This window comes from Chitinophaga fulva (assembly GCF_012927205.1).
In the GTDB taxonomy this organism is placed as follows: Bacteria; Bacteroidota; Bacteroidia; order Chitinophagales; family Chitinophagaceae; genus Chitinophaga; species Chitinophaga fulva.
Map to the genome: position 1 here is coordinate 948,841 of NZ_JABBGC010000004.1, position 115,343 is coordinate 1,064,183.

Annotated in this window: 101 protein-coding genes (1 of these 101 running past the window's edge); 54 read left to right on the top strand and 47 right to left on the bottom strand. The window is 49.5% G+C overall.

The features are described 5' to 3' along the window. Positions 1-1,156 carry the 3' portion of a RagB/SusD family nutrient uptake outer membrane protein gene (locus HHL17_RS32295; RefSeq protein WP_169228918.1) on the top strand. The gene continues 716 nt to the left of window position 1, outside the view, so 1,156 of the gene's 1,872 nt are visible here — the last part of the coding sequence; its start codon lies off the left edge, out of view; its stop codon occupies positions 1,154-1,156. Positions 1,157-1,167: 11 nt separating this feature from the next. Continuing rightward, the gene (locus tag HHL17_RS32300) at positions 1,168-1,860 is read left to right on the top strand and encodes a DUF3823 domain-containing protein (RefSeq protein ID WP_169228919.1); all 693 of its coding nucleotides are present in this window, start codon (positions 1,168-1,170) and stop codon (positions 1,858-1,860) included. 85 nt (positions 1,861-1,945) lie between these two features. Here HHL17_RS32300 and HHL17_RS32305 read toward each other — a convergent pair whose 3' ends face one another. After that, the gene (locus HHL17_RS32305; RefSeq protein ID WP_169228920.1) at positions 1,946-2,725 is read right to left on the bottom strand and encodes an alpha/beta hydrolase; all 780 of its coding nucleotides are present in this window, start codon (positions 2,723-2,725) and stop codon (positions 1,946-1,948) included. Positions 2,726-2,819: 94 nt separating this feature from the next. Further along, entirely contained in the window at positions 2,820-3,677 is an 858-nt protein-coding gene (locus tag HHL17_RS32310) for a helix-turn-helix domain-containing protein (RefSeq protein ID WP_169228921.1), read from the bottom strand. 213 nt (positions 3,678-3,890) lie between these two features. On the opposite strand from HHL17_RS32310, the gene HHL17_RS32315 reads away from it, so the two are divergent. The 5 genes from HHL17_RS32315 (at position 3,891) to HHL17_RS32335 (ending at position 7,507) form a co-directional block, all read left to right on the top strand. Next, complete coding sequence (locus HHL17_RS32315) at positions 3,891-4,712, top strand: alpha/beta fold hydrolase (RefSeq protein ID WP_169228922.1); 822 nt, start codon at positions 3,891-3,893, stop codon at positions 4,710-4,712. A gap of 172 nt (positions 4,713-4,884) precedes the next feature. After that, positions 4,885-5,607, top strand: a complete 723-nt coding sequence (locus HHL17_RS32320) for a pirin family protein (protein WP_169228923.1) — start codon at positions 4,885-4,887, stop codon at positions 5,605-5,607. Positions 5,608-5,618: 11 nt separating this feature from the next. Beyond that, complete coding sequence (locus HHL17_RS32325) at positions 5,619-5,936, top strand: response regulator (protein WP_169228924.1); 318 nt, start codon at positions 5,619-5,621, stop codon at positions 5,934-5,936. Positions 5,937-5,946: 10 nt separating this feature from the next. Continuing rightward, positions 5,947-6,882, top strand: a complete 936-nt coding sequence (locus tag HHL17_RS32330) for a ring-cleaving dioxygenase (protein WP_169228925.1) — start codon at positions 5,947-5,949, stop codon at positions 6,880-6,882. 7 nt (positions 6,883-6,889) lie between these two features. Further along, the gene (locus HHL17_RS32335; protein WP_169228926.1) at positions 6,890-7,507 is read left to right on the top strand and encodes an alpha/beta hydrolase; all 618 of its coding nucleotides are present in this window, start codon (positions 6,890-6,892) and stop codon (positions 7,505-7,507) included. Positions 7,508-7,510: 3 nt separating this feature from the next. Here the strand turns inward: HHL17_RS32335 and HHL17_RS32340 are convergent, their stop codons facing one another. Next, positions 7,511-8,092, bottom strand: coding sequence for a Crp/Fnr family transcriptional regulator (locus HHL17_RS32340; protein WP_169228927.1), 582 nt, complete (start codon positions 8,090-8,092; stop codon positions 7,511-7,513). A 181-nt stretch (positions 8,093-8,273) separates the two neighbouring features. Between HHL17_RS32340 and HHL17_RS32345 the strand changes: the two genes are divergently transcribed. Further along, complete coding sequence (locus HHL17_RS32345) at positions 8,274-9,890, top strand: sigma-54-dependent Fis family transcriptional regulator (RefSeq protein ID WP_169228928.1); 1,617 nt, start codon at positions 8,274-8,276, stop codon at positions 9,888-9,890. Here HHL17_RS32345 and HHL17_RS32350 read toward each other — a convergent pair. The 11 genes from HHL17_RS32350 to HHL17_RS32400 all read right to left on the bottom strand — a co-directional run bounded on the left by HHL17_RS32350 (position 9,887) and on the right by HHL17_RS32400 (position 21,436). Next, complete coding sequence (locus HHL17_RS32350) at positions 9,887-10,522, bottom strand: TMEM175 family protein (RefSeq protein WP_169228929.1); 636 nt, start codon at positions 10,520-10,522, stop codon at positions 9,887-9,889. The genes HHL17_RS32345 and HHL17_RS32350 overlap by 4 nt on opposite strands. 8 nt (positions 10,523-10,530) lie before the next feature. Then, positions 10,531-11,898 carry a sigma-54-dependent transcriptional regulator gene (locus HHL17_RS32355; protein ID WP_169228930.1) on the bottom strand — a complete coding sequence of 456 codons (1,368 nt, stop codon included), beginning with the start codon at positions 11,896-11,898 and terminating at the stop codon, positions 10,531-10,533. 4 nt (positions 11,899-11,902) lie between these two features. Further along, entirely contained in the window at positions 11,903-14,161 is a 2,259-nt protein-coding gene (locus HHL17_RS32360; protein ID WP_169228931.1) for a tetratricopeptide repeat-containing sensor histidine kinase, read from the bottom strand. A gap of 3 nt (positions 14,162-14,164) precedes the next feature. Continuing rightward, complete coding sequence (locus tag HHL17_RS32365) at positions 14,165-14,857, bottom strand: YoaK family protein (protein ID WP_169228932.1); 693 nt, start codon at positions 14,855-14,857, stop codon at positions 14,165-14,167. A 26-nt stretch (positions 14,858-14,883) separates the two neighbouring features. Then, the gene (locus HHL17_RS32370) at positions 14,884-15,357 is read right to left on the bottom strand and encodes a Dps family protein (protein ID WP_169228933.1); all 474 of its coding nucleotides are present in this window, start codon (positions 15,355-15,357) and stop codon (positions 14,884-14,886) included. An 11-nt stretch (positions 15,358-15,368) separates the two neighbouring features. Next, positions 15,369-15,800 (bottom strand): DoxX family protein, encoded by a 432-nt coding sequence (locus tag HHL17_RS32375; protein WP_169228934.1) that lies wholly within the window; start codon positions 15,798-15,800, stop codon positions 15,369-15,371. 9 nt (positions 15,801-15,809) lie between these two features. Next, complete coding sequence (locus tag HHL17_RS32380; RefSeq protein ID WP_169228935.1) at positions 15,810-17,693, bottom strand: amidohydrolase; 1,884 nt, start codon at positions 17,691-17,693, stop codon at positions 15,810-15,812. Positions 17,694-17,703: 10 nt separating this feature from the next. After that, positions 17,704-18,453: a M17 family peptidase N-terminal domain-containing protein gene (locus tag HHL17_RS32385; RefSeq protein ID WP_240976018.1), complete on the bottom strand. Its 750-nt coding sequence runs from the start codon at positions 18,451-18,453 to the stop codon at positions 17,704-17,706. A gap of 20 nt (positions 18,454-18,473) precedes the next feature. After that, positions 18,474-19,865 (bottom strand): alginate export family protein, encoded by a 1,392-nt coding sequence (locus tag HHL17_RS32390; RefSeq protein WP_240976019.1) that lies wholly within the window; start codon positions 19,863-19,865, stop codon positions 18,474-18,476. A 25-nt stretch (positions 19,866-19,890) separates the two neighbouring features. Then, positions 19,891-20,523 carry a hydrolase gene (locus tag HHL17_RS32395; protein WP_169228936.1) on the bottom strand — a complete coding sequence of 211 codons (633 nt, stop codon included), beginning with the start codon at positions 20,521-20,523 and terminating at the stop codon, positions 19,891-19,893. 199 nt (positions 20,524-20,722) lie between these two features. Beyond that, positions 20,723-21,436, bottom strand: a complete 714-nt coding sequence (locus tag HHL17_RS32400; RefSeq protein WP_169228937.1) for an alpha/beta hydrolase — start codon at positions 21,434-21,436, stop codon at positions 20,723-20,725. Between the two features lie 214 nt (positions 21,437-21,650). Here HHL17_RS32400 and HHL17_RS32405 point away from each other — a divergent pair, with 214 nt between their 5' ends. Together HHL17_RS32405 and HHL17_RS32410 are read left to right on the top strand one after the other, a co-directional pair. Further along, complete coding sequence (locus HHL17_RS32405) at positions 21,651-22,598, top strand: alpha/beta hydrolase (protein ID WP_206156242.1); 948 nt, start codon at positions 21,651-21,653, stop codon at positions 22,596-22,598. A 58-nt stretch (positions 22,599-22,656) separates the two neighbouring features. After that, positions 22,657-23,574 carry a helix-turn-helix domain-containing protein gene (locus HHL17_RS32410; RefSeq protein WP_169228938.1) on the top strand — a complete coding sequence of 306 codons (918 nt, stop codon included), beginning with the start codon at positions 22,657-22,659 and terminating at the stop codon, positions 23,572-23,574. On the opposite strand, the gene HHL17_RS32415 is transcribed toward HHL17_RS32410, so the two are convergent. The 3 genes from HHL17_RS32415 to HHL17_RS32425 form a co-directional block, all read right to left on the bottom strand. Then, on the bottom strand, positions 23,567-24,109 hold the full coding sequence (locus tag HHL17_RS32415; RefSeq protein WP_169228939.1) for a dihydrofolate reductase family protein: 543 nt from the start codon (positions 24,107-24,109) through the stop codon (positions 23,567-23,569). The genes HHL17_RS32410 and HHL17_RS32415 overlap by 8 nt on opposite strands. Before the next feature lie 152 nt (positions 24,110-24,261). Then, entirely contained in the window at positions 24,262-25,083 is an 822-nt protein-coding gene (locus HHL17_RS33890; protein WP_169228940.1) for a helix-turn-helix domain-containing protein, read from the bottom strand. After that, positions 25,080-26,126: an SGNH/GDSL hydrolase family protein gene (locus HHL17_RS32425; RefSeq protein ID WP_169228941.1), complete on the bottom strand. Its 1,047-nt coding sequence runs from the start codon at positions 26,124-26,126 to the stop codon at positions 25,080-25,082. Before HHL17_RS32425 ends, HHL17_RS33890 begins: the two co-directional genes overlap by 4 nt. Positions 26,127-26,207: 81 nt before the next feature. Here HHL17_RS32425 and HHL17_RS32430 point away from each other — a divergent pair, with 81 nt between their 5' ends. The 3 genes from HHL17_RS32430 (at position 26,208) to HHL17_RS32440 (ending at position 29,806) form a co-directional block, all read left to right on the top strand. Continuing rightward, positions 26,208-27,146, top strand: coding sequence for a YihY/virulence factor BrkB family protein (locus tag HHL17_RS32430; protein WP_169228942.1), 939 nt, complete (start codon positions 26,208-26,210; stop codon positions 27,144-27,146). A gap of 102 nt (positions 27,147-27,248) precedes the next feature. Continuing rightward, on the top strand, positions 27,249-28,628 hold the full coding sequence (locus tag HHL17_RS32435) for an MFS transporter (RefSeq protein ID WP_169228943.1): 1,380 nt from the start codon (positions 27,249-27,251) through the stop codon (positions 28,626-28,628). After that, positions 28,628-29,806, top strand: coding sequence for an AGE family epimerase/isomerase (locus HHL17_RS32440; protein ID WP_169228944.1), 1,179 nt, complete (start codon positions 28,628-28,630; stop codon positions 29,804-29,806). The genes HHL17_RS32435 and HHL17_RS32440 overlap by 1 nt, the downstream gene beginning before the upstream one ends. A 285-nt stretch (positions 29,807-30,091) precedes the next feature. On the opposite strand, the gene HHL17_RS32445 is transcribed toward HHL17_RS32440, so the two are convergent. Beyond that, positions 30,092-32,188, bottom strand: coding sequence for a chondroitinase-B domain-containing protein (locus HHL17_RS32445; protein ID WP_169228945.1), 2,097 nt, complete (start codon positions 32,186-32,188; stop codon positions 30,092-30,094). Positions 32,189-32,386: 198 nt separating this feature from the next. Here HHL17_RS32445 and rpiA point away from each other — a divergent pair, with 198 nt between their 5' ends. Continuing rightward, the gene (gene rpiA, locus HHL17_RS32450; protein WP_169228946.1) at positions 32,387-33,082 is read left to right on the top strand and encodes a ribose 5-phosphate isomerase A; all 696 of its coding nucleotides are present in this window, start codon (positions 32,387-32,389) and stop codon (positions 33,080-33,082) included. 24 nt (positions 33,083-33,106) lie between these two features. Continuing rightward, positions 33,107-33,649: a TetR/AcrR family transcriptional regulator gene (locus HHL17_RS32455; protein ID WP_169228947.1), complete on the top strand. Its 543-nt coding sequence runs from the start codon at positions 33,107-33,109 to the stop codon at positions 33,647-33,649. 9 nt (positions 33,650-33,658) lie between these two features. Here HHL17_RS32455 and HHL17_RS32460 read toward each other — a convergent pair whose 3' ends face one another. Together HHL17_RS32460 and HHL17_RS32465 are read right to left on the bottom strand one after the other, a co-directional pair. Then, positions 33,659-34,537: a DUF6999 family protein gene (locus HHL17_RS32460; RefSeq protein WP_169228948.1), complete on the bottom strand. Its 879-nt coding sequence runs from the start codon at positions 34,535-34,537 to the stop codon at positions 33,659-33,661. A 20-nt stretch (positions 34,538-34,557) separates the two neighbouring features. Continuing rightward, positions 34,558-36,444, bottom strand: a complete 1,887-nt coding sequence (locus tag HHL17_RS32465) for a beta-ketoacyl-ACP synthase III (protein ID WP_169228949.1) — start codon at positions 36,442-36,444, stop codon at positions 34,558-34,560. Between the two features lie 490 nt (positions 36,445-36,934). Here HHL17_RS32465 and HHL17_RS32470 point away from each other — a divergent pair, with 490 nt between their 5' ends. The 6 genes from HHL17_RS32470 (at position 36,935) to HHL17_RS32495 (ending at position 43,198) form a co-directional block, all read left to right on the top strand. Further along, positions 36,935-37,378, top strand: a complete 444-nt coding sequence (locus tag HHL17_RS32470; protein ID WP_169228950.1) for a nuclear transport factor 2 family protein — start codon at positions 36,935-36,937, stop codon at positions 37,376-37,378. Between the two features lie 67 nt (positions 37,379-37,445). Then, positions 37,446-38,393 carry an MBL fold metallo-hydrolase gene (locus HHL17_RS32475; RefSeq protein ID WP_169228951.1) on the top strand — a complete coding sequence of 316 codons (948 nt, stop codon included), beginning with the start codon at positions 37,446-37,448 and terminating at the stop codon, positions 38,391-38,393. 12 nt (positions 38,394-38,405) lie between these two features. After that, positions 38,406-40,439: a DNA ligase D gene (gene ligD, locus HHL17_RS32480; protein ID WP_240976020.1), complete on the top strand. Its 2,034-nt coding sequence runs from the start codon at positions 38,406-38,408 to the stop codon at positions 40,437-40,439. Positions 40,440-40,483: 44 nt separating this feature from the next. Next, the gene (locus HHL17_RS32485) at positions 40,484-41,359 is read left to right on the top strand and encodes a carbohydrate kinase family protein (protein ID WP_169228952.1); all 876 of its coding nucleotides are present in this window, start codon (positions 40,484-40,486) and stop codon (positions 41,357-41,359) included. 18 nt (positions 41,360-41,377) lie between these two features. Further along, positions 41,378-42,280: a helix-turn-helix domain-containing protein gene (locus HHL17_RS32490; protein ID WP_169228953.1), complete on the top strand. Its 903-nt coding sequence runs from the start codon at positions 41,378-41,380 to the stop codon at positions 42,278-42,280. A gap of 84 nt (positions 42,281-42,364) precedes the next feature. Next, positions 42,365-43,198: an oxidoreductase gene (locus HHL17_RS32495; protein ID WP_169228954.1), complete on the top strand. Its 834-nt coding sequence runs from the start codon at positions 42,365-42,367 to the stop codon at positions 43,196-43,198. Between the two features lie 59 nt (positions 43,199-43,257). On the opposite strand, the gene HHL17_RS32500 is transcribed toward HHL17_RS32495, so the two are convergent. Continuing rightward, the gene (locus HHL17_RS32500) at positions 43,258-45,333 is read right to left on the bottom strand and encodes a type IA DNA topoisomerase (RefSeq protein ID WP_169228955.1); all 2,076 of its coding nucleotides are present in this window, start codon (positions 45,331-45,333) and stop codon (positions 43,258-43,260) included. Between the two features lie 207 nt (positions 45,334-45,540). Between HHL17_RS32500 and HHL17_RS32505 the strand changes: the two genes are divergently transcribed. Both HHL17_RS32505 and HHL17_RS32510 read left to right on the top strand, forming a co-directional pair. After that, positions 45,541-46,128, top strand: coding sequence for a TIGR04282 family arsenosugar biosynthesis glycosyltransferase (locus HHL17_RS32505; RefSeq protein WP_169228956.1), 588 nt, complete (start codon positions 45,541-45,543; stop codon positions 46,126-46,128). Positions 46,129-46,234: 106 nt separating this feature from the next. Next, positions 46,235-46,720 (top strand): hypothetical protein, encoded by a 486-nt coding sequence (locus tag HHL17_RS32510; protein ID WP_169228957.1) that lies wholly within the window; start codon positions 46,235-46,237, stop codon positions 46,718-46,720. A gap of 8 nt (positions 46,721-46,728) precedes the next feature. On the opposite strand, the gene HHL17_RS32515 is transcribed toward HHL17_RS32510, so the two are convergent. The 5 genes from HHL17_RS32515 to HHL17_RS32535 all read right to left on the bottom strand — a co-directional run bounded on the left by HHL17_RS32515 (position 46,729) and on the right by HHL17_RS32535 (position 52,964). Beyond that, the gene (locus HHL17_RS32515; protein ID WP_169228958.1) at positions 46,729-47,982 is read right to left on the bottom strand and encodes a GNAT family N-acetyltransferase; all 1,254 of its coding nucleotides are present in this window, start codon (positions 47,980-47,982) and stop codon (positions 46,729-46,731) included. A gap of 152 nt (positions 47,983-48,134) precedes the next feature. Next, on the bottom strand, positions 48,135-48,497 hold the full coding sequence (locus tag HHL17_RS32520) for a hypothetical protein (protein WP_169228959.1): 363 nt from the start codon (positions 48,495-48,497) through the stop codon (positions 48,135-48,137). A 1-nt stretch (position 48,498) separates the two neighbouring features. Further along, positions 48,499-51,138: a glycoside hydrolase family 2 protein gene (locus tag HHL17_RS32525; RefSeq protein WP_169228960.1), complete on the bottom strand. Its 2,640-nt coding sequence runs from the start codon at positions 51,136-51,138 to the stop codon at positions 48,499-48,501. A gap of 119 nt (positions 51,139-51,257) precedes the next feature. Then, the gene (locus HHL17_RS32530; RefSeq protein WP_169228961.1) at positions 51,258-52,373 is read right to left on the bottom strand and encodes a FecR family protein; all 1,116 of its coding nucleotides are present in this window, start codon (positions 52,371-52,373) and stop codon (positions 51,258-51,260) included. Positions 52,374-52,418: 45 nt separating this feature from the next. Continuing rightward, complete coding sequence (locus HHL17_RS32535) at positions 52,419-52,964, bottom strand: RNA polymerase sigma-70 factor (protein ID WP_168872276.1); 546 nt, start codon at positions 52,962-52,964, stop codon at positions 52,419-52,421. 417 nt (positions 52,965-53,381) lie between these two features. Between HHL17_RS32535 and HHL17_RS32540 the strand changes: the two genes are divergently transcribed. The 9 genes from HHL17_RS32540 to HHL17_RS32580 all read left to right on the top strand — a co-directional run bounded on the left by HHL17_RS32540 (position 53,382) and on the right by HHL17_RS32580 (position 60,027). Then, positions 53,382-53,747 carry an STN domain-containing protein gene (locus tag HHL17_RS32540; protein ID WP_169228962.1) on the top strand — a complete coding sequence of 122 codons (366 nt, stop codon included), beginning with the start codon at positions 53,382-53,384 and terminating at the stop codon, positions 53,745-53,747. Positions 53,748-53,816: 69 nt separating this feature from the next. Further along, on the top strand, positions 53,817-54,941 hold the full coding sequence (locus tag HHL17_RS32545; protein WP_169228963.1) for an NAD(P)/FAD-dependent oxidoreductase: 1,125 nt from the start codon (positions 53,817-53,819) through the stop codon (positions 54,939-54,941). Between the two features lie 69 nt (positions 54,942-55,010). Then, complete coding sequence (locus HHL17_RS32550; RefSeq protein WP_169228964.1) at positions 55,011-55,715, top strand: methyltransferase domain-containing protein; 705 nt, start codon at positions 55,011-55,013, stop codon at positions 55,713-55,715. Next, positions 55,712-56,764 (top strand): type III polyketide synthase, encoded by a 1,053-nt coding sequence (locus HHL17_RS32555; RefSeq protein ID WP_169228965.1) that lies wholly within the window; start codon positions 55,712-55,714, stop codon positions 56,762-56,764. Before HHL17_RS32550 ends, HHL17_RS32555 begins: the two co-directional genes overlap by 4 nt. Beyond that, entirely contained in the window at positions 56,758-57,549 is a 792-nt protein-coding gene (locus HHL17_RS32560) for an SDR family oxidoreductase (RefSeq protein WP_169228966.1), read from the top strand. The genes HHL17_RS32555 and HHL17_RS32560 overlap by 7 nt, the downstream gene beginning before the upstream one ends. Positions 57,550-57,557: 8 nt before the next feature. Continuing rightward, complete coding sequence (locus HHL17_RS32565; protein WP_169228967.1) at positions 57,558-57,989, top strand: 3-hydroxyacyl-ACP dehydratase FabZ family protein; 432 nt, start codon at positions 57,558-57,560, stop codon at positions 57,987-57,989. Between the two features lie 16 nt (positions 57,990-58,005). Next, positions 58,006-59,280, top strand: coding sequence for a beta-ketoacyl-[acyl-carrier-protein] synthase family protein (locus tag HHL17_RS32570; protein WP_169228968.1), 1,275 nt, complete (start codon positions 58,006-58,008; stop codon positions 59,278-59,280). A 22-nt stretch (positions 59,281-59,302) separates the two neighbouring features. Then, on the top strand, positions 59,303-59,539 hold the full coding sequence (locus tag HHL17_RS32575) for a phosphopantetheine-binding protein (RefSeq protein WP_240976021.1): 237 nt from the start codon (positions 59,303-59,305) through the stop codon (positions 59,537-59,539). Beyond that, entirely contained in the window at positions 59,536-60,027 is a 492-nt protein-coding gene (locus HHL17_RS32580; protein WP_169228970.1) for a 4'-phosphopantetheinyl transferase family protein, read from the top strand. The genes HHL17_RS32575 and HHL17_RS32580 overlap by 4 nt, the downstream gene beginning before the upstream one ends. A 39-nt stretch (positions 60,028-60,066) precedes the next feature. Here HHL17_RS32580 and HHL17_RS32585 read toward each other — a convergent pair whose 3' ends face one another. Genes HHL17_RS32585 through HHL17_RS32595 form a run of 3 tightly spaced genes read right to left on the bottom strand, consistent with a single transcriptional unit; the run spans position 60,067 to position 61,303 of the window. Beyond that, positions 60,067-60,363 carry a helix-turn-helix domain-containing protein gene (locus HHL17_RS32585; protein WP_168872286.1) on the bottom strand — a complete coding sequence of 99 codons (297 nt, stop codon included), beginning with the start codon at positions 60,361-60,363 and terminating at the stop codon, positions 60,067-60,069. Between the two features lie 10 nt (positions 60,364-60,373). Further along, positions 60,374-60,583 carry a hypothetical protein gene (locus HHL17_RS32590; protein ID WP_169228971.1) on the bottom strand — a complete coding sequence of 70 codons (210 nt, stop codon included), beginning with the start codon at positions 60,581-60,583 and terminating at the stop codon, positions 60,374-60,376. An 18-nt stretch (positions 60,584-60,601) separates the two neighbouring features. Then, the gene (locus HHL17_RS32595; protein ID WP_169228972.1) at positions 60,602-61,303 is read right to left on the bottom strand and encodes a hypothetical protein; all 702 of its coding nucleotides are present in this window, start codon (positions 61,301-61,303) and stop codon (positions 60,602-60,604) included. A 253-nt stretch (positions 61,304-61,556) separates the two neighbouring features. Between HHL17_RS32595 and HHL17_RS32600 the strand changes: the two genes are divergently transcribed. From HHL17_RS32600 to HHL17_RS32610, 3 genes are read left to right on the top strand one after another with little or no spacing between them, the layout of a single operon-like run. Then, positions 61,557-62,201 (top strand): PIG-L deacetylase family protein, encoded by a 645-nt coding sequence (locus tag HHL17_RS32600; RefSeq protein WP_169228973.1) that lies wholly within the window; start codon positions 61,557-61,559, stop codon positions 62,199-62,201. After that, a complete protein-coding gene (locus HHL17_RS32605; RefSeq protein WP_169228974.1) occupies positions 62,198-63,340 on the top strand; it encodes a glycosyltransferase family 4 protein in 1,143 nt (380 codons plus the stop codon). The genes HHL17_RS32600 and HHL17_RS32605 overlap by 4 nt, the downstream gene beginning before the upstream one ends. Then, positions 63,337-64,527, top strand: a complete 1,191-nt coding sequence (locus HHL17_RS32610; protein ID WP_169228975.1) for a glycoside hydrolase 100 family protein — start codon at positions 63,337-63,339, stop codon at positions 64,525-64,527. The genes HHL17_RS32605 and HHL17_RS32610 overlap by 4 nt, the downstream gene beginning before the upstream one ends. Before the next feature lie 2 nt (positions 64,528-64,529). Here HHL17_RS32610 and HHL17_RS32615 read toward each other — a convergent pair whose 3' ends face one another. The 4 genes from HHL17_RS32615 to HHL17_RS32630 form a co-directional block, all read right to left on the bottom strand. Then, a complete protein-coding gene (locus HHL17_RS32615) occupies positions 64,530-65,783 on the bottom strand; it encodes a serine aminopeptidase domain-containing protein (protein ID WP_169228976.1) in 1,254 nt (417 codons plus the stop codon). A 13-nt stretch (positions 65,784-65,796) separates the two neighbouring features. Then, positions 65,797-66,351 (bottom strand): hypothetical protein, encoded by a 555-nt coding sequence (locus tag HHL17_RS32620; RefSeq protein WP_169228977.1) that lies wholly within the window; start codon positions 66,349-66,351, stop codon positions 65,797-65,799. Next, entirely contained in the window at positions 66,351-66,647 is a 297-nt protein-coding gene (locus tag HHL17_RS32625; RefSeq protein ID WP_169228978.1) for a DUF2089 domain-containing protein, read from the bottom strand. Before HHL17_RS32625 ends, HHL17_RS32620 begins: the two co-directional genes overlap by 1 nt. Before the next feature lie 195 nt (positions 66,648-66,842). Beyond that, a complete protein-coding gene (locus HHL17_RS32630; protein WP_169228979.1) occupies positions 66,843-67,220 on the bottom strand; it encodes a DoxX family protein in 378 nt (125 codons plus the stop codon). Positions 67,221-67,326: 106 nt separating this feature from the next. On the opposite strand from HHL17_RS32630, the gene HHL17_RS32635 reads away from it, so the two are divergent. Together HHL17_RS32635 and HHL17_RS32640 are read left to right on the top strand one after the other, a co-directional pair. Then, complete coding sequence (locus HHL17_RS32635; RefSeq protein WP_169228980.1) at positions 67,327-68,361, top strand: cyclic nucleotide-binding domain-containing protein; 1,035 nt, start codon at positions 67,327-67,329, stop codon at positions 68,359-68,361. 100 nt (positions 68,362-68,461) lie between these two features. After that, a complete protein-coding gene (locus HHL17_RS32640) occupies positions 68,462-71,686 on the top strand; it encodes a S41 family peptidase (protein WP_169228981.1) in 3,225 nt (1,074 codons plus the stop codon). Positions 71,687-71,747: 61 nt separating this feature from the next. On the opposite strand, the gene aspA is transcribed toward HHL17_RS32640, so the two are convergent. Then, a complete protein-coding gene (gene aspA, locus HHL17_RS32645) occupies positions 71,748-73,166 on the bottom strand; it encodes an aspartate ammonia-lyase (protein ID WP_169228982.1) in 1,419 nt (472 codons plus the stop codon). A 161-nt stretch (positions 73,167-73,327) separates the two neighbouring features. On the opposite strand from aspA, the gene tkt reads away from it, so the two are divergent. From tkt to HHL17_RS32670, 5 genes are all read left to right on the top strand, one after another. Next, a complete protein-coding gene (tkt, locus tag HHL17_RS32650; protein ID WP_169228983.1) occupies positions 73,328-75,358 on the top strand; it encodes a transketolase in 2,031 nt (676 codons plus the stop codon). Continuing rightward, positions 75,336-76,082 carry an HAD-IIB family hydrolase gene (locus HHL17_RS32655; RefSeq protein WP_169228984.1) on the top strand — a complete coding sequence of 249 codons (747 nt, stop codon included), beginning with the start codon at positions 75,336-75,338 and terminating at the stop codon, positions 76,080-76,082. The genes tkt and HHL17_RS32655 overlap by 23 nt, the downstream gene beginning before the upstream one ends. Before the next feature lie 272 nt (positions 76,083-76,354). After that, positions 76,355-77,761, top strand: a complete 1,407-nt coding sequence (locus HHL17_RS32660) for an MAC/perforin domain-containing protein (protein WP_169228985.1) — start codon at positions 76,355-76,357, stop codon at positions 77,759-77,761. 74 nt (positions 77,762-77,835) lie between these two features. Continuing rightward, positions 77,836-78,714, top strand: a complete 879-nt coding sequence (locus HHL17_RS32665; RefSeq protein WP_169228986.1) for a hypothetical protein — start codon at positions 77,836-77,838, stop codon at positions 78,712-78,714. 247 nt (positions 78,715-78,961) lie between these two features. Next, positions 78,962-79,738, top strand: coding sequence for a porin family protein (locus HHL17_RS32670; RefSeq protein WP_169228987.1), 777 nt, complete (start codon positions 78,962-78,964; stop codon positions 79,736-79,738). Between the two features lie 4 nt (positions 79,739-79,742). Here HHL17_RS32670 and HHL17_RS32675 read toward each other — a convergent pair whose 3' ends face one another. Then, the gene (locus HHL17_RS32675) at positions 79,743-80,048 is read right to left on the bottom strand and encodes a hypothetical protein (RefSeq protein ID WP_169228988.1); all 306 of its coding nucleotides are present in this window, start codon (positions 80,046-80,048) and stop codon (positions 79,743-79,745) included. A gap of 170 nt (positions 80,049-80,218) precedes the next feature. On the opposite strand from HHL17_RS32675, the gene HHL17_RS32680 reads away from it, so the two are divergent. After that, the gene (locus tag HHL17_RS32680) at positions 80,219-82,603 is read left to right on the top strand and encodes a glycoside hydrolase family 95 protein (RefSeq protein ID WP_169228989.1); all 2,385 of its coding nucleotides are present in this window, start codon (positions 80,219-80,221) and stop codon (positions 82,601-82,603) included. An 84-nt stretch (positions 82,604-82,687) separates the two neighbouring features. On the opposite strand, the gene HHL17_RS32685 is transcribed toward HHL17_RS32680, so the two are convergent. From HHL17_RS32685 to HHL17_RS32695, 3 genes are all read right to left on the bottom strand, one after another. Beyond that, positions 82,688-83,839, bottom strand: a complete 1,152-nt coding sequence (locus HHL17_RS32685) for an efflux RND transporter periplasmic adaptor subunit (protein WP_169228990.1) — start codon at positions 83,837-83,839, stop codon at positions 82,688-82,690. 1 nt (position 83,840) lies between these two features. After that, entirely contained in the window at positions 83,841-88,205 is a 4,365-nt protein-coding gene (locus HHL17_RS32690; RefSeq protein ID WP_169228991.1) for a CusA/CzcA family heavy metal efflux RND transporter, read from the bottom strand. 191 nt (positions 88,206-88,396) lie between these two features. Continuing rightward, the gene (locus tag HHL17_RS32695) at positions 88,397-88,795 is read right to left on the bottom strand and encodes a hypothetical protein (RefSeq protein WP_169228992.1); all 399 of its coding nucleotides are present in this window, start codon (positions 88,793-88,795) and stop codon (positions 88,397-88,399) included. A 141-nt stretch (positions 88,796-88,936) separates the two neighbouring features. On the opposite strand from HHL17_RS32695, the gene HHL17_RS32700 reads away from it, so the two are divergent. After that, positions 88,937-89,626: a VIT1/CCC1 transporter family protein gene (locus HHL17_RS32700; RefSeq protein WP_169228993.1), complete on the top strand. Its 690-nt coding sequence runs from the start codon at positions 88,937-88,939 to the stop codon at positions 89,624-89,626. Between the two features lie 2 nt (positions 89,627-89,628). Here the strand turns inward: HHL17_RS32700 and HHL17_RS32705 are convergent, their stop codons facing one another. Continuing rightward, a complete protein-coding gene (locus HHL17_RS32705; protein ID WP_169228994.1) occupies positions 89,629-91,134 on the bottom strand; it encodes an ADP-ribosylglycohydrolase family protein in 1,506 nt (501 codons plus the stop codon). Between the two features lie 164 nt (positions 91,135-91,298). Here HHL17_RS32705 and zwf point away from each other — a divergent pair, with 164 nt between their 5' ends. Further along, complete coding sequence (gene zwf / locus HHL17_RS32710; protein ID WP_169228995.1) at positions 91,299-92,819, top strand: glucose-6-phosphate dehydrogenase; 1,521 nt, start codon at positions 91,299-91,301, stop codon at positions 92,817-92,819. 4 nt (positions 92,820-92,823) lie between these two features. Here zwf and HHL17_RS32715 read toward each other — a convergent pair whose 3' ends face one another. Next, entirely contained in the window at positions 92,824-93,882 is a 1,059-nt protein-coding gene (locus tag HHL17_RS32715; RefSeq protein ID WP_169228996.1) for a serine hydrolase domain-containing protein, read from the bottom strand. Between the two features lie 87 nt (positions 93,883-93,969). Next, positions 93,970-94,308 carry a winged helix-turn-helix transcriptional regulator gene (locus tag HHL17_RS32720; protein WP_169228997.1) on the bottom strand — a complete coding sequence of 113 codons (339 nt, stop codon included), beginning with the start codon at positions 94,306-94,308 and terminating at the stop codon, positions 93,970-93,972. 115 nt (positions 94,309-94,423) lie between these two features. Between HHL17_RS32720 and HHL17_RS32725 the strand changes: the two genes are divergently transcribed. Next, positions 94,424-94,882, top strand: a complete 459-nt coding sequence (locus tag HHL17_RS32725; protein ID WP_169228998.1) for a hypothetical protein — start codon at positions 94,424-94,426, stop codon at positions 94,880-94,882. A gap of 113 nt (positions 94,883-94,995) precedes the next feature. Then, positions 94,996-96,150: a peroxiredoxin family protein gene (locus HHL17_RS32730; protein ID WP_169228999.1), complete on the top strand. Its 1,155-nt coding sequence runs from the start codon at positions 94,996-94,998 to the stop codon at positions 96,148-96,150. Between the two features lie 61 nt (positions 96,151-96,211). On the opposite strand, the gene HHL17_RS32735 is transcribed toward HHL17_RS32730, so the two are convergent. Next, entirely contained in the window at positions 96,212-97,057 is an 846-nt protein-coding gene (locus tag HHL17_RS32735; RefSeq protein WP_169229000.1) for a heparin lyase I family protein, read from the bottom strand. 177 nt (positions 97,058-97,234) lie between these two features. Beyond that, positions 97,235-98,842 carry a hypothetical protein gene (locus tag HHL17_RS32740; protein WP_169229001.1) on the bottom strand — a complete coding sequence of 536 codons (1,608 nt, stop codon included), beginning with the start codon at positions 98,840-98,842 and terminating at the stop codon, positions 97,235-97,237. A gap of 103 nt (positions 98,843-98,945) precedes the next feature. On the opposite strand from HHL17_RS32740, the gene uvrA reads away from it, so the two are divergent. Further along, entirely contained in the window at positions 98,946-101,474 is a 2,529-nt protein-coding gene (gene uvrA / locus HHL17_RS32745; protein ID WP_169229002.1) for an excinuclease ABC subunit UvrA, read from the top strand. 59 nt (positions 101,475-101,533) lie between these two features. Continuing rightward, positions 101,534-102,847: a sulfatase-like hydrolase/transferase gene (locus tag HHL17_RS32750; RefSeq protein WP_169229003.1), complete on the top strand. Its 1,314-nt coding sequence runs from the start codon at positions 101,534-101,536 to the stop codon at positions 102,845-102,847. Between the two features lie 79 nt (positions 102,848-102,926). Here HHL17_RS32750 and HHL17_RS32755 read toward each other — a convergent pair whose 3' ends face one another. Beyond that, complete coding sequence (locus tag HHL17_RS32755) at positions 102,927-103,589, bottom strand: Crp/Fnr family transcriptional regulator (protein WP_169229004.1); 663 nt, start codon at positions 103,587-103,589, stop codon at positions 102,927-102,929. A 55-nt stretch (positions 103,590-103,644) separates the two neighbouring features. On the opposite strand from HHL17_RS32755, the gene HHL17_RS32760 reads away from it, so the two are divergent. Next, positions 103,645-104,337: an HAD family hydrolase gene (locus tag HHL17_RS32760; RefSeq protein ID WP_169229005.1), complete on the top strand. Its 693-nt coding sequence runs from the start codon at positions 103,645-103,647 to the stop codon at positions 104,335-104,337. Then, positions 104,334-104,957: a chloramphenicol acetyltransferase gene (locus tag HHL17_RS32765; protein ID WP_169229006.1), complete on the top strand. Its 624-nt coding sequence runs from the start codon at positions 104,334-104,336 to the stop codon at positions 104,955-104,957. Before HHL17_RS32760 ends, HHL17_RS32765 begins: the two co-directional genes overlap by 4 nt. A 74-nt stretch (positions 104,958-105,031) precedes the next feature. On the opposite strand, the gene HHL17_RS32770 is transcribed toward HHL17_RS32765, so the two are convergent. Continuing rightward, the gene (locus tag HHL17_RS32770) at positions 105,032-105,418 is read right to left on the bottom strand and encodes a VOC family protein (protein WP_169229007.1); all 387 of its coding nucleotides are present in this window, start codon (positions 105,416-105,418) and stop codon (positions 105,032-105,034) included. A 1,717-nt stretch (positions 105,419-107,135) separates the two neighbouring features. Between HHL17_RS32770 and HHL17_RS32775 the strand changes: the two genes are divergently transcribed. Next, on the top strand, positions 107,136-110,090 hold the full coding sequence (locus HHL17_RS32775; RefSeq protein ID WP_169229008.1) for an endopygalactorunase: 2,955 nt from the start codon (positions 107,136-107,138) through the stop codon (positions 110,088-110,090). A 5-nt stretch (positions 110,091-110,095) separates the two neighbouring features. Here HHL17_RS32775 and HHL17_RS32780 read toward each other — a convergent pair whose 3' ends face one another. Then, a complete protein-coding gene (locus HHL17_RS32780; RefSeq protein WP_169229009.1) occupies positions 110,096-110,479 on the bottom strand; it encodes a hypothetical protein in 384 nt (127 codons plus the stop codon). 129 nt (positions 110,480-110,608) lie between these two features. Here HHL17_RS32780 and HHL17_RS32785 point away from each other — a divergent pair, with 129 nt between their 5' ends. Further along, positions 110,609-112,378 (top strand): ATP-binding response regulator, encoded by a 1,770-nt coding sequence (locus HHL17_RS32785; RefSeq protein ID WP_169229010.1) that lies wholly within the window; start codon positions 110,609-110,611, stop codon positions 112,376-112,378. A gap of 13 nt (positions 112,379-112,391) precedes the next feature. On the opposite strand, the gene HHL17_RS32790 is transcribed toward HHL17_RS32785, so the two are convergent. Beyond that, complete coding sequence (locus HHL17_RS32790; protein ID WP_169229011.1) at positions 112,392-113,378, bottom strand: terpene synthase family protein; 987 nt, start codon at positions 113,376-113,378, stop codon at positions 112,392-112,394. 418 nt (positions 113,379-113,796) lie between these two features. Here HHL17_RS32790 and cas6 point away from each other — a divergent pair, with 418 nt between their 5' ends. After that, positions 113,797-114,597: a CRISPR-associated endoribonuclease Cas6 gene (cas6, locus tag HHL17_RS32795; protein ID WP_169229012.1), complete on the top strand. Its 801-nt coding sequence runs from the start codon at positions 113,797-113,799 to the stop codon at positions 114,595-114,597. The last annotated feature ends 746 nt before the right edge of the window (positions 114,598-115,343 follow it).

Below are 115,343 nucleotides of genomic sequence, written 5' to 3' on the forward strand. Positions count from 1 at the left end.
TATTCCTGCTTCCATGGCAGATGGCTATTATAAAACGGCGCTGGCGGCGACCCAGCAATTGATTAACAGCGGTAAGTATGCGCTGTACAATAAAAAGCCGGATAATCTCTCCGAGAATTTCGCTGCGCTGTTTTATGATAAAGGCGGCAATCCTGAAGTTATTTTCGTCAAGGACTTCAAGCTGCAAAGCGGTAAAGTACAGGAATGGACATTGGCCAATCAGCCGCGTTCGCTCGCTGAAGAGCAGCAGGGCGGCCGGCTGAACCCCTCACTGAACCTGGTACAGTCATTTGAAAAACTGGACAACACCTTTGCGCCGTATGCCACCAATGCAGCTGGCGGCGATTATATCTACTACGATAAACCGGAAGATATGTTTGCCGGTCGTGATGCACGTTTGGCCGGTACCGTTATACTTCCCGGTACAGAGTTCAAAAGCAAAAAAGTAGATATCTGGGCCGGGTATATCCTGAAAGACGGCAGCATTGTGACCGCCAATAACTTCGGCGGACAAGCCGTAGTAGGCGGCAATCGTATACAGGTAGTGGGTTTCGACGGACCGATCGACAACCTGGAGTTCAGCGCCCAGACAGGCTTCTATGTGCGTAAGTACCAGGACCCTGCTGTTGGCTCCGGTCGTATTGGTACCAAGAGTGAAGTGTGGTGGGTGCGTTACCGTTATGCAGAAGTGCTGCTCAATGCGGCAGAAGCAGCTTTTGAACTGGGCGATAAAAGCACTGCGGCAGGTTATCTCAACCAGGTGCGGGCGCGCGCCGGTCTTACGGTTCCGCTTACGCCTGCTGAGATTACCTTCGATCGTATTGTTCATGAAAGGAAAGTGGAACTGGCATTTGAAGGGCACCAGCTCTGGGACATGAAACGCTGGCGTCTCGCCCATGTGATATGGGATGGCCTGTCCACCGATTTGACCACTCACCCGGAAAACGCCCGGTCCACCAGTACCCGCGTCTTTGGACTGTTGCCTTACCGCATCTACAATCCTGGTTCACCGCAGGACGGCAAATGGGTGTTCAAAAAAGTGCTTCCCAGCAATGTGACCAGTGCGCACCAGTTCAGGCTGGGCAACTATTATTCTTTCATTGGGGATGATATCCGGAACAACAATCCGTTGGTGATCAAAAATCCTAACCAGTAAAATCCACTCACATGAGAAACAGTTTATTTATCATCATAATTGTATTACTGGCGGCTTCCTGTAAAAAGGACAACTATGCTGCGCCCGGCACCAGCTTCAAAGGCCGTATCATCTGCCAGGGAGAAGCGGTGAATGTAAGCCAGGGAGAGGTTTTTTTTGAACTGTGGGAATCCGGCTGGGGAAAACGTACGCCCGTCAACGTTGCCATAGCGCAGGATGGCTCATTTTCGTCGCTGCTGTTTGATGGCAACTATCAGCTGGTGCTGCCCAAAGGCCAGGGGCCTTATCTTACGCTGCCGGATGCCGCCAGCCATACCGATACTATGTTGTTGCAGCTGAAAGGCGACCGTACCATGGATATAGCAGTATTGCCCTATTACATGATCCGGAACGCCAAAGCCAGCGCCAACGGCCGCCAGGTGACAACTAACTGTAAACTGGACAAAATCATCACTGACACCCGTGCTAAAAACGTAGAGCGTATTACGTTATACGTTAATAGAACACAATTTGTGGACGGTATCAATAACATCGCCACGCAAAGCATCAATGGTGGCGATATCCAGGACCCGGGCAACATTACGCTGCAGGTAAATGTGCCGGCTGTCAATCCGGCCCAGTCTTCGGTGTTTGTTCGGGTTGGGGTGAAAATAGAAGGTGTGGAGGATATGATCTTCTCGCCGGTCATCGAACAAAAATTATAATGAACAGGGAACGAGGATCGATCAACAAAAGAAAAACCGGGAAAAATTTTCCCGGTTTTCTTTTTATGGAAAATGTTGTCAGGGGTTATTTACCGGATACTGCTTTAGCAGCTTCGATGATGACGTTGGCTACTTTCTGTGGTTGTGAGATATATACAGCGTGGCTGCCTTTTATCTCAGTGACTTTGGTGTTGGAGCGTTTGTACATATTCCGTTGGATGTCGGGATTGATGCTTTTATCTTCTGTGGCTATGATACCGAAGGTGGGCTTGTGTCTCCAGGCGGCATCGGTAACCGGGGAAACGAAACATTTACCATAAAATGCGCCCTGTGATGCATACATGAATGCGGCTTCTTCCTTGCTTACATCGGCGCAGAAGCCTGCGTGGAATTTCGCTTTGTCGTAGTAAACGATACCCTTGGCATCTGCAGGCAATACGCCGTTTTCAGGAGCAGGAGGCGCGGTCTGGAACCATTTGAGGGCTGTTTCATTGTTGTCGGGCTGGAAAGCGGCAATGTATACCAGTCCGGCTACCTTGGGGTGAGTCCCCGCTTCTGTGATAACGACGCCTCCCCATGAGTGGCCGGCGAGAATAGCCGGTCCGTCCTGCGCATCCAGCGCCAGTTTGGTGGCGGTTACATCATCTTCAAGGGAGGTCAGCGGATTTTGTACAACTGTAACATGGTAACCCTGTTTGGTCAATGCTTCATATACACCTTTGTAACCGGAGCCGTCCGCAAATGCGCCGTGTACCAGTACCACATTTTTTATGGTCTGTGCGCTGGCGGCGGTAAAAGTGAAAAGGGCGAGGGTGAGGGCCAGGATAGTACCTTTCAGGGTGTTGAGGAGTGATTGCTTTTTCATATTTATAGTGTTGAAGTGTTTGTTTGAATCAACGATACAAAGATGCGATGAAAAGCAGGCCTGCCTGATGAGCACATTACCCGGTCTGTTGTAATTATTTCCCTTTTTCGGAAATCCCTTTGCTTCTGAAGTCAGAAGGCGATGTGCCGGCGTTCTTCTTAAAGAAATTGGAGAAATACGCTACATCTTCAAATCCCAGTTCAAAAGTGATGTGTTTTACGGATTTGTCTGTGTAAGCCAGCAGCCTCCTGGCTTCTACTACAATTCTGTCCTGAATGATCTGTGATGGGGTTTTCTGGTTATATAACGCAAATAGGTTCGATAGTGTTTTGGGGGACTTACATAATAGTCCGGCATAAAAACTAACGGAGTGTTCTGTTTTAAAGTTGGCTTCTACCAGCAAGTTGAATTTCCGGATAATATGGAACCGCTCGTCTGGTAACTTTTTAGAAGGCACATATCCGGATTTGGCGAGGCTGGTCACATAGATGATGAGGCGTTTTAAGAGCACCAGCAACATTTCGTTCTGGATATGGTCTGAGGTTTTAAACTCTTCTATAAATACATCAGACAATAATTGCAGCTTTTGTTGCGCATGATCACTCAGCTTTACGATGAGGTGGTCTGTGCTGCTGAACAGGAATCCCACGCAGCTTACTTCACTGTCGTGGTCGATGATGCAATAGAATTCCCGGTTGAACTGCCATGCTACGATGTTTTCAGCATGTTCAAAACTGAAGGACTGGTTGAATAGCAGTGTTAGCAAGGTATTGGGCGGAAATTCATATTCCATTTCGTCGATGGTGACGGTCTGGCTTTTCCCCGGGTTCCAGGCGATGGTGAAGTATTTATTGAACCGGTCTTTGGTGTATACCTGTCTGTCGAAACCTGCTTCGTCTTTAAAAAGCAGCAGTTCCCCGCCGGTATTGTCTTCCTTTAGTTTGAGCTTCATCTGGGATATTTAGCGATAAAATTACACATATCGACTGTATCAATAATATACACATAATTTTTATTATCCGGTGATTATTAATCTAGATTAAGGTTGATTCTTAAGATAGGTTATTGGGTGTTGGGTATTAGGTGAACGATTTTTGTGGTGCAATAATGGTTGTTTCCTGCTTTTCAAAACATATCAATTCACTAAACTTCAAAACCTAAAGACATGAACAAGATTACAGTAAAAGACGGCACTGAGATTTATTACAAAGATTGGGGAACAGGTCAACCGCTGGTGTTCCATCATGGATGGCCATTATCCAGCGATGACTGGGATGCGCAGATGATTTTTTTCCTGAACCAGGGTTTCAGGGTGATCGCTTTTGACCGCAGAGGACATGGAAGGTCCAGCCAGACGGCCATTGGGCATGATATGGACACCTATGCAGCTGACGTAGCAGAGCTGGTTAAAGCGCTGGACTTGAAAAATGCAGTGCATATTGGTCACTCTACAGGTGGTGGAGAAGTGATCCGTTATGTGGCTAAATATGGACAGGGCCGTGTGGCCAAAGCCGTGCTGGTGAGCGCTGTAACTCCTATCATGGTGAAGAATGAAAACAACCCTGATGGTGTTCCAATGTCTGTATTCGATGAAATACGCGTTAATACCGCTACCAACAGGCAACAGTATTTCCAGGACTTTACCATTCCTTTCTATGGTTACAACCGCGAAGGCGCTAAAAAGTCCCAGGGTATCATGGACAACTGGTGGCGTCAGGGAATGATGGGTGCCATCAAGGCGCATTATGATTGTATCAAGGCGTTTTCAGAAACAGATTTTACCGAAGACCTGAAAAGTGTGGATGTGCCGGTGCTCGTGATGCATGGTGAAGATGACCAGATTGTTCCGATTGCGACCACCGGTGTAAAAGCCGCCCAGCTTCTGAAGAACGGCAAACTGATTTCTTACCCCGGTTTCCCGCATGGTATGCCCACCACAGAGGCTGCTACCATCAATGCAGACCTGTTGGCCTTTATCAGAGGATAGAGAAAAACAACCATCTGTCAGAACCAATGGCAATGGCCCGGAGCAATCCGGGCCATTTTGTTTTACCGGAGATGATCATCGAATTCTTAATCTATGTTAATCCGTTTTCTTAACCTGGTTCATAGGCCGGCCTTCCGGTATGACGGAACTTTGTATTATAAACATAAAGGCAATGGCACAGTACATTTTTCATAAAGCAGACAGTAGGGGGCATGACCATCATGATTGGCTGGATAGCCGGAAAACATTCAGTTTCGGCGACTATTACAATCCCAGGAGAATGGGTTTTGGCGCCCTGCGGGTGCTGAATGATGATACCCTGCCGGCTGGTAAGGGATTTGGCCTTCACCCGCATGATAATATGGAGATTATCAGTATTCCCCTGAAAGGAAGCCTTAAACATGAGGATTCAGCGGGTAATAAGGCAATAGCAGCCACAGGTACTATCCAGGTGATGCACGCCGGCAGCGGCCTGTTTCACAGCGAATACAACAACAGCGAGGATGAGGAGGCTGCGTTCCTGCAAATCTGGGTATATCCCGAAACGCTGAACACGCCGCCGCGATATACACTGGGGACACTGCAACAAGATGCCACCAGGAACCGGTTGCATGCATTTATAGCACCGGACAATGCAGATGGAACTTATGTTCGCAAAGACGTGTGGTTCAGTACCGGTCATTTTGATCATGGTACTTCCTTTACCTATCCGGTTCACCAGCAGGGAAACGGCGTGTATGCCTTTGTGATAGATGGCCGCTTCTCCGTGGATGGGAAAGAGCTGTCGGCAAGAGATGGGCTGGGCATCTCGGAGACTGCCGCCATTGAGGTGAAAGCGCTGAGCGATGACGCCCGTTTATTACTTATGGAAGTACCTATGAATATTCACCAGTAATAACCAGCACCATGGACCATAACATACCATTAAAACTGCTCGCCATAGGATATGATCCTGCCATCATGCAGGTGGTAGAGCGGCTGCTGAACAGTCATGCGGGATGGGAAGGCGTTATTGCCCTCACCGGCGCGGAAGGGCTGGAGAAAATAAGTACCGGAAACTACGATGCAATATTGCTCTGCGTAGGTGTGAGCGTTGCGGATGAAGGAACATTCCGGGAAGCAGTCAACACACATCATTCATCCACTATCGTTATCAGACATTACGGAGGTGGCAGCGGACTGCTCGAAAATGAGCTGCGCGCTGCACTCGATCACAATAAATAAATCAAACACTATGGAAAATAAAATACTGGGACTTCACCATATTACCGCTATCGCGGCTGATGCCCAACGCAACTATGATTTTTATACGAAAGTACTCGGACTGAGAATGGTCAAAAAGACCGTGAACTTTGACGATCCGGGCACGTATCACTTCTACTATGGCGATGAACATGGCACTCCCGGTACCATCCTGACCTTCTTCCCATGGGAAAATATTATGCCCGGCCGCACCGGTACAGGCATGGCAACAGAAATTACCTATGCAGTGCCCGAAGGCAGCCTGGAAGTATGGAAAGAGCGCTTGTCACGCTTTAATGTTGCCTTCTCCGAAATAAAAGAGCACTTCGGTGAACCCTATCTTGCTTTCACAGATCCTGATGGGCTTCAGCTCAACCTGGTAGTGCCTAAAACACCTGATACAAGGACTCCCTGGCAGACAGACGAGGTGAAGGCAGATATCGCCACCAGGGGTTTTCACAGTACTACTTTATCACTGAAAGAAATAGATGCCACCGCCGGTGTACTGACAGACATATTTGGTTATCGCCTGCTTGCGCAGGAAGGCAACCGTTACCGCTTCATGACAGATGCTGTGGCCAATGCAGGTATCATTGATCTGCTGGCGCTGCCAGACGGACAGCGGGGACATACCGGTGCGGGCACCAATCACCACGTGGCCTTCCGGGTGGCTAATGATGCTATCCAGATGGAATACCGGGAAAAGATATTGAGCAAAGGATTAGAGATCACCCCTAAAATCGACAGGGATTATTTCTTCTCTCTTTACTTCAGAGAACCGGGTGGCGTACTATTCGAAATCGCAACTGATAATCCCGGCTTTACGGTGGATGAACCACTCGACAAATTAGGCAGCAGTCTTAAGCTCCCCAAACAATACGAACCTGCCAGAAAGGATATTGAAAAGATATTACCGGTGTTAAAATAATGGTCACATGCACAAAGAAAATATTATCACGGCCGGAAAGCCGGTAGCAGCGGCATCGAAGGCATTGATCATGGTACATGGCAGAGGAGCAACTGCGGAAGATATCCTGTCACTGGCGAAGTGGTTTCCTGTCGGTGATTATGCGTTGCTGGCGCCTCAGGCTACCAATTACACCTGGTATCCACAGTCGTTCCTGGCGCCGCCGGCGCAGAATGAACCATGGCTTTCTTCGGCGCTGGACTTATTGAAGAAGATGACAGACGATTTGCAGCAGCAAGGCATTGCGCGGGAACATATTTATTTCCTGGGCTTTTCCCAGGGGGCTTGCCTGACGCTGGAATTCCTTGCCAGAAATGCCGCAAAATACGGAGGTGCCGTTGCTTTCACCGGTGGATTGATCGGTGATAAAATCTATCCGGAAAATTATAGCGGAACGTTTGATGGCATGCCTGTTTTCATTGGTAGTTCCAACCCCGATTTCCATGTACCCGTTGCGCGGGTACATGAATCTACTACCATCTTACAAAAGATGGGAGCGGGTGTAACGGAGAAGATATACGACAATATGGGACATACCATTATCGAAGATGAGATCAGGCTGGCCAACGAACTGGTATTTAGCTAAGGGCTATTTCTTTTTCTGTATGGTGCTTCTCACTTTGCTTAAAAACTCGGGCGATACTCCCAGGTAACGGGCTATCTGGTTCTGCGGTACGCGCTGTACCACCTGGGGGTATTTTTCGATGAAAGCCAGATACCGCTGCTCGGCAGTTTGTGATACGAGGCTGTGAAAACGCCGCTGCAGCGCAAAGAGAGAACGTTGTATCAGCAACCGGAACAAGGTCTCGAACTTGGGTATTTTCTCATACAGTGCTGCTTTGCTTTTACGATCAATGATCAGCAACTCACAATCTTCCAGTGATTCGATGAACATATTGGAGGGTGTCTGCTCTGTAAAACTGTAGGTGTCACTTACCCACCAGTCTTCTATGGCAAAGGAAAGTATGGTTTCTGTACCGTCATCACTCAGGTAATAGGTACGGATACAACCTTTGACAATATATGCTTCAAAGTCGCAAATTTCACCTTCCTGCAACAGGTAAGTGCGTTTCCTTACCCGCCTGAATTTGAGCAGGGAATGAAATAACTGCCGCTCTTCCGGCGTCAGAGTGATGATACGGTTCACGAATTGGTCAATCTGTTCGAACATAGTCTATTAAAGATAGGATATTAGATGTTGTGCCGCTTCCTGTTTTTCGCTAAGGAAGTAACCCGTACAGCCAAACCATGTACCGGGTTGTATGTTGTTGATTATCAGTGTTTAATTTATTTTTGGGGTAAATTCGGATTTACGATATATCGTAAATTTATAAGCGCTTTTGTATTATTGTATGATGAACACAGACATTTCCGGTAAAAACGATGAATTTGAAACACTGCTTTGTTTTTCGAAAGCAATAGCTGCTGCCCGGCACCGCCCTGACCTGTGGGAGATCGTAAACGAACAGTTGCTGGAAAATATCGGCGCCAGTTATTACACGCTTTGCCTGATCAATGAAGATGCCCGCACACATTCTCCCTTCCTCTATAGCCCGGAAAAGAAAATAAAAACCGTTACGGGAGAAAGCCCGGTGGTCCACCTGCAACATCCTATCAACGACGGCATATTTAACAAGGCTATTGAAACGGAAGAACCAGTGGTATTCGATATGCGCAGCCTGATACGCCTGCGGGATATTCCTGCCTATGTCATACACTGGTATAACTCCGGGGTGAAAGAGATGATGCTGGTCAGGGTATGCAACGGAAAAGAGCCTAAAGGGGTGTTGTATCTCTATGCGATGAAGACAGGCGTTTTTTCAAAGCGCCGGTTCAGTTTTTTCAAAAGCATCGCAGATCAGTTGGGAACAGGAGTGTCCAATATTCTCGCTAATGAAAAAATAGAATGGCAGCTGGAGGAAATCCGGAAATATAAAACACAGCTGGAGCAGGAGAACAGTTATCTGAAGGAAGAACGGAAAAAAGAAAAACACCTGACAGGAAAGACCGTTGGCGGTTCTGTCGCCATTCGGAAAGTGTACGATCTCGTTTCAAAAGTGGCATCATCTGATGCTACGGTATTAATCCTGGGAGAAACGGGAACCGGAAAGGAACTGATTGCGCACCAGGTGCATGACACCTCCCCACGGAGGGATAAGCTCATGATCAAAGTGAATTGCGCGGCTATCCCGGCCAATCTCCTGGAGAGTGAGTTGTTTGGCCACGAGAAGGGCAGTTTCACCGGGGCACTGGAGAAAAGGATTGGTAAGTTTGAACTGGCCAATAACAGCACGTTGTTTCTGGATGAAATAGGAGAGCTACCTCCGGAGATGCAGGCAAAATTATTGAGAGCTTTACAGGAAAAAGAAATCGAACGGATCGGCGGAAAATCGGTGATGAAAGTCAACGTACGCATCATTGCGGCGACCAACAAAAATCTGGAAGCAGAAATTGTTGCCGGCCGTTTCCGCAGCGACCTGTACTATCGCCTGTGCGTGTTTCCTATTACACTGCCACCATTGAGAGAACGAAAGGAAGACATACCGGAACTGGTTTCTTTTTTTATCGAAAAATATGCTGTTAGCAGTGGCAGAAAGGTAGACGGCATTGCGCCTAAAGCACTGGAGAAATTGAAGGCGTATGCATGGCCGGGCAATATCCGTGAACTGGAACATTTGATTGAAAGAACGGTGCTGCTTACCACTACTAATATCATCACGGACGTTAGCCTGCCGGTCAGCAATAAAATGTTATTTGCCCGCCAGGATACTGGAATACAGGTGCGTTCACTGGCAGACGTGGAACGGGAGCACATCCTGAAAATGGTGAAGTTGTCAAAAGGCAGGATATCCGGCCCTCAGGGCGCGGCCGCCAAGTTGCAGTTGCCTTCTACCACACTGATGTCAAAAATGCAGAAACTGGGTATCAGGAAGGAACATTTTATTGATACCGGAAAAGAGCCGGATTAAATCTTGTTCGTAGTTTTTCCGGTAGATAAATCAAGTCTGCCGGAAGTAAAAGCCCAATAGGTCCAGAGTAAGGCGCATAGTATCAATGCCCCACCGGGCCAGTAAAAAGAAAGGAGGAATGCCGACAGGTGTACCGGGATGCCATATTGATAGTTTCTCCTGATTTTTCCGATGGCCGCATTGCTGATCTCCGGCCGCAGCAGCTCCCTATTCCGGCTGGCAATGCTCCACAATAAATTAAAAGCGAGGTTGATCAACACAAATAGCCCGGTATACACCGCCACGGCCACTGACAGGGAAGGAGTACCGTAGTATCTGGCCAGCAAAGCAGTGGGGTAGGAGATACAGGTGGCTAAAAAGAGAATCAGTCCGTTGGCAAACATCAGCGTGCTGTTACGCCGGTAGATCTGTTTGAACATCTTGTGATGGTTGACCCACATAATGAAGATGCTGAAAAAAGACAGGCTGAAAGCCAGAAAGGACGGCCATTGTGCCAGGAGGCTGTTGGCCAGTGCCTGCCGGTTGTTGTTACTTTCGGCATCGGGTATACGTAGTTCCAGTACCAGCAGGGTGATGGCGATCGCAAACACCCCATCGCTGAATCCTTCTATTCTTGCCGTTTCTTTTTCCATCGGACAGATTATTTATAGGTAGTTTTTATACCCAGTTTTTTCATCTTTGAATACAATGTTTGTGCGGATATTTTGAGGACCTCCGCTGCGCCCATATCACCCGACACACGGCCGTTGCAGGCTTTCAGCACTTTCAGGATATGGGCCCTTTCCATCTCTTCCATCGTTTCCAGCTTTTCAGCGGTGTGCATGAGCGCCGTTTGGGAGGTGGGGATTTCTATCGAATTGATTTGTTCTCCGTCTGCCAGGATAAACTGTCGTTCTACCAGGTGTTCCAGTTCACGGATGTTGCCGGGCCAGTCATGCTGTTCAAGTGTTTGCAGTACTGTTTCATTCATGCCGGATATTTTTTTGCCGGCGTTGTCTGATAGTTTTTTCAGGAAATAAAGGGCCAGCGGGCGAATATCTTCTTTGTGCTCGCGAAGTGGCGGGAGCGCAATGGGAAATACGTTGAGCCGGTAGTACAGGTCCAGCCGGAATCTTCCTTCGGCCACTTCTTTCTCCAGGTTTCTGTTGGTGGCGGCAATCACGCGTACATCTACTTTGGTGAGCTGGCCACCACCCAGCTTTTCGATCTCTTTTTCCTGTAATGTACGCAGCAGCTTCACCTGTGCTTCCAGTGGAAGTTCTCCGATCTCATCGAGAAAGAGCGTGCCGCCATGTGCCTGTTCAAATTTTCCGACACGTTTCTGCACCGCGCCGGTGAAGGCGCCGCGTTCATGGCCAAACAGCTCGGATTCCAGCAGGGAGATCGGTAGCGCTGCACAGTTGACGGTAATGAAAGGTTTATTTTTCCTCAGCGAGTTTTTATGGATGGCCTGGGCAAAACGTTCTTTCCCGGTACCGCTTTCGCCGAGCAACAATACAGATGTGTTGGTAGGTGCCACTATCCCTGCCTGCTCCTGTGCTTTTTTCATCGCAGTGCTGCTGCCGATGATATCCGGGTCCAGCGTTGTTTCTGCGGGCACGGTGAGCGTCTCTTCTTTTATCATACCGGTTTCCACGCCGTGGCGGTAACGGGCGATATCGAGCATCACAAAAAGATCGCGCTCCCGGAAAGGTTTTACCAGGAAACCATAGGGCTGGGTGGCCTTGGCGGCTTCCAGTGTTTGTTGGTTGGTATTGGCAGAAATATAAAGGAATGGTATCCGGCGCTGCAACAGTTCTTTCGCCAATTCAATACCACTGGTGGGCGTTTTCAGGATGATGTCCAGCAACACCCAATCGGGCCGTTTTTGTGCAATCAGTGTTCTGGCCTGTTCCACGGAAGCGGCAATTCCGCAAACATCATAGCCGCCTTTGACCAGCATCATTTTCAGGTCATTGCCCACGATGAATTCATCTTCTACGATCAGTATTTTTTCTTTGTCAGCCATAATTTTAATTAACCTGATTGATCGATCTTATTAAAAAGAGCACTTGTATGGAAACACCATCCGGGCTGCTTTTTATTTGAAAAGAACCTTCCAGTTGTTCAGCCAGTCCTCTCATGAGGCTCATGCCCAGCGATGGTGATTCTTCAGGAATAAAGTTGTCCGGGAGCCCTGCACCGTCATCTGTAATTGTCAGCAGGCAGTATTGTGTGCCGTCTTTTTTGAATGTTATGGCCACAGCACCATTACGGTCACCGGGGAAAGCATACTTGATGGCATTGCTCACGGCTTCATTCAGGATCAGTCCCAGCGGAACGGCCTGCACTACGTCCAGTAGAATGACTTCACTGTCGATGCAGAAAGTGATCTTTGGACCGGTATCGAAACTTTCCTCCATAAACCCGGTCAGTTCCCTGATGTACCATTGCATATCGATAGCGCCGAGGTTGTCAGTATGATAGAGCCGTTGATGGATCAGCGACATGGCATACATACGGTGTTGGCTGTTCTTGATGGCAGCGATGGCATCGGCGTTATCGAGGTACCGCGACTGTGTGTTCAACAGGCTGATGATGATCTGGAGGTTGTTTTTCACCCGGTGATGTATTTCTTTCAGCAGCCATTCTTTTTCATCTACCAGTTTTTTCAGCAGCTCATTCTGTGCGTTGATGGCTTCCTGCTGTTTCTCCAGCCGGGAGGTGGTTTTTTTCTTCAGCCGGTACCTGTTGTACAACAGCGCGAGGATGAGCAGCAGCATGCAGATGCCACCCATGACTACATTACGGAATACCTTCTCTTTTTGTAAGGAGACTTCCTGTAAGGTGCTTTTCTGTGTCAGCAGTTCAATGTCTTTGTCTTTTCTTTCTGTCTCGAATTGTAGCCGGAGCACATCGAGTTGTTTGCTTTGGTTGATGCTGGTAACAGAATCGGATAACTGTTTATAGCGCTGAAAGTGCGCTATGGCCCCGGAAAGATTACCCAGTGCGGAGTCGGAACGGAAAGCCAGCAATGCTGCTTCTGCCTGTCGTACCAAGCCTCCTTGGAACTCTTTTACGTGTTGTTGATATGCGTTGAGATATTGGGCTGCATCGCGGAAATGGCCAGTTTCCTGCAGATAGAAGATCACCGCCAACCGCATCGCCTGGGTAAATACCGGGATTTCGCTGCCGGTCTCCAGTAGTTTTTTTAATTTCTCATAATGCGGTGTGGCTTTAGGCAATGCCCGTAATGCGATATAATCTCTCAGGTAGCCAATCTCAATTTGTATTATTTCGTGGGCCTGGGGGGCGGAGTGCAGCCTTTCCACTGAGCGTAAAGTATCCAGGCTTCTGTTGTATTCTCCCCGGTTCCGCAGCGCATCAGAGATGTTTAACAATAAAGCTTTGACGGTGCCGGTATCGTGGAGATGTCTTGCATGGGCAAGTGCTTTATCAAAATAATCGAGTGCCTGATCGTAGTATTGCACGCCGTAGTAGTTCAGTCCGGCACGGTTGTAGATGGTGGTCATCAACGGCCCCTGTTCGTTGAGTTTCTCTGCTGTTTCCACTGCCAACAGGTTGTAACGGAGTGATTGTACAAAGTTATTGGTGCCTTGGTAGGCTCCTCCGATCACAGAGTACAGGCCCTGTAATCTTTGGTAACCATTTTCTTTGTAGATGGACAAGGCTTCCTGTAGTACGCGCAAAGCACCGTCATAGTCTTTGTTCAGCTGCATGAGGTCTCCGATGAACTCTTTTAGCTGAGCCGCAGACAGTTTATTTCCGTTTTTCAGGTAGATGTCTGCTCCCTGTTGGTACAATGCGATTTTACGGGGAAGGTCTTTAGGCTCATTGGAGTAGGTGCCACCCAATTCAATAACCGCCTGGGCTTTCTCCCTTACAGTACCATATTGCGTTAGTAATTGCAGCGCTTTTTCACTGCTCGCTCTTCCCTGGTCGGCATGCCCGGATTCACGGAAGGCCTTGGCCCTGAGCAATTTGCTCAGACCAAGGCCCCTTGGATAATTGATTTGCCGGCTAAGGGCTTCCATCTGGTCGGCCATCCGGAAAGCCATATTCATGTCTTCTTCCCGTGATTCGGGCTTATCGAGGAAAGCTTCGCCCACGCGTAGCATGCGGGCAATGGTGGCCGTATCGGCTTTACCATCCCGGAGCAGCACGCGGGCGTTGTTCGTGTCTGTATCTGACTGTGCCAGTATATATGCCGGTATCAGCAGGTACAGGAGTAGCAGTACCTGCCGCCGGGAGTCGATCATGAATTGAAGCATAGGTTACCCTTCTTTTGGCGCGGACATTTCTCCCTGCAGGTAACATATCACGATGGCCACACCGGGCAGGATGATGGCGCTCAGCCCTATCCACCGGGCAACAACAGCGCCGATGATACAGCCGGCGAGAAACCCGCCAATGGTGACAGTTTGCTTTTTAAGGCTGGACACGGATATTTCATTGCCCAGCTTGCCTTTCCGGATAACGTTACCCAGGTCCAGCGCAGCTTGTGTGACATTTCCCGTCATCATGGTGGTAGGGCCATGGGTCTCCTTGGCAAAGAGCTTCCCGAAGGCATTCTGTAAGCCCATACCCAATACTGTGACCATGACAATAAGATAGGTTACCGGTTTTTCTTCCAGAGATGTTAATATCGGTAGGAAAAAAGCAGCTATTCCGCAAACCGTCAAAATTATGCCTTCTGCCAGTAAAATGCGGTATTTTTTTGCTGATTTTTCTGCCAGCCATCCCCCGGCCATGACTGCTATCACAAATACGGGAAAAGTGATCAGTTTAATCCAGGCGGTGGCGCTGGTACTACCGGAGGATACCTGCGCGGCAAACACGATGAAGTTACCGGTAACATGCGCGGAGAAAATGGAATCGCCGGACACAAAGGTGGCGGTATCACAATAGCCTGCTACCCATGCCAGCAGGAAGGTGACCCAGTTAATACTATGTTGTTGTTCTGTCATACCGGTTATCTGTTTAGATGAACAATTTATTCCAGATGTGCCCTGAGCATCCAGGCCATTTTCTCGTGTGTTTCCATCAGCCCTGTGATATAATCACTGCTGCCGGCATCGTGCAGCGCGGTGGCGTAGCCATTGATGTTTTCCCGTAGATGGATAAGGATGCTTTCATGATCGTGCAGGAGGTCTTTGATAAACCCGGTGCTGTCATTTTTCTCCCTCGTCATTTCTGTGAGATGGGTAAGGGCCAGGAATTCTTTGAGTGTAGCCGGCGGAAAATGCCCCAGTGTACGGATACGTTCTGCTATGCCGTCGATGATCTCGTCCAGTTGCTGGTATTGACTTTCAAAGAACAGGTGTTTGCTGTGAAAGTCGGGCCCTGTTACGCACCAATGGGCTTTCCGTGTTTTGGTATACAGTATAAATTCATCTGCCAGCATTTTGCCCAGCGAATGGGATACGGTGGCCAGGTGTTCCTGTTTGATGCCGATATTGGCTTGCATGTGTTGAAAATTTAGAATAAGTGAGATAAGTATTGTACGTCTATGGAATAGCGGCCAGGCCCCAGTACCAGCAACAATAAAAGAGATAATGTGTACATATAGGGAACGTCCCGTACTTCGGCACTGTCTTTACGATGTACCACAAAATAACCGATGGCGGTCACGCTGATGGTTGGGAGAACGGCCAGCCGGGTGAAAAGCCCCAATGCCATCAGGAACGGCACGACCGTATCGGCGAAGGTGGCGACCAGCCCGTTCAGCTTTTCAGGCAGATGTAAAGGGTTGGGAACATGTTCCTTTTGCCCGTTTTCCAAACGGAATTTTTTCATGCCGTGCACACGGAATAACTCCAGTGCGAGCAGTACGCGGAAGGCCAGCAATGCGTAGTTGTTGAGCATACTGCCGGCATCCGAATACAGTATATAACTGATGATCTCGTTCATAAAAAATATTTAGAAAGCAAAACAGGAACATCCGAAGACACCCCAGAATGCGGTGTAATTGTTGACGGGAATATTGCTAAGCCGTGCCGTGTTGTGATCATGGCCATGCACATCGCAGCTGCCTGCACAACAATGTACCTGACTGGTTACGGCGGCAGCAGGATTGGGTTTTATGATGCTGCTTTTCGTAGCGGAGTAATAACCACCAAACTGACTAACCGGCGACCAGTCGGGAAGAACGGGAATAGGTGCGGGAGAGAAATGAGAAAATTCATCGCTTCCATATACAATTTTTCCGGCTACGATAGTCAGGATGGATTCGATATGTTTGATCGCTTCTTCCTGTACTTCAAAATAATCGGCGTCCAGCACGGCCAAATCGGCCAGCTGTCCGGTTTTGATGCTCCCTTTGATATCCTGCTCGCTGGAGAACCATGCACTTCCTTTGGTATATAATTCAAGCGCTGTTTCCCTGCTTAATTTGGTATTGTCATCATATAACTGCTGGCCGCCTACAGTTTTGCCGGCAGAGAGCCAGTAGAGCGCTACCCATGGATTGTAGCTGCTCACCCGGGTGGCGTCTGTACCTGCGCCTACGGGCACGCCTGCCTGCAGCATCCGTTTTACCGGCGGTGTGTGTGCCGCTGCTGCTTTACCATAACGATCGGTAAAGTATTCACCCTGGAAAGCCATTCTGCTCTGCACGGCAATACCGCCGCCCAGGGCCTTTACCCGGTCGATGTTCCGTTCATCGATGGTTTCCGCGTGGTCAAATATCCAGTGTAATCCGTTGAAAGGAATGTCCCTGTTCACTTTCTCAAATACGTCCAGGAAGCGGGTGATGCTTTCATTGTAAGTGGCATGTAACCGGAATGGCCAGCGGTTTTCCACCAGGTGGCGTACTACCTTCTCCAGCTCTGCTTCCATGGTCTCCGGCAGGTCTGGCCGGGGTTGCAGGAAATCCTCAAAATCAGCAGCAGAGAATACCAGCATTTCACCGGCGCCGTTGTGCCGGTACATGTTGTCCCCCTGATGAAGTTTGACAGTGCTCGTCCAGTTTTTAAAATCTTCCAGTTCCTGTTTAGGTCTTTGTGTAAAAAGATTATAGGCGATGCGTACCGTGAGTTGTTGTTTTTGATGCAGTTCACTGATCACCTGGTAGTCGTCGGGGAAATTCTGAAATCCGCCACCGGCGTCGATCACACTGGTGATACCAAACCTGTTCAGCTCCTTCATAAAGTGACGGGTGGAATTGACCTGATGTTCATAAGACAACTTAGGTCCTTTGGCCAGTGTGGAATAGAGGATCATGGCGTTGGGACTGGCGAGGATGAGTCCTGTAGGCTCTCCTTTGCTGTTCTTTTCAATGACGCCGCCGGGAGGAGCGGGTGTGTCTTTGGTGAATCCCACAGCACGAAGAGCGGCGCGGTTCAGCAACGCCCGGTCATACAGGTGCATGATGAAAACAGGCGTATCCGGTGCGATGGCGTTGATTTCTTCCAGTGTGGGCATTCTTTTTTCCGCAAACTGGTGTTCGGTCCATCCGCCGACAACCCTTACCCACTGCGGAGAAGGGGTGATGGCTACCTGCTTTTTCAGCATGGCCAAAGCATCGGAGAGAGAAGGAACACCATCCCATCTTAATTCAAGATTATAATTCAGGCCTCCGCGAATGAGGTGGATGTGGGAATCATTGAGGCCGGGAACAACACATTTCCCTTTAAGGTCTATTTGTACCGTCCCTTCCTCGCCATATTGCTGAAGGATGGTGTTGTCGTCGCCTACCGCCACGAACTTGCCGTCGCTGATGGCAACAGCCGTAGCCCGGGTGTTGGAAGGGTCTATGGTGTGTATCTTTCCGTTATAGAGAACGATATCAGCTTTTTTATTCATGCGGGTATTTTTAATGGTTAAAGGATGCAATAGCTTCTTTGATACCTTCTCCGGCAGTTTCAAAAAATGCGGGTCCTGCCAGCAAGGTGGCTTTGGTCATCGGTTTCGCCGGAGAGAGGTGTTGCTTTTGCAGGTAGAGTTGTGTACGCCATGCATTGATGATGCCTCTGGTGACATTGCCGGCTACCAATGCTGTCGGAGAGTCGATGCCTGCATCTTTGATATCGCTGGCAAAAGAGAAGCCGGTCACACCAATGCGGGTAGCTTCACGAAGGGCTACTGCACCTATGTTGATCATCATGTCTGCATTGAATTGATGACGATCACCCAAACCGATCAATAGCAGTCGGGGTGCTTTCATGGCGCCTTTAGGAGGTGTGATGAGTAATGTTTCCAGGTAATGGCCTGCAAATTTTCCGCTCTTTCTTAATTCGGTGATCTGCCCTTTGAGTGCATGGTCGAGGTGTACCATTCCATTGAGCGCGGCTGGTAATGCCGGAGGATTGAAGATGTCTCCTTCTGTGTATTCAAACACGCAGGCTACCTGCAAAGGGGCTACAGCGGCGGAAGGGCCCTGTACCAATCCGATGATGGACATACCGTCTATTTTACCCCAGACTTTTGCGGTGCCAACAGGCGTTGTTTTGTTGGTGCTGTCAGTATGTTGGCCAACAAGTGTAATGGCGTGCAGAAAAAGAAAGGAGGCACTTACCATCATGATGAGTGTTCTGCGACAGTGGGTAGTGAATGTTTTGTTCATGGTTTATCGTTTTTTGCATGCTAGAATTTTACACTGACTCTGGTGTTGATAAACAGGCCATCTCTGGGTGTGGCGATCACATCCCGGATAAAGGCACCTGTTTTGAAATATTGAAAGCCGCAGTTGAGTGAAATAAATTTGTTCATACTGTACACGAAGCTGGCGAGATAAGCGGTGCCGATATGTCTTTCAGAAGAGGAGGCGCCGGATAAATTGAACCCTCCGCTTGGCCGGTAAATCCCATCCTGAAGCGAGTATCGCCAGTTGAGCACTACATCCGCCTGTGCCAATATCTTCTTACCGATATTGACAGTGGCATAGGGGTGTAAGTCTATCAGGTTTACAGGACCGATCTGTGGGCTGAACCCGAAGTACCCGCCTTTAGGATAAAGCGGATTAAAAGACTGAAGATGGCCATCTCCTTTATTCCGGTCTCCGGAGATATAGTCATTACGCAGACTGATAGCAGGTTTTCCGGGGATATTTTCAAACAGGTAGCCAGCCTCGACGGATGCGGTCCAGGCATTGATACGACCGTTGCCAAAGGAACCAAACTGGTACGCCGCTTCAAGGTTATAGATGAAGCCGCTGCCGTACCGCCATATCCGGGTGCCTGCGGTATGACGCAATTCCTTGTTGGCTCCTTCTTCAAATAAGGAACGGTCACGTTTAATGCCGATGTAATACACATCGATATTGGGGAAGGCAGGAATGTTGATTTTGCTGTATAGTCCCCAGAGGTTTACTGCTTTGCTGGATTTGTTATCGAAAGCACCTGTATTGATGGTATCGGCCATCATTACAAATCCGTCGATACTCCAGCGGGCAGTGTTGTACATCAGTTTGGCCCCATCGAAATATAACCTGAGATTAGGGCCTTCTCTTACAGAGATCAGTCTGCCGCTGCCGTAGTCCAGTTCCTGCCTGCCGGCGCGAAGTGTTAGTTGTTGTGCTTTATTTTTGATGATAGCGGCATCGATGAAGAGGTTTTGTATGTTCAGGTTATCTTCATCAATAGCGCGGGGACCATTTTTCCTGCCGCTTTCCCAGGCGCTTCTTACCTGTGCGAAAATCCTGAACCGCTCATGCAGATGGAGGTCTGCATGCAGGTCATAACGCTGTAACAGAAAGCTGTTGTACCCAATGCCCAGCCTTCCCCAATCTTCGTTGTTAAAATCGACGTATTCCATTCTGGCCGCACCGCCGAATGAAACATAGGCGTTACCGTCTTTGGATAAGCTGGTGTATTTTATTTTCCGGTAGAAGTTCCGGGTAGAGTCTTTCAGGCCCGAATAGTCTTCATCGAAGCGCATCAGCTTAAAGTTCTGCCCTGCTGTCCTGGAAACGGATGTAAGACATGTAATAACAAGTACGGCTAAACGAACGAAACGGGAAAGGCGTTTTGAAGGCAATTGGAATAGGTTTAAAACTGATGGATTAGTGTTGCAGCATGTGGTGAGCATAATGGATACCGATACCATAAGCGCCGCCGTATTTTTTCATCAGATCAGTAACAGGCTTATAGGTTTCCTGGCGGGCCCAGTCACGCTGCAGTTCCAGCAGGTATTGAATGGCCGTCATCGGTTTTACGCCGGCATGCACCATTCTTTGTACGGAGCGTTCGTGTGCTTCGGCACTCACATCGCCGCAGGCATCGGTGATCACAAATACGTCATAACCTTCTTCGAGGGCTGACAGGGCGGGGCCTACGATGCATACGCCTGTCCACAGACCGGCCAACACCAGTTTCTTTTTGCCTTTGCCAACAATAGCTTTGTAGGCAGCTTCATCTTCCCAGGTGTTCATGGAAGTGCGGTCGATGTAACCGGAAGTTGCCTGTGGATAAAACTCTTCGATCTCAGGAAATACAGGGCCGGAAAAAGATTGTTCTGCTACAGTGGTCACTACAGTCGGCACATGGAAGATCCTGGAAGCGCCCGCAACGATGGCGGCGTTGGTCCGAAGTTCGCTCAGGGCAATACTTTTGGTGGCAAAACCCATTTGGCCTTCAAAATCGATCAGGACCAGCGCATGATTGTCGGGAGACAGTAAGTTGGATGATGGTTTCATTTGTAAAATAGTTTGCGCCAGTGAGTCAATTCAAATGCCTGTTTGTAAATCGTTGATATATAATTAGTTGTTTGTTTTTAGGTAGATGGGGTCTTTACGGTATTTCGTAGAATTATGAAAAGAAGAAAAAAACATTGACAGAAAAAGCCCCATTTGCCGTCGCAGGCAAATGGGGCTTGTGATATCATTTGGGCATAAATCAGTTGCCGGACACCTGCTGTGCTGCTTCAGCAATAACAGCCGCTACTTTCTGTGGCTGGGACACATACACCGCGTGACTGCCTTTGATTTCGGTGATTTGTGTATTGGAGCGTGTGTACATATTCCGTTGTATATCGGGGTTGATGCTTTTGTCTTCCGTGGCCACGATGCCGAAGGTGGGTTTGTTTCTCCAGGCAGCCGCGGAGATAGGAGAAAGGAAACATTCACCATAAAACGCACCCTGTGATGCATACATGAACGCTGCTTCTTCCTGGCTCAGGTCTGCACAGAAACCAGCATGGTATTTAGCTTTGTCATAATACACGATGCCTTTTTCATCCGGAGGCAGTACACCGTTTTCAGGGGCTGGCGGTGCTGTCTGGAACCACTGCAAAGCAGATTCATTGTTATCCGGCTGGAACGCTGCGATGTATACCAGTCCGGCTACCTTAGGGTGATTGCCGGCCTCGGTGATAACAGCGCCTCCCCATGAGTGGCCGGCGAGAATGGCCGGGCCATCCTGTGCATCCAGTGCCAGATGGGTAGCAGTCACATCGTCTTTTAAAGAAGTCAGGGGATTTTGTACAACAGTCACCTGGTAACCTTGTTGGGTAAGGGCTTCATATACACCTTTGTAGCCGGAGCCATCTGCGAATGCACCATGTACTAAAACGATGTTTTTTACTGCGGGGAGGTTTGTTTGATTTTTCATGTTATTAGATTTTTTGAAGTTTTTTGTTTCGTTGTTAACAATACAAAGGTGCGGCAGAAAATGGAGCGCGTTTATGAGTGGATTGCCCGGTGTGTTGTAATTATTTCCCTTTTTAAGAGCCTTCGCTTCATTTTGGCTACAATGTTCGGTAGTCGGGCTACATCCGGCAGCGGGCTGCAGCCGAATTTTGTCTCACAAAACAAAATAAGATCACATGAACACAACAAATCAGACGATCTCTTCTAACAGCATAGTGACGAAGAAAGTTTCCTTTACATCAGATGGTATAAAGATAGCGGGCAACCTTTATCTCCCTGCAACGGTGTACACAGCTCCCCGCCCGGCGATCGTGGTAAGCCACCCCGGCTCAGGCGTAAAAGAACAGGCTGCAGGCCTGTATGCCCGGCTGCTGGCAGAGCGTGGCTTCGTTACCCTGGCCTTTGACGCCGCCTTTCAGGGTGAAAGCGAAGGGCTTCCCCGGGGTCTTGAAAACCCTTCCCAGCGAATAGAGGATATTAAATCAGCTGTTTCATTCATCAGTACGCTGCCTGAAGCGGATGCCGGCAGAACAGGCGTATTGGGTATCTGCGCATCGGGAGGCTACGGTATCATGGCGGCTGCAACCGATCACCGGATCAAGGCCGTGGCAACTGTCAGCGGCGTGGATATCGGACGGATGTTCAGAAATGGAGCCGACGGAAAACAAAGCCCGGAGGTGATACAAAAGATGCTGGACCTCGCCGCGCAGGACAGGCGCGCCGTGGCCGCCGGCAATGAGGTAGGTACTTTCCCGCTTTTCCCGGAAACGGAAGAACAGGCAAAAGCACAGGGACGGTATGCTTATGAAGGATGGAAATATTATTGCACCAGTCTGGGGCAACATCCACGTTCTGCCAAGGCTTTTGTCTGGAGTAGTGTTGAACGTATTGCGGGCTTTGATGCTTTTCGTATTGCGGATATGATCGCACCGCGGCCGCTATTGATCATAGCAGGTGCTGAGGCAGACACATTATGGATGGCGCAGGAAGCATTCTCTGTTGCAAAAGAGCCTAAAGAGCTCTTTATTATTGACGGCGCCTCTCATAAAGATCTTTACCATCAAAAAGAAGCAGTGATGCCAGCGGTTAATAAACTGGAACACTTTTTTAACTCAAAACTGTAACGCCGTTTCGCCAGTCTCCTTGTTATACAGGAGACTGGCAAATATTGTAACTTTAAATATGACGCAGATGGAATCCGCTCCTCATCAGATAAACACGATTTCAGAATTACACCGGCTACTGGGGCTGCCTAAACCGTTGCATCCCATGGTGAGCCTGGTGCGTAACTGTGATGTTCATCTCCTCCGGGAAGAATTTCCGCAATCACTTTTCCTGAATTTTTATAAGATCTCTTATATGGGAAATCTTCATGGAAAAGTGAAATATGGACAAAGTTATTACGATTTTGACGAAGGAGGGATGGTATTTGTAGCGCCGGGGCAACTGCTCACCGCGCCAACTGACGCCGATGAATATGAAGGCTTCAACCTGTTTGTACATCCCGATTTCCTGCAGGGGTATCCGCTGGCAGGCGCTATAAAAAAATACCACTTCTTTACCTATGCCACCAATGAAGCGCTGCACCTGTCAGATAAAGAAAAGAAGACTGTCCTGTCTGTCTTCGGTATTATTGAAGATGAATTAAATGAGCGGATTGACGATACTACGCAGGATGTAATTATCGCGCAGATAGACCTGTTGCTTCATTACAGCAACAGATTTTACAAGCGGCAGTTCGTGACCCGGAAAATCATCAACCATGATCTGTTGACAGCACTCGAAAAACTGCTGGACGATTATTTCAACACTGAAACAGCCTTGATGCAGGGACTGCCTACAGTGCAGTACCTGGCAGGGCAACTACATGTTTCATCTCATTATCTAAGTGATATGCTCCGGTCCCTGACAGGACAAAGCGCACAACAGCATATACATCGTAAAGTGGTGGAGAAGGCCAAAGAGATGTTGTCTACCAGCAAGCTGTCCGTTGCGGAGATAGCTTATAATGTTGGGTTTGGACACCCACAGTCTTTTAATAAACTATTTAAAAGCAAAACAAAACTATCTCCGCTGGAATACAGGCAGGCATTTAACTGAAAGTAGCCATCATGCTCATCACCGATTCAATGACGCCACTAGCATATACCTTTGTCCGTTCTACCTTGAACCGTTTTTCGAATGCCTTCCCCGAAAACAGGGATCTGCCTTTGCCTAAAGCTACCGGCATGATATGCAGGGTTATTTCGTCAATCAGATCATGTTCCAGCATAGCTGCATTTAGTTCTCCACCGCCAATGAGCCAGATGTCTTTTCCCGGTTGGCTTTTCAGTTGTTGTACAAAACCGGGAATATCTTCACCATGTACGAACGTAACATGCGGTGCAGCTGGTCTTTCGCTACGGGTGAACACATAGTTGGTATGATCAGGATGTGGATAAGTCTCTGCCAGTTGCAGGATATGTTCATATGTTTTGTAACCAAGCAGGGTGGTGTCGGTGGTGGGGAGGAAATCCGCAAAGCCGTAGTCTGTTTTTTCGGGATTCGGAAATCCGGTCAACCATTCAATTTGTCCGTTGTTGTCGGCAATGTAGCCATCCAGGCTGATGGCGATGTACAGTTTCACTTTGCGCATAGTTTTTATCTTTCTTGCTGCAAAAATGTAACAATGCCGGCAGGGAAAATTGTATAAAATTTTCCGATCTTTCGAAGTAGATTTCGCCGGCTTATTGAAAGCCTGCGGCATGTCAGACCAGACCTTTGCCCTCTGGCATTCCCGCGGCCTCTTTATGTATGATGAATAGCATTAGGAAACGAAACCTGCACGCGCCCCGCCTGCACCGCTTTCTTATATTGCAGCGGCGTTATGCCGGCAAAGGATTTAAACACCCGGATAAAATGCGCCTGATCGTAGAAGCCGTTGTCATAAGCCACATCGGTGAGCGGCAGATCAGGGTTATGCGCTATCTGCGCCAGCGAGGCATTAATCAGCTGTAGCTGAATATATCTTTTAGGCGTACTGCCTACCACTTGTTGAAATTGTTGTATGTATTTTTTGGGAGACACCTGTTCCGCTTGTTGCAACGACCGAATGTGACCGCGGGAGAGACTCGTATGGTTGCTGACATCGGTGACGGCCGTTGGTACGGGAAGGGGACGCGCCTGCGCCAGCAGAAAACGTTCCAGCGTTTTCAGTTTTTCTGCCGGTAAGGGTTCATGCTCCAGCTGTGCTATCAGCTGGTCGGTATAAGGCCCCCACAGCCGGTAGCCGGGCAACGGTCCATCATGCAGCATGGCAGCCGAAAGACCAAACAACCTGTATAACCCGAAAGGCTTGAACAGAATACCGATCGCTTTGTAATGGCCGGACACCCTGGTCACTACGGGGCCGGAGAGAATACCGGACACGCCTCCGCCACGGTCGTAGGCATATGCCTCCTCGCCGGGTGGTGTCATCGTGAAATCTCCACCAAGATTGATCACCAGTTCCTGGTGCAGAAAAGGGATATTGAAGGTTGATTGTTGCAGGTCCTGAGATTCGTGGTACCAGTAGTAATCAATCGCTTCATTCAGTTCCGCACAAGGCTTTAGTACCGTTGCATTTGTCACCAGTGTTTCAGTTTTTTGATGTAGGCGGTCAGCTCGTTGGCCATCAGCTGATGTTGGGCCAGGTCGGGATGGCCGCCGCAACCGCTTTGGTATTTTCTGCTGTAAAAATACCTGCTCACCTTTTTGTCCTGCATAGCAGCTACCACAGCGGTGATGTACCGTTGCAATATCGGTGAAAAAGCCGGATCTGCCATGGGGCTGTCGATACATACAATGCTGGCTGCCGGATAGTATGTCCTCAGCCGCTTCAGAAACGTCACATAAGCCTGACAGAAACGGGTGGAATCTTGCGGGCCATCATTTTCACCCAGGGTGACCGCCACCAGGTCGGGCTGGTAGTTGGCAAAGTCCCATGGAATGGAATCGCGGTGCATATTGACTTTATCAAATACCTGTGGCATCGTATGCGGCATGCCACAGCAACTTTGGATCAGCCCGATGCCGGAAACAGAGCTGAGCTGCCATTGGGCATTGAGCTTGCGGGCTGTCAGCGGACCGTAACTTTTCCAGGCATTGTGCTGATCATACCATTGGCCCTGTCCGCACGGTATGGAAGACTGATCACTACCGGAGCCACAGGTGATGGAATTACCGATGAATTCAATTTTTCGTACAGGCGATACCGGTAGTGGCAGAAGCTCCTGGCAACGCAGGCCGGCGAATTCTAAATAACCGATACCGGCTTCCGTGTTTTTACAGATGACGATGGTATGCGGTCCATCGTTTAATCCCTGATGCAGGCGGATCGTATCACTTTTGCCCAGCAGCTGTTTATGGATAGGCGCCTTGTTATCGATGACAATGGACACATAGTTATGATTGGTGCCGTACAACATTTCATCGTTCAGCACAATCTCGCAGCGCGGGCCTCTGAAGCGGGCCGTCACATATACGCCGGGAGCCCAGAAACGGGGCGTGGCAGGAGCGGAGAAGTCGATGCGCCCAACATACTGGAAATAGCCGTTGTCAGCAGGGTAGAAGGTATCAGCGTGACTGTTTTGCCACAGCAGGCAGCTCAGGAACAGGACAAGGATTTTATACACGGGCGCTAAGTTTAGGGGATGCTTTATATTTGCGGTTGCGGTTACACCGTAAATTTAGCATTACCGGCCGAATTTTCAAACATGGGTGATATTACAACAACAAAAAGGCAGCCTTACTGGCGCCTCCTGCTATTGTCCTTTAAAGATGCCTATCAGTCTTTGCAGGCTAATGATCCGTTGCGGCTGGCAGGGGCAACTGCCTTTTTCACCACGTTTGCTTTACCGGCCATCCTCGTGATCCTGATACAGTTGCTGCGCCTTATTTTCCGGATGGAGCATCCGGGACGTCGGTTGTCCCAGCAGATGGAAGCGCTGTTTGGCATTGAAACAGCCGAGGCGATTGTACAAACCTTACGGGCTTTCCGGAGCATCGCACAAAACTGGCTGATTGGCATTGTGGGATTTCTTTTCCTGCTGTTTGTAGCCACCACCCTGTTTAAGATCATCAAAGGTTCTATTAATGAACTGTGGAAGATAAAGGCCGTTCACCGGGCGAGCTTCAGCCGGATTATGCTGTCGCGGCTGAGAGGGGTATTGGTGATTTTCTTCGCGGGACTGCTGTTCCTGATAGATGTAGTCGCGGAAGCAGCCCAGGCTTTCCTGGGAAAATACATCAGCATTTACCTGCCTGCATTGGCGTCTTATTATAACAGCACCCTTAACTACGTACTGTCGGTGCTGATCGTCACCATCTGGTTTTATCTCGTTTTTTATTTTATCCCCGATGGGCGGCCACGTCTGAAACCCGGGATGGTAGGCGCACTGGTGACCGGCATTCTTTTCAGTATCGGGAAAATCGTATTAAAAGTGCTGCTCACCTACAGCAGTATCAATACGTTGTATGGCGCATCGGCATCTACGGTGCTGTTGCTGCTGTTTATGTTTTATTCTTCTATTATCTTCTATTTCGGGGCCGCCTTTACAGACGCCTGGTCAACACATATCGGCATGCCTATCCGCACCTCCCAGCATGCGGCGCACTATGAGCTGAAAACCGCTGAAGACAAACCGTCCGTATAACCGGATAACAAATTACCGTAATCAGATAAATAAGTATTACAGAAAATGTAATTTGTGGGAATAGTTTTGCCTGATAGTAACTGCCAGCTTTATACCCACGTTATGGACAACCAAATTACGCTCAAGGAAAAAATCGGTTATGGTTTTGGCGATATGGCTTCCTCTATGTTCTGGAAGCTGTTCGGCATGTACCTGTTGTTTTTTTATACCGATGTGATGGGAATCACAGCGGCTGCTGCGGGTACCATGTTCCTGGTTACCCGTATCTGGGACACGCTTTTTGATCCGGTGGTGGGGGCCATGGCTGACCGCACCTCCTCCCGCTGGGGTAAGTTCCGCCCCTACCTGTTGTACATGGCGATACCCTTCGGTGTTATCGGGGTGCTCACTTTTACGACGCCTGCGTACAGCGCTTCCGGTAAACTCATTTACGCTTATATCACCTATTCGGCCATGATGATGATCTATTCGCTGATCAATGTGCCTTACGCATCATTGCTGGGCGTTATTACACCGGATGGCCGGGAGAGGAATACGCTGGCCTCTTTCCGCATGGCGTTTGCCTTTGGCGGCAGTCTGCTGGCGGTAGCGCTGATAGAGCCGCTGGTAAGTATCTTCAGCGAAAATGAGAACCCGCAGCGCGGCTGGCAGCTGGGCGTGGCAGTGATTGCCCTGATTTGCGTACAGCTGTTCCTGTTATGTTTTGCATGGGTGAAAGAAAGGGTACGACCAGCCTTTGTGCAATCGGCCTCGCTGAAAGATGATCTCCGCGACCTCTGGCAAAACCGGCCCTGGTGGATATTGCTCGGCGCCGGCGTGGCGGCGCTCATTTTCAATTCTATCCGCGATGGCGCCACCCTGTATTACTTTAAATATTTCATTCAGCAGGACGCTGCTTTCCAGCTGGGCAATACCAAAGTGACGTATTCCACGCTTTACCTGCTGATAGGCCAGGGGGCTAATATATTGGGCGTCGTACTGGCGTCACCGGTAGGTAACCGTATCGGGAAAAAGAACACCTATCTTTTGGCGATGGTGATCGCTTCTGTAGGCAGCATCGCGTTTTACTGGCTGCAGAAAGAGCAGCTGGTGCTTATCTATGTGTTTCAGCTGATCATCAGTGTGTGCGCGGGGATCGTTTTTCCGCTGTTATGGTCGATGTACGCCGATATTGCTGATTATTCCGAATGGCGGAATGGCCGTAGGGCAACAGGCCTTATCTTTTCCTCTTCTTCTATGTCGCAGAAGTTTGGCTGGACGCTCGGCGGAGCGCTTACCGGCTGGCTGCTTGGCTATTTCGGCTTTCAGGCCAACAGTATGCAGGAACATGCCACCCAGCAAGGGATCGTGCTGATGTTAAGCTGGTTGCCGGCAACGGGTTCCTTATTGTCTATTCTTTTTATCATTTTATATCCCTTGTCGGAAAACCGTACGGCCCTTATCAGCAAAGAACTGGCTGTCCGCAAACAACAACTCAACTGATGATACAGCAAGTATTAAAACAGGAATTACAAACCGAATTACATCGTATTCTGCACTACTGGATGAAGTTTCTGCCGGACGAACAGCATGGCGGATTTTACGGGAAGGTAGGCAATCACAATAACGTTGATGCGCTGGCTCCTAAAGGAGCCGTGCTGAATGCCCGCATCCTGTGGACCTTCTCGGCGGCTGCTAACTTTTTGAATGATACATCATTACTGCCCATGGCACACCGCGCGGAAAACTGGTTCAGGGAACACCTGCTGGATAATGAGCATGGTGGCGTATTCTGGACAGTAGATCATGTAGGTCGTCCACTGGAGACAAAAAAGCAGGTGTATGCCATCGCCTTTGCGATCTACGCCTACAGCGAATATTACCGGGCTACGAAACAACTGGCAGCGATGAATGTGGCAATCCGGTTGTATAAAGATTTGCAACAGTATGCTTATGACCCACAGCACGGCGGTTATTTCGAAGCGTTTACGCATGACTGGAAACCATTGTCAGATCAGCGTCTCAGTGAAAAGGACGCCAATGAGAAAAAGACCATGAACACACACCTGCATGTGTTGGAAGCTTATGCCAGTCTCTATGGCATATGGCCGGACAGGACGCTGAGAAAGCATATCCAGGAATTACTACAGCTTTTCCGTGACCGGATCATTGATCGTAAAAGCGGGCATCTGCATTTATTCTTTAACGAACAATGGAAGGTAAAAGGACAGCTGGTGTCTTATGGTCACGATATAGAAGCCAGCTGGCTGTTGTTGGAAGCAGCACATGTTATTAACGATCCGGATCTGATCTATGACTTTGAAGCAATGGCGCTGAAAATGGCTCTGGCAACGGAAGAAGGACTTGCCCGCGATGGCGGGTTATGGTATGAATATGAGCCGTCTACGCAGCACACCGTAACAGAAAAACACTGGTGGCCGCAGGCGGAAGCCATCGTGGGATTTGTAAATGCCTGGCAGCTGCAGCCTGCAGGCCGGTTCCTGCAAAGGGCCTATGACTGCTGGAAGTTTACAGAAACACATCTGCTGGACAAAATGAACGGCGAATGGTACTGGGGGATTCGGGAAGACGGCTCCATCATGGAAGAAGATAAAGCCGGACTGTGGAAATGCCCGTATCATAATGCACGGGCCTGTATGGAGATTATGAAACGTTTATAATATTTATGGAAATCATCCGGCGTTTATAATATAAATCCCGAAACCCATAAACCCAGGGCTAAAGCCCTGGGCTACGATGTTGTTCAGATTCGTTAATCAAAAAGATCCGGTATTAAAGTGAGAAGGGTTACTTCATCAACATCGTTACCCGGGCTAGGATCTTTATCCAGCCAGGTTTAACCAGAAACTTCGGTATTAAAGCCAGATGAGATACCTGAACAACATCGTAGCCCAGGGCTTTAGCCCTGGGACCCGGATGATGGGTGCACGATTCATTTCCAGATATCAATATTTAAATACGCTCCGTGTAGTTTGAAATACCCCGTCGCTCACCTGTATGAAATACATGCCTCCCGGCATGGCGGTGAGATTAAAGTTTGCCTCAAGCGTAGTGGCATCGGCAGGCAGCACGGTAGCTGCTACCTGGTGTCCTTTGGCGTCGAGCACAATAAGGCGGTATGATTTATTCTTTTTATCAGTCAGTTTCACTTTGAAAGGCCCTGTGGTGGGGTTAGGATACACGTTGACCGGCACTTCCTTCGCGGTGGTGGCCATCATGCTGGTCTGTTGTTCAAACAGTTCCCATTCTGCCAGCTGCGTACCTGTGTCACCGTTATTGGAGGTGATATTGAGGCGGTAGTAGCGGTAGGCGGTAGTGTTGGTGCAGGTGTATGCCTTTGTCAGTCCACGTGTAGCGAAGGTTTCATTGGAGCGGCTGTCGATGGTGGCCCAGGTGATGGTGTCATTGGAGCCTTGCAGTGTCCAGTTTTTAGGATCGCGTGCGGGCACGTCGTTGGCGGAAGTCAGCGTGTACTTGGTCACTTTAGCGGGCGCGGTTGACTTATACTGCACCCACAGCGCTGTTCTGCCACTGCGGAAGTATTTGGTAGCGGTATTGTTATCTATCAGGCTGGGGATGTCTTCTGAAGGTTTGGTGGTGTTCGGGTATTGACCGGTAATCACGCCACCGTTGTCGGTAATGTCTACCAGCTGTGTAACGGGAGGGGTGGAGTTGGCGTTGTAGCCCACCATGGAAGGCTGGAGGATAACGGCGGTAACAGGATCGGTGGACACCTGGTCGGCGCCGGCATCCAGCGGGGAGGTACGGGGCTGGCCATCCATATCGAATTTCACGTCCGGATAAGCAGCGGTAGCTGCGCCGATGGCCGGGCTGCCGGATTGCAGGTGGAAAGTGCCGGTAGTGTCACGGGCAACCAGTGGGTTGGCGGTCACATAACCACCGCTGGGGATGGCGCCGGCACTGGTGTTATAGATGATATTGCCTTTCCAGGTGGGATTGGTATATGGACCAGCGATAGAGGCTGCATTGCTGCCGCCCTGGATGATGTTGTAGGCTACGTTGGTGTAGGTAGCACCCAAGCCATTGGTACGGCCGGACTGTGTGATGTTGCTGGTATTATTGACAAGTGTGTTGAAGGCTACCAATACACGGTCGGGGCGGTCGTGGCAGGTGAGTGGTGCGCCGTCGGCCACTTCGCCGTCGCCATTGCCGATGTTGATAGCGGGATTGCAGTTTTCGAAGTGATTGCTATAGATCACGTGGTCATCACCGAAGATGCGGATGCCTGGTGTGTTGATGAAATAGTTGCCATACACTTTACATTTATTGCCATGCCTTAAAGTGAATTGGGCGGGGCAATCGCGGATGGTATTGTACCGCAGCGTTACAGCCGATGCTTTCACGGAGATCATTTCATTTTCACCGGCGCATTGTTCAAAGAGGTTGTATTCCACGATGCTGTTGCTGGAAGACATGCTGTAGCCGCTCAGGCCAAATTGAAATGTTTCAATGCCGTTGCCGGTCTGTGGTTGCTGGTCGAGGAAGTAGTTGTGGTGTATCCACAGGCTTTCAGCGATCTGGCTGCCGGTGCCGCGGATGGCCAGGAAGCGGCCCATCGCATTTTTATGCTGGAAGGTGTTATAATCTACTTCATGATTTTTGCCGGCGATGGTCAGGTTTTCTCCGTCACCCGGTGTTTCGAAGATGTTGCGGGTAAAGCGGCAGAAAGAAGTGCCGCTGCCTGTTTTAGCCTTGCTGGCGCTATGGGTGAATTTAAACCCCTGGATGATGATGTATTGGGCCGGACTGGCGACGTTGAATCCGCCGGTGCCGGCGATGGTAACACCTGCCACTGATTGCGCTTTGATGGTGATGGGCTGGGCCGCCGTTCCTTGTTTGGTGATGGAGATATCAGCCGAAGCGGTGTAGGTGCCGTTGGCCACGATGATCACATCTCCGGGATTGGCGTTGTTGATGGCTGTTTGCAATGCCGACAGGGATGTCACCGTGGTTTGGGCGGTGGATGCCTGCATGACTGTCAGCCAGCATAGTACAAGCAGGAAGAGTAATTTTTTTCTCATGTGGAATGTTTAAAGGGTGGTTATAGGAGGTGACTGGGTTGAGTAAAGCCGGGCTAAAGGTCTTTCAGGATAACTAACGGTCTTCATTTATGCAATCGTTTGCATTGCAAGAAAGGAAAAAAACTCTGAATAAAAAAAACTGTTTTTTAAGTACTTCCTGCTGAAGTATTTAGGTACTTTTAGGTGAAGTTATACTGCATGGAAACGATTGACTACAAACTGGAAGCGGCCAAAAAGGCTTTGACGTATGTGCGTGAAGGGTATACCGTGGGACTGGGTGCCGGCAGCACCATTGCACACCTGGTAAAGGAAATAGCGGCAGTTCCGGCGCTACGGGAAAGCATCTCCGTGGCAACAGCCTCTTTTAATACCCGGCTGCTATTGCAGGAATATGGTTTTACTATTAGAGAAACGGCTTCCATGGCGCAGCTGGATATCCACTTCGATGGGTGCGACCAATTCGACCGTGGCCTCAACGCCTTGAAAAGCGGGGGAGGCGTACATACCCTCGAAAAGCTGCTGGCCGCCATGACGCAACAATTCATACTGATAGGCGACGGCTCCAAGTATGTGGAAAAGCTGCTGCCTACGGTGCCGGTGGTGATTGAACTCATCCCGGACGCGCTGTCTTTTGTGCAACAGGCCTTGTTACGCCTTTACCCTGACGCCCGTCCGCAACTGCGGCTTAGCAACAAAAAAGATGGTGCGGTCATTACCGAAAGAGGCAATCTGCTGATCGACATCTGGTTCACAGCATTTCCCCCGGTTGCAGAAATTAATCCACAGTTAAAAGCCATACCCGGCATACTGGAAACATCCCTGTTTTACCAAATGGCCCATGAAGCCATCATCGCCGGTAAAAACGGGGTAACGGCAGTATATCCTGAAAGATAGATCAGTCTGTCTTATCTTTGCATAATGAAGCAGAAAAGCAGTGATCCCCGTCAGCGGTTGCTCGATACCGCTACTGATCTTTTTTACCGGCAAGGTTACCATGCTACCGGCATCAACCAGGTGCTGCAGGAAGCAGGGGTGGCGCGCGCCAGCCTGTACCTGCATTTTACTTCCAAGGAAGCTTTGCTGGAAGCCTTCCTGGAATACCGGCACAACTACTGGTTCAATGCGCTGAAAACCTTCACGGAAAAGCCTTCCAAGCCCAGGGAGAAAATTCTCGCGGCCTTCGATTTCCTGCTGGACATCAACGAAAAAGAAAATTACCGGGGATGCGCCTTTCTGAATATTCTCTCCGAAATCACAGAACAGGATGGGGAAGCCCTCCGCATTATCCGCGATCATAAGAAAGATCTGCGCGCGTATTTTTCTGTTATCCTCAACAAAGAAAAACAACTGGTGCAGGACCACATATACCTGCTGTTTGAATCTGCCATGGTGGAAAGCCAGTTGTATGCCAACCAGTGGCCGGTGCAGGAAGCCAGGAAGATGGCAGCTGAATTACTGTAGCCCAGGGTTTCAGCCCTGGGACTTTAGTTTTTGTTCTACCAGCAATGCATGCAGCACCTCTGTGGAAAGACCATGCAACGTAAGCCGGAAGGCAGCTCCATAGGTAGGCAGCGGAATCATGGGATGTTTGTTGTTCAACGCTACCAAGCGCTCGGGGCAGTCCATGATCGTGGCCGCATACAAACCAATCACTTCATCCAGCTGCAACGAATTGGAGGCTCTCCAGAAATCACTGTCGGTCAGGAAAAACTGGTACACCGGCGTGAATATCTCGATGGCGGTAGACAAATCAATACAATTACTCCACTTGTCACGGAAAGGCTCAAAGGGCAAAGGTCCGGTACTGATAGCGCTGAAATCAGGCTGCTCCACCTGCGTGATGGTCTTGCCTTTTGCTTTTAGCGCATTGTTCAGGTTGATGATAAAGTTGTAGAGGTTGAGATCGTGATTTAAAAAAAGATCATCCTTCACGGCATTGACAGACACCGGTTTCAACGGATTCATGGGAATATCCTCAATATCCTTCACATTGTCTTTGATGAAACGCAATACTTCCGACCCCAGGTAAAAGTGGCGCAGGATAAGGAAATTGGCTTCCGGCGTGATACAATATTTCATGCCCCTGTACAGCCAGCGGTGCAACCGTTGCGGTGCGTTGATAACATTGGGCGCAATGGCTTTAAATATCTGCAACAGGATAATGCCCAGGCGGGCAAACACTTTCACAAAAGGATAGAGGAACTGTTTGGTCCTGCGGCTGGCGTCGTAGAGAAATGCTGCCTTGGCGTCCGGATTGAACGGGATACTGTTATCGAGAAACAGGGCGTGCCAATGGCTTGGGTCTCTCGGGTTGTTCTCCAGTTTTTCAAAATAAGTACTGTCTTTCATACAGAGATGACGGATTCGGTTCAGTAATTTCCAATTTGTTCCAGTTGCAGGCGGTACAAACGGCCTACCACTTTAGCGGTTTTCACGATCCTTTCTGCAAGGCTGGTGGTCAGGAGGCCCGACTGGATAGCATTTTCAAACCGCTCAAAATGATTCTCATTGGAATCGCTGGTTTCATGGTAAGTGAAAAATGAAACCTGGTCATCACGCAGCTGCAGCTGTTGCTGAATGGCGCGGCCCCAATTGCCGGACACCCGGTTGCCAAGGCCTTCAATGATGAACATGCCGCCCAGCAGATCGAATGGGTCTGGCTGGCTGGCCCTTTGGAACATATAAGCGCTCAACGCTTCACTACCAATGTTTTTCTCGCCTTTTTGCAGTTCTTCCAGGGTGCCGCCACACTGAATATAGTTCTTTTCCAGTATCTGGTAGTCCCGGTGTTCATCGCGGGAGTGGGAGATAAAGGAAGAACGGATATCAAAGTGTTCGATGCTCACGTTGGAGGCTGCACGGGCAATCCACTGGGAACCGTCTATCACCTGCTGGCGGAGATTGAACAACAGGGCTTTGTATTCTTCCAGTGTCAGTGTACCGGAAAATATCTTTTTAACAATAGGCACCTGTCGCAGGGAACTTTCAAAATCAATCCACACGGTGGTTAGTTGGCGTATCAGCCATTCGAGAGTGGGATTGTCCTGCTGTATCCTGATCTCGGGAGCTTTGATCTCGGTCAATAGCGAAGCGGGATCGAATGTTTGTGTGGCTGTGGGAGGAACAACCGTCAGCATCATGAAACCGGAGATAAAGCGACCGCTTTCCGGCACCATGCACAATATTTTATCACCTGCTTTCAACGGTTTGGTGCGCAACAATTCTTCCAGCAGCACAAAAATGGAAGCGGTGCCCACATTACCGACGGAGTACAAATTACTGAACCATTTTTCTTCAGGGATGCTCACGCCGCCTTTTGCCAGCAGTTGTATAATCTTTTCCTTGAAGTGATGGGAAGAGTAGTGGCATACCAGCCAGTCGAAACCGGCAGCATCAAATTTTCCGTCATCAATCAGTTCAAAGAAACGTTGTACGCCCAGCTTCACCATATTGTCCACGAGGCGCAGGTCCTGCTTCAGGTTGAGCGCACCGTCGCGGTCTGCTTCTGAGAAGCTGTCATAGTCCATCCAGGACAGCGGCTGGCCGCCGGCTTCTCCTTTGTTCCTGCCGGCATACATGCACACTTCATACAGGTGCGCATAAGACCGGAGGTCTATCCAGTTTATTTGTAAGCTGATGTGTTGTGCAGCGGGCTTGTTTTGCAGCAGTAGTGCTCCTGCGCCATCAGATAACATCCAGCGGAGGAAATCTGTTTCCAGTTCCAGTCCGTGCCCATCCCGGATACGTTGTTGTTGTTCAAACCGTTTGCCTTTGAACAGCCTGCTGGCCAGTTCACCTGCGCAGGCTACGGCTGTTTGCACGGCGCCGGTCTGAATATTCGTATAGGCGTTTCTGATAGCCATCAGCCCGGCTGCGCAAACGCTCTGGTGACTGGCTATCTCGCAGGCAGGGCTGCCCAGGTCGGCATGTACCATACTGGCGAAACCAGGTACGGGCAGGTCTGACTGGGTAGTGGCAGCGGATATAAAATGGATATCTTCTTTGCTGGTGCCGTTACGGTCAAGGCAATCTTCGATGGCCCTGGCGGTCATGCCGCTAACGGTATGGGTAGTACGTTGTTGTTGGTCAAGCGCATAATACCTGGATTGGATGCCGTTCTGGGACAACATTTTCGTTTTGCTGCGGGATGGTTTGCCGTCAATCAATCCAAGGTATTGTTCTATTTCATCGTTGTGAACAGGCTCGCCCGGGAGATATTTACCGGCAGCTGTGATGTAGACGTTCTCTAACTGCATATTGGGAGTATTATCAAAATGTGGATGAAAAAAAATGTGTGGCTCAGGTCTATTAAAATTTAAATTAGTCGAATTTTTAGATATAGCAAGCTGAAGAGGAGATAAAGTGATGTTAAAACTGTCTGCAGGTATATCACAGAAAAGTCACTATAGAGGCCATCTGTCACGCTCTTCGGTGTTTTCTTAATATCTTAAAGATGATCATTCAATCCTTTCAGTGTTTTCTCTTCCATATTTTTCTACTGGTTTCTTTTGATATTTATCTGGTAGTTTCTCTTTAATATGTTGAAGATGATTTCTGCATCTCTCGATGTTTTCCTGCTGATATGTTAAAGATTATCTTTCCATCTCTCCGATAGTTCCCTAAAAACCATTTTCCCATCCCCCAAAAAAATTACTTGGTCAAATAATAATAAACCCTACCTTTGTTTAAAATAGACAGATCGGTCTGTCTGTAAATTAAATCAAGTCAAATCAAAAAACACAAAACATGGAACAGAAACCTCCCTTTCCTCCGTTTACACACGAAACAGCCTTACAGAAAGTACAAATGGCTGAAGATGCCTGGAACAGCCGCAACCCGGAGAAAGTATCAAAGGCATACACCATAGACACGGAATGGCGCAACCGCGACCAGTTTATCAACGGCCGGGAAGAAGTAGTGGCTTTCCTGACTAAAAAGTGGGAAAAAGAACTGGATTACCGCCTGAAGAAAGAACTGTGGACTTTTAACGACAACAAGATCGCGGTGAGATTCGAATACGAGTGGCATGACAAATCCGGGAACTGGTTTCGTTCCTATGGCAATGAGCTGTGGGAATTTGATGCCAATGGGCTGATGCAGCGCCGGTTTGCTTCTATCAACGATGTTCCTATCCATAGCAGCGAAAGAAAATTCGCGGATGAAATGGGACCGTTTGTACTGGCCTGTTAATACCTGACAAGCTCATGCTTTATTGCAGGAACGGGAATTGTGGTAACAACTTCCAAAAGTGCATACTATGGAAAACATTACCAACATCGAAGAGCTGGCAGACAGGGCGTGGTTTCAGGTAGCACCGGGCGTATGGGGCATCCGCGATCTTTTTGTGAACATGTACCTGGTACAGAATACCCGTACCCGTTCATGGGTATTGGTAGATGCCGGGCTTCGTACATCGGCCTATAAGATCAAAAGGGCCGCCCGGCAATTGTTTGCGCCGCACTTTGTGCCTTCAGCGATCGTGCTCACCCATGGCCATTTTGACCATGTAGGCGCTTTGCCGGCACTGCTGCGGGAATGGGAAGTACCGGTATATGCACATTACCTGGAAGCGCCCTATCTCACCGGCCGGTCGGCCTATCCACCACCAGATCCCTGCGCCGGTGGCGGCCTGATGACCATGATGTCCTGGACTTTTCCCTCAGATCCTATTGACCTCAACGGCCATCTGCTGTTGTTGCCGGAAGATAAAACCGTTCCCGGTCTGGATGGCTGGCGTTATATTGAGACTCCCGGTCATACGCCCGGTCATATCAGCCTTTTCCGGGAAGAAGATAAACTGCTGCTCGCCGGTGACGCTTTCGTTACTACCCGCGCCGAAGCCCTCAGCAGTACTATGATGCAGACGAAACATGTTTCCGGTCCGCCGAAATATTTCACCTCCGACTGGATATCAGCGGAAACCAGCGTGAAGAAACTGGCGGAACTGCAACCGGAGGTAGCTGCCACCGGCCATGGCCGTCCGCTTTATGGTGCCGCCATGCAACACCGCCTGCAATGGATGGCCGATCACTTTAAGTCGGCAGCACGGCCCCGCTGCGGACGGTATGTCAGAGAGGCAGCCGTGGCGGGTATTAACGGCGTAGAGTATGTGCCAGCGGCCCGCATCCCCCAATGGCTGATACTGGCCGGTGTGGTAATGCTGGTGGCTACCGGCGCACTGTTGTACAACCGGCGAAAGTCATAAACCCAGCTGCATATGTGCGCTCAACGGACCTCCGGCAAACAAACGATGCCCAAACCCGGCAATACCACGCCCATGCTGGCTACCCTCGCAGCCACAGCTACAGACGAACCGGGATGGCTATACGAAATTAAATGGGATGGTTATCGCGCCCTGGCTTTCCTGGAAAAAGGCCAGGTGGAACTGCGATCACGCAACAACAAATCCTTCGATGAAAAATATTATCCTGTCCATCAGGCATTGCAACAGTGGAAAGTCAATGCAGTGGTGGATGGCGAAATTGTGGTGATCGATGAGGAAGGCTATACGGTCTTCAGCCAGTTGCAGGAGTGGCGCAGCGAAGCAGATGGTCAACTGGTGTACTATCTCTTCGATATACTCTGGCTCAATGGTAAAGACCTTACTTCGCTACCATTGATGCAACGGAAAAAACTATTGCAGCAACTAATGCCGGTGAACAACAACATTCTTCGCTTTAGTGAAGGTTTTGTTACAGATGGCACCGATTTCTTCGAACAGGCCAAAAAGCTCAAATTGGAAGGCATCATGGCCAAGAAGACGGACAGCCGCTATTATCCTGGCGTCCGCACGCGTGAATGGCTCAAAATAAAAACCAGCAACCGGCAGGAGGTGGTCATCGGCGGATATACGAAAAACGAAGGCTCTTCCAAACCTTTCAGCTCCTTACTGGTAGGGGTATACGAAAATGATACACTGCAATACACCGGGAAGATCGGTACCGGTTTTTCCCTTGCCCAACAACAGGAAATGATGAAGCGGTTCACATCGCTGGAAATAAAAAAATCCCCGTTTGCCGTAGTCCCCGATGTGAATAAACCATCCCGCTTCCGGCCCAACCCGCCGCAGGCAGCTGCAGTTTGGCTGAAGCCAAAACTCATCTGTGAGGTAAGCTTCCGCGAAATGACCACCGATGGTGTCATGCGTCATCCCTCTTTCGAAGGCATGCGGGAAGATAAAACACCTGCACAGGTAACAGCGGAGAAACCGCTTAAAACAAAGACGACTAACGCAAAAGCACCCACGAAAAAAGCAGCGGAAAAAAACGCATCCCTGAAAAAAGCGCTGAAACCCGCGGCAGTCGAAGTCCGTAAAACATTGCTCAATCCCGGTGAAGAAACACAGGTGCGTACTATCAACAGCCACGCACTCAAATTCACCAATCTCAGTAAAATTTACTGGCCGGGTGAAAAGATCACCAAACGGGATATGATCAACTATTACTACCAGATGGCGCCTTTCCTGGTGCCTTACATCAAAGACCGGCCACAGTCGCTCAATCGCTTCCCCAACGGCATCAACGGAGAGAGCTTTTATCAGAAAGATGTTTCCGGCAAAGCGCCCGAATGGGTGCCTACTTTTCCTTATCACAGCAGTGACGAGGTCCGTGAAAAAGAATATCTCGTCGGGGAAAATGAAGCAACGTTGTTGTATATGGCATCACTGGGATGTATTGAAATCAACCCCTGGAGCAGCCGGCTGCGGAAGCCTGAAAACCCCGACTGGTGCATTATTGACCTCGATCCTGATAAGACCACTTTTGACCAGGTGATAGAAGCGGCGCAGGTAACGCATGAAATACTGGACGCCGCCGGCATTCCCGGTTATTGCAAAACGTCCGGTTCTACGGGGCTGCATATCTACATCCCGCTGGGCGCAAAATACACCTATGAACAATCCAAAGAATTCGGCCGTATCATTGCGCGGCTGGTGCATGGCCGCCTGCCGGATACTACCAGTATAGAACGTGCTACCAACCGGCGCAAAAGAAAAATGTATATCGACTTTCTGCAAAACAGGCCACAGGCCACGGTGGCGGCGCCTTATTCCCTGCGCCCCAAACCTGGCGCCACGGTGTCTATGCCGCTGCATTGGGAAGAAGTGAAAAAAGGACTGACCATGAAAGATTTCACCATTCACAACGCTGTACAGCGCGTGCGGGAAGAAGGCGATATCTTCAAACCTGTGCTGGGAAAGGGTATCAACATGAAAACGGCACTTGCAGGGTTGGAAAAACTGTTCCGCGAATAACAGAAAGTAGTATCTTCCCGCTTACTGTATCTAAAACAATTCGCATGAAGCCTGTTACCGTATGCTTTGGGGAAATACTCTGGGATGTATTTCCTAATGGCGTCCGCAAGCCTGGCGGCGCCCCTTTCAATGTAGCCTACCACCTTTCCCGCCTCGGAATGGACAGCCATATTATCAGTCGAACCGGCGCGGATGAAGCCGGGGAGGAACTAAGAAAGATCCTGCGTCAGTGGCAGGTCCCGGAAACATTGTTGCAGCTGGACACGCAGCAGCCTACCGGCACAGTCCTGGCCACGCAAGGCGCCAATCATGAAATGCATTACGATATCCTGAAACCGGTGGCGTGGGACTTTATCGCCTGGCAACCGGAGCAGGAAGCACTGGTACGCCGCTCCGGCGCTTTTGTGTTTGGCAGTCTCGCTATACGCAGCGAAGTGTCCCGCAATACTTTGTGGAAACTGCTGGACGCAGCTCCTTATAAGGTGCTGGACATCAATATCCGTCCGCCTCACAGCGATATGAACACGATCCGGGAACTGCTGCGCCGCGTTAACCTGGTGAAGATGAATGAGGAAGAACTACAATTGGTGCTGCATGCTACGGGTGATACTTTTGACACGCCGGCCGATGGCGCCCGTATTGTCATGCAACGTTACGGTGTGCCGCAGCTGATCATTACCCGCGGCAGCAAAGGGGCCGTATATGTGGACGAGCATGAGCAGTATGAACGTCCGGCCAAACAGGTAACGGTGAAGGATACCGTAGGCAGCGGCGATTCTTTTCTGGCTGGTTTCCTGTCACAAATCCTGAAAGGACGAACCGTCCCGGCGGCGCTGGACCTGGCCGTGGAAGTCAGCGGCTTCGTCACCACCTGCGAAGGCGCCAACCCGGAATATGAGGGTAGCAGATTTGATGTTTGATTTTCGTAACTTAGCCTTATGGCAAAAGCACAAACCATCGCAGAGTTCTACCAGGAGAAAATGAACTGGATACCCGAGAACCTTCAACAGGACATCGGGCATTTCAATGTTTTCCGGCTGGAGGATTTTCAGCCTGCTAACCCCAGCATGGCCTACAAATGCCGGGACTTCTATAAGATAAGCCTGCTGCGTGGCAAGTTCATCTATCATTATTCCGACAGGAGCCTGTTGGCCGAAGATGGTAACCTGCTGTTCTTTAATCCACAGGTGCCCTACGCGTGGGAGCAGCTGTCTAAAGGACAGGCCACCGGCTATTTCTGCATCTTCCGTGAATCATTTCTGACAGAGATGGGCCGCCATGCGTTAAAAGACCTGCCCATGTTCCACCCGCGCGGGAAACCTTCCTACAAGCTCACTACGGAGCTGGAGAAAGAAGTGGAACGGCTGTTCATCAAAATGCTGGATGAAATCAGCAGCGACTACCGGGGCAAGTATGACCTGATCCGTAATTATCTCATGGAGATGGTGCACCTGGTGATGAAAATGGAACCTTCAGAGAAGCTTTACCAGCACCGCAATGCCAATGAACGGATTACGGCCGTGTTCATGGAACTGCTGGAACGGCAGTTTCCCATTGAAGCGCCGGGGAGATTGTTCCGGCTGCGTTCTGCCAGCGATTTTGCAGCGGAACTGTCGGTGCATGTGAACCACCTGAACCGGGCGGTGAAAGAAACTACCGGTAAAACTACCACTACCCATATCGGGGAAAGAATTGTGACGGAGGCGAAAGCGCTGCTGCGCCATACCGATTGGAATGTGGCGGAAATCAGCTATAGCCTTGGGTTTGAGGAACCTTCTCATTTCAATAACTTCTTCCGGAAACATACCCAGATGACCCCGACCGGATTTCGAATTGTTTGATTTTTGCAATCATTCGTTTGTTTGGCGTAACAACCGGCATGCCTGCCTCCACTAATTTTGTTGCCATAAAAAATTGAACATCTTATGAGCAACAAAAAAGTATGGTTTGTGACTGGCGCCTCCAAAGGATTAGGCCGGGACCTTGTTAAAAAACTGCTGGCCGGCGGTTATCGCGTGGCGGCTACTTCCCGTAACATCGATGAGCTTCGCAAAATAGCTACAGATGATAATTTCCTGCCCCTCACCATGCAGGTAAATGACGAATCCAGTGTCGCTAAAGCGCTGGCAGATACCGTGGTACGCTTCGGACGTGTAGACGTGGTGGTGAATAACGCCGGCTACGGTCTGGGAGGCGGCCTCGAAGAGCTGTCTGACAGCGAAGCACGTGGTAACTTTGAGATCAATGTTTTCGGTACGCTCAACGTTATCCGTAAAGTGCTGCCTTATTTCCGCGCACAAAAGTCAGGGCATATCTTCAACGTGTCTTCTATCGCTGGTTTCACCGGAAGCTTCCCCGGCTTTGGTATCTATTGCGCTACCAAGTTCGCAGTAGATGGCCTTTCTGAATCGCTTGCAACAGAAGTGAAACCTTTGGGCGTACATGTCACCATCGTTTCTCCCGGTTATTTCCGGACAGACTTCCTCTCCAGTGGTTCTCTCGTAGTACCTGCGAAGCCTATTGCAGACTACGCGCTGGTAAGGGAACAACTGTCCCGTCACCAAAATGAAATCAATCACAACCAGGCTGGTGATCCTGAGAAAGCTGCAGCAGCCTTCATTCAGGTAAGCGAAGCGGAAAATCCGCCGGTACATCTCTTCCTGGGTGAAGATGCGTATAACATGGTGTATGCTAAAATTGATGCGATCAAAGAAGAAGTGGAAGCCTGGAAAGCGACAACGGTAGGCACCGGTTATTAATTATCAGTATCGTAGCCCCGGGTTCACGGGCCGAAGCCCGGGGCTACAATATTGTTATGTTACTGTATTTCAAAAGTTGCGGTGAGGGATAGTTTGCCGGCTTTCCCTTTTGTCACCAGGTCTTGTATCTGTTTATCAGTTAGTTTTTTCCCTTTTACCTCAAACGGAATTTTAAAGCCGCATACTTTAAAATTGGCGCAGCCGTATGCACTGTTACCTTTTATCAACTGGTGTTCTTTGCATTTGGGACAGTTGAGCACCGCCAGGTCTACCGGTTTCTTCTCTCTGGGCTTGCGTTCTTTTTTCGGCTTATCTTCCTTGTCTGCTGACGGCGGTGGCGCGTCCGGTACGATGGTAATGGTTTTGTAGCTGGCCGTTTTCACTTCTTTGGTAAGATCGGCCACCATGGTGATGAGTTCATCTTTGAACGTATCCATGGCATATTCCCCTTTCTCGATCAGGCGCAGCTTGCGTTCCCACTGGCCGGTCAGTTCAGGGCTTTTGAGCAGCTCCGTCTGGATGGTATCAATCAGGTCGATACCGGTTTGCGTAGCGAAGATGTTCTTTTTTCTTTTGTCGATGTATTTGCGGCGGAACAGTGTCTCGATGATATTGGCGCGGGTGGAAGGGCGGCCGATGCCGTTGTCTTTCAGCAGTTCGCGCATTTCATCATCATCCACCTGTTTACCGGCTGTTTCCATGGCACGGAGCAGGCTTGCTTCTGTAAAGGCTTTGGGCGGGGACGTTTTGCCCTGATGGATGCGGGGCGTATGCGGGCCGCTTTCTCCCACTACAAAATCCGGAATAAATTTCTCTTCTTCCTCACCATCTTTTTTAATGCTGGTATCGTTGGCATATACTTCTTTCCAGCCTGGTTCCAGGATTTGTTTACCGGTAACTTTAAACGGTACCTGTCCTACTTTTCCCAGTACGGTGGTGTTGGATATTTTACATTCCGGGTAGAACGCCGCGATGAAGCGGCGTGCGATCAGATCGTAAATCCGTTTTTCTTCCGGTGGCAGTCCGCTGCCGGGGTGCACGCCTGTCGGGATGATAGCATGGTGGTCCGTTACTTTTTTATCATCGAAAACTGTTTTCAGTTTTGGGATGGGATTAGCCAGTACCGGGGCGGTGAGCGCCGCATAGGGCGTCATGTCCTGGAGGATGCCGGCTACTTTGGGATGCAGGTCTTCCGAGAGGTAGGTGGTGTCTACGCGGGGGTAGGTGACCAGTTTTTTCTCGTAGAGGTTCTGCACGTATTTGAGGGTGTCGTCTGCGGAGTATGCATATTTTTTATTGGCCGCCACCTGTAACGAGGTGAGGTCAAACAGGCGGGGATTGCCTTCTTTGCCATCTTTTTTCTCGAAGGAAGTCACTTCAAACGGATGTTCCTGTAAGTAGGCCAGTCCTTTCTGTGCTTTTTCCACACTGCCGAGGCGGTCAATGGCGGCGGTGAATTCCGTGTCGCGGTATACCGTTTTCAGTTCCCAGTAATCTTCCGATACGAAGGCATTGATTTCTTTCTGCCGGGCTACGATCATGGCGAGGGTAGGGGTTTGCACCCGACCAATTGACAGTACCGTTTTACCGACAGCAAACTTTTTGGTAAAGAGACGGGTGGCGTTCATGCCCAGCAGCCAGTCGCCGATAGCACGGGCACTGCCGGCGGCATAGAGGTTATCATACTGACCGGCATCTCTGAGCTGCTGAAAACCATTACGTATAGCCTCTTCCGTGAGAGAGGAGATCCATAATCTCTTGACAGGAGCGGCACATTTCGCTTTGAGCAGCACCCACCGCTGTATCAGTTCGCCTTCCTGGCCGGCATCACCGCAGTTGATCACTTCATCACATTGCTGTACCAGCTGCTCGATAATTTTGAACTGCTTTTGTACGCCGTTATTTTCTATCAGTTTGATACCAAAACTGGGAGGTATCATGGGAAGATCTTCCAGCCGCCAGAATTTCCATTGTTCGTAATAATCATGTGGTTCCTTCAGTGTACAAAAATGGCCGAAAGTCCAGGTCACCTGGTAGCCATTGCCTTCGTAGTAGCCATCTTTACGTTGCTTCGCACCGATTACTTCTGCTATGTCCCTGGCTACACTTGGTTTTTCTGCAATGCAAACTTTCATAAAAAGTTGAAATAGGGTAACAAATATCGGACAATTTACTGTTTTTGCCGGATTTTAATAGGCTGCCGGTATACATTAATCGCGGGTTATTATGAGAAGATTAACAATTATAACAAGGCGTAAATGTTCTTATTAACAATCTTCCGACAACCTTTCCCCCTGAAATCCCGTAAATTGTTGGTGCTAAATCCTTAAACCCTGGATTTTATGATAGCATTTAATCAGGCTTTGATCGTCCTTGCTAGAGATAAGGAAGTCACCATTGCTCACACCCGGCTAAAGGACTCCGTCGGAGACTTCAAAACCCGTGTAATACTCCATCAGCTGCTGAACCATACGCAGGAAACAGCCTCCTATATCAATATGGACAAGTATGTAGTGCTGGAAGAAATGGCTGATTACGGCTTGTGGGAGGAATACATTATTTTCCCAAAACTGGGCAATGATGCCGGCGAATCGATGTCACTGGCCTTTAACATGGTATTTGCTACCGGTTACCAGGAGGTGGTCATGGTCGGTATGGATTGTCCGCACCTGTCGCCCGAACTGTTGGAGGAAGCCTTCGCCGCACTGAAACATAATCAGGTAGTGATTGGTCCGGCGCAACATGGCGGCTTTTACTTGCTGGGCATGCAACGTTTTTATCCTGAACTTTTCGATTTTGTGGATGCCGGCTCTGCCCATTGGCTTCGTCGCCTGTTGACGGCGATCAATAAACTACAGCTGCGGTTTACCTTTCTACCTACGCTCAATGTGGTACAGGAACTGGCGGACGTGCCGGAAGACTGGCTGTAACTGTGATGGTCATGATTTTTACTGATTCTCCCGATGTGAGGAGATGACGGTGGATTTTTTCCGGTTATCCATCATTGTTTTGCGTTTGAAGTTATATTTTTGAGCCATGACGAACCCCGCGCCAACATATCAATCAGCATTCGGACTACTACAGGCAGAAGCCGCCCCAGATGATCAATTTGTGTGGAAAGCTGATATTTCCCTGCAACATCCTTTATTCAGCGGACAGGTACCCATATACCTCATCACCAAAGAAGCACATCTATCACCGGATATGCTCCGTTTTACGGAACAGGTGGTGGCCAATGTCGGGGAATACATGGAGAAATCGCTGCTATTCATTCAACAGACACTGGCCAATGATCCTGAAACATACAAGATCACCACAGCAGAACGCGCCTGGCTGGATGTGGACATTAGCGAGTTTCCGCTGGAGTTTCCTCAACTTACTTTTTATGAATCAGAAGAGTGGATGATGCTGTTTGCCGAAGGTCGGTTTCAAATCTGCGATCCCTTTGGTATCGCAGTCAGTTATCGTTCAACCGTTCCCGTTAGTGTGGATAACCTGGAAGACAGTGAACCTATGGAATAGGATATCGTTCAGGCCGACTTATATGCTTTGATCATATCCCCGATTTCTTCTCTGTGGAGATATTCAGCCCAACCCAGCGGGTCACCGTCGTGTATGGCGTCTTTGATCTCCAGATTAGGGTGGGCGGATAATGCCAGTTGAGCCAGTGCGATATCATTTTTTTCTATAGCCGCATGTAGCAGTGTATATTGAAAATCCCCATACAGGCGGTTCACCTCTTCCTGGTTTTGAGCCAGTATGGCCGCGGCGCGGTCTTTCCAGCCGAGGTTCCACGCTTCCAAAGCACCACAGGCAACACCATGTGCTATCAGCCATTCGGCTGCCGCTGGTTGTTGACAGTGTACGGCCACTTCCAGTAAACGCATACCATTGCAGAGAGGGGCATGCAGATCTGCGCCGGCGAAGGCTTGCAGCGCGGTCATGTCACCTTTGCCAACTGCTTCCGCAAGGGCTATCTGTTCAGCGTCAGGCGGACGTGTCTGCAGCCGGTCATCGGTAATCCACCAGGTAACCCCGTCATTGATCCATTGAAAGCCTAACTGTTCGTATATGGGCCTGCCCATGGGATTGGCATTCAGGGTGGCGTAATGATATCCCTTTTCGCGGGCATGTATACAGGCGGCGTTGACGATGGCCTTGCCAATGCCGCGGCCCCTCGCCTCCGGTACCACTCCTACATTGTAAATGCCTGCTACTCCGCCGCCGAACAGCAGCAGGGTCTGTGCCACAATACGGCCATGCAACGTAGCTACAAAACGTTGTACCAGCTCCGGGCTTTCATTTTGCAAGCCTGTCGTTCCCCGGTTGTTGTTTTCGGCATAGGGGAGCGCTTTAATGGTATGTAGGGGCGTGGCGTTGTCAGGTGCAATATGCAGGCCTTCCGGCGCAGCATAGGCCGCGTTGATGTTTTGCAGCTCCAGTGCCATCCAACAGGGTTGCCATCCCGGCTGAAAGCCACGGGCGAGCAGCAGCACATCCAGCTGCGCTGTTGCCGGTGGGTTGAGTGACCAGCATCCGAGATTCTTGCTTGGGTGAGTCCGATAGTATTCCATCATCTCATTCAGCTTTGCGGTATCGCCGGACAGCGCGGGAAAGAGGATGGTGCCACTGCTTTCCGCTCCGACGTAAGTCCAGGAGAGGCCTTCTTCCGTGTGTATGACGCCATTTTTGATACGGGCGTCGAGGAAGAATAAATCACAATGATTTTGCGCGATGGCAGCTTCCAGTTGTGGGGGAGTAGCGTTGCGTAAAATGGTATTCATGACGTCAGATTAACGGACAAACAGAATTTACGGATAGTTTTCTCAATAAAACTACTACAAAAAAATGCCAGGTGCAAAAAAGTCGAAACCCGCATTGTATACACAATGCGGGCTTCTTTATGACTCTGGTCGCCAAACGAGAGTTATGTTGATCAGTTTTCAGTCATACCCCAGTCCTTGTACTGTGCCCTTATTTTATTCAATACGGGGCCTTCAAACGGAACGCATCCACCCGCAAAAAAATCAGTCCAGGTGATATCGCTGTTGAAGTGGGCGAGAGTATAGCCATTTTCAAATGTCAGCAGGAGCTGATGTTTTTCCTGTATCACCTGAAAATGTCCGAGGGTATTGAGCAGCAGCCTTCTGAGGGCACCTTGCTCCATATAACCGGCTGCTGTTTCCTGGCATAACGGGAAAAGGGTATGTACCATCACGTAGTCTGCCAGGAAGGGTTGGACATTAAAATGAGCAGCGGCGAGTAATGACATCTCATAATATGCCGCTGCTGACTTCATTTTATTTCCATGTTTTTTCACCTTTTTTCATTTTGTCCAGGATATCCTGATAAGTCTTTTTATCGCTGGAGGGGGCCAGTTCCACAGCCTTTTCTTCATTAGCGATGGCATCATCTTTTTTTCCGGCTTTATACAGTACATTGGCATATGTGTCTATATAGGCCGGGTTGTTGTCCGCTTTCAGCAGGTGCTGGCACCAGTTGGCGGCATTGTTGAGGTGCGTGGGGTCAGAGATATTTTCAAAGACGGTCCATGCGTAAGTGTTCAGCTCATTCGGAGCGATGTAAGCAGCGCATTTACCCACATATTGATCGGCAGCGGCGGCGAAGTTGTCCCAGTCTTTTTGATTCAGGAGGTGAATGGTTTTGGCGCGCAGGAATATTTCTTCTCCGGGGGCGCCATATTGTTTGGTTTTCGCTTCTATTTTGCTCCAATCAGGCCGGGCAGCAGCGTCCTGCACATAAGGTTTAATTTCTTCGCTGTAGATGATGGTCATCAGTCTCGCATCGGCCTGGCGCTGACCAAGGGTTTTGTTGATCTGGTCACGGTTGTCCATCAGGAGGGCGAAACCTTTGTCACGGCTGCTGGTGGTGAATTTATTGATAAATGCCATCTGGCTGCGTGTCAGTGGCGCCTTCAACTGTTCGATGTAGTCATTGGACACTTTGGTAGCATTGGGCTTATCGTTTACACGGAGTGCCATTTGTGCCAGTTGTAGCAGGAAAGGCCCGTCTTTTTTGCCTTTGTTGTAGGCTTCGAGCAGTGTGGCGTATTGGTTGTCCGGATTGGTGGTGTCGATGTCTTTAACGATGAAAGCGGCAGCCACATCGCTGGTGGGTGGAACGAAAGCGCTGTGTATCTGGCGCAATTGGGTCACCGGCATTTTGATCACTTCACGGTCATAAGAGATCAGGCCGTTTTCTTCCGTTTCCACGTCAAATGGTTCTGTATAGATAGAGCCACTGAGACCTTCTTCTTCAAATATTTTCAGGTGTCTGTTCATGAAACCGTATTTGCGCGCGAAGGCAGCAGCCGGGATGGAAATATACCCCCATCCGTCGGCTTCATTCCATTGGTGATTAGGTGTTTTCACCTGTACACCGCCCCATTCGCCGAGCACTCTTGCTTTGCCGGGGAGGGCAGGCGCAATACCAGGGCCGGGGTAATCATGTATGTCTGTCAGGTCGCTGCTTTTCCATTTTTCGTTGGGGTCTTTGGGAGATTCCCGGTCATAGTTTTCACCGGTGTGGCCGTTGATGATGCGGGAAGGGTCCATCTGTTTCATCACTTCGGTAAGGCGTTGCTGATCATAGCGCGCCCAGCCTTCGTTGAACAGTACCCAGCAAACGATAGAGGGAGCGTTAAAACATTGGGCGACAGTAGCTGCATTTTCTTTTTCGAAATTCTTGCGGGCATCTGCGCTGTTGTTAGGACAGGTAACCATGTCCTGCCATACGAGGATGCCTTCTTTATCACAATGGTAGTACCAGCGGGCCGGTTCTACTTTTACGTGTTTGCGGATCGTATTGAAGCCCATGGATTTGATGGCGAGGATATCAAATTTAAGCGCGTCGTCGGTGGGGGCGGTGTAAAGCCCGTCGGGCCAGAAGCCCTGGTCCAGCACGCCGAGGTTGTAGGTGTATTTTCCATTGAGGAAGATACGTTCCTGGTCGTTCTCGTCTTTTTTGATTTCGATTTTACGCATGCCGAAGTAAGAGCCAACGGTGTCGACTACTTTATTGTTATACAGCAGTTTTACGGTAAGGTTATAGAGGAAAGGCTCGTTGGGCGACCAGAGGCGGGCGTTTGGAACGGGCAATTGTAAATCGGTGTTGGGTTTGCCTTTGATGGTGCCAACCACAGCTCCGTTGGAGGATGCTACTGCTTCCACTGAATAGCCGGCAGCATTGCCGGGAGTGTTCACGCGCAGGTCGAGTTGTTGCTGGTCTACCTGCGGTACCATTTTCAGTCCGTCGATATACACAGCTGGTACTGTTTCCAGCCAAACCGTTTGCCAGATGCCGCTGCTGCCGGTGTACAGGATATTGCGGGGTTGCAGCACCTGTTTACCGTGCGGGTTGTCGCCTGCATCGGTGGGGTCGAGTACAGATACGACCAGTTCATTGCCTTTATCTTTCAGCTGGTCAGTGATATCGAACTGGAAGCCGGTGTAGCCGCCGGTGTGGTTGCCCAGTTTTTTACCGTTGAGGAAAACGGTCGCGTTGAAATCGACAGCGCCGAAGTGCAGCAGTACCCTGTCTTTTCCTTTAGCGGTTGGTTTATTGAAAGTTCTTTTATACCATAAGCGTTGATCCGGCTGTAAGGTTTTCTGTACGCCGGAGAGGGCCGATTCGAGGGGAAACGGGACGAGTATTTCACCGTTAAAGGAAGCGGGTGGTGTTTGGTCGCCGGCGCTGGTGATAGCGTATTGCCAGATGCCGTTGAGGTTTTCCCAATTGGGCCGTACCATTTGTGGCCGGGGGTATTCGGGCAGGGTATTGGAGGGACTGACTTCTTTGGCCCATCTGGTTTGGAGAGGGGAAGGTTTCATTTTCCAGGATACCGCCGTTTGGCCGGACGCGAGGATACTGAGGGAGGTGCATCCCAAAACGAGGAATGCAACGCTGATTTGTCGTAACATGTTCAGGTCGGTTAATAATAACTAGATAATCGATGTCTATTAATATACGTTATGCGGGTGCTTACAGGCCGCAGCCGTGTATTTTGGTTGGTTTTGGGGGACAAGCCCTGGTCAGGAGCCTATTCAAAATGGAGGACGCCTTGCTGGTCATACCTGGATTTGATGCCATCGGCGCGTTCCAGGTTATGAAGGAAAGCTTGCAGGGGCTGGTTCCGGTCTATAATGCCGAAGAAGCGTCTGCTGCTGACTCTTTGGTTATCCAGGGCGATAGTAACGCCGAACCAACGGAGTATTACAGGGGCGAGTTCCTGCAGGGAGGCGTTTTCGAAGGTATATACTCCTGTGCGCCAGCCCAGCACTTTGTCCGCGTCGAAGGCTTCTGTTGTGATACCGCTGTGGGTGCTGGTGATTTCGTAGCCGGGTTTAAGGAGAACGTCCTTTTTGCCGGTGGCTATTTTCACAGCGCCTTCCACGAGGGCTACTTTAACGAGGCCTGCATCATAGGTATTGATATTAAAGGCGGTGCCCAGTACGTTGACAGTATTGCCGGGCAGGTGCACAATGAAAGGCTGGTCTGCTTTGGCGGCAATCTGGAGATAGGCTTCCCCGTTGATGGTTATTTCGCGGGTTTTGCCCGGGAAGGTGAACGGGAAACTAATGGTGGTGGCGGCGTTTAGTTGTATCTGTGTGCCGTCTGCCAGTAAAAGGTGGTAGTCTTTGCCTGCCGGAACGGTGAGGGTGTTGATCCCGGTTCCGTTTTGATGGCTGGCATCGAAGCTAAGCGTATGTTGTGTATTATTTAATACGGTGTTGCCCACCCGGATTCCTGCTGAGTCGTTGCTGAGGTCGATGGTTTTACCTTCAGCCGTCATCAGGCGGATGGTGTGGATGGCGGTGTCCTGTACTGCTGCCAACGGCTGCTGTGCCGTATGTACGAGCAGGTACCAGCTTCCCACGATGGCGATTAAGCAGGCTGCGGCGATACTGATGGCTTTTTTGACAAAACGAAGCCTGTTCCCGGTGTTGAGGTCTGCCAGTACCTCGTCAACGGGATGCTGATCATAGCTTTCGCTTGCATCAGCCAGTAGCCGGGAGCGTTCACGCTGGATGCCCTCCCAGATATTGCGTGCCTGGAGATCTTCCCTGATGGCGCTTTGCAGAAAGGATTTGTCTTCCTCACTGATCATTCCCAGCAGCTCATCAAAAGATAGGTCTCTAATTTTTTCATAATCCATTTGAATGGGATGTTATCCTATTAACGGTGTTCACGACAAAAAGTACTATAGGTCACGGGAAGATTTTAGTTTTTTTCTGAGAATCCGGAGAGTCGTGCTCATTTGATTTTTCACCGTTTGGAGAGAGAGGTTTTTTTCCGCAACAATTTCCCGTTGCGTTTTATCTTCCATGTATGACATTTCAAAGACGGCCCTTTGGGCCAGGGGCAAGGCATTAATAGCAGTGGCCAGTTGTAGTGACAGCTCTTTTCGTTCCATAGGATTAACACAGACGGTCAGTTCCTTCAGGCTCATATATTGATGTACGTTGCGCTCTTTTACCACGCTGCGCCGGATACGGTCCATACACTTGTTGCGTACACAGGTGGCCAGATAACTCTTCAGATGAAGATTGTCCACCAGCTTGTCCCGCCGGTTCCAGATCACGATCAGCACATCATGTACCACATCCGCCGCTTCTTCCGCATCTTTCAGGATGTAGTTAGCCTCTATGTGCAGCCGTTTGTAATAACGATTGTAAAGCTGGGTGAATGCCCACTCGCTGCCGACCTTCAGGTCTGCTACCAATTGTGCATCAGTGTAAGGTTCCATCGTACTTTCCCCCTATTAAATAATGTGTTTTAACATAACTTACCAGTCAATAAATTATATTCCCATGTATCTGTCAATGGTTATCGGGAATGAAAATGAAAGGGGTCTTCAGAACAGTTACATAAATAGTATTAACTCTGAGTTAATATACTGTTACCAAATTAAGATATTCTACTATCGGGGAAACAACCGCAACCATCACAGATTGTTAAGCATTTGTAAAGCATGATTTTATTACTGATGACTTGTTAACAACCACCGGAATTTGTGTCTGCTGATGGTACTTTTTATGATCCATCACGTTTAGATATATGTATTGTTTTTTGGCTAGATGAAAGACCTCTCTGAAGCCCTTGCCCGGTATTACCCCTTTAGTTATTAGTTATTCATATTCCAAACTTCCCTCTATAATATATTATGAAGACACACCTCCTTATCCTCTGGCTCCCGCTCTTCTCCCTCTCACCTCATAGTATGTCCAACCAGGCGGAGAAAATAAAAGTCAACGTCAATGTCCGCAATGCCCCGCTCCGGGAAGTCTTCAGGCAGATCAGTCAACAAACAGGCCTTCGCTTTTTCGGCAGCAACACCGCTCCTTACGATACAAAAATATCCCTTCAGCAAACCGGCGCGGAACTTCGCAGCCTGCTCGATGAAATCCTCCTGCCACTCCATTGCTCCTGGGAAATATCCGGTAAAGTCATCATCATCAGCAAAAAGAATGCTTCGCCAACAGGTCCTGTGACAGACATCCTCTCCCGGAACGCTTCCCGCTCCCCATGACCCCGGCTTCGGCCCACTGCGGCAAAACGGCAACCGCACTGTTAAATATGTCGTATATTGCTAATGTACATGGGCTTAGAGCATCATATTATCATTATCGGCGGCGGCCTTGCTGGCCTTACCAGTGCTATCCACCTTTCCCGGGCCGGACTGCGGGTGTCCCTGATCGAAAAAAACACCTATCCCAGGCATAAGGTCTGCGGAGAATATATTTCCAATGAAGTATTGCCATACCTGCAATGGCTGAACGCCGATCCTGCAGAACTGGCGCCGGCAGCTATTTCCAGGCTGCTGCTATCGGCGGCCAACGGGAAAACCATCTCGGCCCCACTGCCGCTCGGTGGCTTCGGCGTCAGCCGGTATACTATGGACCACTTCCTGTTGCGCAGGGCACTGGCCGCAGGAACGCAACTGATCACCGACACGGTGACAGATGTGCAATACCAGCATGACCACTGTGTGGTCTATACGAAATCACACGCACCACTGACGGGCACGGTAGTGCTGGGCGCTTTTGGTAAACGCTCCACCCTCGACCAGCGGCTGTCCCGCACCTTCCTCCGGAAGCCTGCGCCATGGCTGGCGGTAAAAGGGCACTATGAAGGGGCATTCCCCGACGGACTGGTGGCTTTGCATAATTTCCCCGGCGGCTACTGCGGCATCTCTAAAACGGAAACGGGCGCACTCAATATCTGCTACCTCGTACAGATGGACAGCTTCCGCCGCTACGGCGATATTGACCAGCACCGGGAAGCCGTGCTGTTCCGGAATCATCACCTGAAAACTATTTTTAATAATAGCCGTCCGCTGTTTGATCACCCATTGGCTATCAGCCAGATTTCTTTTGAACAGAAAACAAAAGTGGAACAACATATGCTGCTGACGGGAGATACTGCCGGCCTTATCCATCCACTGTGTGGCAACGGGATGGCCATGGCGATCCACAGCGCCCGGATGGCGGCCACGGCTGTACTGCGTTTCTGTAATGATGCGGCGTATGACCGCAACCGTATGGAAGCAGACTATGCACGGGAATGGGGACAGGCATTTAACCACCGCATGAAAATGGGGCGGTTGCTCAATAACCTGTTCCTGAAAGACAGATTGTCCACCTGGCTGGTGCAACAAATGGCTTCACTGCCCGCAGTGCTGCCGTTTATCATCAGACAAACACATGGGAATTTGATTATTTAGACATTTGGTTATTTAAATATTGGAATGCCCAACCCCAATATTTAAATAACCCAATAACAAAATATTAAAATGTTCAGACAACGTATACTGGCACCAGAGATCATGGACGATTTTTCCATGGAAGGCGAACAGCTGCAAAGGGCGCTGGAAAAGATCGCGCAGATCAACCGGCGCCTGGGAGGCAACCGAATCACGGTAAAAGGCGTAGATATGCTGATGCGTCAGCTGCCAGCCGGCAGCGAAGTGCGCATCGTGGACATCGGTTGCGGCAACGGAGACATGCTGCGGGCACTGGCCGCCCACGGCCGGAAAAGACAATGGAAACTACAGTTGGCAGGCATCGACGCCAACCCGTTCACCATCCGGCTGGCAGGTGAGTTATCGGCTGCATATCCGGAAATCAGTTACCATTGCCTCGACGTTACACAGGGCCCGTGTCCTGAAATGGAAGGGGACATCGTATTGCTGACACTAACGCTTCATCATTTTACAGACCAGGAAATACTGGCGCTGATGCAATGTTTCCGCCGCAGCGCGTCGGCCGGCATCGTTGTCAACGACCTGCACCGCAGCGGCATTGCCTACCGGCTGTTTCAGCTGTTATGTTATACGCTGCGCCTCGAAGAAATGACCCGTTATGATGGCCTTACTTCCATCATGCGCGGATTCAAACGTTCGGAGCTGGTACAACTGTCACAAAAACTAAATATCAGGCGTCAAAGCCTCCGTTGGCGATGGGCTTTCCGTTACCAATGGGTTATATCTAATTTATGAGTGTAAAAATTCAATCAGTAGCCAAGGCATTGCCGCCATATACCAGGCCTACCAGCGAAATTATGCCGTACCTGGACTTATGGCTGGCCGGACAAGACGAGAGGTTTATCAGAAAGGTTAAAAAAATCTTTGAGAACGCGGCGGTTGATCAGCGGTATTCTATTATGAATGCGGAAGAAGTGTTCAACAGCACCTCCTTTGAAGAAAAAAACAATCTGTATATCCGTGAGGGCACGGAGCTGGGCAGGCGTTGCCTGCAAGGCGCGCTGGACAAAGCCGGTTTACAGGGCAGCGATATCGATTTTATCATCACTGTGAGCTGTACCGGTTTTATGATCCCGTCCATGGATGCCTACCTGATCAATATGTTGCAGATGCGGCAGGACATTGTACGCTTGCCTGTGACGGAAATGGGTTGCGCTGCCGGTGTTTCCGGGATGATCTATGCGTACCAGTTCCTGAAGGCCAACCCGGGTAAACGTGCGGCGGTGGTGGCGGTAGAGTCGCCTACGGCTACTTTCCAGCATGAGGATTTTTCCATGGCTAATATTGTTAGCGCGGCCATCTTTGGTGATGGCGCCGCCTGTGTGATATTGTCTTCACATGATGAAGACCCCGGACCGGCCATTGTGGGCACGGAGATGTATCATTTTTATGATGCCACGCACCTGATGGGTTTTCACTTGTCCAACTCCGGCTTGCAGATGGTACTGGACATCGCGGTACCGGAGCAGATAGCATCGCACTTCGGGGATATTGTTCATCCTTTCCTGGCGCGTCATGGTACTGCTATTGAAGAAGTGAACCAGCTGATCTTTCATCCGGGAGGACGGAAAATCATCCAGACCGTAGAAGAGCTGTTTGCCGGTTCCGGAAAAAATATTGACGATACCAAAGAAGTATTGCGGTTATACGGTAACATGTCGAGCGCCACGGTGTTGTATGTATTAGAACGTATCCTCGACAGGGGCGTACCGGCGGGCGACAAAGGCCTGATGCTGAGTTTCGGACCGGGATTTTCCGCACAAAGAATATTGTTACAATGGTAAAAGAGTTTGCATTCAAAGGATACTGGGCGCTGGTGCTGGGTGGCAGTAGTGGACTGGGACTGGCATCAGCCTATAGGCTGGCGTCGCATGGCATGCATCTTTGTATTGTGCATCGTAATGCGGGCGTAGAGATGGAGGTTGTCAATGCAGCCTTTGAAGCATTGCGCGCTACCGGTGTGCAGGTGCTGACATTTAATATCAATGCAGCGCAGGCAGAGCGGCGCACCTTGGTGCTGGAAGAGCTGCGGAAAAAGATGGGCCCGGAGGGGCGTGTCCGTTGCCTTTTGCACAGTGTGGCCAAAGGTACCTTGAAAGGGATGACAGATGCTCCGGCATTGCAAACGGATGATCTGATGATCACACTGGACCATATGGCGGTGAGTTTGTACGACTGGACCCGGGCCATATGGGAACAGGGACTTTTTGCTGCGGATGCCCGCGTACTGTCGTTTACCAGTGAAGGCAGCAGTCGCGCCTGGAAACACTATGCAGCCGTATCGGCTGCCAAAGCTGCGCTGGAAGCGATCAGCCGCAGTATAGCGTTGGAGTTTGCACCGTATGGCATACGGGCCAACTGTATACAGGCCGGCGTAACAGACACCCGCTCGTTGCGGATGATACCCGGCCATGAGCAGCTGCTGGAGCATAGTATCGCCCGCAGCCCGTTCGGACGACTGACCACAGCGGACGATGTGGCCGATGTAGTATACCTTTTATGCAAAGATGAAGCCGCCTGGGTGAACGGGGCCGTTATCCCGGTAGACGGAGGCGCACATATACAGTAAATGGATTTATGACGATAACGACAATACTGGAAAAATTACCCTACGGGGAACCTTTTTTGTTTGTTGATACACTGGAATATATTGATGAACAAAAGGTGACAGGAAGTTTTACCTTCCGGCCCAACATGGATTGTTATAAAGGACATTTTTCAGGATATCCGGTTACTCCTGGTGTATTGCTGACAGAAGTGATGGCGCAGATCGGGCTGGTATGTCTGGGTATCTATCTCACCGGCGGCCCGGAGGGCATGACTTTCGGACTTACCTCCACCAACGTGGAGTTTATGCGGCCAGTGATGCCGGGAGAAAAAGTAACGGTGACCAGTGAGAAAATATATTTCCGTTTTGGTAAACTGAAATGCCGGGTGGTGATGACCAATGTACAGGGTGAAGAAGTGAGCAGTGGAGAGATTGCCGGTATGATCATCAACCCCCGTTAACCTTAATTCGTAAAAGATGACCAGGGTAGTGATAACAGGGCTGGGCGTAGTAGCCCCCAATGGAACAGGTGTTCCTGCTTTTACCGAAGCGGTGCGGCAGGGTGTGTCGGGCATCCGTTATGACCCACAGCTGGAGGCATTGGATTTTTCCTGCCGCATAGCCGGTACGCCCGAAGTGACAGAAGAAATGAAGCTGCGGTATTTTGATCCGCTGGAGCTGAAAGGTTTCAACAGCGGAGCTGTGCTATATGGTGTCATGGCAGGCATGGAAGCCTGGCAGGACGCTGGTTTGCCCGCAGGCAATGATATACAACAGCCGGACTGGGACAGTGGGGCTATATTTGGCACCGGTTCTTCCGGAGTGGACAAGATGCGGGAAGCCATTTACCGCATGGACGAGTTGCAGGTACGGCGTTTAGGCAGTACCGTAGTAGCGCAGACCATGGCCAGCGGCATCAGTGCTTGGCTGGGCGGTAAACTGGCATTGGGCAACCAAGTGACTACCAATTCATCTGCCTGTACAACCGGTGCAGAAAGTGTGCTGATGGCCTATGACCGCATACGTGCCGGCAAAGCCCGGCGGATACTGGCCGGCAGTACTACAGACGGCGGTCCTTATGTATGGGGCGGTTTTGATGCCATGAAGGTATGCACCTTCAAAAACAACGACCGGCCGGCAGCAGGTTCAAGGCCTATGAGCGCTAGCGCTACCGGCTTTGTGCCCGGTGCGGGTGCCGGCGCGCTGGTGGTGGAATCGCTGGAGAGCGCCCTGGAAAGGAATGCGCCCATCTATGCAGAGATCGCCGGCGGACATGTGAACTCAGGCGGTCAACGTAATGAAGGCAGTATGACGGCGCCTAACAGCGAGGCGGTGCAACGTTGTATCCGGGAGGCGGTGCGCGATGCCGGTATTCACCCGGATGAGATTGACGCGATCAACGGACACCTGACGGCCACGAGCAAAGATGCTGCGGAAGTAACCAACTGGAGCCTGGCGCTCAACAGGAGCGGGGAACAGTTCCCCTACCTGAATGCGCTTAAATGCCTGGTGGGACATTGCCTGAGCGCATCTGGCAGTATTGAACTGGTAGCGGCAGTGCTACAACTGCAACAGGGATTTCTGTTTCCCAATATCAACAGTGAAGACCTGCACCCGGAGATTGCCGCTATTGTGCCCCGGGAGAAAATACCACAGCAGCTGATACATAAAGACCTCCAGGTAATTGCCAAGGCCAGTTTTGGTTTTGGCGATGTAAATGCCTGTATCATTCTTAAAAAATACAAACGCTGATATCATGGATAAAACAGCTTTAATGACTACTATTAAGGAAGTAGTGGCGCCGTATACCAAAAATCCGGAAGCGTTGGCTACGCTGAATGAAGACACGGATTTTATTCGTGACCTCAAAATCAATTCGGCCAACCTGGTGGATGTGGTGCTGGACGTGGAAGAGAAATTCAATATCGTGATCGATAACGATTCTATGGAAAAGATGATCAATGTACGGTCGGCGATGGAAGTGGTGGAAAACAAGCTGGCGGCGCCATGATCGGCAATGATGTGATAGACCTGGAACTGGCAGCTGTGGAAAGCAACTGGCGGAGAAGAGGATATCTCGATAAACTGTTCTCTCCGGCAGAGCAACAACTGATCGGGCAGGCCGCTGATCTGGACCGGATGGTATGGTTGCTATGGAGTGCCAAGGAAGCGGCGTATAAGATCATTCACCGGGATACCCGGCAGCGGGTATATGCACCGCTGAAATATGAAGTACAGCTTTCCGATGCGGATACAGGCTTCATCAGATATGGTGACAGGGAGTTTCCTTTTCGTACAGTGGTGAGTGGTAGTTGTTTGCATACAGTGGCGGTGGCATCGGCGCACCGGTGGACACAGGTAGTTTACCAGCTGCAGCCGGCAGAAGCGTTGCAGCAAGATGAAGACGGTGTGCCTTTTATCAGGGATACCGGAAGTGTTCGTCCGGCGTCGGTCAGTCACCATGGCGCGTATCGGGAGGTAGTCAGCCTGAAGATATGATGTAAAAAGGAGTAGCGCCCCGGCTACTCCTTTTTGTTTTTATTTCGTTAAGATTAACGACCAGATGTCTTCCTCAAAGGAGGGGAACAGGTCATTAAACCGCTTTCTTGTTTTGGGTGGCAGGTCCTTGTCTGTTTCAATGGCGGCCATTACCAGTAATGCTTTCCGGGTATTGAACCGGGCGGCGATCCTGTCGAGGGTCGCGTCAGTAGGTGTTGTTTTCCCGCTTTCAATTAAAGAGAGGCTTGTTTGGCTGATGCCAATGTAATCAGCAAAATCGCGCTGATTCTGTTGTTTTTGCTCTCTCAGCGTTTTAATGACTTTTCCAAAGTTCATGGTCGTTGTTTCAATATGAGAATCCCAGATCAGTCAGCACTTTCCACATAAAATCAAGCCATCGGTCGAGCGCCTCTTCAGAACTCATTTCTGCTGCCCCATCCCGAAGTATCAGCAGTATTTCCAGTATATCGTTGTCTTCCTCAGTTCTGTCGGGACGCGCTTCCATCCGGGTGATGGCATCGTTTGCCAGCTTGATGATTTTTTCTTTTAACTGCATTATTGGCGGTTTGGTGGGTTAGTGATAATTATTCCTGATGACCGGAATATTATCAACATCGCCATCTTTACCATCGTCGGGGTGTAGTTTCAAGATACGAAATATAATGCGTATATGTAATACAATGTTCCGGAGTATCGGGAGGTTCACTATTCTGTTGCGGCAGTAGGCATGTTGCCGGGTTTTATTGAACCGGAAATGAATGGCTTGTGGAAAGGTGGACATACATATCTGTATGCCAGTTTTATTGCCCCTGATGTACCAGATAACGGCACTTTGTTTGATTTTCTGTGCCAGTGGCACGATGGCATGTAAAGGCAATAGTTGTTCACATACCAGGGAAAGCCAGCGGGGCACCTGGTCCGGTGTGGGTGGGACTGATGGCCGGTTATGCACCGCTGGCGGGTAAAAAGGCGGCACAGTGGCCGGCAGGGGGAAACGGAACAGGGAAGAGTGGGCTTCCTCCACGGGCAGGTGGAATAATCCATCTTCCAGACGGTCTGTTGCCGGTGTATCGCATATCAGGCTGAGTTGTTCCGCTGCCTGCGGGTACCATTGCGCTGCATCTGTCAGGGGTGCGACTGTTAACTTATCTAGTGAGAGTGTGGTCAGTTCTCCCCGTCGAAGCATATTGTCCAGTCTCTCATCGAGAAAGGCGGCTATGGCTGCATAACGTTGCAGTTTCCCGGTATCAGCGGAAAGCGGTTGGTTCTCGTTCATACACTAAGGGTTGAACCACAGGGTTGGTTGGTTTTCGGTTATGGTAGATGTCCTAACCAAATAGGAATTTCTACGACAAAATTAAATTCAATATGATTAAGGGTTGGTTAATCAAATGTTATCGGGAAAAATCCCGGTATGACGGAATGTTAACATGATAGTTGTATGATCGTGATGAAACAATGGTCATCCCCTGCCGTTCGGGTACGTTTCTTGATGCCTTGCTCACCGGTATACCACATCCTGATAAACCATGCGATCCGCTATACAGAAAAAGGTGGCCGTGATAGTGGCCCATCCGGACGATGAAACATTGTGGGCAGGTGGCACGCTGCTGAGCCATCCTGAGTGGGAATGTTTTGTGGCCTGTATCTGCCGGGCAAACGATGCCGACAGGGCCCCCCGCTTTGCTGCTGTAATGCAGGCGCTGGGCGCCACCGGAAGCATGGCAGATATGGACGACGGGCCGGAACAAACACCATTGCCCATTCCGGCTGTGGCGGAACAGGTACTGCAACTGTTGCCATATACACAGTTTGACCTGATCATTACCCACAATATTGCCGGAGAATATACCAGGCACCGCCGGCATGAGGAAGTCAGCGAAGCGGTGTTTCAACTGTGGGAACAACAGCAGCTGTCATCACCGGAGCTCTGGTACTTTGCTTATGACGATGACAGTCGCAGCCATTTTCCGCTGGCAGACCCCACGGCAGATATATACCTGCCGTTGTCACCGGACATCTATCAGCAGAAAAAAAACATCATCACCGATATATATGGATTTAGTCACGATAGCTGGGAAGCGAAGATCACCCCTTCCGCAGAAGCGTTCCGGACGTTCAGCACGGTAGCGGAGGCGGCACAATGGCTGAACAGAAACCGTATCCTGCCATGAAAGTACTTGTGTTATACGATTATCCGGCCGGCCCCGGCGGACTGGCCACACAGGGAGACCTGCTATACAGAGGCCTGAAAGAACTGGGCGTGGATGTTCATGCTGTACATTATGAATCCAACCAGGAAAAAGAATGGTACTACCGCTGGTTTAAACCGGATGTGGTCACGGGCGTAGGCTACTGGGGTTATATCCCGCAACTGGTGCTGCATCCGCAGCATTTTGGTTGTACCGCTGTGCCCTGGCTGGTAGCCGACGGTTATATCGCCAATTACCAGGACGTGCTGAATACACTGCCGCTGATACTGGTCACCTCCAACTGGGTAAAAGACATGTACGTCCGTGATGGCATCAGCGGCCGTAATATTGAAGTGCTGCCCGTTGGCTGTGACACGGACAGCTTCCGTCCCTTTAGTGCTTCCGATCCTAAAGTGGCCGCTGTACGCGAATCACTGGGTATCCGCGACAATGAGCTGATGATACTTACCATCGGTGGTGACGCTGCCTCTAAAGGCGCGCAGGAAGTGATGCATGCGCTGGCGCAGCTCAACGGGAAAATGCCGCCATGGAAATATGTCTGCAAGGTATGGCCACAGGAGCGCACCGATTATCAGAATGAAGCAGATATGCAGCTGGCCAGACAATTGGGCATAGATCAGCAGGTGATTTATACGCAGTATAAAATTTCGCGCAACTTCATGCCATATCTGATAGGTGCTTGTGATATCTATGCGGCGCCTTCCCGGCTGGAAGGTTTTGGTATGACGCAGGTAGAAGCCGGCGCCTGTAGCAAGCCGGTGGTGAGCCTCCGGGCGATGGGCATGCTGGATACGCTGGTGCATGGGGAAACAGCGCTGCTGGCCGGTGTGGCCAGTGAAGTGGTGTTGAAGGAAGTAGAGGTAGGTACTGAATCCGGTTTTGACGGGCGTCGCACAGTGGTGTTTGATACGCCCCGTACGGTAGATTACCGCGCCAATGCCACAGATATTGCCGTACATCTTGGTGAGCTACTGGTCAATAAGAACTTACGGATACAGATGGGAGCCGCTGGCAGGGCGCGTGTAAAACAACGCTTTGACTACCGCGTGGTGGCCAGTCGTTTTTTGCAGATCGTACATGAAAAACTGGGTATTGTATGAAAACGTATACCGTTACCGAAGAGGTTGAGCAGACCAGAAAAGCCGCGCTGGAGGTATTGCATCACAACCGCCGCGGGCCCCATGCGGGTTTGCCACGAACTGCCGGCTGGGCATATCCGGAACCGTACACCCGTGACATGGTGTTTACGTTCTTTGGTATCGCCGTTTCCGGCGATGAACAACTGATCGTCAGCATGCGTAAGGTATTGGATGTGCTGGCGCATAACCAGACGGAGCACGGGCATATCCCTTCACTGGCACATGACCCGGAAAACCTGGGCGCCAGTGACACTACGCCGTTGTTCCTGGTAGGGATCAGTATTTACCGGCAGCTTACAGGTGAAACAGATTTTTTGCAGGAAGCAGCAGAGAAAGCGCTCGCGTGGCTGTATTACCAGAGCCCTTCCGACCGGCTGCTGGTGGCGCAATTGCCTACCAGCGACTGGCGCGATGAACAATGGGTGTTGGGGTATGGATTGTATGTCAATACGCTCGTGTATGCCGGCTTGCGCATGTTTGACCGGCATCAGCGTGCCGACGCGTTTTTGCAGGAGATGCGGCATTTTACCATTACCAGCAACGTCATGCACCGGCATGTACATGAAGGTCTCACCGTAAAAAACAAACCTTACTATGCCTGCTGGTCTTACAAGATTTATAGCAGCGAACGGTTTGATCTGTTGGGCAATAGTCTCGCTATCCTGACAGGCATTGCTTCCCAGTCGAGAGCAGAGCGGATGATAGCGTGGATTGAAACAGAGTGTGGCGTGATGCGGGAAAAAGGTGACCTGGCATCCGAACTGCCGCCTAATTTTTTCCCCTACGTGCAACCCGGAGACCCTGACTGGCGGAAGCGTGACGAGGAATTTAATATGCCCGGTGATTATCACAATGGTGGTATATGGCCTTTTGTCTGCGGCGTATATATTGCTGCGTTGGTAGCGGTAGGAAAATATCAGTTGGCGGAAAAGAAACTGCTGGCGTTGGCGCATGCGGTGAAGCCGTCGCACGCGCAGTCACTGGAGTATGGGTTCAACGAATGGCTGCGCGCGCAGAATGGCTTACCTAAAGGGCAGAACTGGCAGTCATGGTCAGCTGCCTTGTACCTGTATGCTTTGAAATGTGTAGAAGAAAGAAGGACGCCTTTTTTTGAGGAGATGCGTAAACGCAGTTCCCGTGAAAAATAGGATTACTTACTTTTAATAAAGCTTTCCACTTCTTTCACAAATTGTGTGCTCAACGGCTTGCTGGGGTCTGCATACGTGATATCGTTGACACCACCGCTGGCGGGGGCCACTTTCAGCACGTGGTTCATTTGATCGATTATTTTCAGTTGAGCAGCAGGAGCGCCCTGTTTCAGGTGCTTAGCATCATTTACACTTACCTGTGCATCTGTATTGCCTTGTATGATCAGTATAGGGATTTTTAATTTACCGATTTCTTTCTCCGGATCATATTTTACCCACGACATGATATAAGGTTGTACTGCCGGGTAAAACAATCCCTGTAATGCGGGTTCTGTATTCACCACCTTGTGTCCCTGTTTGAGGCTGTCCAGCATGCTTTTCGCTTTAGCCGCCAAAGGAGGTGACTGTGCGCCCAGTTGTCTTTGCAGGATGACATCAATCGGTTCACCTGCACCGGCAATGGAGATGAACTCATCTGCGGCGCTGCGTTGTATCGCCAGCATACCGATCATAGATCCTTCGCTGTGGCCCGCTACGATGACGCGGGAAAAACGTTTGTCAGCTTTCAGCATTTTGATAAAACCTGCAGCATCGTTGACGGTACCTTCAAACGAAATATCCGTTTCCGGTTTACCGGTGGCACTGGCCGCCACGCCTCTTTTATCGTACCGCACACAGGCGATGCCATCTGCCTGAAGCGTTTCCGCCAGCATTTTGTAGACGTTGGTTTTCAGGCCCATGTTGTTGTTGCCGTTACGGTCGGTAGGGCCGGAGCCGGCGATGAGCAGTACTACCGGCACCGGGCCATTGCTCACAGGCAGGGTGAGCGTACCGTGGATGGTGGCATCAGCAGTCGTGAGGTTGTAGTTGTCCACATCATTTTCTGCGGCTTTTTTCTCCTGGTAAGGCACAAAGCGGAATCCTTCCATTTGATTGCTGGTATTCAGTGCAAGGATCATCGTCAGGGTGCCTTTGGCGAAATCGGCTTTCCATGTTTGATAGCTGGCATCGCCGCCGGTAGGGGTGAGCTGCATCATATCGCCCAGTTGATTTTGCAGCTGTGAAAGCATGGCCCGTGTTTGGTCCGGAGGCAGCATGGATTTGATGGTGCTGCCAAACATGCCATAAAGGCTGTCGGCCTGCTGCCGGTTGTAGTAACGTTGAACTTTTGCTGCCGCAGTGGGGTAATCAGCCTGCGCTATCATCTCCAGGGAAAAAGACAGCAGCAGGGTTGTCAGTAAACAAATTCTTTTCATATCGTTTTTTTTATCAGGATATCATCAGCGGAAAGGTAAAGTGCATCAATACTTTGGAGACTACTTCCGCTACCAACAACGCAGCGATAAAGATGATCACCGCTTTGGTGCCTTTCAGGTTAGTGGAAATGCTGAACGCCTGGTACATCAGCACCAGCATCCAGACAAAAACAGGCAGGCAAACCAGCGCCAATACGATGACCATCGGATTAATGGCAGTGGGATCTACTGTTGCCGGCATGGCGAAGTTGATCAGTGCGATGAGCAGCAGCGGTGCCCTGGCGAGGGCCAGGGTCCCGGCAATATCAATGAGGCGGAAGGAGGTACGCGCAAATATGGCGGCAGCCGCATAACAGGCCAGCACCATACATCCCCAGGCAATCAGCGCTTCCAGGAGATAAATAAAATAAGGCAAAACAGTGGCGCCAACATGCGCATCGATGGCGCCATCGAAATGGGTTTTACTGAAGTAAGCCACCACGGAAGTAATCAGCATAATGGCCCAACCGGTTAGCAAAGCTTTGCTGCCAGCGATGTAGGTAAACGGACGTAGTAACCAGGTGTTCATCAGGGTGTTTTTATATTTTTTTCAATTTTTTCTATGTTGGCGATAATATCATCGAGCCGGTTGCGCACAGTGGGGTAACTCAATCCCAGCTGTTGCGCCATGAGTTTCAGGCTGCCACTGCTTTTTACGAAGTCAATCACAAATTGCAGATCATCTGCCGACAGGCGCGCCAGCAACGGTAGTTCAAAGCTGCCGGAAACAGTGGTGTCGCAAGCTTCGCAGGCCAGAGACGTTACTTTTAGCGGTGAGGCACAGCTTGGGCAGGAAAGTGGTAAGGATTTCTTTATCGGTTTCATTGTTAAACAAAGTTAAATCAATTTTTAATAAAATTGATTTGTGATTAAATAAAATTAATAAATGTTTAAACAAATAAACCGGAGATATGGGGTGGTAACAAATTAACCCCGGGCGGAAAAGCCCGGGGAGGGGACAGACAATCATCCCCTTATGGCTTACTACTTAAAAGCGCCTTCAGGGGTTGCGGGGTAACATTATGCTATGGAAGCTGTCTGTGTGTTAACTTTATTAAAATAGATATAAGAGACAATCAACAGCACCAGCGCTACTACCGGAAAAATATATTGATCGGGCGTGCCGTGTATAGCGGCAAAGGCAATGAAAGCAGATAGCACGTTGATGCCCAGACCGGCATAAGCCCATTCCCTGATACGCCGTGATACCGGCAGTAGCAACATAATTCCCCCAATAATCTTAAAAATGGCCAATTCCACCCTGAAATAGGCGGGATATCCCATGAGGTCAACAGTCTGGATCATAAAAGAGGAGGTGAGCAGTCCGAGCCCGCCACCGGCAGAGATCAGTGCAATAGCGACAGTTGTGGCCCAATAAATGAATTTGTCTTTTTTCATCAGTGTATTTTAGTCCAATGACGAATGGGCAGCCGGAAATTTGGACAGGGTCCCCATAAAATTTTTTAGCATAACAATGCCGGGCATCAGTTGTTAAACAAACTGTATGCATACCATATTACTGATCTCGACCAAAAAAGCTGCGGCCACGGCTATACGCGAAATGCTGCTGTTACAGGGCTATGAAGTGCTGTCGGCCTCCGGTGGCAAAAGCGGCATTGAAACAGCCCGCCTGCACCTGCCGGACCTGGTACTCTGCGAAATGGCCATGGAGGGCACCGACGGGCTGGCGGTACTGGACATCCTGCGGCAGGACCCGCGTTTTCAACCGGTACCTTTTATCTTGCTGGCAGACAAGTACGAACCACATGCTTTCCGTACAGCGATGAACCAGGGGGCAGACGACTACCTGGTGAAACCCTATACCAGCCACGATCTGGTACAGACGATCGTGAACCGGCTAAAGAGAAAAGAGCTGCTCCATTCGCATCGGCCGGAAACGGAAAGTGATTTTAAGTCCGTGATCACCCGCTTCCTGGAAGACCGCAATACCATCCGGGCGGCCGCCCATGAGGAGATATACCGGGAAGGCGGTACGCCGCGTTACCTGTATTACATCCTGTCGGGTAAAGTGAAGACCGTCAAGACCCATGAAGACGGGAAAGACCTGGTGATCGGATTGTATAGTACCGGTGATTTTTTCGGTTACATCGCCCTGCTGGAAGAAGAAACCTACAAAGCCACCGCCGTGGTGATGGAAGACGCCGAAATAGCCCTGGTCCCTAAAGATGACGCCATCGCGTTGTTTGACCACAGTCCGTTGATCATACAGCGTTTTGTTCGCCTGCTGGCCCGTAACGTCACGGAAAAAGAGGAGCGCCTGCTGGGCATCGCGTACAATACATTACGCAAAAAAGTGGCCAGTGCGCTGATACACCTGCGCAACAAATACCAGGTAGACCGTTCCGCCTACTATACCATTGACATTGCCCGCGATGAACTGGCCGCGTTGGCCGGTACCGCCACCGAATCGCTGATACGTACTTTGAGCGAATTTCGTAGTGAAAAGCTGATTGCCATCAAGGGCAGTAGTATCACGCTGCAGCAACCCGGCAGGCTGGAGGAAATCGCCTACCACTGACCATCACCCGAATGTGCCATTTATCATTAATTAGAAAGAACTCCCCCTGCTTTTTTTTATTTTGCTGTACTGACCAAACAACAAATCGCTTTTAAAGCTTATGAAGAAACTGCTTTTCACCTGTGCAGCCTGGCTGATGGCCACTGTCACCTATGCCCAGGAGAACGCGCTTTGGCTGCGTTACCCTGCCATCTCCCCGGATGGGAAGACCATCGCCTTTGGATATAAAGGAGATATCTACCGCGTAGACGCTAACGGCGGCGTTGCTGTCCCCCTTACCATTCATGAGGCACAGGACATGATGCCTGTCTGGAGCCACGACGGCAAATACATCGCTTTTGCGAGTGACCGTTACGGTAACTTCGATGTTTTTGTCATGCCTGCGGAAGGTGGTACGCCTGTAAGGCTTACCAGCAACAGCAGTGCGGATTACCCCTACGATTTTACACCAGACAATAAACAGGTGCTTTTCGGCGCCGGGCGTAATGCCCCTGCCATGAGCATCCGGTTTAGCTACCGGTTGTTCGACAACCTGTACACCGTTCCGGTAACAGGTGGCCGCCCTGTACTGGTCAGCGCTGCCGGTGCTGAATTTGCCCGCTACAACAGCAAAGGTGATCAGATCATCTTCCAGGACCGCAAAGGTTATGAAGATCCCTGGCGTAAACACCACGTGTCTTCCGTTACCCGCGATATCTGGGTGTATGACATCAACAAAAACAGCTATCAGCAGGTGTCTTCCTTTGATGGTGAAGACCGTGAGCCGCTGTTTGGCAGTGATAACAACATCTACTACCTGAGTGAAAAAGGCGGTGTCTCCCAGAACCTCTTCAAATCATCGCTGGCAGATAAAAATAAAATGGAACCGCTGACCCGTTTTGATAAACATCCGGTACGTCACCTGTCCCGCTCCGCTAATAATACTTTCTGCTTCACCTATAACGGTGAAATATATACGCTGAAAGAAGGCGATAAACCGCAAAAAGTAAACGTGCGCATCTTCAACGATGGTCGCAACGGTATACAGAAGCCACTGCCGGTAAACGGTAACGTGACTGAATTTGCGATGAGCCCCGATGGTAAACAAATGGCTTTCATCGCCCGTGGTGAAGTATTTGTGACCAGCGTGGAAGGCAACATGACCAAAAGAGTAACCAACACACCACAACAGGAAAGAATGGTGCAATGGTCCCCCGATGGCAAACGCCTCGTATATGCCGCTGAACGTAACGGCAACTGGGATATCTACCAAAGCACCATCGAACGTAAAGAAGAGCCTTATTTCTTCGCCGCCACCGTGCTGAAGGAAGAGCCACTCATCGCTACCGCTGCGGAAGAATTCCAGCCGCTGTTCTCCCCCGATGGAAAAGAAATAGCGTATGTGGAAGACCGTAACATCCTGAAAGCATTCAATATCGCTTCCGGCAAAAGCCGCGTGCTGCTGCCTAAAGGCCACAACCACTCCTATTCCGATGGCGACTGGACTTTCTCCTGGAGCCCCGACAGCAAATGGGTGGTAGTGGAAGATCAGGGAGGATATGCTTTCACCAGCAATGCCACCATCATTCCTGTTGACGGTAAAAGTGAGCCTATCAGACCTATCAACAGCGGTTTCGGCGAAGGCAATGTTAAATGGAGCGCCGATGGTAAAATGATGACCTGGGAAAGCAGCCGCGAAGGCCGCAAATCACTGGCACGCCAGGGCAGCCGCGAAACAGATATCTACGCCGTGTTCTTCGATCAGGAAACTTTCGACAAATACAAACTGTCTAAAGATGAATTTAATCTCCTGAAAGACCAGGAAGACAACGCTAAAAAAGGTAGTAAAGACACTGCTGCGAAAAAAGATACTGCTGCCGCGAAAAAAGATTTCCGTCCGGATTTCAATAACCTGGACAACCGCCAGCAACGCCTTACCATCAACAGTGCTTCCATCAGCGATTATGTGATGAGCAAAGACAACAGCAAGCTGTATTACACGGCTGCTTTTGAAAAAGGATACGATCTGTGGGTAACAGAACCCCGCACCGGTGATACCAAAATTCTCGCTAAACTGGGTGGTACACCTGGTGGCATTGAACTCAGCAAAGATGGCAACTCTCTCTTTGTGAGCAACAGAGGCAGTGTGGTAAAAGTAGATGCTGCTTCCGGCAAAATCACGCCTATCAGCATCAGTTCTGAAATGCTGCTGGACCAGGCCGGAGAACGCGCTTATATCCTGGACCACGCATGGAAACAGGTGAAAGAGAAATTCTATGATCCTACCATCCGCAATATGGACTGGAAAATGTACCGCGATGCTTATGCCCGTTTCCTCCCGCATATCAGCAACAACTACGACTTCCAGGAACTGCTCAGCGAAATGCTGGGTGAGCTGAACGGTTCCCACACCGGTGGCCGTTATTCTCCTATGCGCCCTGATGGCGATGCTACTGCCTCCCTCGGTCTGCTGTTTGACGAACGTTTCACCAAAGACGGACTGAAAGTAGACGAAATCATTGCCGGTGGTCCGTTTGACAGGGCTGGCAGCAAAATGAAAGCCGGCGCTGTCATCGATAAAATTGATGGAGAAGCGGTGACTGCTAAAAGAGACTGGGCAGAACAGCTCAACCGCAAAGCTGGCCACAATATACTGATCAGCTTCACTGATGCTGATGGCAAACACTACGAAGAAACCGTGAAACCCATCAGCCGCGGCGAAGAAGGTGGCCTGATGTACAAACGCTGGGTGAACAACATGCGTAAGCTGGTGGACAAACTCAGTGGTGGTAAAGTAGGCTACGTACACGTACAAGGCATGAACGACGCCAGCTTCCGCTCCGTATACGATGAAGTAATGGGTAAAAACAGAGGCAAACAGGCGCTGATCGTAGATACCCGTTTCAATGGCGGCGGATGGCTGCACGATGATCTGTACAACTTCCTCAGCGGTAAAAAATACCTGGACTTTGCACCTCAGGGCAACCTGCTGAAGGGCGGTGAACCACAAGGCCAATGGCAAGGCCCCAGCTGTGTGCTGATGAGCGAAGGCAACTATAGCGACGCGTTTATCTTCCCTTACGTTTACAAACAGGGTAAACTGGGTAAACTGATTGGTATGCCTGTTCCGGGTACCGGTACTGCCGTATGGTGGGAAACACAAATAGATCCTACGCTGGTATTTGGTATTCCGATGATCGCTACCATCGGTAAAGAAGGCCGTCCTACAGAAAACCTGCAAGTGGAACCGGATATCCGCGTGCCGCTGCGTTATGAGGATTTCCTGGCCGGCAAAGATGATCAGCTGGAAACTGCTGTGAAAGAAATGCTGAAAGAGATCAAATAAGATCTGGCTATAAAAAAAGAAAACCCGGGAACAGTAACGTTCCCGGGTTTTCTTTTTTTAGTTATGCTTTTGTGTAAATACCATGTGGATGGATCATGTTCTCGAAAGAATAGATATCATTCCACTGTTCTTCTGTAATATATCCTTTCTCTTCTACTACTATCTGATGAATGGTTTTGCCGGTTTTTAAGGCTTCTTTTGCAATGGCGGCGCAGGTTTCATAACCCAGTAACGGATTCAGTGCTGTCACGATGCCGATGCTGTTCATCACCATCGCTTTGGAAACATCTGCGTTGGCAGTGATGCCGTCCACACATTTGAGGCGGAGCGTATCAAAAGCGTGTTGCAGGTAGGTGATCATATTGAACAGGCTGAAGCCGATTACCGGTTCCATCACGTTGAGCTGTAGCTGGCCTGCTTCTGCGGCCATGGTGATGGTAAGGTCGCTGCCGATCACGTAATACGCGGTCTGGTTCACCACTTCCGGAATAACCGGGTTTACCTTGCCTGGCATAATAGAGGAGCCGGGTTGCAGTTGTGGCAGGTTGATTTCGTTTAGCCCTCCCCGTGGTCCGGAAGATAACAACCGCAGGTCATTACATATCTTGGACACTTTTATGGCGGTACGTTTCAGCATGCCGGACAACAATACAAATGCGCCGGTATCGGAAGTAGCTTCCACGAGGTCGGTAGCCAGTACAATCGGCAGTCCGGTGATCTGGCCCAGGTATTGGGTCACCAGTTCCGGATAACCAGCCGGTGCATTGATGGTGGTACCGATGGCGGTAGCGCCCATATTGACTTCTGTCAGCAGCGCCTGTATTTCGCGCAGGCGTTGTATGTCTTCCCGCAGTGTGGTGGCAAAAGCGTTGAATTCAGCGCCGAGGCTCATAGGCACTGCGTCCTGCAGCTGTGTACGGCCCATTTTGAGCACGTTGGCAAATTCATTTCCTTTTTTACCGAAAGACTTTTGCAGCAGGTCGATGGAAGTCAACAGGTCATTGACTTTCAGGTACAATGCAATGCGCATGGCGGTAGGATAGGCGTCATTGGTGCTCTGGGAGCAGTTGACATGATTATTGGGATGCAGGTATTCATAAGTTCCTTTGGGATGGCCCATGTATTCCAGTCCTGCGTTTGCGATGACCTCATTGGCGTTCATGTTCACAGAGGTGCCGGCGCCGCCCTGGATCATATCGGTGGGGAACTGGTCTGTCAGTTCACCGGCGATGAGCCGGTCGCTGGCTTTCATAATAGCCTTGCCTATTTCGCGGGGCAGTACGCCCAGTTCCATATTGGCCATGGCCGCAGCTTTTTTAACATAGCCCAGTGCTTTGATGAACACCGGTTCGCGGGAAACGGGAATGCCGGTGATATGGAAGTTTTCTATGGCCCTCAAAGTTTGGATACCATAAAATACGGTGTCGTCTATTTTTCTTTCTCCGAGGAAGTCGTGTTCTTTTCTGAATGTCTGTTTCATCGTTGAATATTTTTAGTGGTTAGGATCATTGTTTTGACAACACAAAAGTACCCCGGTCTTCAGGGGTGGTAAATGATACCAGTCAGCCGGCGGATGATTTACGTCAGTTGGTACCTTATTTGTGGCTTTGCTTACCTACTATCTCCACTAAAAAGCATATCATGAAAGCAATGACCATCGAAGAAAAGTGTATTGACACCATTCGTTGCCTCGCAATGGATGCGGTACAGAAAGCGAATTCAGGGCATCCAGGCACGCCGATGGCACTGGCGCCGGCGGCATTTGTGTTGTGGACGGAGCACCTGCGTTATAATCCCCGGAAGCCGGACTGGTTTAACCGCGACCGGTTTGTGTTGTCCAATGGCCACGCTTCGATGCTACAATATGCGGTATTACATCTCACCGGTTATGATATTTCGCTGGATGATATCAAGGCGTTCCGGCAGTGGGGCAGTAATACACCGGGGCATCCGGAATACCGTCTTACACCGGGCATAGAAACCACTACCGGGCCGCTGGGGCAGGGTATTATGACCGCCGTGGGGATGGCCATGGCCGAAGCGCATCTGGCCGCTATTTTTAATAAAGACGATATAACGATTATTGACCATCACACCTATGTTTTTTGTAGTGATGGGGACCTGATGGAGGGCGCTTCCCACGAAGCCGCTTCCGTGGCGGGCCATCTGGGTTTAGGTAAACTCATATGTTTGTATGATAATAATCATATCACGATAGAAGGTAATACATCGCTGACTTATTCCGATGATGTGGCTAAACGGTTTGAGGCATATCACTGGCATGTGCAGGACCTGGGCGACAAAGGCAACGATCTGAAAGCCATATCAGACGCTTTTGCCGCCGCGAAAGCGGTGACAGACAAGCCTTCTATGATCCTGCTGCGTACGCATATCGGGTATGGCGCTCCGCATAAGCAGGATACGCCCGAAGCGCACGGCTCTCCGCTGGGTGTTGATGAAATAAAGCTGACCAAAGAATTTTATGGCTGGCCACCAGATGAAGACTTTTGGGTGCCGGAGGATGTGAGGGTATATATGAAAAAGCTCATTGAACAAGGGAAGGATACCGAACAATCATGGGATAAGCTGATGGAAGATTATCAAAACAGGTATCCGGGAGAATATGCGCTGTTGCAGCAGTATGTTTCCCAGACATTACCTGACGGATGGGACGAAGGCGTACCGGTGTACAGACCTGAAGATGGCCCCAAAGCTACGCGGGAAATCTCTTCCGCGTTCCTCAATGCAGTGGCGGACAAGCTGCCCTGGCTGTTGGGAGGCAGCGGGGACCTGGAGCCGTCCACGCTTACGTTGATCAAATCATCCGGGTACTTTAGTAAGGAACATTATGAAAACCGCAATATTGCGTGGGGCATACGCGAACATGTGATGTGTGCTGCCAGCTCCGGATTACAGTTGCACGGCGGTGTACGGGCTTATGCTGCCACCTTCTTCATTTTTACGGACTATGCGAGGCCCGCTATCCGGTTGGCCTGTATCATGGAGCTGCCTGTGATTTATGTGATGACGCACGACAGTATCGGATTGGGAGAAGATGGTACCACGCATCAACCGGTGGAACACTTGGCATCGCTGCGCGCTATGCCGCATCTCTGTGTGATAAGGCCGGCAGATGCCAATGAGGCAGCCTGGGCCTGGCATACAGCTATTGCCCGCACCAAAGGCCCCACTATGCTCGTGTTAACGCGGCAGAAACTGCCCATTGCCGATCGCAGCAAGTCGGGGTCTGCCCGTGGTTTACAGCAGGGCGCTTACATCCTGTCAAAGGAGAAAGGAGACCAACCTGCATTGATACTAATAGCTACGGGCTCAGAAGTGCAGCTGGCGCTGGACGCTCAGCAGAAGCTGTGGGAGGAAGATATTGATGCCAGGGTGGTCAGTATGCCGAGCTGGGAATTGTTCAGCGAACAACCGGAAAGCTACCGGCAACATGTATTGCCGCCGGCAGTGAAAGCCCGTGTGGCCATAGAAGCTGGTTCGCCGGAGGGATGGGAGCAATGGACCGGCGAAAAAGGAGTGATGATCGGTCTCTCTCATTTCGGGTCCAGCGCGCCGGCAAAAGAGTTGTTCAAACACTATGGATTTACAGTAGACAACGTGTTGGAAAAATCGCGTAAACTATTGCAGCATGAAAAAGTTGATCGTGTTTGACCTCGATGGGACCCTGGCAGTGAGCAAGTCGGCCGTTGATGAAGGAATGGCTGCTCTGTTGGCACGGTTGACACAGATAACGCAGGTAGCCATTATTTCCGGTGGTAAATGGGAGCAGTTTGAAAAACAGGTGCTGCGGTTGTTACCACCGGAAGCACGTTTGACAGTGCTGTATATATTGCCTACCTGTGGCACGCAGTTTTATCATTACCAGCAATCGTGGCAGTTGCTGTATGCAGAAAATTTCACGGAAGAAGAAAAAACAAAAATTATTCAATCCCTGCAAGCGGCAATCAGTGAAGCGGGTTATGCAGTAGAAAAAACCTGGGGTGAACAGATCGAAGACCGTGGCAGCCAGATCACGTGGTCAGCGTTGGGACAGGAAGCGCCGGTAGATGCCAAAAAAAGCTGGGACCCTGATTTTACCAAACGGAAGAAAATTCAGCAGATACTTGATAAATTGATTCCCGGTTTTGCGGTTAATCTCGGTGGCATGACGTCTGTTGATATTACGAAAGAAGGTATAGACAAAGCATATGGTATCCGTAAGTTGCGCGATACGTTGCATGTTGCCATTGAAGAGATGTTGTTTGTAGGAGATGCCCTGTTTGAAGGGGGAAACGACTATCCTGCGTTACAGGCCGGCGTTCGCTGTGTGGCGGTGAGAGACCCTGAAGATACCCGGAGGGTAGTAGATGCCATTCTGGCTTGTCTGGGTGATTAACAAAAATATTGTTTGTAACGTGTTGTATGCTATCTATATTTTAAATCCATAGTCCAAGTTGAAGAATTAAACAGCAAAAACTGCCAATAATTTGGAGCTAATCTGGTAATTGGTTCAAGGGTTAACTAGTTTGTTTCCCTGATACTTTATTAGTTTACATTTTTGTACTCGACAATTTGAATAATAGTAGATTCACCTATATTTGCCACGCTACATAACCCGTAGTTATTAACCCAAACAATTATTTTACCAATATTTTATCCTCAATTACCATGCAAACTCTCAATCGAAAACCTCGGTTCCGTACTGCTTTTAAATTGATTACAGTAGCTGGCATGATTTCCCTATCAACCTTTTATGGCTGCAAAAAAGATATTAAGGGAAATAGTGATGATGTTAGCCCAACTAAGGCGCGGTCAGCTGGGGACGGTAAAAACGACCTTCTAGGTTACGGTTACGATGTTACTGGCGAATACGCGAATTCTAGCGCGTCCACATTCGCTGTTTTTGACGCAGATGCCCTTAGGAGAGATTATCCAACACGCGTGGAATGGGATCTGTCCAGTAGACAAGAAGGTACTTTAACTGCTGGCGAAGATGCAGAATCTTATCTTAAAAAGAAATCTTTAAAGGTAAATGCCTCCGTGGGTGTTGGGCTTTTCAAAGGTTCTATCTCGGCGTCATATTCAAATAGTGATGCATTTTCTTCTAAGTATGTTTACAGCAGTTTTGATCTGGTTGTCCAACAGAAAAGAGTCAAGATCAACGCAGATATAGATCTTCTTAAAAAATACCTGCATTCTACTTTTATATATGATGTTAACAATGGTACGCCTCAAACCATCATTAAAAAGTATGGTACTCACGTATTGACAGATATCATCTTGGGGGCGAAGTTGGAAATCTTATACCGTTCACAGACCGACAAAAGTAACAGAGCGCAGGCTGCCGAGGCTGGCGTTGATATTAGTGTTGGAAAGGTTTTTAGTATAAATACCGGCGTGAATGCAGGATATAGTGATAGTTCTGTGAAGTCCAATTTTAAGCAGAGCCTTCATTATAAAACATATGGTGGAGAACCCTCTAAGAGTCTCATGGGTGATATACCCATTGGTGCAGATGTTCCAAAGGTGAATATAAAGGACTGGCAGGCCAGTTCGTCGGTAGATAATGCGGAGTTGGTTGATTTTGGCCGTGATGGGTTAATTCCTCTTTATGAATTTATCGATGATCCTCTCAAAAAAGAAGCTGTTAAGACTTATACCAATCAGTATTTAAAAGACAACGCAGTAGTGCTGTTGGACGAGGTGTACGCTAGGATTGTTTATGATAACTTTCGCTGGCCTGGAGATGACCAAAAGCAAGCGGATGTTTATATTAAGTTGTATGATAGGGATAAGAGAACTTTGAAAGCTACTACCAAAGAGATCACCATAACGTATGCAATGTCAATGACGACACAACCTACACCGCCAAGCTATATAGATTATGAGGGATGGGAGAAGTTTCAATACTTCAAGGGAACTGTAAAAATACCCGCGGGTCAGAATACTGTACGTATTCTAAAAGATATTTACGTACATACGAAAGGAGGGTTTAATACTCCTCCTTTCTGGATCTACTACATATCCCTTCCATCGGACGGGTTTCAGCCGCTGAATGATACTTGGCCGTGGTAGCGATCTATTTCAATGTTATAATTTTTTTTTGAAATATAAAGCGTGCCACATTTGTGGTGCGCTTTCATTATAATATGAAATACCTTTTTCTTTTACTTATTGGCATGAATTGTTGTTCTGTTAGAGCTCAATTACGCGAACCATTCGCCTTTGAACTTTCTACTGGCTATCAGCGTGAGAATTTTGATTGGTCAATAGCCGGTAATATCTTGGGTGAAAATCCTAATATCTATTCGGAACTAAAATGGATGCAAACAGGAGGCCTATTTGTGGGGGGGCGTACGCGTTGGACGGTCTGGAATCAATTGACCCTGGTCGCCGGCTACCAACACACCCTTATTGTCGGAGGGGAAGTATCTGATGCTGACTATTTGGGAAACAATCGAACAGAAAATCGTTATAGTGGTTATTTTAGTGCCAATAAAGGAAGCCTCCGGGCCTACAATGTTCATGCGGGTTACCAGATTGTTTGCTCACCGATATTTACATTGATGCCAGCGGTCGGGTATATCGTCCACCAACAATGCTTATACATGCTGGATGCTCCAAAAGGAGTACAATCCACCTATTTTACAAATTGGAAAGGTTTTTCTGTTGGACTGTCCACAGTGCTTAAGTTATCTAAAAAAATGGAAGTTAATGATAACTTTGCGATCCAACAGCTGAAGTTTCATGGCGAAGCAAATTGGAATCTGGTAAATACTTTTCAGCATCCTTTAAGTTTCGAAGATTGGGCAAATGGTGCTGGGGTGAGCAATGAAGCACAGTTGTGGTATCATTTAAAGCCTATCATTTCGCTTTATGCAGGAGCCAGCTATTATTATCAACGAACTGGAAAAGGAATCGATAAACTCTATTTGACTAACGGTACAATACCTACAACACAGTTTAATGGAGCTGTGCGGCAGGGATTTACGGTTTCCGGTGGTTTAAGGATTATATGGGGCAAATGAATTTATAGGCTACTTGTGGTTGATTAGGTAGACGAATATATAGTCATTACTTGATAAATTGGCTTCTGACGTCCCTTGTGTGCCTGTGAGATACCCGGAAGATACCCGTAGCGTAGTGGATGCCATTCTGGCCTGTCTGGGTGATTAACAAAAATATTGTTTGTATTTAATCGTATAGTCGTAGCTTTATATGATTAACCGGTATGGAATGCTACCGGGAAACTATTCTCTTTACAAACAAAACCTTATGAAAAAATTACGTTTAGTCGTTGCCGTTGTAGCAGTGACTGCGCTTTCTCCGTTCGTTGCAAAAGCACAAATTGATCTCGGTGCAAAGGCTGGTTTAAGTATCCCTAATCTGACTTCGGGCAATTCTTCCAATCCTATTAATAGCGGCTGGAGCTCCAGACTGGGGCTGGACGCCGGCATACATGCAGAGTTTCATATCACCAAACGTTTTTCCATCCAGCCTGAAATCAGGTATTCTGCACAGGGCGGTAAAAAAGACGGTAACCAGGGATTTACACCGACACCGGAAATGGCAGGGTTCTTTCAACAACAAGGGCAGCCTGTGCCACAGTATTTGTACGCTACCTATGATAACAAGGCCAAATTCAATTATCTGATGGTGCCGATATTGGCTAAATACCATTTCGGCTTTAGTCCTAAATGGGACCTGTATGTAGCTGCCGGTCCATTTGTGAGCTTCCTGCTGGACGGTAAGAATGAAACCAGCGGTACCAGCCCGATTTTCCTGGATGATGCGCACACACAACCTATCATCCCGTCAGCGGACTTCAACCATACCGAGAATATCAAGGATGAGCTGAAGAAAGCCAACTTTGGCATTTCCGGTCATGTGGGCCTGGCGTACCACGTCAACAGCAGAAGCGCTATCTTCGTAGAAGGCGGTGGCAACTATGGTTTCGTGAAAATCCAGAAAGACACCAAAAACGGTGAAAACAACACCGGTGCAGGTGTAGTAGTACTGGGTTACTCTTACCGTATTAAAGACAAAAAATAAGCTGTTAAGCCAGCAGATCAAATGAAACGATAATAATCGTTACACTAATGCATACCAAAGACAGGAGGAAGATGTAATCGGCAGCTTCCTCCAGTTTTTCACTCCTCCTTCGTTGTTTCGAGCGCATCGACAGAAAAGATAAAATACAGCTGCCCGTCAGCAAAATAGCCGCAATCCCAGTAATATCATCGATAATAGTGACCTGATTAAAATGTGCGACCTTAATGGAGGTGAGTACTATCAGGCAAAATCCCAACAGGTTACTGGAAGTGTTGAGGATGTGAGGTGACTTATTATTCTCGTTTGCCATAACCAACCTTTTCTGATCATCAATTTAAACCATAGAATTGGCGCAAAAAAGTTAAAATACCGTAACTCCGGCATTAAAATACGATTAGTGACGTTAACGACTCGTTACAGGCATACGGATAGCCGATAATATTATTATCTTTCATCCATAGCATGTAAACTGCAGCGCATATGAAATACCTGATCACCTGCCTGCTGGCGGCAGCAACCACCGCCTCAGGATTTGCACAGCAACGTACGATGAAGCTGTGGTATACCTCCCCTGCCAGCGCTACCGCGAAAGACGGCACTTCTCCCTGGAAAGATGATCCGGCATGGCTACAGGCCCTGCCACTGGGCAATGGCAACATTGGCGCTATGGTATTCGGCGATGTCAACCAGGAACGGGTACAGCTAAACGAAAAGACGTTGTGGAATGGCAGCAACAATGATAATGACAATCCCGAAGCAGCCAAATATCTGCCCGAAATAAGAAAGCTATTGTTCCAGGGCAAGTTTAAGGAAGCTACGGCCCTCACCAATAAAACACAGATCTGTAAAGGCGCCGGCTCCGGACATGGCGACGGCTCCAACGTACCGTTTGGCACCTATCAAACACTGGGTGATCTCCGGCTGGATTTCGGTAAAAGTTCTTCTTATACCGGATATCAACGCAGCCTGCAATTGGATGATGCGATGGTGCGCGTCAGCTATGAACAGGACGGTGTGCATTATACCCGCGAATATTTTGTGAGCGCGCCCGCTAATGTACTGGCGGTAAAACTATCGGCCGATAAAAGAGGAGCCATCAGCTTTTCCGCCACCATGGACCGGCCCGAACGTTTTGCCACGAAAACAACCGGCAATGAACTGGTGATGACCGGCGCTTTAAACAATGGCAAAGGTGGTGATGGCATGAAATACATGGCACGCTTGCAGGCCCGTAACAAAGGAGGACACGTAACCTACACCGGTAATCAACTGACCGTAAAAAATGCAGACGAAGTGGTGTTGTACCTGTCGGCATCCACCGACTATCTGCCTAACTACCCTGCTTATAAAGGGCGTGATTTCAGCGGACTGACAGCCAAAGCGCTGCAAGCCGCCACAGCACTCCCTTACACCCAGTTGAAACAGGCCCACATCAAAGATTATCAACGCTTGTATAACCGGGTAGCTTTACAACTGGCAGATGATACGGCTGACGATATCCCTACCGATGTACGGTTGCAACGGATAAAAGAAACCGGCAACGACAACCATCTGACGGAATTGTATTTCCAGTACGGCCGCTACCTGCTCATCTCTTCCGCCCGGAAAAATACGTTGCCAGCCAATTTGCAGGGAATATGGGCCAACAAAATACTGGCCCCGTGGAACGGAGACTATCACACTAACATCAACGTACAAATGAATTACTGGCCGGCAGAAGTGACCAATCTCAGCGAGTTGCATTTGTCGCTGACCAGTTTTATCCAGGGGCTTGAAAAACCGGCCACCCGGTCAGCTGCCGTACAGTTTGGCGGTACCGGCTGGTGCATCAGTCCCATCGTGAACGTGTGGGGCTTTACCTCGCCCGGAGAAGACCCTTCCTGGGGGCTTACCGCCGGCGCCAGCGGCTGGATCTGTCAACATCTCTGGGAACATTTTGCTTTTACCCGCGATACCGCTTATCTGCGTAAGGTATATCCTACGCTGCGGGAAGCGGCCCGTTTTTACCTGGGCTGGCTCGTGAAAGATCCGGAAACCGGTAAACTGGTGTCTGGTCCGGCTTCTTCGCCGGAAAATGCTTTTGAAGCGCCTGACGGCAGCAATGGTACTATCAGTATGGGACCATCGCATGACCAGGAGGTGATACAGGAACTGTTCACTAACGTATTACAGGCGGCTACGGTGCTGCAACAGTCAGATTCCTTCCTGGACAAACTGCGCGACGCTAAAGACAACCTGTTACAACCACAGATAGGAGAGGACGGCAGAGTGATGGAATGGGCCAAACCTTACCCAGAGAAAGAACCAGGGCACCGGCATATGTCGCATTTATATGCCCTGTATCCGGGTGCTGCTTTCAATGAAGCCCAGACGCCGCAATATGTCAACGCGGCGCGTAAATCGCTCGAATACCGCCTGCAACACGGCGGTGCACAGACAGGTTGGAGCGCCGCCTGGGTGACCAGCATGTGGGCGCGCCTGAAAAATGGACCGGAAGCTTTAAAAGCATTTAATATTGTTGTAGCGCATAAATCGGCTTACAACCTGTTCAACTTGCATCCGCCATTCCAGATAGACGGTAATTTCGGCGCTACCGCCGGTATTGCTGAAATGCTGCTGCAAAGCCATGAAAATATGGTGACGCTGCTGCCCGCGCTGCCAGCGGAATGGAAAAACGGAACAGCCAACGGTCTCTGTGCCCGCGGTGGTTTTGTGGTGAACATGTCGTGGAAAGATGGCCGGTTGGCGACTGCTACGCTGCATGCCACTAAAAATGGTGGTTGCCAGGTGCGTTACCGCGATCAGATCGTGGTGCTCAATACCGAAGCTGGTAAAGATTATCCGCTGGATGCGCTGTTACGCTAAACTTCATCTTCCCCCTAAAATGATTTTGGGATTTTGGTGGTCATCCTCCAAAATCCCAAAATCAAAAAATCGAAAATCAGAAAATTACTCGTCTGCTCCTTCGCCGGTATTTTTCAGTTTACCTAACAACGAATAAGCGCCTGTTGTCACAATCTTCTCATTGGTGAGGTCTTTCCCGCCAGGTAGCAGTTGTATCATTTTACTTTCTTTCAGGCCTGTGTTAACGGGTACGAGCGTGAAGCTGTTGCCATCTTTGGTGGTAAACACATATTCTTTGCCCATATAACGTACCACGGCATCTTCCGGCACAGCGAGGGCCTGTTGATTGTCCATGTCAAAGGTGGCATTGAGGAACATGCCGGGCAGCAGGTCATGTCCCGGATTTTCAAAGTGGCAGTGTATCAGGCCGCTCCGGTTGTCATTGATGTTTTTAGTGACGAGGATCGTTTCAATATCATACACTTTATCGGGCCTGTCTACCAGTGTCACTTTACCTTTCAGCCCTTTATGGAAGGATGGGATATCTTTCTCAAACACCGTGATGGCCGCGTGGATATCTTCCGGGTTTACCAGTTCAAACATCACATCAGCAGGCATCACATAACGGCCGATGTTTACATTCACTTTTGTAACGTAACCATTGATAGGAGAGTAGAGCGGCGCTGTACGGGAGATATTGCCCACCGTCAGTTTGTCCGGGTTGATGTTGATGATACGCAGTTTTTCTCCCACAGACTTCAGCATTACCTGCGCTGTTTTATATTCATTGAGCACCTGTTGATACCGCTTTTTGCTGATAGCATCCGCTTCGCTGAGGGTACGTTGTCTGTCCATATCGGCCGACAGGTATTCCATATTGGCTTTGGCGGTAAGGTATTCCTGTTGCAGCTGCACATAACTCTGGTCTTCCATGGTGCCGATCGTTTCTCCCCTGGACACCTGGCTGCCGGGCAGCAGGCGGGTGCTTTTGAGATAGCCACCCATCGGGAAGCTGATGGAGATAAGGTTTTGCGGGGGCACGTCTACCGTTCCGGTGGCGCGGAGCGTAGCGTGCATGTTGACCATGCGCACGGTGTCGAGCACGATGCCCGCATTTTTTTTCTGGACACTGTCGAGGGTAACGGTGTTATTATCTGGCGCCGGTTTGTTTTCGGCCGTTGTTTTCTCTGCTGCCGGTTTATTGTTACAGGCGTATAGGAAGCCGGTGATGGCGATGTATATGAATATCTTCCGCATGCTATTGCTGATTGAATTGTAATAAATACTCCAGTTCTGTTTTCCGGGTGTTCAGTTCCTTTAAAACATCGATATACTGGCTTTGTAGGGCGATGGCGTTGCTGACGAGGGTGCTCCATTCGATGTACCCTATTTCGCCGTTTTTATAGCTGATATTGGCCGTTTGGATGATGATATCGGATTGTTTCAGGGCTGATTGCTGATAGTAGCGGATAGCCTGCTGGTATTTCTGATAATCGTTCCAGTTTTGTTCCAGCTGCGTACGCAGCTGTACAGTGGCCAGTTCAGTGGCAGTGGCAGCGCTGGCCTGCATTTGTTGCGCTGCCTTGATACGGGCTTTCTGCGCGGATGCGAAGATGGGAATGCCAATGCCTATTTGTGCGGCAGAGAACCGGTGCCCGCCACCATAGTAGCGTTCCACCTGGTTTCTGTCGGACTGCCAGCCGATAAAGGACTGGTTGACGTAACCCAGCGTCCAGTCAGGCAGCAGCTTTGCTTTTTCCAGTTGTGTTTTGCTGTTGGTGATTTCCTGTTGTTGCTGATAGGCACGCAGGAAAGGATGTTGTTGGAGGGTAGTGCTGTCAAACAGTACTACTGCGCTGGTGAGGCTGTCTACCGGATCAATGTTGCCGGTGGTTTCATGCAGTAACATGCCCAACTGGGTGACGGCTGTTTTCTGATCGGCCTGTATCATATCCAGTTGTATGTGGGCTTGCTGGAACTGGTTATCGAGCGTGGCTTTTTCGAGGAGATTGCTCTCGCCGTTGTCATAGCGGATTTTGGCCACCCTGGAATAACTGGACAGGATGCTGTCAGTTTTTTGCAGTAGTGTTTTCTTGGCTTTCAGGTATTGCAACTGGAGATAGGCCAGTTTCACGAGGCGCGCCACTTCCGCCTGTTGCAGTGCTGTCTGTAGTTTGGCCTGTTGCCATTCCCGTTCATATACCTGCCGTTGCCGTTTGTATACAGCAGGGAAAGAGAAGCCCTGCGATATAGTGAACTTATTATCAAAAAAAGCACTGTTGACGCTTCCTAACTCTGCTGCCAGGGAGGTTTTAGGCAGATCGGTGCTGTTGCGGGAAATGGCTTCGTAATAAGCTGCCTGCTGCTGGTTGAGCTTCAGTTGCAGGTTTTGCTGCTGTGCTGTCTGAAGGGCCTGTTGCAAAGTAAGCGGGCGGGCATCCTGGGCTTTCAGCAAAGAAGGTGCTACCACCAGCAGGAGTATCATCAGGGCAGCCGGTTTCGGTTTTTTCCATCCTTCTTCAAATAATAAAAAGAGGGCAGGAAGCACTACCAGCGTGAGCATGGTAGCAGTGATCAGTCCGCCGATCACGACGGTGGCCAGCGGGCGTTGCACTTCCGCGCCGGCGCCATTGCTGAGGGCCATGGGAAGGAAGCCAAGGGAGGCCACGGTGGCGGTCATCAGTACGGGCCTTAACCGGTCATGGGTAGCCTGTATGATAATCTGCCGGATGTTGGTCATACCACTGATTTTTAGTTGGTTCATTTCTCCGATTAATACGATACCATTTAATACAGCCACGCCGAATAATGCGATGAAACCGATGCCGGCAGAAATGCTGAACGGCATGCCACGCAGCCACAGCGTGAATACGCCACCGATGGCTGACAGCGGGATGGCGGAAAATATCAGCAGGCAGTATTTAAATTTACGGAAGGCAAAAAACAACATAAGGAATATCAACAGCAGGGCAACGGGCAAGGCTATACTGAGTCTTTTCGTAGCATGCTGAAGGTTCTCGTACTGCCCGCCATAGGTGATATAATAACCTGTGGGTAGTTTGATCTGTTTACCTACTTTGGCTTGCAGTTCTTTTACAATGCTTTGTACATCGCGGCCGCGCACGTTGAAGCCGACGGTAATCCTGCGGCGGGCATCTTCGCGCTGGATCTGGTAAGGGCCGTCCTGGATGGCGATATCAGCGAGAACATGCAGCGGTACCTGTTCCCCGTTAGGTAGTCCTACCTGGAGGTTATTGATTTCATCCAGGTCCTGTTTCTGTTCATCATTCATGCGCACTACGAGGTCATACCGCCGGTCGCCTTCAAATACCAGTCCTGCAGCGGCGCCGGCATAGGCAGCCTGTATCGTGTTGTTGACATCGCTGACGGAAGCGCCGTAGCGGGCGATGGCTTCGCGGTTATAGTTGACCACCAGTTGTGGAATACCGGTTACCGTTTCCACATACAGATCTTTGGCGCCTTTCACCGTGCCAACCACTGCGCCGATCCTATCAGCACAGGCTGCCAGTGAGTCGAGGTCATCTCCAAATATTTTACAGACCACATCCTGGCGGGCGCCGGTCATCAGTTCGTTGAAACGCATTTGTACCGGGAACTGGAAGCCGGTGGTGATACCAGGTACTTCTTCCAGCGCTTTGCTCATTTTGCCAGCCAGTTCCGGGAAGGAAGAAGCGCTGGTCCATTCGTGTTTGGGCTTGAGGATCACCATGAGGTCGGCAGCATCCATGGGCATGGGGTCGGTGGGTATTTCACCGGAACCTATTTTCACCACTACTTTTTCTACTTCAGGGAACTGTTTACGTAGCACCTGTGCCGCCTGGCTGGTACTTTTGATCGTGGTGGTAAGCGATGAACCGGTCAACAACCGCGTGTCTACCGCAAAATCACCTTCTTCCAGCTGCGGTATAAATTCCCCGCCCATACGGGAAAGGATAAACGCAGCGACGATAAAGAGTACTACCGCCACGCTGACGATCAGCATCGGGATACGCAGCGTTTTCTGCAACAACGGATCGTATATGCGTTTGATGCGCGTCATCATTTTATCCGCGAAACTCTCTTTATGGCTGAGTTTTTTGTTGAGGAAGAGTGCGCCCATCATGGGGACGTAGGTGAGTGACAGCAGGCATGCGCCGAGGATGGCGAAAGACACGGTTTCTGCCATGGGACGGAACATTTTGCCTTCGATGCCCTGCAGCGAGAGGATCGGCAGGTATACGATGAGGATGATCACCTGGCCAAAAGCGGCGCTGTTCATCATGGTTTTGGCAGACGACTCCACTTCCTCGTCCATCTGTTCCTGTGTGAGCTGTTTCACGCCGCTGAGCGTGGCGCCGCGTGTGAGCTTATGCATCACTGCTTCGATGATGATCACCGCACCGTCTACCAGCAAGCCGAAGTCCAGCGCGCCAAGGCTCATCAGGTTGCCGCTTACGCCGAAGATGTTCATCATGATGAGGGCGAACAACATGGCCAGCGGTATCACGGAAGCTACGATCAGGCCTGCGCGGATATTACCCATGAAGATCACCAGTACCAGGATCACGATGGCGGCGCCTTCCAGCAGGTTACGTTCTACCGTGGAGATGGCGTTGTCCACCATTTTGGTACGATCGAGGAAGGCTTCGATGGCCACGCCTTCCGGCAATGTTTTTTCGATGGCGGCAATCTTCTCTTTGATATTGCTGATGACTTTATTGCTGTTTTCTCCTTTCAGCATCATGACCACGGCGCCGGACACTTCGCTTTCGCCATTGAGTACCATAGCGCCGTAACGGATGGCGGTGCCTATTTTCACGGTGGCCACATCGCGGATGAGGACGGGGATGCCGTTGTTGATCCTTTTCACGGCGATATTGCCAATGTCTTCCTGGCTCTGAACGAGGCCTTCACTGCGGATAAACAGCACGTTAGGCCCTTTTTCAATATAGGCGCCACCGGTATTCTGGTTGTTTTCCTGGAGGGCGCGGAACACATCGGAAATGGTGATTTGGTAACTTTTCAGTTTGTCGGGGTTGACGGCCACCTCGTATTGTTTGACGGTACCGCCAAAGGAGCTGACGTCGGCCACGCCTTCTGTGCTGAGGAGCTGGCGCCTCACGGTCCAGTCCTGTATATCTCGCAGGGCGGTGAGGTCGTATTTGCCTTCGTAGCCGGGTTTGGGTTTGACAACATATTGGAATATCTCACCCAGCCCCGTGGTAACGGGCCCGAGTTCCGGTTCCGTAATGCCTGGCGGGATTTGCTGGCGTACCTGTATCAGTCGCTCGCTCACCTGTTGCCTGGCCCAGTAAACATCTGTCTGGTCATTGAAGACGATGGTGACAAGGCTCAATCCAAAGCGGGAAAAGCTGCGTTGTTCGATAATACCGGGGATATTGCGGGTTGCCTGTTCAATGGGCACGGTAATAAGGCGTTCTACGTCTGGTGCGCCCAGGCTGGGGGCAGACGAGATGACCAGTACCTGGTTGTTGGTGATATCGGGCACCGCATCGATGGGCAGCTGTGTAACAGAATAGCTTCCCCATCCAATCAGTGCCAGTATAAACAGGCCGATGATCAGCTTGTTTTTAATGGAAAAATGGATAATGCTGTTTAACAAAACGTACACTTTAAAAAATGATGAATGCAGAATGATACGTTTTCTGATACACCCGCAAGGCAGTACAACAACGTTATACGCCCGGTTTTTAAACCCGGGGAGGACAGAAAAAGTTCAGGTATCAGGAAAAAAGACCATGCTGCGGCGTAAAACGCTGCACAGGGTACAGTTGCCTGTATCATTCAGTTATATCAGGACAAGGGCGCTGATGAGGATTTGGGAGGCTGTAAAATGATGTCCGGTAACCGGTAGGGAGGAGGCCCGTCATTGATGATCAGGTAGTCTTCCCGGGGCAGTTCTATCACAGGAGTAAACAGGGTAACCGGCGCCGGTGGGCCTACGGTAGGAAGTGTCATACAGATAATGTCCGGTGTTTTGAACGGCAGCTGCATGTCCTGCTGATAATCATCGTCAAAAGGCTGTTCATCCACATAATGCAATTTCAGGAACGTCAGCAGGGTCATATGAACATTCTCCTGCTTATGTTTTTGAAAATGCTCCACCAGCAACGGAAACTTGAGTAACTGGCCGGCATCAGTACTGCCAAACAGGTACACCAATAAGAGAAATATTGCAGTGGCCTTTTTCATAAATGATTATCGGGGCCAAAGATAAACATATTTGGAAATTGACGCCGGATAAAAAATCAGGCGGCGGAGGGATTATTGGAACAGACAATCTATTTTTGCTATATATCTCCTGTTTTCAGCATTTTCAAACAGCTTCATTTTATGACACATCAGGAAAAACATTTCACCGGCTCCGAGCTGTTACGCGATATCGTGATCGGCATGTCCGACGGATTGACGGTACCTTTTGCATTGGCGGCGGGCCTCAGCGGCACAGTGAAAGATGTGAACCTCATCGTGATAGCCGGACTGGCGGAAATAGCAGCGGGCTCCATTGCCATGGGCCTGGGAGGCTACCTGGCCGGTAAAACGGAGCAGGACCATTACAACAGTGAACTGAAAAGGGAGTATGAAGAAATAGAGGCCGTTCCGGAAAAGGAAAGGGAAGAGGTGGAGACGTTCTTCGCGGAACTGGGCCTTAGCCGTGAGCTGCAACAGAAAGCTGCTGCGGAGCTGATCACTGACAAAGACCGCTGGGCCGATTTTATGATGAAGTATGAACTGGGCCTCGAAAAACCGGATGCACGCAGGGCAACCAAAAGTGCGCTCAATATTGGTATTTCCTATATCATAGGCGGACTGATACCGCTGATGCCTTATTTCTTTGTCAGCGACGGTCTGGAAGGCCTGAAAATATCTGCCCTGATCACCATCATATGCCTCTTTGCCTTCGGGTATTTCAAAAGCCGCCTTACCGGGCTGAATCCCCTGCTCGGCGGCATTCGTGTAGCCGTTATCGGTACCATCGCTGCGGGCTGCGCCTTTGCGATTGCCCGGTTGATCGGCGGATAATATTACTTTTTGCGAAAGGTCACGTAATAGCCTGTACGGAGTTCATAATCCGGATGCGGATTGGTGACCTGTATTTTGATGACATGTTTACCCGCCGGCAGGTCCAGCCGGTAGCAGATTTCATCTTTCCGTACCTGGTAGTTGGTCGGCATGCTGATGGTGTCGGCCAACTGGCCATCGATGCTGACAGTGGCGGTAATGACATGATCTGCCACCTCTCTTTTCTTCGCAGCATAGCCGCTTAATACAAAACCGTTGCCTTCTATCGTGAGCGTGATCTCATTGCCGTTCACATGGAACTCTTTTTTATCGATGGGGGAGAGGCCCGGGAAACTTTCTTCAAATGCTACAGCTTCGGGTGTTTGCAGCGGAATGATCACTTTATCGCCCTGTTCTTTTCCGCCATTCCGTTTGATGTTCTCCAGCGCATGACGATAGCTGATATCATAGGCTTTATTGAGCGAGATGCTGGTATATTTAAAGTCAATGTCTTCTGCTCCTGCCAGCCCGTCTTTCCATTTTTGCGGGATCTTATCATATCCTAACATGGTGCCCAGGATGCCGCCGGCAGTGGAGGGATTACAATCAGCATCCTGACCGGCGCGGGTGGAGATCTCCAGTGTTTTGGCATAGTCGCTGTTGCCGTAAAGTAATCCCATGATCACGTAAGCGCAGTTGATCGTAGCATCGATGTTGAGCGGGTTGAAGATCGCGTCCGGGCAACTGATATCGGAAGACCATTTCTTTTGCAGTTCAAACCAGGTACGGTGCCAGTCGTCCGGATACTGCTGATGCCAGCGTATCACATCAGACATACACTGGTAGAACTTACTGTTGGCCGGAATAACGCGCAGTGCGTCCCGCACAATTTGTTTGATATCGTTGGACACAAAAGCCTGTGAATACATGGCTCCTACATATACACCGCCGTACCAGCCGTTGCCGTAGTTCATGATATGCCCGATCTTATGACTGATGCGGGAAGCGGCGTTGGGCATGCCGGGGCTCATCAGCCCGGCGTAGTCGGCTTCTATCTGGTAATCGATACAATCCGCGTGCATGTTGTGTTGCCAGTGACCGGAAGCCGGCGGCCGGATGCCTTGGAGGATATTGTACCGGGCAGCCTGATTGGCATGCCACAGGACATAACCGGCATGGGCAAACGCTTGTGCGAAGGAGTCTGCCGGGGCGTCAAGGCCGTGGCGCTCCATGACGTCCACAAAGGTGAGGTCCATGTACAGGTCATCATATAGGCCGGGAAAACTGTCCATCACTTCTTTTACATATCCTTTGTGCCATTCCAGCGGCTGATAGTCCTGGATAAAAGTGCCGTTGTACCGGAACTCATAGGGGCCTCCAAAAGTGACGCCGATGGTTTGTCCGGCCCAGCCGCCTTTGATCTTATCCTGTAGTGCCTTTTTCGATAAGGTAGTTGTTTTGGGAGTTTGCGCTGCAAGGCCCAGGCAGCCTAGCAGATATGCCAATAACAGAATAACGCGTGTTTTCATGAGCTGTGGAAATTGTTATTGGGAGATGAATATAATATTTATAATTTATTTTATAAACAAGCTTTTATTAGAAAAAAAATTATAAAACATCGTTACATATCTGACCGTCAGCCAGACTGTAAAACTGTTGCAGGCATTAATCGAAAATCAACTATTTTCAGGGTATGAAACCTAAGAAAGCATATCCTGCCGCCATCACGATTTTCGGCGCCAAGGGCGATCTTACCCGTCGTAAGCTGATCCCTGCGCTGTATAATCTGTTTATAGAGAACCACCTGCCCGCTTTGTTCGAGATCTTCTGTGTAGACTTTCAGACAGTAGACGAAGCCGCTTTTAAAAACGACCTGCTGGCCGGTGTGAATGAATTCAGCCGTAACGGTAAGGCAGAACCGTCGAAATGGGCTGACTTTGCCGCACGCATCAGCTATCTGCAAGGGGACTTTACCAAAAAAGAAACCTATGTCTCCCTGAAATCAAAAGTGGAAGACTTTGAGAAAAGCAGCAAGCAGCGCGGTAACCGAATGTTCTATTTCGCTGTGGCGCCACGTTTCATAGAGGTGATCGCAGAAGCGTTGCACACCCGCAAATTGTGCAGCAATAAAGTACATGACCGCATTGTGGTGGAGAAACCGTTCGGTACCGATCTGGATACCGCCCGGAAACTGAACCGCTTCCTTACCAAGCGGTTTTCAGAGAAACAGATATACCGTATCGATCACTACCTGGGCAAGGAAACGGTGCAGAACATCATGGCGTTCCGTTTCGCCAACTTCGTATTTGAACCGTTGTGGAATAAAAACTATATCGATCACATACAGATCAGTGTAGCCGAGCAGGTGAGTGTGGGAAAACGTGGCGGCTACTACGACACTGCCGGCGCCATGCGCGATATGATACAAAACCACCTGATGCAGCTGTTGTGTATTGTGGCCATGGAATGCCCCGGCGCCTACAAGGCCGAAGCTATCCGCGATGCCAAAACCAAAGTGCTGAAAAATATCCGGCCCTTCACCACGCCACAGGTGTTTAAAAACGTGGTGCGGGCGCAATATACCGCCGGAGAGGTGGACGACGTGCCCAGGATAGCTTACCGCCAGGAGGAGCAGGTATCGCCGGAATCCAATACAGAGACGTTTGTAGCGCTGAAGATGCTGATCGATAACCCACGCTGGGAAGGCGTACCTTTTTTCCTGCGTACCGGCAAATCCATGACACGGCAGTCTTCCGTGATTGTGGTGCAGTTCAAGGATTCACCGCATAAAATCTTCAAAGACGATATCGTTCCCAACAGGCTGATCATTAGCATACAGCCGGAGCTGGAAATCAGCCTCCTGTTTGAAAGTAAGGTACCTGGCCTGCAAATGAAGCTGGTGCCGGTAGAAATGGACTTTACTTACCAGGAAGCCTATACGGAGTCACTGCCGGAAGCTTACGAAGCGTTGTTGCTGGACGTACTGCACGGTGATGCTACGCTCTTCATGCGCGCCGACCAGGTGGAAGCTGCCTGGAAGGTGGTCATGCCTATTCTCGATGCCTGGAAAAAATCGCCTTCCAAACAATTACAGTTTTATGAATCCGGCACCTGGGGGCCAGCAGCAGCCAGCAATCTGCTGAAACCTTATGCCAAAGAATGGTTCCGGCTTCCTTCCCGGGAAACCGTCAAAAAACTGGCCGTTAATAAGTAGTTATTTACTGAACAATATTTCTCACGGTGGTCTTCACTTTAATGTAAGTGGGGGCCGCGGTGAGATAACCGTCATTGGTGATGTAGGTGAAGATCATGCCCGTTATTTTTTTCGGGTAGTTGATCCACGGAGAGCTGCCAAAGGCGCCGGGGCTGCTGCTTTCGATGAGCACATCGCCGGGGCCGGTGTAATCGCGCCAGTTGCCGATGCCGTAAAAATTGGGGGTGTTGAGCCATGCCAGCGGATAAGGACAATAGCCCACCGTTGATCCGCTTATTTGTCCCTGCTCCATAGCGGTAATGGCCGCTTCGCTGAGCACCCGCGTGCCGTTGGGAGTTACTCCTTTATTAACCAGCATATCCAGGAATTTCATATAGTCATTGGCGGTGCTGCGTGCCCCGCCGGCCAGCAGTGGATTGGCGGTTAGCCCGTAATCAGTGCTGGTCATCCCGCAGGGAGTGAATATTTTAGCGGCAGCTAAATCCTTCCAGCTTTTACCGCTGACTACCTCACAGATACGTCCTGCTATTTGCATGCCTATACGGCCGTAATAAAAAAGCTTGCCGGGAGGCGTGACGAGTGACACATTCTTCGCGATGGCATCTGTGGCTGTTTCCAGCGTCAAGGCCGGGTTGGATTCATAGTCCTGCGTAGAAGTGCCGGGAAAGCCGGACGTATGGGAAAACAGTTGCGCGATCGTCATATTTCCTTTCCCGTTGGCCGTAAATAGCGGCAGGAATTTTCCTACAGTATCAGTCAGTTTCAGTTTTCCTTCATCCACCAGGCTCATTAACACGGCACCTGACAGCCATTTGGAGCAGGAGGCAATCAGTTGACGGGTATTACCATCGTAGCCGCCGTAGCTCCGGGTATATACTTCCTTTCCGTCGACATGGATAACTGCATAACACTTTCCGCCGAACCGTACGGGTACGGAATCATCCAGTATTTTGTCCACAGCCTCATAGCCGGGAGAAGCAGGTTGCGTACCGGTCGCATCTTTTTTACAGGCCATGCCTGTAGCGCATACTATTAGCAGGATAAACAGGGATAAGTTTCTCATAACAGTTGTTTGGTGATAACGCTGTAATATAAACAGGATAAGTTCAATGTTTATTATATGAATGTGTGAATTTTTTGTTACCACGGATTATAAATGCGCCATGCCCCATTCCATGATCGCTGCCGTAATGCCCAACATACTACCGCCTTTGCCTGTCAGACTGTATTCTACCCGGGGAGGCACTTCTGCATAAATACTGCGGGAGATGAGACCGTCGTGTTCCAGTTCCCGCAGTTGCTCTGTCAGCATATGTTTACTGATACCGGGCATACATTGCCGAAGTTGCCCGAAGCGGTTAATATCCTGGCCTATCAGATGAAGGATGAGCGGTTTCCATTTGCCACCGATAATTTTTAATGTCCGGGCTACCGGACAAATCGCCGGATCATAGTGGACGGTGGCGTGAAAATTTTTTTTGTTTTCCATGTCGTCATAATGCATTTATTGTCAGCAATGGTCTGGTTTTCCTGACCAGGTAAGGCTTTTCTGACTACTTGTCTGACAAGCAATGTAAGCATATCCTTGCAAAAAATTAGGAGAAATGATACCTGAACAAGTATTAAAAAAAGTTACCGGACTGGCGGTGGCCATCCTGTTGTTGACTGCCGTTCACCACGTATACGGTGCAGTTATTTATCACAGTCACTGGCGTTTGCATACGGTATTTGTTGCGCTGCCTGCGATGCTGGTACTATGGCAGCTTCACCGCATGTTGCTGCAGCGGGACCGCCTTTGGGTGCGCCGTATTTACATGATGTTGATCTGGATCATACCGGTGTTGCTCATCGGTCTGTATGAAGGGGTGTACAATCACCTGTTGAAAGACATCCTGTATTATGCCGGTATTTCGCCGGAGGCTTTTGACCGGATGTTTCCGCCACCGCTTTATGAAAAGCCCAATGACCTGCTTTTTGAGGTCACCGGGGTGTTACAGGCAGTATTGTATTTCCCGCTGCAATTTGTTTTGCTTTCGCGAATAAAGAGATGGAAAATAGCCTGAGCAAAAAATACCTTTTGTTTTCGATGGACAGTTGCAAAAAATATCACAATTAACAGATCGTTGAGGCTTTCCCGTTATAGCGGTCACTATTTTCACGTTCGTAAAAAAATGATATGACTGTCCTTACGCGAACATTAGCCTTCTTACTGGTACTGTTGTCCATGCAGAGTTTTGCGACGCCCCGGCATTTTAAAGTGACCATCATGGTGCCACCCGGCACCCGTGAACAAGACCTTTTTATCAGTTATGAAGATGGAAAAGACTACAATCGGATAACTCCCCATCTGGCCGGCAACAAGATGGAGATTTCCGGTGATTACTACGGTTTTTATGCCACGATACTGGTAGCATATAAGGGTCCCGGCGCCGATGATGCCATGATGAGCCGTAGCTGGGTAAATGAACAGCCGGCCACGATCTGTATTACCAATGACTGGAAACATCCGGCGCTGGCCCATGCCACCGATGTGGGTAAAGCCGGAGACAGCGCCTTTTATGCTTTCATTGCTGACGCTGAAAAAGACAGGGACAATTATTGGGACCAGCATGAGCAGGCCATCCTGCAGTTGGACAGCCCCGAGCGGAAGATCTTCTTTGAAAAGCTGAAAGTAGTGGATAACCGTAAACTGGCTTTTCTGCAACAGGTAAAAGGCTCATATTATGCATTATGGCTCATTCGGAAAAACCTGGTAGGGCTGGGCAGTGTAGTGCCTTACGGATATGATGGTGTTACGCCGGCGCAACTTCGGACGTTGCTGGAGCTGAACGTCCCAAAGAAAAAGGAATATGCATTTGAGCGGGAAAACGTCCTGCGATGGCTGGCTGCGCGGGAAGTAGGGCCTGGGGTACAGGCACCTGATTTCACGACCACGGATACACAGGGAAATAAGATTTCATTGGCAGATTACAAAGGAAAGTATGTGCTGCTGAACTTCTGGGCTTCGTGGTGTGAACCTTGTGTGGCGGAGCTGCCGGCCATTAAAAAGATACATGGCCTTTATAGCCGTGACCAGCTGGCCGTGATCGGCGTTTCAGCAGATAAGGACACTACCGCTTTTTTGAAGGCTGTGGAGAAGTATGAGGTCAGCTGGATAAAACTCAAATGGGATGATACATTTACTGATAAATACGCTGTTGCATCGCTACCTCGTTTATTTTTGATTGACCCGACAGGCAAAATCATATACGAAAGAAAGCAGGAACGTTCGGACCAGATTGACAGCCTGCCGCTGTTGCAGGACATCCTGCGAGAGAAGTTGAATAGATAAACATTAAAAAAGAAGCATCCTGATACTGGATGCTTCTTTTTTAATGTTTATTTCGTTTTGGTCAGAGTGCAATAATACTGATGTTGTCATGATAGGCTATGCGTGTGGTAACAGAACCATTGGCTGTTGATTGGTCTGCACGGTAAAGACCCCATTTAATATAGCCATAAGCGCTGGTGGAGCTGTAGTTGGACTCGTTGCTATATTGAGCTTTCAACGTATAATTCCCTCCTGGAAGACGGGTATATACGCTGTAGGTGCCAGTGCCGCTATTAGACCATAACACATCTACCCGAAAGTCTATCCATTGATTAATATAGCTGGTGTAATCGGATACCAGGTTGTCCTGGGCTGTTGCGCCATGTCTGAAGACAATAGCATTCCTTTTGGCTGCTATAAAGAAAAAAGGCCCGCCACTTGTTGGCTTGGCCTGAAATAAAATATCTGCATCGGCTGGCATGGAAGAAGTCCATGTGGTCCAGTCTTTTAACAAAACACTGAATTCGTAGCGTCTTGCATAGCCTGGCTGAAACCTTGCGTTGGTAATGCCCAGGGCATCGCTTTCGCTTCTGGGCTGGCCTGCTGAAAGATAAGCGGTATCATCTAATACTACTTTATGGGCGATGCCATAGTTTCCTGTCTTGCCGGGGGAGATCATGTAAGCGGCATCAGGTGCGGAGGCGCTTGTGCTGCCAAGCCCTGTAATGCCTGAGTTAAGCGTGCCGGATTCATAAGTGACGTTCAGCAAGGTATCACCGCTTGCAATAACGTTTAATGAGGACTTGGCATTTGTTTTCTGTGAAGCTGCAATAGGGCTCTGCAGCTCTTTTTGACATGAAGTCAAAGAAGCGAACGACGCCATTGTCAAAAAGACGATACCTTGAAAAATCATAGCGGTTTTTTTCATGAAATTTGAAATTTAAGTTAGAGAATAAAAGGCCTTAATAATTCAAATCGAGGTATAAGCTGCAAACACGCAAATGCACCGTCCCATTAACATGCTTGCAGGTGTTAAACAACAAGAAGCTGTCTCAAAAGTAATGTAAGGCAGCTTCTTGTTGTTTGACAGCAAACATGTTTCTTTTTATTTTGAATAATCCTGTGCGAGTTGGAGATATCCTTTCTCTGTTTTCAGGTCATAACTGTTGCTGGTGAGTTTGCTTAACACAGCCGGAGAATCTTTGAAGTACTCTTTCAGCATTTCATCTTTTTTCTTTTCCCAGTCGCGGCCCTGATTGGCTACTTCTGTTTCACCTGGACGGATGAACAGGATCATGTTCGTAGGTTCGTCGCCGTAGTTTTCTTTCAGGATTTTGATTTTGGGAGAATTGTAGATCACTTCCACTGGGTAACTTTTCGCTTTGAGCATATCGAAGCTCAGTGCCTTACTTTGCAGGAAAGTAGGTTTGAACTTGTGTACTTCAAAGAGGCGGTTGAGATAGCCGAAAGACTTGATGTTATTGATCTTGTAGCTTTTTTCTACCTGTTTTCCTTTTTCGTTGGTGATTTCATATTTAATGTAGATGCCTGCATCGAGATTGAGGATGGAGCCGGCAAATTTTTCTTCGATATGATGACCTTTGATGGTGTCACCTTCGGTGAGCAGTATCCAGCCTTCTGCCAGTTTCTGGGTAGAGAACATTTTATCCCGTACCTGACCGGTAGTAGAGTCCAGCGGATATTTACGGGCATTGGCGGAGGCATAATAACCGGTGAGGGTTTTCATGAGTGGCCCGCGTGCATCGTAGTCCGTTCTGGCGCCGAGGAATTTATAGGAGTTGGCATACAGGGAATCCATGGTGATTTTCAGGTTCACGGTATCGCTGGCGAGGTAGTACAGATAAGCCAGCTGGGAATACGCGGTAATCTTGATCGGTTTCAGGTTGTAGTCTTTCGGGTATTCCTGCTGCAGCATTTGCTGGTAAGTTTTCTCGTAAGGTTTTACCAGGGCTGTATAGTCTTTGGTATCCTTTTTCTTCAGTTCATTGATCAGCACTTCGTTGAGAGAATCGATGGCGGCGAATTCAGGATATTTTTTCTTAGCCCGGTAGATGATGGGGAGTGATATTTCTTCTTCATAAAAATCATCTGCCAGTACCTTCTTTCTTTCAAGGGCGATCTGTTTAACGCATTTCATCATTACCCGGTACATGTCCACTGATTTATTGTTGGCCAGTACTTTGTTGAAAGGCGTAACAATAGCATCCGCTTCTGTGAGGGTAACAGTGCCCGGCAGTTTAATGTTGCGTTGCACATACGGTTCCCCGCTTTTGTTGAACACATACTCCGTCACATTGCCGTTTACGGTGTAAGTGGTACCGGTGTTGAAGCTACCGAGGCCGCCGGCGCCCTGGTACGGCGTGATGTCGAGGTCTCGTACCATGATGGCCACGCTCATATCGAGCGAATCTTTCACGGTGCTGTATTTCAGTTTTTCAAATTCTTCTGCCGCAGCGCGCTGGAAGATAGCTTGTGCAGAATCTTTTTTGATGGCAGAAGACACGATCTGGTTGCACAGGGCCGGATTGATGTCTGCCATAAAGAAGATCTGGCGGTGATTACTGAAACGTTGATCAGTGGCATGTCTGAAAACGGGGGCTTTGTAATTGACATAGGTGACAGTTTGTGACAGTCCCTGTTGGGAGACCAATGCCAGGGCTCCTGCTGCCAACAGTACGAGTTGTTTTTTCATGGGATAAATAGTGCTTTTGCAAAGTGAAAATATTAAAAAAATATTTATTATGTATTTTTTTGTTGGATGATCACAGCGGGCACAGTCTTTGTGCGCCCAAAGCATGCAAAAAACAACAGGAGACCCTGCATCACCAGAACAGAAAGGATTTTTGCGTGTACGCGGGGCACGCGAGCATAACCTCAAAAATGTAGACCTTGACATACCGAGAGATGCGCTGGTAGTGTTTACCGGCGTATCCGGATCGGGCAAATCATCACTGGCATTTGGCACCCTCTATGCAGAAGCGCAGCGCCGTTACCTGGAATCGGTATCGCCGTATGCCCGCAGATTATTTCACCAGATGTCGGTACCGGAGGTGGATGAAATCACCGGGCTGCCACCAGCGGTGGCTTTACAGCAACAACGGGGACTGCCTACCACACGGTCTTCCGTAGGCAGCGTCACTACCTTGTCCAACCTGTTGCGCATGCTTTACTCCCGGGCAGGGCATTATCCCAAAGGACAACCACATCTCGAAGCCGAAGCATTTTCACCCAATACACCGGCCGGCGCTTGTCCGCAATGCCACGGCCTCGGAAGAGTATATGAAGTGACAGAACGCTCCATGGTACCAGACGATACGCTTACCATCCGGGAGCGCGCCATCGCTTCATGGCCTACCGCCTGGTACGGACAGAACCTGCGCGATATCCTTATCACCCTGGGCTATGATGTGGACAAACCATGGAAAGAGCTACCCCAAAAGGACCGCGACTGGATACTGTTTACCGAAGACCAGCCTGTGGTGCCGGTGTATCCTGGTTTCTCCCATGAAGAAGTGAAGAGGGCTATCAAACAGAAAGTAGAACCTTCGTATATGGGCACCTTCTCCGGCGCCCGCCGTTATGTGTTGCATACGTTCGCCAATACAGAAAGTGCTTCCATGAAGAAAAGAGTATCGCAGTACATGGAAAGTACGGAATGCCCCACCTGTCAGGGCAAGCGGCTGCAACCTGCCTCGCTGTCTGTGACCTTCGCCGGTATGGACATCGGGGAAATCGCCCGCCTGCCGTTGTCCCGCCTCACGGAACTGATGCGTCCTTATGGGGAAGGGAAAGTTAACAATAACACCGATCATCCGGAAAGGGCCATTGTGGCCCAACGCATTGCTGCCGACCTGGTAGGGCGGTTGGAAGTATTGCTGGAACTGGGTTTGGGATACCTCCTCCTGGAACGCAGCACGCCTACCTTATCGCCCGGTGAACTGCAACGCTTAAGGCTGGCCACACAGGTACGTTCCAACCTCTTCGGCGTAGTATATGTGCTGGACGAGCCTTCTGCCGGCCTGCATCCGGCGGATACCGCGGCGCTGCTGCGCGCCCTCGAAAGACTTAAAGCCTCCGGTAATTCGCTCTTTGTGGTAGAGCATGATCTTGACGTGATCCGTCATGCCGACTGGATTGTGGATGTTGGTCCCGCTGCCGGTGAGCATGGCGGGCATATCCTGTACAGTGGCCCTACTGCCGGACTGGCAGCGGTGAAAACCTCCCGTACCCGCGAATACCTCTTTGCAGAAGAAAAGATGGCGCCCCGTGATGTCCGCAAACCAACCGGATGGTTGCAACTGGAAGGCGTGACGCGCAATAACCTTCATGAACTTGCCGCAGCTTTCCCTTTAGGCTGTATGACCACGGTGACGGGCATTTCCGGCTCCGGTAAATCCAGCCTCGTTAGCCAGGTGCTGGTGGAACTGGTGGCAACACAGCTGGGCGTTGAGCTACAGGCTGAAACTGAAGAAGGGGAGGGGCTGGACCAACCGATGCCTATAACGCTGGGAGGTCACATCACCGGAGGCATGGAACATATAAAACGCCTGGTGCAGGTGGACCAGAAACCGATTGGCCGTACGCCCCGTTCTAACCTGGCCACCTATACCGGATTGTTTGATCATGTCCGGAAATTGTTTGCAGATACCAAGACAGCCCGTGCGCGCAAATATGATGCCGGCAGGTTTTCTTTCAACGTCGCGAAAGGACGCTGCGAAACCTGCCAGGGGGAGGGTTTTGTGATGGTGGAACTGCTGTTCCTGCCTAGCGTATATGCGCCCTGTCCTACCTGTCATGGCGCCCGGTACAATGCCCAGACACTGGAGATCACTTATAAAGACAAGAATATCGCGGAAGTGCTGGAGCTGACGGTGGATGCAGCTTATGAGTTCTTTGCCGATGATCCGAAAATACATCGTTCGCTGAGTGTGCTGCGGGAAGTAGGGCTGGGGTATCTGCGTCTTGGTCAGCCGGCCACGCAGCTGTCGGGCGGCGAAGCGCAACGTATCAAACTGGCCACAGAGCTGCAACGTATGGGTCGTGGAGATACGCTGTATGTGCTCGACGAACCCACTACCGGTTTACATCCATCCGATACAGAAAAACTCGTCGCGCAGCTGGAAGGGCTGGTGGATGCCGGTAATACCGTCATCGTAGTGGAACATGACATGCGGGTGGTAGCCGCCAGCGACTGGGTGATCGATATCGGTCCGGGTGCAGGCGAAGAAGGCGGCCACATTGTTGCTACCGGTACGCCGGCCACGGTGGCCAAAGCGAAGGGCAGTCGCACCGCTCCTTACCTGGCCAGCTTCCTCCGTGGATAATTTCTCCGGAAATTCCGTGGTAAAATTTGTAATTCGCAGTACGAAAACAGTCTACAACAATGAAGAAAACGCTTTTATGGCTGCTGCCGGCCCTGTTGTCCTTACAACTCTCCGCCCAGCAGCGCAAGCCTAATGTGATCTTTATCCTGGCCGATGATATGGGTTATGGTGATGCCAGTTGTTATGGTAGCCCGCTGATCCGGACGCCACAGCTGGACCGCCTGGCTAAAGAAGGTTTCCGCAGCACAGGCTTTATGGTGTCTGCACCATCCTGTACGCCCAGCCGGGCATCATTGTTGACCGGCCGTTATCCCGATAAAGTGAACATGCCTTATGCCGTGGCGCCTGGCGATAGCCACGCATTGGCAGACAGCATTTTCACCCTCGCCAAAATGTTTAAGGCCAACCATTACCAGACCATGATGATCGGTAAATGGCACCTGGGCGACAAGGCCAATACCCGCCCGTTGTCGCATGGTTTTGATCATTTCTTCGGCATGTTGTACAGCCACGACTACCAGTCGCCTTTCGTGAATACTGATACCACGCTGGCTGTCTTCCATGATAATACCCGTGTTATAGAAAAACCGGACTACAGTAAACTGATGGGCTGGTATACCGATAGCGCGCTGGCTTACATCCACCGCGCCAGCAAGAGCAGCCAGCCGTTTTTCCTGTACCTGCCTTTCCCGATGCCGCATGCGCCGCTGGCCGTTCCCCACGAATGGGCCGGTAAGTCACGTGCAGGCCTATACGGAGATGTGATTGAACAGCAGGACGCCTGCATTGGAAAAATCATTGCTTTGCTACGTGAACTGAAGCTCGATAAAAATACCATCGTGATGTTCACCAGCGACAATGGTCCCTGGAATGCCATGCCCGACCGCATGTTGCAGCGTGATATCGTAAAACCATGGGACCACGGCTCCACAGGGCCTTTCCGTGGCGGTAAAGCCAATACCTATGAAGGAGGGCACCGCGAGCCGTTCATTGCCTGGGCGCCCGGCCGTATCCCTGCGGGCACCGAAGGAGACCAGCCTTTTATTATCAATGACATCTTGCCGACGCTGGCTACCGCTACCGGCTATACGCAGCCGTTGCCCGCCAACCTGGACGGGATCAATTGCTGGGGACATATTACCGGTCGCCAGTCACGGCTGCCGGAAAGGCCGCTCTTTTATCTGAGTGCCGTTGGTAAACTAGAAGCTGTACGCCTTGGCGATTGGAAACTGCGCATCGCTACGGTGGAAAAAGGCAAAACGCCGGAAGTGGAACTGTATAACCTGACGCTGGACAACAGTGAAAAACATAATGTGGCAGCTAAGTACCCGGAAATTGTATCCACGATGAAACAGTTGCTGGATAAATATTGAGCTGCTAGTACGATATCATCATTTGGCCCTGGCTTTTTATAGGCCAGGGTTTTTATTTTGATTCAGTCGGGCGGTTACACTATTCCCCATATTCCCGCATCAGGCGCTCAAATACATCTCTTTCGATATACAGATCAAAACTATCGGGGTGAATGATGCTCCTTTCCCGTAATTGTTTGAGGGAGCGGTTAAAACTTCTCACGGATACGCCCAGGTAATCGGCCAGGTCTTTTTTAGCAAAACTGGTTTGTTGGGTAGCAAGGACAGACAATAATTTTAACATGGCGTACTCAGCCGGGTAAACTTGTTGATAGGAGGCCCGTGCAGAGGTCTGGTTCAGCCGGTGCGCGAGCGACAGTAACAACAGCCTGTTCAGTTCCGGGTTATGCGTGATCAGGTAAGCAAAATAATCGGTGGTGATACACCAGGCCGTTACTTCGGTGAGCGCCGTCACCGTGGTCAGGTTCGGTGTCTTTTGAATCACTTCAATTTCTCCCAGGAGTTCACCTTCTCCCAAAAACTGGACAATAAAATCCTTCCCATTATCTTCTGTGATATGCACTTTGGAAAGCCCGGTCTGTTGTACGAACACGTATTTGTTGCCCTGTCCCTGCTTCAGCAGGTGGCCGCCGGCGGGCCAGGTCTGCAGAAATACCCGGTCTTTTTTCTCGGCTTCCGTCAGCTGGTTTTCAATGAATGTTAAAATAGCGCGATTGGTATGTATCATAGTAAGCTGGGACAAATGTCCCGTTTTTTCGCAGTTGAAGCTATTAATTTTACGGAAATTTTAAGAATTTATGAAAGGCATACAAACCATCGCCTTCGACGCCGATGATACCTTATGGGTCAATGAACCTTATTTCCGGGAAGTAGAGGACAAATTCTGCGGTCTCCTGGAAGACTACCTGCCTCATCATACCGTGGCGCAGGAACTATTTAAAACAGAGATGGAGAACCTGTCGCTGTATGGTTACGGCGTAAAAGGGTTCATGCTGGCTATGATAGAAACTATTCTGCGTGTGACAGAAAATACCGCCAGCCCGTTGTTGATCGCTAAAGTGCTGGAATATGGCAAAGAGCAGCTGAACAAGGATATCGAGTTGCTGGACGGTGTGAAAGAAGTCCTCGAAGCCCTCAAAGGCAAATACCGCCTCGTAGTGGCCACCAAAGGCGACCTGCTCGATCAGGAAAGGAAGCTCAATAAATCCGGTCTCGCTCACTATTTCCATCATATCGAAATTATGAGCGATAAAAAAGAAAAGGACTATCAGAAATTGCTTCGTCATCTTGATTGTCCGCCGGAAGCTTTCCTGATGATCGGCAACTCCATCAAATCAGATATCATGCCGGTGCTGGCCATCGGTGGGCACGCCATTCATATTCCTTACCATACCGTATGGGCACACGAAGTAGTGGAAGAGGAAGTGAAAGAAGAAAGATTTTATTCATTTGAAAACATTACGGCCATACTGCCGAAACTATTGTCATGAAACAACAACTGGACATAAACACCTGGGCCAGAAAAGACCATTATCATTTTTTTAGTCAGTTCGAGGAACCCTTTTTTGGGGTATGCGTAAACGTGGACTGTACCCGTGCGTATTTTGTATCAAAGGCATACGGATATTCCTTTTTCCTGTACTACCTGCATAAAGCCATGGTAGCCATGAACTCTATAGAACCTTTCCGTTACCGTATCATTGACAAACAGGTATGGATATACGATCATATCGATCCTTCGCCTACCATCAACCGGCCGGACGGTACATTCGGATTTGCTTACTTTCCGTATCATGCGGACTTTAAAACGTTTGCAGCTACCGCAGGTGAAGAGTCAGAGCGGGTACGGAGCAGCACAGGGCTTGTACCCGCTGTATCCGGAGAAAATGTGGTACACTGTTCTTCTATGCCATGGATCGAGTTCACTTCGTTATCGCATGCCCGCAGCTTTTCTTTTAAAGACAGCTGCCCCAAAATATCTTTCGGTAAGATGACCGAAAAAGAAGGGAAGATGATGATGCCGGTATCGGTACATGTGCATCATGCACTGATGGATGGATACCATGTAGGGCAGTTCCTGGAGGAGTTCCAGAGACATTTGGATATTTAGTTATTGGGAGATTTTTCTTCTCATCAACAGCTGTTTATTTTAGGTAGCATATAAATAATCAAATTTCAAAATGACTAAATATCCAGATAATTGCTCACTTCTATCAGATTCCCGTCCGGGTCCCGGAAGTAGATGGAGATAATAGGGCCATTGGCGCCCGTCCTTTTTACTTCTGATTCCAGGAGGGGAATGTTTTTATTGAATAATTCCTCTTTTACTTCGCGTATAGGTGTTTCCGTTATAAAGCAAAGATCCGCCGAGCCGGGTGTCGGATATGTCGCCTTCGGCTCAAACTCTTTCCCCTTTTGATGCAGATTGATTTTTTGTTGGCCGAATTTGAGGGCCTTGCGGTTGTCGCCGAAGGTTTGGAGTTCCATGCCCAGGACTTCCTGGTAGAAGCGGCAGGTGGTGTCTATGTCAGCGACGGTGAGGACGAGGTGGTCGAGGATGGATATTTTCATGATGGAGGATTTTGTTGTTTGGGTGTATGTCTTGTATTGCAGGTCTATCGGGTGTAAGATACAGACTTCCTGGACTTTGTGAGTGTTTGAAGTCTTTGGTGATAGATAAAAATACTGTTGACTCTTATCAATGTGCGAAGCGAAAAGTTATTTCAATTCCTTGGGGGACTATTAAAACGGAGTTACAAGCATATTCGAAAACCTCTATGCTATATTTCAATTCCCCTGTGGTCCAACTAACAATTGAATCACCAGTCCGATGCTGTTGGGCATAAAAACATTTCAATTCCTCTATGGTCCAAGTAAAACTAGATTTCCTCGCTACTGGGAATATAGCAGTAGCTGATTTCAATTCCTTCATGATCAGATCAACCCCCTGTCCTTCACCGGCGAATAGCAGCAAAAGTGTAGTTTCAATTCCATCATGGTCCAATTAAAACTGTATGGATAGTGGATAATTGCGCTTTTGTCTAACAGTTTCAATTCCTTCATGATCCGATTAAAACGGAGAAGAACTCGAAACAGGACTTTATGGGAGCCGGTTTTCAATTCCTTCATAGTTTGATTAAAACGTGGCGCCTTCGGCGTAAGCTTCCTGGCTAAAAAATTTCAATTCCTCTGTGATTCAATTAAAACAATCTACTATGTACTAACTGGTAGTGAGTCTACTCTGTTTCAAATCCTCTATGGTCAAATTAAAATGCGGTACTGTGGCGGCGGATGGTCTCATGGTTTATCACTTTCAAATCCTCTATGGTCAAATTAAAACTTATCTGGCTTTTGAGGTAAGAGGGGACAGCATGGACTTTCAATTCCTCTATGGTCAAATTAACCCCTTTCTTGTTAGTATCGTAATAACGATAATTTACTTTCAATTTCCTTATGGTCCAATTAAAACAATGTTTACATCACCAGCAAGGGAAGGGTCTACCTCCTTTCAATTCCTTCATGGTCCAATTAAAACTCTTGAAAGTTTAGAACGCCATGGCCAACGGTAGAATCTTTCAACTCCTTCATGGTCCAATTAAAACAGCAATGCGCAGTAAATCGGGTGATCTCCACAGTACGTTTCAATTCCTCTATGGTCCAATTAAAACTTATAGAAGCACATAAGCAGGGGGTACTATTCGCGTCTCAATTCCTCTAGGGTCCAATTAAAACATAAGCTGCATAGACTCAGCATATGAACCGAAAATGTTTCAATTCCTCTATGGTCCAATTAAAACAAGGAACACACCAAGACCTTTTCGAGCCTTGATAGGTTTCAATTCCTCTATGGTCCAATTAAAACCCTTCCAAATCAAAAAATCATCTCCCTGTCAGCAAGACTTTCAAGTTACCAACGTTCCATTTTCTGGAAGAAAGAGTCGTCGATTACCAATGATACGATTTCCCCCGGAGATCGACGACTTATTAGGATAATTTATATGCAAATAATGCGCTTCATGGGTGAGGCCTCGTTACTAATCATCAAATCTGTATCATTTTGATAACCGTGTAAGTGCCAACTGTATTCAGTTTACTAGTCTATTGGATAGACTGTTAGCTAATGAAGGAATATCATCTCCGTTTTATTAAGGTACAAATCTTAACCCGGTTTACACATTTCAAGACTAATTAAAATCGGGACATAGGAAGAGAATTAGCACCAGTTCCCCGAACCAAAACTATAAAAATTTCAATCGATTGCTTAACTTAAGCCCAATTCCCTTTCGTTATGAAAAATACATTCATCTTCCTAATCAGCATACTAACCGCAACGGCCTCCATAGCGGCAGCAGCTTCCGATCCAGCAAGGCACAACGCCAATAGGACAGCCATCCCGCTGCCACTGCCCCGCGCTGAGGCCAAACCAGTTTCCCCGCACATCGCTGCCATTTCCGCAGATACGATAAAGCTGGTAACCGGCAGCACCTACGCCTACACAGTAGATACTAAAGAAAACGAAGGCCTGATCAGCACCGCCACTACGGTAGCACATCTGTTAGCAGAACTCCAAACCAACGTCGCCATATTTCGCCGCCAGATCACCTCCGCCGATGGCAAACCCAAAGACTCCGGCCTCATCGCCGCAGGCGACCGCCTCACGCTCACTAACGCCAGAGGCAGCACGACTTACTACCTGCTTCCGCAACAACGCGCCCTCACCGGCCAATTGGAGCTACAGAAGCCAACGATAACAGCACAAATCAAAAATACCCTCACGCTGCATTACACCGCCGGCCAGCGAAGCCCCGACGCCATGGTGTCAATAAGATTCCCTGCCGGCATCAACATCACGGAAGAGAATACCACCGTCAACGTGATAGGCCGCGGCACCGTGCTGCTGAAAGACCTGCCCAGTCAATCTATTGGCCGCACCGGTACCCGCTATTCCTATACACGTGTAGGCGAGGCCGTGATCTCGAAAGAACCGGACGGAGGAACTACCCTCACGCTCCGGCACCTGGACTTGCGCCCGGCAAACGGACCAGATATCGTCCTGACAATACACGATGTGATGCCAACGAATACCGGCCAGTATTTCATCAGCGCAGCCTGCACTACTTCAAAGCCCGCTATACTCACCAGCTCCGGTCTTGCAAGGGAAACGGCATCTCTCTGGGTAACGAATACCATCACCGATTTTAAAAGGGTACTGATAAAGGACAAACCTTATCATGAACTGTCCAACGACTACACCCAGGCGCATTTCCGCTGGACGCCGATAGCTGCCGGGAAGGCATCCATAGAACTATCAACAGACACCGGCCGCCATTGGTCGGCCGCTAAAGCCACGATAGACGTGGAACATGGTACCGCTGTCATCACCGGTTTGCGCAAGGATAAACTGTATCATTTCCGGCTGGTATTAAAAAACGGCCGTTCCAACATTACCAGTTATTATACCGGCCTGCTGGATGTGAAGCAGTTCGGCGTGTATGGCAATGACACTACAGACCATACAGACCGTATCAACGAAGCGATCACCTTCGTCCATAACATCGGTGGTGGCACGCTGTTCTTCAGCGAAGGCATCTTCAACGTGCGGACGGTGCACCTGCAAAGCAACGTATACCTCTACATTGGCAAACAGGCCACTATCCGGGCACTGAAAGGCGCTGATGCTCCGGAAACCACCTGGTTCAGCGACCGGGCCTACCGCTCCGGCCTTTCACCCATAGACCCCGGTCCATATGAAGACCCGGAAAACTACCTCACCAAACAAGACGTAGGGCATCATTACTTTCACAATGCGATGTTCTTCGGTGAACGGCTGGATAATATCAAAATCATCGGCAACGGCCTCATCACAGGCAATGGCAACCTCGTCACCAGTGACAAAGTGATGAACAACACACCCGACAAACGCGGGGATAAAATGTTCTCGCTGAAACTATGTACCAATGTGGAGATAGGCGGCATTCACCGGGATAATGATCTGTGGTACGATTCCACCAAAGACATGCCCTACTACGTGGGACAAGACAATTTTGACGACAGTAACATGCTACAGATAGACCGCGCCGGCCACTTCGTGCTGCTGGCCACCGGCACGGACACACTTTTTGTGCATGATACCTACTTCGGCAAAATGAACCAGACCAATGTACGGGACATCTATGATTTTATGGCCTGTAACCAGGTAACGGTACGGAATATTTATTCCCGCGTCAGTTCAGATGATATCGTCAAACCGGGATCTGACTGCTCTCTCGGATTTACCCGTCCGGCGCGGCATTACCGGGTGCGTAACGTGATCGGTGATACCAACTGCAACCTTTTCCAGGTAGGCTCCGAAACGGCGGACGATATCATGGACATCTGTGTGGACAATATCTATGTGCTCGGCGCTAATAAGGCCGGGTTTTCCATCTCCACCAATGATGGCGCCCATGTGAAGGATATCCACCTCAATTGTGGGCATACCGGTCCGGTGAACCAGCGTTCCCGCATGATGCGGACAACGGCGCCGTTTTTTATCTCCATCTCCAACCGGGGACGTGTCATCGGCGCTACAGTAGGCAAATACAGCTTCCGGGAAGAAGACCGCAAGCGCACGGAATTGCTGGTGCAAAACGTCAGCATCGGACAGGTGGAAAACATCATCATCAACAGTATCGATATCACAGAAGTGTACAGTGGCAGTTCTTTCGGCCATGGTACCCGCTGGAAACCGTTCGATGGCTCACAGGGACGTTCTACTTCCATTATTGCCGGTTACGGCCTGCCAGCGTCAAGTGATGTGGAAGGCGGACTGGATTTCACCCTGCCGGATGGCCGTCACACCGGTTATATCCGGAATGTTGTTTTTAATGATGTACACATTACTGATAAAGGCGGGCGTCCGCTGGCGGATACGGCCAACCGGCCACCGGAGCTGGGTGTGGGGCAGTACAATGTATCCAACCTGAAGGTCCAGCCTTCATATGGGCTATGGGCGCGCCATGTGGAAGGATTGACGATCAGGGAAAGTTCGTTCAATTATGAAAAGCGGGATAGCCGTTATGCGCTGTTCCTCGATGATGTGCGGGGAGCGGAGATTTCCGGCGTTAAGGCCGTCAGGGCTGCTGATGCCACGGATTGGCTCCGTTGTATCCGGTCTTCTGGTGTCCATTGGAAAAACATCCTGTTTTACCAGGATGAATGGGGCAAATCGCCGGTATCCCCGGATGGCATCAGCAGCCGTTAGGGTAGCTATTGCGCTCTGGTGGCCTTGTCAATCCAGAGCACCAGCTTTTTGGCGTCGATTTCTTTCAACGGTATTTCCTTATCATTATCAAGACCACGGGTGAAATATACGGTGGTCTTTTGCGTTTGACCTTTATCCAACCCGTCTTCAAAGAGGGCTACACCGTACAGTTCTTTGTCTGCCGTGGATTCCGCCGAGATACGCAGGGTACCGATATTGTACTGGCCGTTATTCTTAACGGTGATGACGCCGTTCTGATACGTGTAACTAATACCTTTAACGGTACCCAGAAATATCTTGTTGGTACTCGTGGGGGCCTTGTAAGTTTGACATTTTGCGATTTGCGGAGCAAGTGCTAAAAAGAGCGAAAAAATCAGTAATTTATTCATCGAAAGATAAAAATATATTGTAAAAATACATTTTATCTTTATACGGTGATTTGTGAGTAATTTCGTATAAGAATAAATCAAGGATGTGATGTTCACCGTGGAGAATGTTCTCAGCAAACTGATGTCCCAATGACCTATTTTAGATTGTTCCACCCTGTGCTGCTCGCACGGGAAATCATACATACCGGGACTGCCCAGCTGGAAGGAGAGGAGAAGAAACGAGTCAGTATTATCAACACTCTCAGTCTTGCATCAATTGCGCTTTGTTTGATCTTCGGCTCTGTTATCTACTATCTTACCGGTAATCTGGAGATCCTGATACCCGCTTACGCAGAAGCCCTTTTGTTTGTGGTGGTGCTTATGCTCAACCATTTCCGGTGGCATAATACGGCAGCCATCCTGACAGCTTTTGTGCATAACCTTTCTATCGTTTATTTCAGTGCATTGCTGGGCATGGTAACGGAAGTATACCTGCTTTTCTTTTTCCTTTTAGGCGCTGCATTGATGGTGTTTCATGGTAAACCGCTACTGATAAAGTTCAGTATAGCCATTTCCGTGATATGCCTGGTATTGTGCGAACTGAATTATTATTACTATTTCATAGAGCCGCTGGCACTTTCCCATGATGAACAGTTCCTCATCCGCTGGGTGACCATCCCGGCCATCCTGGTGCTGGATGTGATCACTTTTGCTTTGTATGTGCGCACATTACGGCGTAAAAACGCGCAGCTGGAGCGGAAAGCCACCGCGCTGGAAATGGCTGATAAAGCTACGAGACGGCAGGCCATGGAGACCTCCCATGAAATGAGGAATCCTTTTAACGCGGTGTATGGCATCTCGCAGGACCTGCTGATGCAGGTGCAAAAAAGCGATCTGTATCCGGCTGAACTGAAGTCATCCATCGAGCATCTGTATTCCGCTTCGCATAATGTATTGCAGATCCTCAACAATAACCTGGAGCATTTCCGGCAGCAGGAAGGCGTGGCGCCACAGCTGGAAACGGGCGTGTTTAACGTGCGGGACTGGGCGGGCGAAGCTACTGCTATCTACCAATACATCGCCAATGTCAGGGATGTCAGTATAGCGCTGGAGATAGACCCACAGATGCCTGCGCGGGTGGAAGGAGATAGAATCAAATTAACACAGATACTCAATAACCTGTTGTTTAACGCCATCAAGTTTACCCATCCTGACAGTACGGTTACCGTACAGATCAGGCCCAACGGAGAGCAGTGGCAGTTGCTGGTGAAAGACAGTGGTGAAGGCATTCCGCCGGACCGCCTGTCGACTATTTTTTCGCCGTATGTATCCGAACAGCATGCTTTCGGAGGTACCGGGCTGGGATTGCCAATTGTACAGCGTTTTGTAGAACTGATGGGCGGTACTATCACCGTAGCCAGTAAAACCGGCGAAGGGTCTGTGTTTACCGTCAACCTGCCGCTGGTAGTGGTGGAAGAAACGCCGGCGCCGGCCGTTCCTGTGAACAGGAACATTACGCTCCACGCGTTCCCAGGGGTAAAGGCGCTGGTGGTGGATGATAACCAGATGAGCAATATGATCCTGAGCCGTTTCCTGGAACGGATGGAATGCCTCATCACCGCTGCCTATGGCGGAGAAGAGGGGCTGAAGATGGCTATTGAAACACATCCCGATATTATCTTCCTGGATTCCCATATGCCGGGAATGGATGGCAAAGCCACGCTGGCAGCGCTGCAGGATAACCCTGCAACGCGTGATGCCATCGTGATCGTTGTTTCCGGCGACGCGGCCGAAGCATCCATCACAGAGATGCTCACAGCCGGCGCCGATGATTTTATGACCAAACCCATCGATCTGAAAACCCTCAATGAGTTAATGATCAAATTTGAACCCCGTCTTACAAATTCACGTCATCAATAGTTCGCACTCACCATTAGTAATTTGTAACCCGTAATTCGTAATTGGTCTGGGCGATGCCATAACGGCTGGTATCGCGTGTGCTCCAGGAGATATTTCCTTCCATCATATGTTCCAGCATAAGGATATAACGGTCCAGCAGCGGATAATCCTGTCCGGAGCTGAGCGACAGTACTACGTCTGCGGTATGCAGGAACTGCCTGATTTCATCATCGTGGATAGTTGCCGCTTCGTTGACAGCCCGTTCCAGTGACACCTGTTTTTTGTTTTTAATCATCATGACCAGGTTCAGCTCATCGCCCTGTTCCAGTTCCTTGGTATAGGAAAACAGGTCGTTGGCCCAGCAGATGGTCCGGCTGCAGAGCAGGCCGAGTTCTTTAATCAGGGAATCGGCATACCAGGAGGCTGGCAGGAACACATCTTCCATGATTTCTGCGAGGTCGAGGAAGAAGTTGGCGCCGCCGATACCGGGGCGATGCAGCATATAATCTTCTAATGTGATATCATCGGTGGAGGTCACATGTTGCATGCGCCAGCTGTTAGACATAAAAGCAGCATGGAGGCTGGTGGTGAACCGTTGTTGCCAGTCCGCGGGCCCTATCTGTACCATACGCAGCCAGATGTCCTGCATGGCAAGCAGCAGGGGCGGGTCTTGCTGTGGCTCCGCCTGATATTTGCCTTTCAGTACACCGATCATTTTACCGGCAAGGGCTTCAAAGCCGCCGGGGTTGTTGAGGGTGATGCGGTCTATCTCATCGTCCCAGAGGAAGAGCAGGGTGTTGAAATCCGCCGCAATAGCCAGTCTGAACAAGTCGGCATTGGGGAACATACGGGCCACCATCCAGGAGAATTTCTGTTCCTGGTACAGTTGCCACTGGCCATTGCCGTTGTCCAGCCCGAATTTCCTGACCCATGCCGCTGTGTGACGGTCAGCCTTTTCGACCAAAGGATTGAGTTTTCCCGGGAAGGGGCAGTACAGCCCCGGAAGTGTTGTTGTTTCCATAAAACTGAATATTTAAGTGTTTAAAAAGCGGAGGTAGATGCGTTCTTTGGGTGCTTTGATAACCGGTACCGGTGGTAAATAGTCTTCACGGATCAATCTGCTCGTTCGTTGGCTCGAATTCGAATAAGGCCGGGATAGCTGGCAGGGCAAAACAGGACGCACCTAAAATTAAGACTGTGACGTTAATTAGCCGCGGCAATTCCGCAGTTTAATAGGAGCAGGGGAATAATACGGGGGTGGGATCTGCCCGTCAGGGTGGTGAAAATCCGGGATGGAAGTGGTGTTGTTCACCCATACCCACATTTTTTTTTGTTGGTTGATAGTACTTATTTGGGTCTATGGCAGTTAGTAGTTCAGAAATCTGATTGTATTGTTCGTGTAGTTGTTTGCAACAGTCATCATTTATTCATTTGTAAACATGCGTTTCAGAATTAAACTAAAAGCCACACATCCAGCAGCTGTCATTCCAATTAATTACCCTTATGCCTTATCGGCAGTGATTTTTAAAATATTGCACCAGGCAGATGAAGCTTACGCGGCTTTCCTCCATGACAGAGGATATTCACGCCCTGGCTCCCTCAAAGTATTTAAACTGTTTTCTTTTTCAGAGATCCGTACCGCCTTTCGCATTGAAGGAGACCGTTTCCGTTTTCTCACTGACGAGGCCATGTTCATGATCTCTTTTCATCTGCCGCAGGCTGCCCAAAGCTTTATCCGGGGACTGTTTCTCGATGAAACCATCGAAATTGGCGACCGTCGCAGCCAGGCGGCGTTTGTCGTAACAGAAGTACATCCCACGCCGACGCCGCTGGAGAACATTCCGGACAAGGAAGTCCGGGAGATTTTGCTGCAACCGTTTTCACCGCTGGTTTGCGGTACTAAGAACGATCGGGGATACTATGATTTCCTCTCTCCGCAGCATCCCGATTTTGTGACACAACTGGTGCATAACTGGCGCGAGAAATTTATCACCATGTACGGCGAAGATCAGGCAGACACCGTGTTTGATCCGGTCAGCGTGGAAGTGGTGATGATGGAAAAACCGCCCAAATCCAGGCTGGTGACAATTAAGGCAGATACACCCCAGGAGACGAAGATCCGTGGGTATACGAACTTCCGGCTCAAAGTGAAAGGAGCAGGCCAAGCACTGAAGTTATTGGCGGATGCCGGCGCTGGGGTATATAATAGTTCCGGGATGGGGAGCCTGCATGTTTTGTGAGATGTTTTTAAAGACGTTATTTTCCCTTTTTCATACGTGTACACTGCCTGCTTGCTTGTTGAGTCGATTTAAGCAGAAGAATCTATTCACTTCACATATGTTTGTTTAGTAGTTGTTGTGAAATAGAATGTAACAAGTCGTCGATCATCGGGCCAATCTTGTGGCTGGTGGTCGGCGACTTTTGTTGTGGGGAAGGTTAGCAGGAGGCTTGAAAGGTTTGCTGGTGGCGGTGTGGGTTTTGATGTGGAATGTTTAATTGAAGTATGGAGGAATTGAAATCACCATAGAGGAATTGAAAGATTTTCAGCAGTCCCATATCCACTCCAAGAAACGCGTTTTAATTGAACCGTAAAGGAATTGAAAGGTTAGGGTGAGTTGTAGAACAGGTAGGCGAGTGTAGGTATTAATCAGACTATATAGAGGAATTGAAATGTATCAAAATCATCTACGATGATACAGTCTGGGCGATTTTTAGTTGCACTACTAAGAATTGAAATATCGCCTTTATCACTTTTTTTGCTGCCGCTTTTACGGCTTTAATAGTACTAACAAGGAATTGAAATTCGACCTCCTGGGTGACAACTATGGCTTCACCAAATGTTTTAGACCATACGGAATTGAAACAATAAGAAGGTGTATCCGTGGCCTTCCTGGTAAAACATAATAAAACCATGAGGGAATTGAAAAGTTATCCCCGGCTTATTTTTCTTCTATGTCAGTTCTTGTATTAATTGGACCATAAAGGA

What these genes read in the sequence shown, in the direction of transcription:
- HHL17_RS32410 (WP_169228938.1), top strand. Translation starts at nt 22,657, where the DNA reads ATGACGCAGATGGAATCCGCTCCTCATCAGATAAACACGATTTCAGAA.
- HHL17_RS32460 (WP_169228948.1), bottom strand. Translation starts at nt 34,537, where the DNA reads ATGAAAGACAGTACTTATTTTGAAAAACTGGAGAACAACCCGAGAGAC.
- HHL17_RS32580 (WP_169228970.1), top strand. Translation starts at nt 59,536, where the DNA reads ATGATCGGCAATGATGTGATAGACCTGGAACTGGCAGCTGTGGAAAGC.
- HHL17_RS32445 (WP_169228945.1), bottom strand. Translation starts at nt 32,188, where the DNA reads ATGAGAAAAAAATTACTCTTCCTGCTTGTACTATGCTGGCTGACAGTC.
- HHL17_RS32395 (WP_169228936.1), bottom strand. Translation starts at nt 20,523, where the DNA reads ATGAAACCATCATCCAACTTACTGTCTCCCGACAATCATGCGCTGGTC.
- HHL17_RS32405 (WP_206156242.1), top strand. Translation starts at nt 21,651, where the DNA reads ATGAACACAACAAATCAGACGATCTCTTCTAACAGCATAGTGACGAAG.
- HHL17_RS32475 (WP_169228951.1), top strand. Translation starts at nt 37,446, where the DNA reads ATGGAAAACATTACCAACATCGAAGAGCTGGCAGACAGGGCGTGGTTT.
- HHL17_RS32665 (WP_169228986.1), top strand. Translation starts at nt 77,836, where the DNA reads ATGAAATACCTTTTTCTTTTACTTATTGGCATGAATTGTTGTTCTGTT.
- HHL17_RS32635 (WP_169228980.1), top strand. Translation starts at nt 67,327, where the DNA reads ATGCATACCATATTACTGATCTCGACCAAAAAAGCTGCGGCCACGGCT.
- HHL17_RS32625 (WP_169228978.1), bottom strand. Translation starts at nt 66,647, where the DNA reads ATGAAACCGATAAAGAAATCCTTACCACTTTCCTGCCCAAGCTGTGCC.
- HHL17_RS32335 (WP_169228926.1), top strand. Translation starts at nt 6,890, where the DNA reads ATGCACAAAGAAAATATTATCACGGCCGGAAAGCCGGTAGCAGCGGCA.
- HHL17_RS32515 (WP_169228958.1), bottom strand. Translation starts at nt 47,982, where the DNA reads ATGAATACCATTTTACGCAACGCTACTCCCCCACAACTGGAAGCTGCC.
- HHL17_RS32505 (WP_169228956.1), top strand. Translation starts at nt 45,541, where the DNA reads ATGATAGCATTTAATCAGGCTTTGATCGTCCTTGCTAGAGATAAGGAA.
- HHL17_RS32730 (WP_169228999.1), top strand. Translation starts at nt 94,996, where the DNA reads ATGACTGTCCTTACGCGAACATTAGCCTTCTTACTGGTACTGTTGTCC.
- HHL17_RS32610 (WP_169228975.1), top strand. Translation starts at nt 63,337, where the DNA reads ATGAAAACGTATACCGTTACCGAAGAGGTTGAGCAGACCAGAAAAGCC.
- HHL17_RS32555 (WP_169228965.1), top strand. Translation starts at nt 55,712, where the DNA reads ATGAGTGTAAAAATTCAATCAGTAGCCAAGGCATTGCCGCCATATACC.
- HHL17_RS32435 (WP_169228943.1), top strand. Translation starts at nt 27,249, where the DNA reads ATGGACAACCAAATTACGCTCAAGGAAAAAATCGGTTATGGTTTTGGC.
- HHL17_RS32400 (WP_169228937.1), bottom strand. Translation starts at nt 21,436, where the DNA reads ATGAAAAATCAAACAAACCTCCCCGCAGTAAAAAACATCGTTTTAGTA.
- HHL17_RS32530 (WP_169228961.1), bottom strand. Translation starts at nt 52,373, where the DNA reads ATGGATTATGAAAAAATTAGAGACCTATCTTTTGATGAGCTGCTGGGA.
- HHL17_RS32765 (WP_169229006.1), top strand. Translation starts at nt 104,334, where the DNA reads ATGAAACAACAACTGGACATAAACACCTGGGCCAGAAAAGACCATTAT.
- HHL17_RS32760 (WP_169229005.1), top strand. Translation starts at nt 103,645, where the DNA reads ATGAAAGGCATACAAACCATCGCCTTCGACGCCGATGATACCTTATGG.
- HHL17_RS32520 (WP_169228959.1), bottom strand. Translation starts at nt 48,497, where the DNA reads ATGAAGTCAGCAGCGGCATATTATGAGATGTCATTACTCGCCGCTGCT.
- HHL17_RS32570 (WP_169228968.1), top strand. Translation starts at nt 58,006, where the DNA reads ATGACCAGGGTAGTGATAACAGGGCTGGGCGTAGTAGCCCCCAATGGA.
- HHL17_RS32675 (WP_169228988.1), bottom strand. Translation starts at nt 80,048, where the DNA reads ATGGCAAACGAGAATAATAAGTCACCTCACATCCTCAACACTTCCAGT.
- HHL17_RS32575 (WP_240976021.1), top strand. Translation starts at nt 59,303, where the DNA reads ATGACTACTATTAAGGAAGTAGTGGCGCCGTATACCAAAAATCCGGAA.
- aspA (WP_169228982.1), bottom strand. Translation starts at nt 73,166, where the DNA reads ATGAAACAGACATTCAGAAAAGAACACGACTTCCTCGGAGAAAGAAAA.
- HHL17_RS32415 (WP_169228939.1), bottom strand. Translation starts at nt 24,109, where the DNA reads ATGCGCAAAGTGAAACTGTACATCGCCATCAGCCTGGATGGCTACATT.
- uvrA (WP_169229002.1), top strand. Translation starts at nt 98,946, where the DNA reads ATGCAAAAAACAACAGGAGACCCTGCATCACCAGAACAGAAAGGATTT.
- HHL17_RS32485 (WP_169228952.1), top strand. Translation starts at nt 40,484, where the DNA reads ATGAAGCCTGTTACCGTATGCTTTGGGGAAATACTCTGGGATGTATTT.
- HHL17_RS32640 (WP_169228981.1), top strand. Translation starts at nt 68,462, where the DNA reads ATGAAGAAACTGCTTTTCACCTGTGCAGCCTGGCTGATGGCCACTGTC.
- HHL17_RS32455 (WP_169228947.1), top strand. Translation starts at nt 33,107, where the DNA reads ATGAAGCAGAAAAGCAGTGATCCCCGTCAGCGGTTGCTCGATACCGCT.
- HHL17_RS32490 (WP_169228953.1), top strand. Translation starts at nt 41,378, where the DNA reads ATGGCAAAAGCACAAACCATCGCAGAGTTCTACCAGGAGAAAATGAAC.
- HHL17_RS32375 (WP_169228934.1), bottom strand. Translation starts at nt 15,800, where the DNA reads ATGAACGAGATCATCAGTTATATACTGTATTCGGATGCCGGCAGTATG.
- HHL17_RS32740 (WP_169229001.1), bottom strand. Translation starts at nt 98,842, where the DNA reads ATGAAAAAACAACTCGTACTGTTGGCAGCAGGAGCCCTGGCATTGGTC.
- HHL17_RS32630 (WP_169228979.1), bottom strand. Translation starts at nt 67,220, where the DNA reads ATGAAAAAAGACAAATTCATTTATTGGGCCACAACTGTCGCTATTGCA.
- HHL17_RS32585 (WP_168872286.1), bottom strand. Translation starts at nt 60,363, where the DNA reads ATGAACTTTGGAAAAGTCATTAAAACGCTGAGAGAGCAAAAACAACAG.
- HHL17_RS32705 (WP_169228994.1), bottom strand. Translation starts at nt 91,134, where the DNA reads ATGAAAACACGCGTTATTCTGTTATTGGCATATCTGCTAGGCTGCCTG.
- HHL17_RS32655 (WP_169228984.1), top strand. Translation starts at nt 75,336, where the DNA reads ATGAAAAAGTTGATCGTGTTTGACCTCGATGGGACCCTGGCAGTGAGC.
- HHL17_RS32310 (WP_169228921.1), bottom strand. Translation starts at nt 3,677, where the DNA reads ATGAAGCTCAAACTAAAGGAAGACAATACCGGCGGGGAACTGCTGCTT.
- HHL17_RS32725 (WP_169228998.1), top strand. Translation starts at nt 94,424, where the DNA reads ATGATACCTGAACAAGTATTAAAAAAAGTTACCGGACTGGCGGTGGCC.
- HHL17_RS32695 (WP_169228992.1), bottom strand. Translation starts at nt 88,795, where the DNA reads ATGAAAAAGGCCACTGCAATATTTCTCTTATTGGTGTACCTGTTTGGC.
- HHL17_RS32595 (WP_169228972.1), bottom strand. Translation starts at nt 61,303, where the DNA reads ATGAACGAGAACCAACCGCTTTCCGCTGATACCGGGAAACTGCAACGT.
- HHL17_RS32340 (WP_169228927.1), bottom strand. Translation starts at nt 8,092, where the DNA reads ATGTTCGAACAGATTGACCAATTCGTGAACCGTATCATCACTCTGACG.
- HHL17_RS32345 (WP_169228928.1), top strand. Translation starts at nt 8,274, where the DNA reads ATGATGAACACAGACATTTCCGGTAAAAACGATGAATTTGAAACACTG.
- HHL17_RS32600 (WP_169228973.1), top strand. Translation starts at nt 61,557, where the DNA reads ATGCGATCCGCTATACAGAAAAAGGTGGCCGTGATAGTGGCCCATCCG.
- HHL17_RS32700 (WP_169228993.1), top strand. Translation starts at nt 88,937, where the DNA reads ATGACACATCAGGAAAAACATTTCACCGGCTCCGAGCTGTTACGCGAT.
- HHL17_RS32720 (WP_169228997.1), bottom strand. Translation starts at nt 94,308, where the DNA reads ATGGAAAACAAAAAAAATTTTCACGCCACCGTCCACTATGATCCGGCG.
- HHL17_RS32525 (WP_169228960.1), bottom strand. Translation starts at nt 51,138, where the DNA reads ATGTTACGACAAATCAGCGTTGCATTCCTCGTTTTGGGATGCACCTCC.
- HHL17_RS32325 (WP_169228924.1), top strand. Translation starts at nt 5,619, where the DNA reads ATGGACCATAACATACCATTAAAACTGCTCGCCATAGGATATGATCCT.
- HHL17_RS32780 (WP_169229009.1), bottom strand. Translation starts at nt 110,479, where the DNA reads ATGAATAAATTACTGATTTTTTCGCTCTTTTTAGCACTTGCTCCGCAA.
- HHL17_RS32545 (WP_169228963.1), top strand. Translation starts at nt 53,817, where the DNA reads ATGGGCTTAGAGCATCATATTATCATTATCGGCGGCGGCCTTGCTGGC.
- HHL17_RS32500 (WP_169228955.1), bottom strand. Translation starts at nt 45,333, where the DNA reads ATGAAAGTTTGCATTGCAGAAAAACCAAGTGTAGCCAGGGACATAGCA.
- tkt (WP_169228983.1), top strand. Translation starts at nt 73,328, where the DNA reads ATGAAAGCAATGACCATCGAAGAAAAGTGTATTGACACCATTCGTTGC.
- cas6 (WP_169229012.1), top strand. Translation starts at nt 113,797, where the DNA reads ATGCGTTTCAGAATTAAACTAAAAGCCACACATCCAGCAGCTGTCATT.
- HHL17_RS32620 (WP_169228977.1), bottom strand. Translation starts at nt 66,351, where the DNA reads ATGAACACCTGGTTACTACGTCCGTTTACCTACATCGCTGGCAGCAAA.
- HHL17_RS32355 (WP_169228930.1), bottom strand. Translation starts at nt 11,898, where the DNA reads ATGGCTGACAAAGAAAAAATACTGATCGTAGAAGATGAATTCATCGTG.
- HHL17_RS32770 (WP_169229007.1), bottom strand. Translation starts at nt 105,418, where the DNA reads ATGAAAATATCCATCCTCGACCACCTCGTCCTCACCGTCGCTGACATA.
- HHL17_RS32560 (WP_169228966.1), top strand. Translation starts at nt 56,758, where the DNA reads ATGGTAAAAGAGTTTGCATTCAAAGGATACTGGGCGCTGGTGCTGGGT.
- HHL17_RS32670 (WP_169228987.1), top strand. Translation starts at nt 78,962, where the DNA reads ATGAAAAAATTACGTTTAGTCGTTGCCGTTGTAGCAGTGACTGCGCTT.
- HHL17_RS32300 (WP_169228919.1), top strand. Translation starts at nt 1,168, where the DNA reads ATGAGAAACAGTTTATTTATCATCATAATTGTATTACTGGCGGCTTCC.
- HHL17_RS32685 (WP_169228990.1), bottom strand. Translation starts at nt 83,839, where the DNA reads ATGCGGAAGATATTCATATACATCGCCATCACCGGCTTCCTATACGCC.
- HHL17_RS32440 (WP_169228944.1), top strand. Translation starts at nt 28,628, where the DNA reads ATGATACAGCAAGTATTAAAACAGGAATTACAAACCGAATTACATCGT.
- HHL17_RS32735 (WP_169229000.1), bottom strand. Translation starts at nt 97,057, where the DNA reads ATGAAAAAAACCGCTATGATTTTTCAAGGTATCGTCTTTTTGACAATG.
- HHL17_RS32510 (WP_169228957.1), top strand. Translation starts at nt 46,235, where the DNA reads ATGACGAACCCCGCGCCAACATATCAATCAGCATTCGGACTACTACAG.
- rpiA (WP_169228946.1), top strand. Translation starts at nt 32,387, where the DNA reads ATGGAAACGATTGACTACAAACTGGAAGCGGCCAAAAAGGCTTTGACG.
- HHL17_RS32465 (WP_169228949.1), bottom strand. Translation starts at nt 36,444, where the DNA reads ATGCAGTTAGAGAACGTCTACATCACAGCTGCCGGTAAATATCTCCCG.
- HHL17_RS32590 (WP_169228971.1), bottom strand. Translation starts at nt 60,583, where the DNA reads ATGCAGTTAAAAGAAAAAATCATCAAGCTGGCAAACGATGCCATCACC.
- HHL17_RS32715 (WP_169228996.1), bottom strand. Translation starts at nt 93,882, where the DNA reads ATGAGAAACTTATCCCTGTTTATCCTGCTAATAGTATGCGCTACAGGC.
- HHL17_RS32365 (WP_169228932.1), bottom strand. Translation starts at nt 14,857, where the DNA reads ATGACAGAACAACAACATAGTATTAACTGGGTCACCTTCCTGCTGGCA.
- HHL17_RS32660 (WP_169228985.1), top strand. Translation starts at nt 76,355, where the DNA reads ATGCAAACTCTCAATCGAAAACCTCGGTTCCGTACTGCTTTTAAATTG.
- HHL17_RS32315 (WP_169228922.1), top strand. Translation starts at nt 3,891, where the DNA reads ATGAACAAGATTACAGTAAAAGACGGCACTGAGATTTATTACAAAGAT.
- zwf (WP_169228995.1), top strand. Translation starts at nt 91,299, where the DNA reads ATGAAACCTAAGAAAGCATATCCTGCCGCCATCACGATTTTCGGCGCC.
- HHL17_RS32350 (WP_169228929.1), bottom strand. Translation starts at nt 10,522, where the DNA reads ATGGAAAAAGAAACGGCAAGAATAGAAGGATTCAGCGATGGGGTGTTT.
- HHL17_RS32615 (WP_169228976.1), bottom strand. Translation starts at nt 65,783, where the DNA reads ATGAAAAGAATTTGTTTACTGACAACCCTGCTGCTGTCTTTTTCCCTG.
- HHL17_RS32470 (WP_169228950.1), top strand. Translation starts at nt 36,935, where the DNA reads ATGGAACAGAAACCTCCCTTTCCTCCGTTTACACACGAAACAGCCTTA.
- HHL17_RS32430 (WP_169228942.1), top strand. Translation starts at nt 26,208, where the DNA reads ATGGGTGATATTACAACAACAAAAAGGCAGCCTTACTGGCGCCTCCTG.
- HHL17_RS32360 (WP_169228931.1), bottom strand. Translation starts at nt 14,161, where the DNA reads ATGCTTCAATTCATGATCGACTCCCGGCGGCAGGTACTGCTACTCCTG.
- HHL17_RS32540 (WP_169228962.1), top strand. Translation starts at nt 53,382, where the DNA reads ATGAAGACACACCTCCTTATCCTCTGGCTCCCGCTCTTCTCCCTCTCA.
- HHL17_RS32785 (WP_169229010.1), top strand. Translation starts at nt 110,609, where the DNA reads ATGACCTATTTTAGATTGTTCCACCCTGTGCTGCTCGCACGGGAAATC.
- HHL17_RS32775 (WP_169229008.1), top strand. Translation starts at nt 107,136, where the DNA reads ATGAAAAATACATTCATCTTCCTAATCAGCATACTAACCGCAACGGCC.
- HHL17_RS32565 (WP_169228967.1), top strand. Translation starts at nt 57,558, where the DNA reads ATGACGATAACGACAATACTGGAAAAATTACCCTACGGGGAACCTTTT.
- ligD (WP_240976020.1), top strand. Translation starts at nt 38,406, where the DNA reads ATGTGCGCTCAACGGACCTCCGGCAAACAAACGATGCCCAAACCCGGC.
- HHL17_RS32750 (WP_169229003.1), top strand. Translation starts at nt 101,534, where the DNA reads ATGAAGAAAACGCTTTTATGGCTGCTGCCGGCCCTGTTGTCCTTACAA.
- HHL17_RS32535 (WP_168872276.1), bottom strand. Translation starts at nt 52,964, where the DNA reads ATGGAACCTTACACTGATGCACAATTGGTAGCAGACCTGAAGGTCGGC.
- HHL17_RS32605 (WP_169228974.1), top strand. Translation starts at nt 62,198, where the DNA reads ATGAAAGTACTTGTGTTATACGATTATCCGGCCGGCCCCGGCGGACTG.
- HHL17_RS32385 (WP_240976018.1), bottom strand. Translation starts at nt 18,453, where the DNA reads ATGAACAAAACATTCACTACCCACTGTCGCAGAACACTCATCATGATG.
- HHL17_RS32495 (WP_169228954.1), top strand. Translation starts at nt 42,365, where the DNA reads ATGAGCAACAAAAAAGTATGGTTTGTGACTGGCGCCTCCAAAGGATTA.
- HHL17_RS32305 (WP_169228920.1), bottom strand. Translation starts at nt 2,725, where the DNA reads ATGAAAAAGCAATCACTCCTCAACACCCTGAAAGGTACTATCCTGGCC.
- HHL17_RS32680 (WP_169228989.1), top strand. Translation starts at nt 80,219, where the DNA reads ATGAAATACCTGATCACCTGCCTGCTGGCGGCAGCAACCACCGCCTCA.
- HHL17_RS32370 (WP_169228933.1), bottom strand. Translation starts at nt 15,357, where the DNA reads ATGCAAGCCAATATCGGCATCAAACAGGAACACCTGGCCACCGTATCC.
- HHL17_RS32790 (WP_169229011.1), bottom strand. Translation starts at nt 113,378, where the DNA reads ATGGAAACAACAACACTTCCGGGGCTGTACTGCCCCTTCCCGGGAAAA.
- HHL17_RS32330 (WP_169228925.1), top strand. Translation starts at nt 5,947, where the DNA reads ATGGAAAATAAAATACTGGGACTTCACCATATTACCGCTATCGCGGCT.
- HHL17_RS32320 (WP_169228923.1), top strand. Translation starts at nt 4,885, where the DNA reads ATGGCACAGTACATTTTTCATAAAGCAGACAGTAGGGGGCATGACCAT.
- HHL17_RS32550 (WP_169228964.1), top strand. Translation starts at nt 55,011, where the DNA reads ATGTTCAGACAACGTATACTGGCACCAGAGATCATGGACGATTTTTCC.
- HHL17_RS32380 (WP_169228935.1), bottom strand. Translation starts at nt 17,693, where the DNA reads ATGAATAAAAAAGCTGATATCGTTCTCTATAACGGAAAGATACACACC.